At 73.3% G+C, this 111,264-nt stretch carries 106 protein-coding genes, 1 other RNA gene and 2 pseudogenes (2 of these 109 only partly in view); 48 read left to right on the top strand and 61 right to left on the bottom strand.

Annotation, left to right across the window (positions count from 1 at the left end):
- From pulA to ABD954_RS24660, 7 genes are all read right to left on the bottom strand, one after another.
- On the bottom strand, positions 1-2,887 hold the 5' portion of the coding sequence (gene pulA / locus ABD954_RS24690; RefSeq protein WP_345488967.1) for a pullulanase-type alpha-1,6-glucosidase. Its footprint begins 2,414 nt before the window's first position; only the first 2,887 of its 5,301 coding nucleotides appear in the window; it begins with the start codon at positions 2,885-2,887; its stop codon lies off the left edge, out of view.
- 72 nt (positions 2,888-2,959) lie between these two features.
- Positions 2,960-4,660 (bottom strand): carbohydrate-binding module family 20 domain-containing protein, encoded by a 1,701-nt coding sequence (locus ABD954_RS24685; RefSeq protein WP_345488966.1) that lies wholly within the window; start codon positions 4,658-4,660, stop codon positions 2,960-2,962.
- A 180-nt stretch (positions 4,661-4,840) separates the two neighbouring features.
- Positions 4,841-5,908 (bottom strand): LacI family DNA-binding transcriptional regulator, encoded by a 1,068-nt coding sequence (locus ABD954_RS24680; RefSeq protein ID WP_345488964.1) that lies wholly within the window; start codon positions 5,906-5,908, stop codon positions 4,841-4,843.
- Complete coding sequence (locus ABD954_RS24675; protein ID WP_345488962.1) at positions 5,896-7,569, bottom strand: glycoside hydrolase family 13 protein; 1,674 nt, start codon at positions 7,567-7,569, stop codon at positions 5,896-5,898. Before ABD954_RS24675 ends, ABD954_RS24680 begins: the two co-directional genes overlap by 13 nt.
- 61 nt (positions 7,570-7,630) lie before the next feature.
- Positions 7,631-8,494, bottom strand: a complete 864-nt coding sequence (locus ABD954_RS24670; protein WP_382745819.1) for a sugar ABC transporter permease — start codon at positions 8,492-8,494, stop codon at positions 7,631-7,633.
- On the bottom strand, positions 8,488-9,501 hold the full coding sequence (locus ABD954_RS24665; protein WP_345488958.1) for a carbohydrate ABC transporter permease: 1,014 nt from the start codon (positions 9,499-9,501) through the stop codon (positions 8,488-8,490). The genes ABD954_RS24670 and ABD954_RS24665 overlap by 7 nt, the downstream gene beginning before the upstream one ends.
- A gap of 31 nt (positions 9,502-9,532) precedes the next feature.
- On the bottom strand, positions 9,533-10,807 hold the full coding sequence (locus tag ABD954_RS24660; protein ID WP_345488956.1) for an extracellular solute-binding protein: 1,275 nt from the start codon (positions 10,805-10,807) through the stop codon (positions 9,533-9,535).
- 305 nt (positions 10,808-11,112) lie between these two features.
- Between ABD954_RS24660 and ABD954_RS24655 the strand changes: the two genes are divergently transcribed.
- Together ABD954_RS24655 and ABD954_RS24650 are read left to right on the top strand one after the other, a co-directional pair.
- Entirely contained in the window at positions 11,113-12,153 is a 1,041-nt protein-coding gene (locus ABD954_RS24655; protein ID WP_345488954.1) for a LacI family DNA-binding transcriptional regulator, read from the top strand.
- 75 nt (positions 12,154-12,228) lie between these two features.
- Complete coding sequence (locus ABD954_RS24650; protein ID WP_345488952.1) at positions 12,229-13,194, top strand: phosphatase PAP2 family protein; 966 nt, start codon at positions 12,229-12,231, stop codon at positions 13,192-13,194.
- On the opposite strand, the gene ABD954_RS24645 is transcribed toward ABD954_RS24650, so the two are convergent.
- Positions 13,178-14,749 carry an amidohydrolase gene (locus ABD954_RS24645; protein ID WP_345488950.1) on the bottom strand — a complete coding sequence of 524 codons (1,572 nt, stop codon included), beginning with the start codon at positions 14,747-14,749 and terminating at the stop codon, positions 13,178-13,180. The genes ABD954_RS24650 and ABD954_RS24645 overlap by 17 nt on opposite strands.
- Positions 14,656-16,206, bottom strand: coding sequence for an APC family permease (locus ABD954_RS24640; protein WP_345488948.1), 1,551 nt, complete (start codon positions 16,204-16,206; stop codon positions 14,656-14,658). Before ABD954_RS24640 ends, ABD954_RS24645 begins: the two co-directional genes overlap by 94 nt.
- 124 nt (positions 16,207-16,330) lie before the next feature.
- Between ABD954_RS24640 and ABD954_RS24635 the strand changes: the two genes are divergently transcribed.
- On the top strand, positions 16,331-16,942 hold the full coding sequence (locus tag ABD954_RS24635; protein ID WP_345488946.1) for a TetR/AcrR family transcriptional regulator: 612 nt from the start codon (positions 16,331-16,333) through the stop codon (positions 16,940-16,942).
- A 130-nt stretch (positions 16,943-17,072) separates the two neighbouring features.
- A complete protein-coding gene (locus ABD954_RS24630) occupies positions 17,073-17,276 on the top strand; it encodes a hypothetical protein (protein ID WP_345488944.1) in 204 nt (67 codons plus the stop codon).
- 328 nt (positions 17,277-17,604) lie between these two features.
- On the opposite strand, the gene ABD954_RS24625 is transcribed toward ABD954_RS24630, so the two are convergent.
- Positions 17,605-20,592: a bifunctional [glutamine synthetase] adenylyltransferase/[glutamine synthetase]-adenylyl-L-tyrosine phosphorylase gene (locus tag ABD954_RS24625; protein ID WP_345488942.1), complete on the bottom strand. Its 2,988-nt coding sequence runs from the start codon at positions 20,590-20,592 to the stop codon at positions 17,605-17,607.
- Positions 20,593-20,732: 140 nt separating this feature from the next.
- On the opposite strand from ABD954_RS24625, the gene ABD954_RS24620 reads away from it, so the two are divergent.
- Positions 20,733-21,293, top strand: coding sequence for a pyridoxamine 5'-phosphate oxidase family protein (locus tag ABD954_RS24620; RefSeq protein WP_345488940.1), 561 nt, complete (start codon positions 20,733-20,735; stop codon positions 21,291-21,293).
- Positions 21,294-21,296: 3 nt separating this feature from the next.
- Positions 21,297-21,728 (top strand): VOC family protein, encoded by a 432-nt coding sequence (locus tag ABD954_RS24615; protein WP_345488938.1) that lies wholly within the window; start codon positions 21,297-21,299, stop codon positions 21,726-21,728.
- Between the two features lie 64 nt (positions 21,729-21,792).
- Here the strand turns inward: ABD954_RS24615 and ABD954_RS24610 are convergent, their stop codons facing one another.
- Positions 21,793-22,296 carry a GNAT family N-acetyltransferase gene (locus tag ABD954_RS24610; protein WP_345488936.1) on the bottom strand — a complete coding sequence of 168 codons (504 nt, stop codon included), beginning with the start codon at positions 22,294-22,296 and terminating at the stop codon, positions 21,793-21,795.
- A gap of 176 nt (positions 22,297-22,472) precedes the next feature.
- Positions 22,473-23,834 carry a glutamine synthetase family protein gene (locus ABD954_RS24605; RefSeq protein ID WP_345488934.1) on the bottom strand — a complete coding sequence of 454 codons (1,362 nt, stop codon included), beginning with the start codon at positions 23,832-23,834 and terminating at the stop codon, positions 22,473-22,475.
- Between the two features lie 260 nt (positions 23,835-24,094).
- Here ABD954_RS24605 and ABD954_RS24600 point away from each other — a divergent pair, with 260 nt between their 5' ends.
- The 4 genes from ABD954_RS24600 (at position 24,095) to ABD954_RS24585 (ending at position 26,464) form a co-directional block, all read left to right on the top strand.
- Positions 24,095-24,433 (top strand): hypothetical protein, encoded by a 339-nt coding sequence (locus ABD954_RS24600; protein WP_345488933.1) that lies wholly within the window; start codon positions 24,095-24,097, stop codon positions 24,431-24,433.
- Between the two features lie 104 nt (positions 24,434-24,537).
- On the top strand, positions 24,538-25,215 hold the full coding sequence (locus ABD954_RS24595; RefSeq protein WP_345488931.1) for a thioredoxin-like domain-containing protein: 678 nt from the start codon (positions 24,538-24,540) through the stop codon (positions 25,213-25,215).
- The gene (locus ABD954_RS24590) at positions 25,212-25,844 is read left to right on the top strand and encodes a DUF305 domain-containing protein (RefSeq protein WP_345488929.1); all 633 of its coding nucleotides are present in this window, start codon (positions 25,212-25,214) and stop codon (positions 25,842-25,844) included. Before ABD954_RS24595 ends, ABD954_RS24590 begins: the two co-directional genes overlap by 4 nt.
- A 200-nt stretch (positions 25,845-26,044) precedes the next feature.
- Complete coding sequence (locus tag ABD954_RS24585; protein WP_345488927.1) at positions 26,045-26,464, top strand: CBS domain-containing protein; 420 nt, start codon at positions 26,045-26,047, stop codon at positions 26,462-26,464.
- On the opposite strand, the gene ABD954_RS24580 is transcribed toward ABD954_RS24585, so the two are convergent.
- Positions 26,449-27,303: an alpha/beta hydrolase gene (locus tag ABD954_RS24580; RefSeq protein WP_345488925.1), complete on the bottom strand. Its 855-nt coding sequence runs from the start codon at positions 27,301-27,303 to the stop codon at positions 26,449-26,451. The genes ABD954_RS24585 and ABD954_RS24580 overlap by 16 nt on opposite strands.
- 232 nt (positions 27,304-27,535) lie before the next feature.
- On the opposite strand from ABD954_RS24580, the gene ABD954_RS24575 reads away from it, so the two are divergent.
- Together ABD954_RS24575 and ABD954_RS24570 are read left to right on the top strand one after the other, a co-directional pair.
- Positions 27,536-28,387, top strand: coding sequence for a DUF4190 domain-containing protein (locus tag ABD954_RS24575; protein WP_345488923.1), 852 nt, complete (start codon positions 27,536-27,538; stop codon positions 28,385-28,387).
- Positions 28,388-28,454: 67 nt separating this feature from the next.
- Positions 28,455-30,218 carry an NAD+ synthase gene (locus ABD954_RS24570; protein WP_345488921.1) on the top strand — a complete coding sequence of 588 codons (1,764 nt, stop codon included), beginning with the start codon at positions 28,455-28,457 and terminating at the stop codon, positions 30,216-30,218.
- Between the two features lie 19 nt (positions 30,219-30,237).
- Here the strand turns inward: ABD954_RS24570 and ABD954_RS24565 are convergent, their stop codons facing one another.
- From ABD954_RS24565 to ABD954_RS24555, 3 genes are all read right to left on the bottom strand, one after another.
- Positions 30,238-31,395 (bottom strand): endonuclease/exonuclease/phosphatase family protein, encoded by a 1,158-nt coding sequence (locus ABD954_RS24565; protein ID WP_345488919.1) that lies wholly within the window; start codon positions 31,393-31,395, stop codon positions 30,238-30,240.
- 217 nt (positions 31,396-31,612) lie between these two features.
- Positions 31,613-32,377, bottom strand: a complete 765-nt coding sequence (locus ABD954_RS24560; RefSeq protein ID WP_345488917.1) for a TetR/AcrR family transcriptional regulator — start codon at positions 32,375-32,377, stop codon at positions 31,613-31,615.
- Between the two features lie 55 nt (positions 32,378-32,432).
- Positions 32,433-34,043 carry an MFS transporter gene (locus tag ABD954_RS24555; RefSeq protein WP_345488915.1) on the bottom strand — a complete coding sequence of 537 codons (1,611 nt, stop codon included), beginning with the start codon at positions 34,041-34,043 and terminating at the stop codon, positions 32,433-32,435.
- Between the two features lie 207 nt (positions 34,044-34,250).
- On the opposite strand from ABD954_RS24555, the gene panB reads away from it, so the two are divergent.
- The 3 genes from panB (at position 34,251) to ABD954_RS24540 (ending at position 37,118) form a co-directional block, all read left to right on the top strand.
- Positions 34,251-35,114: a 3-methyl-2-oxobutanoate hydroxymethyltransferase gene (gene panB / locus ABD954_RS24550; protein WP_345488913.1), complete on the top strand. Its 864-nt coding sequence runs from the start codon at positions 34,251-34,253 to the stop codon at positions 35,112-35,114.
- Positions 35,115-35,280: 166 nt separating this feature from the next.
- Positions 35,281-36,273 carry an ATP-binding cassette domain-containing protein gene (locus tag ABD954_RS24545; protein WP_382745761.1) on the top strand — a complete coding sequence of 331 codons (993 nt, stop codon included), beginning with the start codon at positions 35,281-35,283 and terminating at the stop codon, positions 36,271-36,273.
- Positions 36,270-37,118, top strand: coding sequence for an ABC transporter permease (locus ABD954_RS24540; protein WP_345488909.1), 849 nt, complete (start codon positions 36,270-36,272; stop codon positions 37,116-37,118). The genes ABD954_RS24545 and ABD954_RS24540 overlap by 4 nt, the downstream gene beginning before the upstream one ends.
- A 30-nt stretch (positions 37,119-37,148) precedes the next feature.
- Here ABD954_RS24540 and ABD954_RS24535 read toward each other — a convergent pair whose 3' ends face one another.
- A complete protein-coding gene (locus ABD954_RS24535; protein ID WP_345488907.1) occupies positions 37,149-40,421 on the bottom strand; it encodes an AfsR/SARP family transcriptional regulator in 3,273 nt (1,090 codons plus the stop codon).
- A 371-nt stretch (positions 40,422-40,792) separates the two neighbouring features.
- Here ABD954_RS24535 and ABD954_RS24530 point away from each other — a divergent pair, with 371 nt between their 5' ends.
- From ABD954_RS24530 to ABD954_RS24525, 3 genes and pseudogenes are all read left to right on the top strand, one after another.
- Complete coding sequence (locus ABD954_RS24530; protein ID WP_345488905.1) at positions 40,793-41,587, top strand: site-2 protease family protein; 795 nt, start codon at positions 40,793-40,795, stop codon at positions 41,585-41,587.
- A 54-nt stretch (positions 41,588-41,641) separates the two neighbouring features.
- Positions 41,642-41,769: pseudogene (locus ABD954_RS33665) on the top strand (IS630 family transposase); the annotation flags it as partial.
- 77 nt (positions 41,770-41,846) lie between these two features.
- Positions 41,847-43,013, top strand: a complete 1,167-nt coding sequence (locus tag ABD954_RS24525; protein WP_382745763.1) for a serine/threonine-protein kinase — start codon at positions 41,847-41,849, stop codon at positions 43,011-43,013.
- Positions 43,014-43,249: 236 nt separating this feature from the next.
- Here ABD954_RS24525 and ABD954_RS24520 read toward each other — a convergent pair whose 3' ends face one another.
- Both ABD954_RS24520 and npdG read right to left on the bottom strand, forming a co-directional pair.
- A complete protein-coding gene (locus ABD954_RS24520) occupies positions 43,250-43,417 on the bottom strand; it encodes a hypothetical protein (RefSeq protein ID WP_345488901.1) in 168 nt (55 codons plus the stop codon).
- Positions 43,418-43,537: 120 nt separating this feature from the next.
- Positions 43,538-44,242 (bottom strand): NADPH-dependent F420 reductase, encoded by a 705-nt coding sequence (gene npdG / locus ABD954_RS24515; protein WP_345488899.1) that lies wholly within the window; start codon positions 44,240-44,242, stop codon positions 43,538-43,540.
- Between the two features lie 101 nt (positions 44,243-44,343).
- Here npdG and ABD954_RS24510 point away from each other — a divergent pair, with 101 nt between their 5' ends.
- Both ABD954_RS24510 and ABD954_RS24505 read left to right on the top strand, forming a co-directional pair.
- Positions 44,344-44,949, top strand: coding sequence for a hypothetical protein (locus tag ABD954_RS24510; protein ID WP_345488897.1), 606 nt, complete (start codon positions 44,344-44,346; stop codon positions 44,947-44,949).
- 54 nt (positions 44,950-45,003) lie between these two features.
- On the top strand, positions 45,004-46,428 hold the full coding sequence (locus ABD954_RS24505) for an MFS transporter (protein WP_345488895.1): 1,425 nt from the start codon (positions 45,004-45,006) through the stop codon (positions 46,426-46,428).
- Positions 46,429-46,522: 94 nt separating this feature from the next.
- Here the strand turns inward: ABD954_RS24505 and ABD954_RS24500 are convergent, their stop codons facing one another.
- Positions 46,523-46,753: a hypothetical protein gene (locus ABD954_RS24500; protein ID WP_345488893.1), complete on the bottom strand. Its 231-nt coding sequence runs from the start codon at positions 46,751-46,753 to the stop codon at positions 46,523-46,525.
- A 58-nt stretch (positions 46,754-46,811) separates the two neighbouring features.
- Between ABD954_RS24500 and map the strand changes: the two genes are divergently transcribed.
- Both map and ABD954_RS24490 read left to right on the top strand, forming a co-directional pair.
- On the top strand, positions 46,812-47,669 hold the full coding sequence (gene map / locus ABD954_RS24495; protein WP_345488891.1) for a type I methionyl aminopeptidase: 858 nt from the start codon (positions 46,812-46,814) through the stop codon (positions 47,667-47,669).
- A 113-nt stretch (positions 47,670-47,782) separates the two neighbouring features.
- On the top strand, positions 47,783-48,454 hold the full coding sequence (locus ABD954_RS24490) for a biliverdin-producing heme oxygenase (RefSeq protein ID WP_345488889.1): 672 nt from the start codon (positions 47,783-47,785) through the stop codon (positions 48,452-48,454).
- Positions 48,455-48,457: 3 nt separating this feature from the next.
- Here the strand turns inward: ABD954_RS24490 and ABD954_RS24485 are convergent, their stop codons facing one another.
- Together ABD954_RS24485 and ABD954_RS24480 are read right to left on the bottom strand one after the other, a co-directional pair.
- Positions 48,458-49,126 (bottom strand): PhzF family phenazine biosynthesis protein, encoded by a 669-nt coding sequence (locus ABD954_RS24485; protein ID WP_345488887.1) that lies wholly within the window; start codon positions 49,124-49,126, stop codon positions 48,458-48,460.
- A gap of 8 nt (positions 49,127-49,134) precedes the next feature.
- Entirely contained in the window at positions 49,135-49,938 is an 804-nt protein-coding gene (locus ABD954_RS24480) for a hypothetical protein (protein ID WP_345488885.1), read from the bottom strand.
- 207 nt (positions 49,939-50,145) lie between these two features.
- Between ABD954_RS24480 and ABD954_RS24475 the strand changes: the two genes are divergently transcribed.
- Positions 50,146-51,198, top strand: coding sequence for an SCO2278 family lipoprotein (locus ABD954_RS24475; RefSeq protein WP_345488883.1), 1,053 nt, complete (start codon positions 50,146-50,148; stop codon positions 51,196-51,198).
- A gap of 143 nt (positions 51,199-51,341) precedes the next feature.
- Here the strand turns inward: ABD954_RS24475 and ABD954_RS24470 are convergent, their stop codons facing one another.
- Both ABD954_RS24470 and ABD954_RS24465 read right to left on the bottom strand, forming a co-directional pair.
- On the bottom strand, positions 51,342-52,121 hold the full coding sequence (locus tag ABD954_RS24470; RefSeq protein ID WP_345488881.1) for a bifunctional DNA primase/polymerase: 780 nt from the start codon (positions 52,119-52,121) through the stop codon (positions 51,342-51,344).
- A gap of 141 nt (positions 52,122-52,262) precedes the next feature.
- Positions 52,263-52,892, bottom strand: a complete 630-nt coding sequence (locus ABD954_RS24465) for a TetR/AcrR family transcriptional regulator (protein ID WP_345488879.1) — start codon at positions 52,890-52,892, stop codon at positions 52,263-52,265.
- Between the two features lie 170 nt (positions 52,893-53,062).
- On the opposite strand from ABD954_RS24465, the gene ddaH reads away from it, so the two are divergent.
- Entirely contained in the window at positions 53,063-53,893 is an 831-nt protein-coding gene (gene ddaH, locus ABD954_RS24460) for a dimethylargininase (protein ID WP_345488877.1), read from the top strand.
- Here ddaH and ABD954_RS24455 read toward each other — a convergent pair.
- From ABD954_RS24455 to ABD954_RS24445, 3 genes are all read right to left on the bottom strand, one after another.
- The gene (locus ABD954_RS24455; RefSeq protein ID WP_345488875.1) at positions 53,890-54,867 is read right to left on the bottom strand and encodes a small ribosomal subunit Rsm22 family protein; all 978 of its coding nucleotides are present in this window, start codon (positions 54,865-54,867) and stop codon (positions 53,890-53,892) included. The two genes, ddaH and ABD954_RS24455, sit on opposite strands and share 4 nt — an antisense overlap.
- Positions 54,868-54,940: 73 nt before the next feature.
- Positions 54,941-56,206, bottom strand: coding sequence for a Bcr/CflA family multidrug efflux MFS transporter (locus tag ABD954_RS24450; RefSeq protein WP_345492446.1), 1,266 nt, complete (start codon positions 56,204-56,206; stop codon positions 54,941-54,943).
- Between the two features lie 85 nt (positions 56,207-56,291).
- Entirely contained in the window at positions 56,292-57,962 is a 1,671-nt protein-coding gene (locus ABD954_RS24445; protein WP_345488873.1) for an alkaline phosphatase D family protein, read from the bottom strand.
- Positions 57,963-58,097: 135 nt separating this feature from the next.
- Between ABD954_RS24445 and ABD954_RS24440 the strand changes: the two genes are divergently transcribed.
- Positions 58,098-58,865, top strand: a complete 768-nt coding sequence (locus tag ABD954_RS24440) for an SDR family oxidoreductase (protein WP_345488871.1) — start codon at positions 58,098-58,100, stop codon at positions 58,863-58,865.
- 191 nt (positions 58,866-59,056) lie between these two features.
- On the opposite strand, the gene ABD954_RS24435 is transcribed toward ABD954_RS24440, so the two are convergent.
- Complete coding sequence (locus ABD954_RS24435) at positions 59,057-59,389, bottom strand: nuclear transport factor 2 family protein (RefSeq protein WP_345488869.1); 333 nt, start codon at positions 59,387-59,389, stop codon at positions 59,057-59,059.
- A gap of 51 nt (positions 59,390-59,440) precedes the next feature.
- Positions 59,441-60,460, bottom strand: a complete 1,020-nt coding sequence (locus ABD954_RS24430) for a hypothetical protein (RefSeq protein WP_345488867.1) — start codon at positions 60,458-60,460, stop codon at positions 59,441-59,443.
- 45 nt (positions 60,461-60,505) lie between these two features.
- On the opposite strand from ABD954_RS24430, the gene ABD954_RS24425 reads away from it, so the two are divergent.
- Positions 60,506-60,895: a MazG-like family protein gene (locus ABD954_RS24425; protein ID WP_345488865.1), complete on the top strand. Its 390-nt coding sequence runs from the start codon at positions 60,506-60,508 to the stop codon at positions 60,893-60,895.
- A 69-nt stretch (positions 60,896-60,964) separates the two neighbouring features.
- On the opposite strand, the gene rnpB is transcribed toward ABD954_RS24425, so the two are convergent.
- An RNA gene (gene rnpB / locus ABD954_RS24420) (RNase P RNA component class A) lies at positions 60,965-61,363 on the bottom strand.
- Positions 61,364-61,905: 542 nt separating this feature from the next.
- Between rnpB and ABD954_RS24415 the strand changes: the two genes are divergently transcribed.
- Both ABD954_RS24415 and ABD954_RS24410 read left to right on the top strand, forming a co-directional pair.
- Positions 61,906-62,916 (top strand): aldo/keto reductase, encoded by a 1,011-nt coding sequence (locus tag ABD954_RS24415; protein WP_345488863.1) that lies wholly within the window; start codon positions 61,906-61,908, stop codon positions 62,914-62,916.
- Between the two features lie 290 nt (positions 62,917-63,206).
- On the top strand, positions 63,207-63,695 hold the full coding sequence (locus ABD954_RS24410) for a VOC family protein (RefSeq protein ID WP_345488861.1): 489 nt from the start codon (positions 63,207-63,209) through the stop codon (positions 63,693-63,695).
- 51 nt (positions 63,696-63,746) lie between these two features.
- Here ABD954_RS24410 and ABD954_RS24405 read toward each other — a convergent pair whose 3' ends face one another.
- Positions 63,747-64,220 (bottom strand): MarR family winged helix-turn-helix transcriptional regulator, encoded by a 474-nt coding sequence (locus ABD954_RS24405; protein ID WP_345488859.1) that lies wholly within the window; start codon positions 64,218-64,220, stop codon positions 63,747-63,749.
- A gap of 138 nt (positions 64,221-64,358) precedes the next feature.
- On the opposite strand from ABD954_RS24405, the gene ABD954_RS24400 reads away from it, so the two are divergent.
- Genes ABD954_RS24400 through ABD954_RS24385 form a run of 4 tightly spaced genes read left to right on the top strand, consistent with a single transcriptional unit; the run spans position 64,359 to position 67,278 of the window.
- The gene (locus ABD954_RS24400) at positions 64,359-65,564 is read left to right on the top strand and encodes an MFS transporter (RefSeq protein ID WP_345488857.1); all 1,206 of its coding nucleotides are present in this window, start codon (positions 64,359-64,361) and stop codon (positions 65,562-65,564) included.
- A gap of 45 nt (positions 65,565-65,609) precedes the next feature.
- Positions 65,610-66,053, top strand: coding sequence for a GlcG/HbpS family heme-binding protein (locus ABD954_RS24395; RefSeq protein ID WP_345488855.1), 444 nt, complete (start codon positions 65,610-65,612; stop codon positions 66,051-66,053).
- Entirely contained in the window at positions 66,050-66,427 is a 378-nt protein-coding gene (locus tag ABD954_RS24390) for a nuclear transport factor 2 family protein (protein ID WP_345488853.1), read from the top strand. Before ABD954_RS24395 ends, ABD954_RS24390 begins: the two co-directional genes overlap by 4 nt.
- A gap of 17 nt (positions 66,428-66,444) precedes the next feature.
- Entirely contained in the window at positions 66,445-67,278 is an 834-nt protein-coding gene (locus ABD954_RS24385) for an aldo/keto reductase (RefSeq protein ID WP_345488851.1), read from the top strand.
- 119 nt (positions 67,279-67,397) lie between these two features.
- Here the strand turns inward: ABD954_RS24385 and ABD954_RS24380 are convergent, their stop codons facing one another.
- Positions 67,398-68,852 carry an RNB domain-containing ribonuclease gene (locus tag ABD954_RS24380; RefSeq protein ID WP_345488849.1) on the bottom strand — a complete coding sequence of 485 codons (1,455 nt, stop codon included), beginning with the start codon at positions 68,850-68,852 and terminating at the stop codon, positions 67,398-67,400.
- A gap of 119 nt (positions 68,853-68,971) precedes the next feature.
- Between ABD954_RS24380 and yaaA the strand changes: the two genes are divergently transcribed.
- Together yaaA and eda are read left to right on the top strand one after the other, a co-directional pair.
- Entirely contained in the window at positions 68,972-69,739 is a 768-nt protein-coding gene (gene yaaA / locus ABD954_RS24375) for a peroxide stress protein YaaA (protein ID WP_345488847.1), read from the top strand.
- A 97-nt stretch (positions 69,740-69,836) separates the two neighbouring features.
- Positions 69,837-70,469: a bifunctional 4-hydroxy-2-oxoglutarate aldolase/2-dehydro-3-deoxy-phosphogluconate aldolase gene (gene eda, locus ABD954_RS24370; protein WP_345488845.1), complete on the top strand. Its 633-nt coding sequence runs from the start codon at positions 69,837-69,839 to the stop codon at positions 70,467-70,469.
- A gap of 43 nt (positions 70,470-70,512) precedes the next feature.
- Here the strand turns inward: eda and ABD954_RS24365 are convergent, their stop codons facing one another.
- The 5 genes from ABD954_RS24365 to ABD954_RS24345 form a co-directional block, all read right to left on the bottom strand.
- Complete coding sequence (locus ABD954_RS24365; RefSeq protein ID WP_345488843.1) at positions 70,513-71,346, bottom strand: GNAT family N-acetyltransferase; 834 nt, start codon at positions 71,344-71,346, stop codon at positions 70,513-70,515.
- A gap of 2 nt (positions 71,347-71,348) precedes the next feature.
- A complete protein-coding gene (locus ABD954_RS24360; RefSeq protein WP_345488841.1) occupies positions 71,349-72,896 on the bottom strand; it encodes a bifunctional RNase H/acid phosphatase in 1,548 nt (515 codons plus the stop codon).
- A complete protein-coding gene (locus tag ABD954_RS24355) occupies positions 72,896-73,639 on the bottom strand; it encodes a zinc ribbon domain-containing protein (RefSeq protein ID WP_345492444.1) in 744 nt (247 codons plus the stop codon). Before ABD954_RS24355 ends, ABD954_RS24360 begins: the two co-directional genes overlap by 1 nt.
- Positions 73,636-74,466 (bottom strand): Nif3-like dinuclear metal center hexameric protein, encoded by an 831-nt coding sequence (locus ABD954_RS24350; protein ID WP_345488839.1) that lies wholly within the window; start codon positions 74,464-74,466, stop codon positions 73,636-73,638. Before ABD954_RS24350 ends, ABD954_RS24355 begins: the two co-directional genes overlap by 4 nt.
- 505 nt (positions 74,467-74,971) lie before the next feature.
- Positions 74,972-76,012 (bottom strand): ABC transporter substrate-binding protein, encoded by a 1,041-nt coding sequence (locus tag ABD954_RS24345; RefSeq protein ID WP_345488837.1) that lies wholly within the window; start codon positions 76,010-76,012, stop codon positions 74,972-74,974.
- A 310-nt stretch (positions 76,013-76,322) separates the two neighbouring features.
- Between ABD954_RS24345 and ABD954_RS24340 the strand changes: the two genes are divergently transcribed.
- A complete protein-coding gene (locus ABD954_RS24340; protein WP_345488835.1) occupies positions 76,323-77,474 on the top strand; it encodes a hypothetical protein in 1,152 nt (383 codons plus the stop codon).
- A gap of 47 nt (positions 77,475-77,521) precedes the next feature.
- Positions 77,522-77,644 (top strand): hypothetical protein, encoded by a 123-nt coding sequence (locus ABD954_RS24335; protein WP_345488833.1) that lies wholly within the window; start codon positions 77,522-77,524, stop codon positions 77,642-77,644.
- 56 nt (positions 77,645-77,700) lie between these two features.
- Here ABD954_RS24335 and ABD954_RS24330 read toward each other — a convergent pair whose 3' ends face one another.
- From ABD954_RS24330 to ABD954_RS24320, 3 genes are all read right to left on the bottom strand, one after another.
- Positions 77,701-78,645, bottom strand: coding sequence for a 3-oxoacyl-ACP reductase (locus ABD954_RS24330; protein WP_345488831.1), 945 nt, complete (start codon positions 78,643-78,645; stop codon positions 77,701-77,703).
- Positions 78,646-78,784: 139 nt separating this feature from the next.
- Positions 78,785-79,861 carry a Zn-dependent alcohol dehydrogenase gene (locus ABD954_RS24325; protein ID WP_345488829.1) on the bottom strand — a complete coding sequence of 359 codons (1,077 nt, stop codon included), beginning with the start codon at positions 79,859-79,861 and terminating at the stop codon, positions 78,785-78,787.
- 22 nt (positions 79,862-79,883) lie between these two features.
- Complete coding sequence (locus tag ABD954_RS24320) at positions 79,884-80,750, bottom strand: MaoC/PaaZ C-terminal domain-containing protein (protein ID WP_345488827.1); 867 nt, start codon at positions 80,748-80,750, stop codon at positions 79,884-79,886.
- 300 nt (positions 80,751-81,050) lie between these two features.
- Here ABD954_RS24320 and ABD954_RS24315 point away from each other — a divergent pair, with 300 nt between their 5' ends.
- On the top strand, positions 81,051-81,509 hold the full coding sequence (locus ABD954_RS24315) for a MarR family winged helix-turn-helix transcriptional regulator (protein ID WP_345488825.1): 459 nt from the start codon (positions 81,051-81,053) through the stop codon (positions 81,507-81,509).
- A 152-nt stretch (positions 81,510-81,661) separates the two neighbouring features.
- Here the strand turns inward: ABD954_RS24315 and ABD954_RS24310 are convergent, their stop codons facing one another.
- Complete coding sequence (locus ABD954_RS24310; protein ID WP_345488823.1) at positions 81,662-82,222, bottom strand: GNAT family N-acetyltransferase; 561 nt, start codon at positions 82,220-82,222, stop codon at positions 81,662-81,664.
- Positions 82,223-82,314: 92 nt separating this feature from the next.
- Between ABD954_RS24310 and ABD954_RS24305 the strand changes: the two are divergent.
- Positions 82,315-82,738 (top strand): annotated as a pseudogene (locus tag ABD954_RS24305) (response regulator); the annotation flags it as partial.
- Positions 82,739-82,914: 176 nt separating this feature from the next.
- Here ABD954_RS24305 and ABD954_RS24300 read toward each other — a convergent pair.
- The 3 genes from ABD954_RS24300 to ABD954_RS24290 all read right to left on the bottom strand — a co-directional run bounded on the left by ABD954_RS24300 (position 82,915) and on the right by ABD954_RS24290 (position 87,889).
- Entirely contained in the window at positions 82,915-84,360 is a 1,446-nt protein-coding gene (locus ABD954_RS24300) for an MFS transporter (protein WP_345488821.1), read from the bottom strand.
- Positions 84,361-84,507: 147 nt separating this feature from the next.
- Positions 84,508-85,704, bottom strand: coding sequence for a thiolase C-terminal domain-containing protein (locus ABD954_RS24295; RefSeq protein ID WP_345488819.1), 1,197 nt, complete (start codon positions 85,702-85,704; stop codon positions 84,508-84,510).
- Between the two features lie 13 nt (positions 85,705-85,717).
- Complete coding sequence (locus tag ABD954_RS24290; protein ID WP_345488817.1) at positions 85,718-87,889, bottom strand: acyl-CoA dehydrogenase family protein; 2,172 nt, start codon at positions 87,887-87,889, stop codon at positions 85,718-85,720.
- Positions 87,890-88,135: 246 nt separating this feature from the next.
- Between ABD954_RS24290 and ABD954_RS24285 the strand changes: the two genes are divergently transcribed.
- Complete coding sequence (locus ABD954_RS24285; RefSeq protein WP_345488815.1) at positions 88,136-89,203, top strand: hypothetical protein; 1,068 nt, start codon at positions 88,136-88,138, stop codon at positions 89,201-89,203.
- Positions 89,204-89,305: 102 nt separating this feature from the next.
- Entirely contained in the window at positions 89,306-89,743 is a 438-nt protein-coding gene (locus ABD954_RS24280; protein WP_345492442.1) for a DUF4259 domain-containing protein, read from the top strand.
- Between the two features lie 3 nt (positions 89,744-89,746).
- Here ABD954_RS24280 and ABD954_RS24275 read toward each other — a convergent pair whose 3' ends face one another.
- Positions 89,747-90,265 carry a hypothetical protein gene (locus tag ABD954_RS24275; RefSeq protein ID WP_345488813.1) on the bottom strand — a complete coding sequence of 173 codons (519 nt, stop codon included), beginning with the start codon at positions 90,263-90,265 and terminating at the stop codon, positions 89,747-89,749.
- A 91-nt stretch (positions 90,266-90,356) separates the two neighbouring features.
- On the bottom strand, positions 90,357-90,605 hold the full coding sequence (locus ABD954_RS24270; RefSeq protein WP_345488811.1) for a hypothetical protein: 249 nt from the start codon (positions 90,603-90,605) through the stop codon (positions 90,357-90,359).
- Between the two features lie 177 nt (positions 90,606-90,782).
- On the opposite strand from ABD954_RS24270, the gene ABD954_RS24265 reads away from it, so the two are divergent.
- Positions 90,783-92,033: an outer membrane protein assembly factor BamB family protein gene (locus ABD954_RS24265; protein ID WP_345488809.1), complete on the top strand. Its 1,251-nt coding sequence runs from the start codon at positions 90,783-90,785 to the stop codon at positions 92,031-92,033.
- A 39-nt stretch (positions 92,034-92,072) separates the two neighbouring features.
- On the opposite strand, the gene ABD954_RS24260 is transcribed toward ABD954_RS24265, so the two are convergent.
- From ABD954_RS24260 to ABD954_RS24245, 4 genes are all read right to left on the bottom strand, one after another.
- On the bottom strand, positions 92,073-93,053 hold the full coding sequence (locus tag ABD954_RS24260) for an alpha/beta hydrolase (RefSeq protein ID WP_345488807.1): 981 nt from the start codon (positions 93,051-93,053) through the stop codon (positions 92,073-92,075).
- Positions 93,054-93,180: 127 nt separating this feature from the next.
- The gene (locus tag ABD954_RS24255) at positions 93,181-93,561 is read right to left on the bottom strand and encodes a hypothetical protein (protein WP_345488805.1); all 381 of its coding nucleotides are present in this window, start codon (positions 93,559-93,561) and stop codon (positions 93,181-93,183) included.
- Between the two features lies 1 nt (position 93,562).
- Positions 93,563-93,841 carry a DUF397 domain-containing protein gene (locus ABD954_RS24250; protein ID WP_345488803.1) on the bottom strand — a complete coding sequence of 93 codons (279 nt, stop codon included), beginning with the start codon at positions 93,839-93,841 and terminating at the stop codon, positions 93,563-93,565.
- Positions 93,801-94,649 carry a helix-turn-helix domain-containing protein gene (locus ABD954_RS24245; protein WP_345492440.1) on the bottom strand — a complete coding sequence of 283 codons (849 nt, stop codon included), beginning with the start codon at positions 94,647-94,649 and terminating at the stop codon, positions 93,801-93,803. The genes ABD954_RS24250 and ABD954_RS24245 overlap by 41 nt, the downstream gene beginning before the upstream one ends.
- A 136-nt stretch (positions 94,650-94,785) precedes the next feature.
- On the opposite strand from ABD954_RS24245, the gene ABD954_RS24240 reads away from it, so the two are divergent.
- Positions 94,786-95,142, top strand: a complete 357-nt coding sequence (locus tag ABD954_RS24240) for an ATP-binding protein (RefSeq protein WP_345492438.1) — start codon at positions 94,786-94,788, stop codon at positions 95,140-95,142.
- Positions 95,143-95,188: 46 nt separating this feature from the next.
- Positions 95,189-95,836, top strand: coding sequence for a class I SAM-dependent methyltransferase (locus ABD954_RS24235; RefSeq protein WP_345488801.1), 648 nt, complete (start codon positions 95,189-95,191; stop codon positions 95,834-95,836).
- Here ABD954_RS24235 and ABD954_RS24230 read toward each other — a convergent pair.
- Complete coding sequence (locus tag ABD954_RS24230; RefSeq protein WP_345488799.1) at positions 95,802-97,295, bottom strand: membrane-associated oxidoreductase; 1,494 nt, start codon at positions 97,293-97,295, stop codon at positions 95,802-95,804. The two genes, ABD954_RS24235 and ABD954_RS24230, sit on opposite strands and share 35 nt — an antisense overlap.
- 59 nt (positions 97,296-97,354) lie before the next feature.
- A complete protein-coding gene (locus tag ABD954_RS24225) occupies positions 97,355-98,821 on the bottom strand; it encodes a hypothetical protein (protein WP_345488798.1) in 1,467 nt (488 codons plus the stop codon).
- Between the two features lie 492 nt (positions 98,822-99,313).
- Between ABD954_RS24225 and ABD954_RS24220 the strand changes: the two genes are divergently transcribed.
- The 3 genes from ABD954_RS24220 to ABD954_RS24210 all read left to right on the top strand — a co-directional run bounded on the left by ABD954_RS24220 (position 99,314) and on the right by ABD954_RS24210 (position 102,270).
- A complete protein-coding gene (locus ABD954_RS24220) occupies positions 99,314-100,153 on the top strand; it encodes an N-acetylmuramoyl-L-alanine amidase (RefSeq protein WP_382745766.1) in 840 nt (279 codons plus the stop codon).
- A 103-nt stretch (positions 100,154-100,256) separates the two neighbouring features.
- Positions 100,257-101,120 (top strand): DUF5336 domain-containing protein, encoded by an 864-nt coding sequence (locus tag ABD954_RS24215; RefSeq protein WP_345488796.1) that lies wholly within the window; start codon positions 100,257-100,259, stop codon positions 101,118-101,120.
- A 139-nt stretch (positions 101,121-101,259) separates the two neighbouring features.
- Positions 101,260-102,270 carry an LLM class F420-dependent oxidoreductase gene (locus ABD954_RS24210; protein WP_345488794.1) on the top strand — a complete coding sequence of 337 codons (1,011 nt, stop codon included), beginning with the start codon at positions 101,260-101,262 and terminating at the stop codon, positions 102,268-102,270.
- Positions 102,271-102,393: 123 nt separating this feature from the next.
- Here the strand turns inward: ABD954_RS24210 and ABD954_RS24205 are convergent, their stop codons facing one another.
- Complete coding sequence (locus ABD954_RS24205; protein WP_345488792.1) at positions 102,394-102,960, bottom strand: hypothetical protein; 567 nt, start codon at positions 102,958-102,960, stop codon at positions 102,394-102,396.
- 141 nt (positions 102,961-103,101) lie between these two features.
- Between ABD954_RS24205 and ABD954_RS24200 the strand changes: the two genes are divergently transcribed.
- Entirely contained in the window at positions 103,102-103,395 is a 294-nt protein-coding gene (locus ABD954_RS24200; RefSeq protein ID WP_345488791.1) for a hypothetical protein, read from the top strand.
- A gap of 91 nt (positions 103,396-103,486) precedes the next feature.
- Here the strand turns inward: ABD954_RS24200 and ABD954_RS24195 are convergent, their stop codons facing one another.
- The 3 genes from ABD954_RS24195 to ABD954_RS24185 are packed head-to-tail and all read right to left on the bottom strand — an operon-like array spanning position 103,487 to position 106,733.
- Positions 103,487-104,563 (bottom strand): prenyltransferase/squalene oxidase repeat-containing protein, encoded by a 1,077-nt coding sequence (locus tag ABD954_RS24195; protein WP_345488789.1) that lies wholly within the window; start codon positions 104,561-104,563, stop codon positions 103,487-103,489.
- Complete coding sequence (locus tag ABD954_RS24190) at positions 104,560-105,363, bottom strand: class I SAM-dependent methyltransferase (RefSeq protein WP_345488787.1); 804 nt, start codon at positions 105,361-105,363, stop codon at positions 104,560-104,562. Before ABD954_RS24190 ends, ABD954_RS24195 begins: the two co-directional genes overlap by 4 nt.
- 44 nt (positions 105,364-105,407) lie before the next feature.
- Positions 105,408-106,733, bottom strand: coding sequence for a glycosyltransferase family 4 protein (locus tag ABD954_RS24185; RefSeq protein WP_345488785.1), 1,326 nt, complete (start codon positions 106,731-106,733; stop codon positions 105,408-105,410).
- Positions 106,734-107,020: 287 nt separating this feature from the next.
- Here ABD954_RS24185 and ABD954_RS24180 point away from each other — a divergent pair, with 287 nt between their 5' ends.
- Positions 107,021-107,647, top strand: a complete 627-nt coding sequence (locus tag ABD954_RS24180) for a TetR family transcriptional regulator (RefSeq protein WP_345488784.1) — start codon at positions 107,021-107,023, stop codon at positions 107,645-107,647.
- Between the two features lie 118 nt (positions 107,648-107,765).
- Here the strand turns inward: ABD954_RS24180 and ABD954_RS24175 are convergent, their stop codons facing one another.
- From ABD954_RS24175 to ABD954_RS24155, 5 genes are all read right to left on the bottom strand, one after another.
- On the bottom strand, positions 107,766-108,320 hold the full coding sequence (locus ABD954_RS24175) for a hypothetical protein (RefSeq protein ID WP_345488782.1): 555 nt from the start codon (positions 108,318-108,320) through the stop codon (positions 107,766-107,768).
- Between the two features lie 193 nt (positions 108,321-108,513).
- Entirely contained in the window at positions 108,514-109,059 is a 546-nt protein-coding gene (locus ABD954_RS24170; RefSeq protein ID WP_345488780.1) for a hypothetical protein, read from the bottom strand.
- 44 nt (positions 109,060-109,103) lie between these two features.
- Positions 109,104-109,700 carry a hypothetical protein gene (locus tag ABD954_RS24165; RefSeq protein WP_345488778.1) on the bottom strand — a complete coding sequence of 199 codons (597 nt, stop codon included), beginning with the start codon at positions 109,698-109,700 and terminating at the stop codon, positions 109,104-109,106.
- Between the two features lie 188 nt (positions 109,701-109,888).
- A complete protein-coding gene (locus tag ABD954_RS24160) occupies positions 109,889-110,122 on the bottom strand; it encodes a ferredoxin (protein ID WP_345488777.1) in 234 nt (77 codons plus the stop codon).
- Positions 110,122-111,264: the 3' portion of an aldehyde dehydrogenase gene (locus ABD954_RS24155; protein ID WP_345488775.1), read on the bottom strand. The gene runs 327 nt beyond the window's last position; 1,143 of the gene's 1,470 nt are visible here — the last part of the coding sequence; the start codon falls outside the window, past its right edge — the gene reads right to left on this strand; it ends in the stop codon at positions 110,122-110,124. The genes ABD954_RS24160 and ABD954_RS24155 overlap by 1 nt, the downstream gene beginning before the upstream one ends.

The following is a 111,264-nucleotide window of genomic DNA, read 5'->3' as shown; positions in this document are numbered from 1 at the left end:
CGTTCAGCCGCAGCCAGCGGCCCTCGTCGCTGAGGGCGCCGTCGGTGACGGTGATGCCGCCGTCCTCGGCGTACACCAGCTGCTGGCTGGTGGCGTCGGTGGCCTTCACCTTCCAGACGACGGTGGTGCGGTCGATCCACTGGGCCTCGGCCTTGGTGAGGTCGAGGGCCGGGGTGCCGCCGGCCATCGGCAGCAGGTACTTCGGCTGTCCGGCGAGCAGCCACACCTCGTTGCCGTGGGTGGCGAGGTCGAGGGACTGGTCGGTGGGCAGGTCCTTCTGGTCGCCCTTGTGCAGGATGTACGACAGGGAGGTCGCGCCCTGGGCGAGCGGCACCTCGTAGACGGCTCCGTAGGAGTCGACCCGGGTGGGCATCAGGGGCTTGGACCAGTCGGTGGGCTGGGCGGCACCGGTCCACAGGTGCAGGCCCCAGCCGTCGTAGTCGCCGTCCGTCCGCTGGTAGTGGAGGACGGCCTTGCCCTTGTCCTGCGGAGCGGGTGCCGGATTGGTGTCGGACTGGCCGTCCTGGCCCTGCGTGATCCAGACCTCGCCGGTGCGGCCGAGGGTGATGCTTCGCTGCGGGCCGTCGGTGGTGCCGTCCTTCTCGACGGTGTACGGGACGGTGGACGCGCCCTCGGGGACGCGGACCCAGGCGAAGGCGCCGTGGGCGTCGCGCCCGGTGAAGGCGGCTTCCTGTCCGGCGGCCTTCAGCTTCCAGCCGTCGTAGTCGCCGTCCTGGCGCTTGTAGTGGACGACCGCGTGGGTGCGTTCGACGGCGACGGGCTTCTCGGGCGCGGGGGCCTGTCCGGCGGTGGTGGTGGCGAGGGCGCTCGCGGTGCGGCCGGCGGAGTCGACGACGACGGCCTTGTAGCGCAGCGGGGTGCCGGCGGGGGCCGTCACGTGCTGGGTGATCTTGTAGGGGGCGTGGTCGGCGGTGCCGAGGGTCTGCCAGCGGCCGTTGCCGGCCTGGGCGGCGAAGACGACCCGGTTCAGGCCGCCGCCGGTGACGTCGGCGGTGATCTCCACGGTGCCGGTGGCGCCGGCGGCCGGGGCCTTCAGGGTGACGCCGGGCGCGGTGGCCGGGGCGGGCAGCGGGGCGTCGGCCTTGAGGACGAGGGAGGACAGAGCGGGCACGGTGACGGTGACCTTGCCGTCCTTCGCGGCGACGGCGCCCTGTCCCCCGTACAGGGTGCGGAAGTGCGCGGAGTCGACGGGGACAGTGACGGTCTTCGCTTCGGTGGCGCTGTTGGTGGCGACCAGGTACTCGGTCTTCGCCTTCGGGTCCGTGCGGGAGAAGGCGTAGACGGAGCCCTCGGCGTGGCGTTCGCGCTGGACGCCGTCGCGCAGCGCCGGGTGCTCCTTCGTCAGCTTCGACAGCCGGGCGATCGCCGTGTAGAGCGGGTGCGTGGTGTCGTACGCGTCGGAGGCGTGGGTGCGGTCGGTGCCGAGCTGGTCGTCGTCGAGGTAGTCGGCGGCCCGGGAGCCGAAGAGGGGCTGGCGGGCGTCCTTGTCGCCGCCGGCGCCGGTGAAGCCCTGTTCGTCGCCGGAGTAGACGACCGGGTTGCCCCGGGACAGGAACATCAGCTCGTTGGCGAGGCGGGCCCGCTGGACGAGTTCGGCGTCGGGGGCGCCGGGGCGGTCCTGCTTGAGGAAGGTCCCGATGCGGCCCATGTCGTGGTTGCCGAGGAAGGTGACCTGCTCGTAGGCGTTGGCGTGGCGAGCGGTGTACTTGTAGTCGTCGGCGAAGACCCGGGCGAGCTTGTCGGCGCCGGCGCCCTGGGAGGCGTAGGCGCGGGCGGCGTCCTGGAAGGGGAAGTCGAGGGTGGCGTCCAGCCGGCCGCGGGTGACGTAGGGGGCGGTGACGGCGGTGTCGGCGGAGTAGACCTCGCCGAACATGAAGAAGTCCTCGCGGCCCTGCTTCTTCGCGTAGGCGTCCAGGGCGGTGGCCCACTGGGTCCAGAAGTCGAGGTCGACGTGCTTGACGGTGTCGATGCGGAAGCCGTCGATGTCGAAGTCGCGGACCCACCTCTCGTAGATCCGCTTCATGCCCTCGACGACCTCGGGGCGCTCGGTCCACAGGTCGTCGAGGCCGACGAAGTCGCCGTACTCGGCGGACTCGCCGGCCCAGGTGGAGTCGCCCCGGTTGTGGTACATCGTCGGGTCGTTGAGCCAGGCCGGGACCTTGGTCTCGCGGCCCGGTGCGACGGTCGGGGTGTACGGGAAGGAGTCGGCGTCCACCTCGGCGGGGATGCCCGCCCGGTCGTCGAAGGGGCGGCCGGTGGAGTCGAGGTAGGGGTGGGCGCCCTTGGGGCGGTAGCCGTACTTCTTCTCGGCGTAGTCGACGGTGTCGGCGGTGTGGTTGGTGATGACGTCGAAGAAGACCTTCATGCCCTTGGCGTGGGCGGCGGCGATCAGCCTCTTCAGGTCGTCGTTGGTGCCGAAGTGGGGGTCGACCTGGGTGAAGTCGGTGATCCAGTAGCCGTGGTAGCCGGCGCTGGCGTCCTTGCCCTCGCCCTGCACGGGCCGGTTCTTGAAGATCGGCGCCATCCAGATGGCGGTGGTGCCGAGGCCCTTGATGTAGTCGAGCCGCTGGGTCAGGCCCTTGAGGTCGCCGCCCTGGTAGAAGCCCTTGTCGCTCGGGTCGAAGCCGGTGGCGGTGCGCGAGCCGGTGAGGCCGCCGCGGTCGTTGCCGGTGTCGCCGTTGGCGAAGCGGTCGGGCAGCACGAAGTAGAACTGCTCGCGGGTCAGGTCGTGGCGGGCCGGGGTGGCGGCCAGCGCCTTGTCGGAGGGCGGGGCCGGGGGCCGCGGTGCGGCCGTCGCCGGGAGGGCGGGCACGAGGGCGGCGCACAGGGCGGCGGCCAGCGCGACCGCCGTTCTCTTGCGTATCACGGGGGTGCTCCCAGGAGGTACGGGAAGAGAGGGCCGCCCCGGGTGGGGCGGCCCTTGCGGTGGGAGGGGCGGCTAGTTGCGGAAGGTGTCGTTCAGGACGGTCTGGCCCGAGGCGGGGACGGTCGCGGTGCGGTTGGCACCGGACTCCCAGGTGACGTTTCCGGCGGCGTCCTTGCGCAGGTACTTGTACTCGAAGGCCGTTCCGGCGGGCAGGGAGACGGCAAGCTTCCAGACGGGGTAGGCGGCCGGGTCGAGCTTGAGGGCGGCGGCGGTGGACCAGTTGCCGAGCTCGGGGCGGTTGCCGGTGACGTAGATGTTCTGGCCCGGCGAGGTCGTGGCGTTCACGTTGAAGGAGGCGCCGGTGGCGGCGGGCGGCGGGGTGGTGCCGCCCGTGCCGCAGTTCGTGGCTCCGGTGTGCAGGGCGAGCGCGGTGTCGGCGCCGAGGGTGGCCGTGAACTGGCCGGAGGCGTTCACCGTCACGGCCTTGCCGCTCTGGACGTCGCAGTAGGTGCCGGCGGCCAGCTGGGTCTGGAAGGTACGGGTCAGGGCGGACGACTCGTGGTTGATGGCCACGTACGCCTTGCTGCCGCGGCCGAACGCGATGGCGTTGTTGCCGTTGTCCCACCAGTCGGTGACGCCCTGGCCGCGTGCGGTGTTGCGGAAGGCGACCATGGAGGCGATCTCGCGCCAGGCGTGCTGGCACTTCCAGCCGTTGCTGTAGCAGGCGTCGACCCGGTTGCCGTTCGGGGCGCCGGCGTCCTTGTCGGTCCACTCGTAGCCGGAGTGGACGTCCGGGGAGCCGTAGGGCCAGGCGAGCATGAAGACGGAGGCGAGGGTGTACTGGGCACCGCTCTTGTAGTTGAGGGTGTCGCCGCCGCGCTCGGTGTCGTGGTTGTCGACGAAGACGCCGGACTGGCCGGAGGGCATGTAGCCCCATGCCTCGCCGAAGTTCTTCAGGTAGGCGAGCTTCTCGTTCTGCAGGACCCGCTTGAGGTCGCGGGCGTAGCGGAACTCCTGGACGTCGCCGTTGCCGAGGTACTCGCTCGGGGAGACGGCCTCGCCGGCGCCGAAGATGGCCTCCTGCTTCCAGTAGACGGAAGGATTCGTCAGCCGGGACTTGATGGCGGCGAGGTCGGCGGCCGGCATGTGCTTGGCGGCGTCCACCCGGAAGCCGTCGACGCCGAGGGTCAGCAGGTCGTTCATGTACGCGGCTATCCGCCCGCGCACCCAGTCCTCGCCGGTGTCGAGGTCGGGCAGGCCGACCAGCTCGCAGTTCTGGACGTTGGCCCGGTCCTGGTAGGTGGAGATGACGGCGCGGCAGTCGTCCATGTCGGCGCCGGAGTAGAGGCCCGGGTAGGCGTACTTGGAGAACGAGGTCCCGCCCGTTCCCGTGCCGGAGGAGTTCGCCATGTGGTTGATGACGGTGTCGGCGACCACCTTCACGCCGGCGGCGTGGCAGGTGTCGACCATGCTCTTGAAGGCGGTGCGGTCGCCGAGCGGGCCGGCGATCTTGTAGCTGACGGGCTGGTAGGCGGTCCACCACTGGGGGCCCTGGATGCGTTCCTGGGGCGGGGAGACCTGCACGTAGCCGTAGCCGGCGGGGCCCAGCTGGTCGGTGCACGCCTTGGCCACGGAGGCGAAGTTCCACTCGAACATCACGGCGGTGACGTCCTTGTCGCCCGGCGCGGCCGCCTGCGCGGCGGGCGGGGCCGTGACGGCCACAGCGGCTCCTGCCACAAGGGCGAGTGCAGCGGCCACGGTCTTTCTTGCCATGATTCCTCCTGTACGACGTCCCTGTCGCAAGAGTGGCTCGCAAGAGCCGGTTCGCAAGAAGTTGCCGAAAAAGTCAGCAACTGTTTTCAGCCGTGACCGTAGGGGCGTACAGACGTGCGGTCAAGACTTCAAACAAGGCGATGCAAGGAGTTGTGCAAGGAGTTACGAACCGACGGACCGTCAGACGGCCGGCTGCGGCGGCTGCGCCGTGGAACCGCGGACGACGAGCTCCGGCTGGAACACGAACTCCGTGCGCTGGACCGAGTTTCCCTCGATCTCCTCCAGGAGCGTGCCGACCGCGGCCGTCGCCATCGCCTGCACCGGCTGGCGCACGGTCGTCAGCGGGGGGTCGGTGAACGCGATGAGCGGGGAGTCGTCGAAGCCGACGACCGACACGTCCCGGGGCACGTCCAGGCCCCGGCCGCGGGCGGCCCGGACGACCCCGAGGGCCATCAGGTCCGAGCCGCAGACGATACCGGTGCAGCCCTCGGCGAGCAGCAGGTCGGCGGCGGCGTGCCCGCCCTCGACGCCGAACAGGGTGGGCCGCACGAAGCGTTCGGCCCAGACCCGTTCCACGCCCAGCTGCTCGCGCAGCTCGGCGACGAAGCCCTCGGCCTTGCGGCGCGAGGGCACGTAGCGGGTCGGCCCGATGGCGAGCCCGATGCGCTCGTGGCCGAGTTCGAGCAGGTGCCGTACGGCCATCCGGGCCGCGGCCCGGTCGTCGGGCGAGACGAAGTTGGCGTCGACGTGCTCGTTGAAGCCGTTGATGAGGACGAAGGGCACCCCGCGGGCGGCCAGCCGGGTGTAGCGGACCGGGTCGGCGCTCGCGTCGGCGTGCAGCCCGGACAGGAAGAGGATGCCCGAGACCCCGCGCTCCACCAGCTGTTCGACCAGCTCGTCCTCGGTGGCACCGCCCGGCATCTGCGTGCACAGCACCGGGGTGTAGCCGTGCCCGGCCAGGACCTGTTCGATGATCTGCGCGAAGGCCGGGAAGATGGGGTTGGTCAGCTCGGGCACGACCAGGCCGATCAGGCCGGCGCTGCGCCGTTTGAGCCGTACGGGACGCTCGTAGCCCAGCACGTCGAGGGCGGCGAGCACCTTGTGCCGGGTCGCGCCGGCCACCCCCGCCTTGCCGTTGAGGACCCGGCTGACGGTGGCCTCGCTCACCCCGGACTGGGCCGCGATGTCCGCGAGCCGCGGGGCGCCCCCTCCGGCGCCCCGCGGCAGGGGGATCGTCACACCGCCCACCAGGCGGTGGTGTCGGCGGGCACGAGTGCCTCGTCGTCGACGATCCGGATCTCCTCGCCCGAGGAGAGGAGCAACCGGCCGGGCAGCGGGACGGTGATGGCCCGGCCGGTGGTGTTGGCGATGCAGACGAATCCGCCGCGACGGAAGGAGAGCACACCCTCGGGTGCCTCCAGCCACTCGACGGACTCGCCCGCACCGAGTTCGGGGCGCTCGCGGCGCACGGCGAGCGCGCTGCGGTACAGCTCCAGGGTGGACGTGGGGTCGCCGGTCTGCGCCTCGACGCTCAGGCGCCCCCAGGTGGCCGGCTGCGGCAGCCAGGAGCCGCCGGCGCCGAAGCCGTACGAGCTGCCCCCGACGGTCCACGGGATCGGCACCCGGCAGCCGTCGCGGAAGCCGTCCTGGCCGGTGGCCCGGAAGAACGACGGGTCCTGGCGGACCTCGTCGGGCAGGTCGGTGACGTCGGGCAGGCCGAGCTCCTCGCCCTGGTAGACGTAGGCGGAGCCGGGCAGCGCCAGCATCAGCAGGGTCGCGGCGCGGGCCCGGCGCAGGCCGAGCTCGCGGTCGCCGGGAGTGCGCAGCTGGGTGCCGAGGCCCGCCGGGTTGGCGAAGCGGGTGGCGTGCCGGGTGACGTCGTGGTTGGACAGCACCCAGGTGGTGGGTGCGCCGACCGGGCGCATCGCGGCGAGCGAGGCGTCGATGACGGCCCGCAGCTCGGCCGCGTCCCAGTGGGTGCCCAGGTACTGGAAGTTGAACGCCTGGTGCATCTCGTCGGGGCGCACGTAGTTCGCCGTGCGCTCGACGGTCGGGGTCCACGCCTCGGCGACGAGGACGCGCTCGCCGTCGTACTCGCTGAGCACCTTGCGCCAGGAGCGGTAGATCTCGTGGACGCCCTCCTGGTCGAAGAAGGGCATGACGTCGTTGCCGAGCAGCTTGAGCTGGTCGTGGGCGCCGATGTCGGGCAGGCCGTCGGCCTTGACCAGGCCGTGGGCGACGTCGACGCGGAAGCCGTCGACGCCCATGTCCAGCCAGAAGCGCAGGATCGAGCGGAACTCGTCGCGGACGGCCGGGTGCTCCCAGTTGAAGTCGGGCTGCTCGGGCGCGAAGAGGTGGAGGTACCACTCGCCGGGCGTGCCGTCCGGGTTCTCCGTACGGGTCCAGGCCGGGCCGCCGAAGATGGACTCCCAGTCGTTGGGCGGGAGTTCGCCGTTCTTCCCCTTGCCGGGGCGGAAGTGGTAGCGCTCGCGCAGGGGGGAGCCGGGGCCCTCGCGCAGGGCGCGCTGGAACCACTCGTGCTGGTCGGAGGAGTGGTTGGGGACCAGGTCGACGATGATCCGCAGGCCCAGTTCGTGGGCCTCGCGGATGACGGCGTCGGCGTCGTGGAGCGTGCCGAACATGGGGTCGATGGCCCGGTAGTCGGCGACGTCGTAGCCGGCGTCGGCCTGCGGGGAGGCGTAGAAGGGGGAGAGCCAGACGGCGTCGACGCCGAGTTCCTTCAGGTACGGAAGCCGGCTGCGGATGCCCTCCAGGTCGCCCATGCCGTCGCCGTTGCCGTCGGCGAAGCTGCGCGGGTAGACCTGGTAGATCACCGCGTCTCTCCACCAGTCCGACTGCGTGCCGGTGGCGGGGGCGGCGTCGGCGGGGGCGGCGAGGTGCTGGGTCATGTCTTCCTTGTGTCTCGTAAGGACATTCGTACGCGGACTCGGCTGCGGGGCCCGGTGGGGCTCAGCCCTTGACGGCGCCGGCGGACATGCCGGTCACCAGGTGGCGCTGGGCGAAGAGGAACACCAGGGCGGCCGGCACCGCGATGAGCACGGAGGCCGCGGTCATCGGGCCCCACTGGGCGCCGTACTGGTTGACGAACTTCTGCAGTCCGCCGGCGAGGGTCATGTTCTCGTCGCCGACCATGAAGGCGGAGGCGTAGGCGACCTCGCCCCAGGCGGTGATGAAGGAGTAGAAGGCGGTCACCGCGATGCCCGGCTTGGCCAGCGGCAGGATCAGCCGCCAGAAGGTGCCGAACGGGGTGAGGCCGTCGACGTATCCCGACTCGTCGATCTCCTTCGGGATGGTGTCGAAGAAGCCCTTCATCATCCAGGCGCAGAACGGGACGGCGATGGTCAGGTACGTGATGACCAGGCCGGTCGACGTGTTGAGCAGGCCCATCGACGACATGATGTTGTAGATCGGCACGATGAGGACGGCGACCGGGAACATCTGGGTGATGAGCAGCGTCCACATCAGCCCGCGCTTGCCGGCGAAGCGGAAGCGGCTGACGGCGTAGCCCGTCGTGGAGGCGACGAAGACGCCGAGCACGGTGGTGAGGGCGGCGACGAGCAGGGAGTTGCCGAACCAGGTGAGGAACGGGGTGTCGCTCAGCAGGTTCGTGTAGTTCTGGAGCGTCGGCTCCTTCACGAAGTCCGTGGTGGTCGCGTACCTGGCCGGCTTGAGCGAGGTCAGCAGGACCCACAGCACCGGGAAGACGGCGATCACGGAGGCGACGATCAGGGTGAGGTGCAGCCCGGCGGAGGCGAGCGGCGAACGGCGGCCGCGGCGCGGGGCGTGGACCGGGGCGGGGGCGGTGGTCACCAGACTTCTCCCTGCTTGCGGAGGACCCGCCGGTAGACCGCGGCGAAGACCATCAGGAGGATCAGGATCAGCACGCCCCACGTGGAGGACTGGGCGTAGTCGCGCGGGCTGATCTCGAAGGAGAACTTGTACGCCTGGGTCACCAGGATCTGGGTGGCCTCGCCGGGACCGCCCCGGGTGAGCAGGAAGATCACCGGGAACATGTTGAAGGTCCAGATGGTGCTCAGGAGGATCACCGTGGTGGAGACCGAGCGCAGACCGGGCAGGGTGATGTGCCGGAAGCGCTGCCAGGCGTTCGCGCCGTCCATCTCGGCGGCCTCGTACATCTCGCCGGGGATGGACTGCAGACCGCCGAGCAGGGCGACCATCATGAACGGCACGCCGAGCCAGACGTTGACGGCGATGACCGAGAACTTGGCCCAGGTGGGGTCGTTGAGCCACGGCACGGCGTCGATGCCGCCGCCCGCGAGCAGCTGGTTGAGGATGCCGCGGCGCTCGTCGTAGAGGAAGCGCCAGGCGAAGACCGAGACGAAGCCCGGCACGGCCCAGGGAAGGATCAGCAGCATCCGGTAGACGGAGCGGCCGGCCATCTTCCGGTTGAGCATGTTGGCGAGGACCAGGCCGAGGGCGAAGGTCACCGAGACGCAGGAGACCGTCCACACCAGCGTCCAGCCCAGCGTGCCGAGGAACTGGCTTCCGGTGAGCGCGTCGGCGTAGTTGTCGAGGCCGACGAACTCGTAGGTCGCGGGAATGTGGTTGACGCCGATGGAACGCTCGACGTTGCGTTCGTTGGCGTCGGTGAGCGACAGCCAGATGCCGCGGACCAGCGGATATCCGATGATCACGCCGATCACGACGACGACCGGGGCGACCATCGCCCAGGCGTACCAGTGGGTGGAGAGGGATCGCTTCACCGGTCCCCGCCGGTGGCCAGTTCCGCGGCTCCGGCCGCGGGCGACGTCATCGCCCGCGGCCTTCGCCACCGACTGGCTGCTGGTGTCCACAGCCATCAGCCGGTCTGCCTTCCTTCCCGCTTCCGTGTTACTTCCAGTCCTTCAGGAGCTTGCGGTAGGACTCGCCCGCCGTCTTGGCTCCCTGCTCCGGGGTGGTCTGGTGGGTGAGGACCTTGGTGTACTCGGTGACCAGCGGGGCGAAGAGGCTGCCGGTCTCCGGGATCCAGGGGCGCTCGACGGCCTTCTCGACGACCGGCTTGAAGAAGCTGATCATCGGGTTCATGGCGACCTCCGACTTGCCGTACACCGAGGTACGGGTCGGGAGGAGGCTGAGCTCCGCGGCGGCCTTGGCCTGGACCTCGGGCGAGCTCATGTACTCGACGAAGGCGTAGGAGGCGTCCAGGTTCTTGGAGCCGGCGTAGACGGCGAGGTTGTGGCCGCCCTGCGGGGCGCCCTGGCCGGCGGAGCCGGCCGGGACCGGGGCGATGCCGAGGTTCGCCTTGTCGGCGAACTCCTTGCCGGTGTAGGTGTCGGCGACGGCCCACGGGCCGTTGATCATCATGGCGACCTTGCCGTCCTTGAAGGCGGCCTGCATGTTGTCCCAGCCATTGGTCGCGTCGGTGATCGCGGCCTTGGAGTCCACCAGCTCCTGGACGGTCTTCATCGCCTTGACGCCGGCGGCGTTGTCGATGGTGACGGTCTTGGTGTCGGCGTTGACCAGGTCGCCGCCCTCGCCGTACAGGAAGGAGAGGAACCAGTAGGCGTCGTCGCCGCGCAGGTAGAGGCCGGTCTTGCCGGTCTTCTGCTTGATCTTGGCGGAGACGGACTTCAGCTCGTCGACGGTCTTGGGGACCTCGACACCGGCCTCCTTGAAGATCTTCTTGTTGTAGAAGATGCCCATGGAGTCGATGACCTGCGGCACGGCGTAGGTCTTGCCGTTGTACTTGGTGGAGGCGGCCGCCTGCTTGAGGAAGTCGTCCTGGTCCTTCAGGGCGGCGGTGCCGTCCAGCGGGGCGAGGTAGCCGAGGTTCGCGAAGTCCGGGGTCCAGGCGACCTCGGCGCGGATCACGTCGGGCGCGCCGGAGCCGGACTGGGCGGCGTTCTTGAACTTGTTCTGGGCGTCGCCGAAGGGGACGTTGACGTAATTGACCTTCACCTTGGGGTGCTTCTTGGTGAAGTCCTCGGCCAGCTTCTTGAAGACCTTGTCCTCGGAACCGACCGTGGAGGTGTCCCACCAGGTGACCGTGCCGGAGAGCTCGCCCGAGCCCTTCGTGCCGCCGGTGGATCCGTTGTCGCTCCCGCACGCCGCCAGGGTCACGCCCAGGGCCGCGACCAGCGCGGTGGCCGCTATGCCACGCCGCATGTGAACTCCTTCGAATGGTCCCGGTGAGAACGAGGGTCTGAACACCTTCCTCATGCGACCGCTCCCTCGCGGCGCGCCGGGTTGGCAGGAACGTAACAGGGATGAAAACGAGCCGAAAGACCTTGCGGGAAATTTCTGCAAGACCCGGGGATCGTTACATCCGCGTGTCCCGAAGGTTGCCGACGAGCCGCTTGACAGTCACGGAACCATGCCGTCTCTTGCAAGAACTTGCGCAAGCCCGCCGAAGGCGGCCGGAATGCGCGCGAGGTGGGCAAGGGGACGCCCGACCGGTACAGTCCACTCCCATGACCGCGCGGCTCGCCGACATCGCAGCCCAGGCGGGGGTCAGTGAAGCCACAGTCAGCCGCGTGCTCAACGGCAAGCCCGGTGTGGCCGCGGCCACCCGTGAATCCGTGCTGGCCGCACTCGACGTGCTCGGCTACGAGCGCCCGGTCCGGCTGCGCCAGCGCAGCGCCGGCCTCGTCGGGCTCATAACCCCCGAACTGGACAACCCGATCTTCCCCGCGCTCGCGCAGGTCATCGGGCAGGCCCTCACCCGGCAGGGCTACACGCCGGTGCTCGCCACCCAGACCCCGGGCGGGTCCACGGAGGACGAGCTCACCGACATGCTGGTGGAGCGGGGCGTCGCCGGGATCATTTTCGTCTCCGGACTGCACGCCGACACCACCGCCGACACCACCCGCTACGACCAGCTGCGCGGCAAGGGCGTCCCGTACGTCCTCATCAACGGCTTCTCGCCCAAGGTGCAGGCCCCCTTCGTCTCCCCCGACGACCGGGCCGCGATGGTGCTGGCCGTGACGCACCTGGCGGCGCTCGGGCACACCCGGATCGGCCTCGCCGTCGGCCCGAAGCGGTTCGTGCCGGTGCTGCGCAAGATCGAGGGCTTCCGCAAGGGCATGCAGGAGCGGCTCGGGTTCACCCCCGAGGAGGCCGAGGAGCTGATCCAGCACTCCCTCTACACCCTGGAGGGCGGCCAGGCCGCCGCCGCAGCGCTCATCGCCAAGGGCTGCACCGCGATCGTCTGCGCCAGCGACATGATGGCGCTCGGCGCGATCCGGGCCGCCCGGCAGCAGGGACTCCAGGTGCCCGGGGACGTCTCCGTCGTCGGCTTCGACGACTCCCCGCTCATAGCGTTCACCGATCCGCCGCTGACCACCATCCGGCAGCCGGTGTCCGCCATGGGACAGGCCGCCGTGCGGGCCCTCCTGGAGGAGGTCGGCGGCACGCCCGCCCCGCACAGCGAGTTCGTGTTCATGCCCGAACTGGTGGTGCGCGGCTCCACCGCCTCGGCACCTTCGACCCCTACGGCACCCCCTACGCCTTAAGGCGGACCGGGTGCGCCCCGTACCCGACCGAGGGATGATCGGTCGAGGGGACGGGATCTGGCAGACTCTCGACCTATGGGTGAAACGACCGTGAAGACCTCGGAAAGTCGGACGACCCCGTCGTCACCCATCGTGGCCGGCGGCGGCTGGGCGCGGCTGCGCGCCCGTGCGCCCCGGCGCCCGAGGATCTGGTTCGAGGTCCTGCTCATCGCGGTCAGTTACTGGATCTACTCGCTCATCCGCAACGCGGTCCCCGAGCAGAAGGCCCAGGCCCTCAGGAACGCGGACTGGATCTGGCAGGCCGAGCACTCGCTCGGCCTGGCCTTCGAGCAGACCGTCAACCACGCCGTGAACTCGGTGACCTGGCTGATCGTGTCGATGAACTACTACTACGCCACGCTGCACTTCATCGTGACGATCGGTGTGCTGGTATGGCTGTACCGCGGGCAGCCGGGCCGTTACGCGGCGTTCCGCACGGTCCTGTTCGCCACCACCGGCGTGGCGCTGGTCGGTTACTACCTGTACCCGCTCGCTCCCCCTCGGCTGATGAGCGGCCAGAGCTTCGTCGACACCGTGCTCGTGCACCACACCTGGGGCTCGATGGCCTCGGGCAACCTGAAGAACATGTCGAACCAGTACGCGGCGATGCCGTCGATGCACATCGGCTGGTCGCTGTGGTGCGGCGTGACCATCTTCCTGCTGGCCAAGGCGCCCTGGGCGCGGATCCTCGGCCTGCTCTACCCGGCGGCGACGCTGGTCGTCATCGTGGCCACCGCCAACCACTTCTGGCTGGACGCGGTGGGCGGCGTGATCTGCCTGGCCTTCGGCTTCGCCGTCAGCTACGTCTGGTACGGCTCGCGCCCGCACAAGCTGCCCAAGCTGGTGGAACCGGCCACGGCCCCGGCCGCCCCGGACGCCTCGGTCCCGCAGGGGGCCGTCCCCGGTGGTCCGCCGCCGGTTGCGGTGGCGGCGGACCGTGAGGGGGCCGGGGAGCCCGAGGAGACCGAGGACGCCCCGGAGCCGCTCAGCTCCGCCAGGTGATCCGGCCTCCGGCGACGGTGAGCCGGACCGGGGCCCCGGCGGTCTCGTCGGCCGGGGCGTCGACCGGGTCGACGGCGAAGGCCGTGAGGTCGGCCCGGTAGCCGGGGGCGATCCGGCCCGCGAGGTGCTCCTCCCCCGCCGCGAGCGCCGCGTGCGTGGTCATGCCTTCCAGCGCCATCGCCCCGGTCAGGCCGGGTCGGGCGGAGGCGGCGCCGCGCGGGGAGCGGGCGGTGGCGAGCACCTGACGGGCGTCGTAGTGGGCGATGGGCCAGTCCGAGCCGAGCGCCAGGGTCGCACCCGCCTCCCTGAGGTCCCGGCAGCGCCAGGCCCGCTCCGCCCGCTCCTCGCCGAGCCGCCTGGACCACTCGTCGGTGTGGTCGGCGCGGGTGTAGGCGGTGTGCGGCGGCTGCATGGAGGCGACGACGCCGAGCGCGGCGAAGCGGCCGAGCTGGTCGTCGGGGACGGTCTCGATGTGCTCGATCCGGTGCCGGGGGCCGGTGCCGCCCAGGGTCTCCACGGTGTCGAGGACGTGCCGGACGGCGGCGTCGCCGATGGCGTGGGTGGCGGTGCCGACGCCGGCGCGGTGCAGGTGCCGTACCGCGGCGGTGTACGCGGCCGGGTCGGGCCAGAAGGCGTCGGTGCCCTGGCCGTGGCAGTCGGCGTGCTCCAGCCAGGCGGTGCCGCCCTCGACGGTGCCGTCCATGAAGAACTTGACCCCGCCGATCCGCCACAGCCGCCCGGCCCGCTCCTGGAGCCGGACCAGCTCGTCCAGCTCCTCGGTGCTCGCGCCGGGCATGCACCAGGGCGCCAGGCGCAGCCGCAGCGGCAGGTCGCCGTCGGCCTCGACCGCGGCGAGCAGGCCGGGCACGTCGTGACCGCCGAGGTCCATGACGTGGGCGCCGGTGAGTCCGGTGGCGGCCATCGCCGACAGCAGCTCGACGAGCCGGTCGCGGCGCTCGGCGTAGGGCTGGGCGGGCAGCACGGGCGTCATCAGGTCCATGGCGGCGTGCTCGTTCAGGTGCCCGGTGGGGCGGCCCCCGGTGTCGCAGACGACCTCGGAGCGCTGGGCGAAGGCGCGCGGCCCGTCGATGCCGGCGGCCGCGAGGGCCGCGGCGCTGGCGAGCGCGGAGTGTCCGTCGTACAGCCGGAGGAAGGCGGGGGCGCCGTCGAGGACGTCCTCGATCAGCTCGTGGTGGACGGGCCGGCCGGCGAAGACGTTGTGGTCGAGGCCGAAGCCGAGGACCCAGCCGTCGCGGCGCTCGGCGCCCTTGAGGGCGGCGCGCAGTCCGTCGAGGTCGGTGACGGCGGACAGGTCGGTGCCGGTGAACATCTCCAGGCCCCACACGGGGTGGCTGTGGGCGTCGGTGAGTCCCGGGGTGAGGGTCGCGCCGGCGAGGTCGACGACCTCGGTGCGGGGGCCGCGCCAGGCGCGGACGTCGGTGTCGTCGCCGACGGCGGTGATCAGTCCGTCGCGGACGGCGACAGCGGTGTGGCGGGAGGGTTCGGGGTCGCGGACGCGGGCGTCGGCGAGGACGAGGTCGGGTGCTGCGGACACGAGGGATCTCCGGAAGGCGTGGGTTCGGCGGCGAAGCGGGCGTAGACCTCGGGGCGGGTGCGGCGCAGCCGGGCGGCGAGCAGGAGCCCGAGGACGAGGACGGCGGGGACGACGGCGACCAGGACCGTGTTGACGGTGGGCGAGGCGCCGGTGAAGAGGGCGACCTTGCTGGTGACCAGCCAGAGCGCGACGGCGAGCAGGACGGCGGCGGTGACCGGGGCGACGAGGGTGCGCAGGGCGCCCTCCTGGTGGGGGACGCGCCGGAAGTAGCGGACGACGGCGAGGGCGGCGAGCAGCATCAGCGCCATGAGCCCGAGCATGCCGGGGGTGTTCACCCAGAGCAGCAGCTGGGTGTACGGGTCGGCCCCGGCGGCCGCGAAGCCGAGGACCACGACCGCGCCGAGCACGGTCTGGGCGAGGCCGGCGACGTACGGGGAGCGGTGGCGGGGGTGGACGCGGCCGAGGGCGGTGGGCAGGACGCCTTCCTCGGCGAGGGCGAGGGCGTAGCGGTTGATCGCGTTGTGGAAGGCGAGCAGCGAGGCGATGATGCTGGTCACGATGAAGACGTGCATCAGGTCGGCGGCCCAGGACCCGACGTAGGTCGTGATCGCGGCGAAGAAGAGTCCGCCGGTGTCGTCCGCGGCGGCCTGGACGACCTTCTCGTCGCCGAACGCCTGGATGACGGTCCAGACGACGAAGGCGTAGAAGAGGCCGAGGAAGCCGACCGCGATGTAGGTGGCGCGGGGGATGGTGCGGGCGGGGTCGCGGGCCTCGCGGCGGTAGATGACGGTCGACTCGAAGCCGGTGAACGCCGAGAAGGCGAAGGCGAGGACGGCCGCGGTGCCGGGCACGAGCACGTTGCCGGGGGTGAAGGAGGCGAGCGAGAGCCCGTCGGCGCCGCCGGCGAGGAGGACGCCGCCGGCGAGGAGCACGAGGATGCCGGTCTCCGCGACGAGCAGGACGCCGAGGACCTTGGCGCCGAAGTCGATGGAGCGGTAGCCGCCGTACCAGATGAGCAGCAGACCGGCGAGGGCGACCGGCAGCCAGGGCACGTCGACGCCGAGCAGGGCGTGGGTGGTGTCGGCGGTGGCGGAGCCGAGGAGTCCGTAGACGCCGATCTCCATGCCGTTGTAGCCGACCATCGCGACCAGGGCGGCGGCGATGCCCAGCGGCTTGCCGAGGCCGCGGGTGATGTACGCGTAGAAGGCGCCGGCGCTGCGGACGTGCCGGCTCATGGCGGTGAAGCCGACGGCGAAGACCGCGAGGGTGACGCCGGCCAGGAGGTAGCCGGCGGGGGCGCCGATGCCGCCGAGGACGAGGGCGATGGGGGCGACCCCGGCCATGACGGTGAGCGGGGCGGCGGCGGAGACCACGAAGAAGGAGATGTCGGCGGTGGTGAGGGTGCCGGTGCGCAGGCCGGGTGGCTCGTCGGGGGCGGGGGAACGGGTGGAGGACATGCGGAAAGAGCCCTTCCGAAGGGACGAGGGACGCGGAAACCTAAAGCCTTTCGGTTGACTGGTGTGGCGCAATGTAGCCTCGGGTCCGACGATTCGGGAAGACCTGAACTGGGAGAAGACCTGCATGGGCCGGCCGCGCACGCCCCTCCTCGACCGGGAGCGCATCACCACCACGGCGCTCCAACTCGTCGACGAGCAGGGCGACTTCAGCGTCCCGCAGATCGCGCGGCGGCTGGGTGCGCAGACGGCGTCGGTGTACCACCATGTGGACGGCCGGGACGGCATCGTGGAGCTGCTCCGGGAGCGGGTCTGCGACGCGATCGACGACACCGCCCTCGACCTGGAGCCCTGGGACGCGGCCATGGCGGCCTGGGCCCGCTCCTACCGGGCCGCCTTCGCCGCCCACCCGCGGGCCATCCCCCTCCTCACCACGTCCCCGGTCCGCGCGCCGAAGGTGCTCCTGCAGTACGAGAAGGCCGTCACCCGGCTCCTGGCGGCGGGCTTCCCGCTCGCGGACGTCATGCCGGTGATCATCGGCCTGGAGAACCTGGTCCTCGGCTCGGCCCTCGACATGGCCGCCCCCGAGATGATGTGGGAACTCGCCGACGAGACCGCCACCCCCCGCCTGGCCGCCGCCCTCGCGGCGGTCGCCGGCGGCCGCTCGGACGCGTCCTTCGAACTGGCGCTGGACGGCTGTCTGGCCCGGTGCCGACGGCTCCTCGACACCTCCGCCTGAGACCAAGGGGCGCGACTACCACCGGGTCTACGCCCCCCGGTACCGGCGGCTCCTCCGAACCTCCACCTGGGATCATGGGGCCGACCACCGTCGGGCCGCACCCGGCGGGCATCAGCGAAGGGGGACCCCCATGACCCTGCTCATCCTGTCCGGCATCCTCGTCCTCGTCGTGGCCGGCTGCGCCTGCGTCGTCTGGGCCGCCCGCGGCGGCCCGCGCTGGACCCGTGGCGTCGCCCGGGCCACCCTCGCGGCCGGCGACGCGGCCCGCGCGGTCCAGCGGGCGGGCCACAAGGGCCGGAACGGCAACGACACGGCGGCGGCGGGCGGCGAGTAGGACGGCGCCTGAGCCCGGCGGTGGTGCGGGCATTCGTCCGGCCCGCGCTCGGGTGTGGGCCGCCGCCCCCGCCCGTGGGGGGGCAGGCGCATTCGTCCCGCCCACCTCCGCGTGGCACTCGTCCCCACCCACCCCCGTGTGGGCAATCGTCCCGCCTGGGGGTCCCCCCAGGGCTAAGCCCTAGGGGGGACGGGTGGGCACCCGGACGAAGTCTTGGGGAGGAACGATTGCCCACAACGGGGGGCGGACGAAGGGCGCCGTGCCGATCGTGGGCGGGCACCGCCCCGGCGGGGCGACGGGCGCGGGCCGGACGGGGCCGTCCCGCGGGTCACGCCCCGTAGAACAGCTCCTCCACCACCGCGCGCGCCCGGCGCGTGACGCGGCGGTAGTCGTCGACCATCTCGCCGACGTGGCCGGGGCCGTAGCCCAGGTAGCGGCCCACCGCGGCCAGTTCGCGCGGTTCGGAGGGGAAGGTGTCGCCGGGGCGGCCGCGGACCAGCATCACCGCGTTGCGGACCCGGGTCGCGAGCACCCATGCCTCGTCCAGGGTCTGCGCCTCGTCCGCGCCGATGAGACCGGCCGCGAGGGCGGCGGCCAGGGCCGCGCGGGTACGGGTGGTCCGCAGGCCGGGCTCGGCCCGGCCGTGGCGCATCTGGAGCAGCTGCACCGTCCACTCGACGTCGCTCAGCCCGCCCCGCCCCAGCTTGGCGTGCAGGGTCGGGTCGGCACCGCGCGGCAGCCGTTCGGTCTCCATCCGCGCCTTGAGGCGGCGGATCTCGCGCACCGCGTCCTCGCCGAGCCCGTCCGCCGGGTAGCGCAGCGGGTCGACCAGTGCGATGAACCGCTCGCCCAGCTCCCGGTCGCCGGCCATCGGCTCGGCGCGCAGCAGCGCCTGGCTCTCCCACACCAGCGACCAGCGTCGGTAGTACGCCTCGTAGGACTTCAGGGTGCGCGCCAGCGGGCCGTTCCTGCCCTCCGGGCGCAGATCGGCGTCGATCAGCAACGGCGGGTCCGCGGTGGGCAGTTGGAGGAGCCGGCGCATCTCGGTGACGACCTGGTTCGCGGCCCTGGCCGCCTCCTGCTCGTCGACGCCCTCGCGCGGCTCGTGCACGAACAGCACGTCCGCGTCGGAGCCGTAGCCGAGTTCGTGTCCGCCGAAGCGGCCCATGCCGATCACCGCGAACCGGGTCGGCAGCTCCTCGCCCCACTCCGCCCGTACGACGGCCCGCAGCGCGCCCGCGATGGTGGCCGCGTTGAGGTCGGTCACCGCCTGCCCGACCCGGTCGACCAGGTCGCCGGGGTCCGCCGTGCGGGGGCTGTCCTCGGTGCCGTACGAGCCGATGAGGTCGGCCGCCGCGGTGCGGAACAGTTCCCGCCGGCGCACCCCGCGGGCCGCCACCACCGCCTGCTCGGGGCCCTCCGCCCGGCCGACCGCCGCCAGCACCTCCTGTTCCAGGTGGTCCCGGCCGCGCGGCTTCAGGCCCTCCGGGTCGCCGAGGATGGCGACCGCCTCGGGGGCGCGCAGCAGCAGGTCGGGGGCGAGCCGGCCGGCGGACAGGACCCGGGCCAGGTTCTCGGCGGCGGCGCCCTCGTCGCGGAGCAGCCGCAGGTACCAGGGCGTCTTGCCGAGCGCGTCGGACACCTTGCGGAAGCCGAGGAGCCCCGCGTCCGGGTCGGCGGAGTCGGCGAACCAGCCGAGCAGCACCGGCAGCAGCGTCCGCTGGATCGCGGCCTTGCGGCTGACTCCGGAGGACAGCGCCTCCAGGTGGCGCAGGGCGGCGGCGGGGTCGGCGTAACCGAGCGCTTCGAGGCGCTGCCCGGCGGCCTTGGGGCTGAGCCGGATCTCGCCGGGGGCGAGCTGGGCGACCGCGTCGAGGAGCGGCCGGTAGAACAGCTTCTCGTGCAGCCGGCGCACCACGGCCGCGTGCCGCCGCCACTCGCGGCCCAGTTCGGCCACCGGATCGGTGCGCAGTCCCAGGGAGCGGCCGAGGCGGCGCAGGTCCTCCTCGGCCTCGGGCACGAGGTGGGTGCGGCGCAGCCGGTAGAGCTGGATGCGGTGCTCCATGGCGCGCAGGAAGCGGTACGCGTCGTCGAGCTGGGCGGCGTCGGCGCGGCCGACGTAGCCGCCGGCGGCGAGGGCGGCGAGCGCGTCGAGGGTGGAGCCGCTGTGCAGGGTGGCGTCGCTGCGGCCGTGCACCAACTGGAGGAGCTGCACGGCGAACTCGACGTCGCGCAGACCTCCGGGGCCCAGCTTCAGCTCGCGGTCGACCTGGCCGACGGGGATGTTGTCGACGACCCGGCGGCGCATCTTCTGCACGTCGGAGACGAAGTTCTCGCGTTCCGCCGCCTTCCAGACGAGCGGGGAGACGGCGTCGATGTACGCGGCGCCGAGCTGCGGGTCGCCGGCCACCGCCCGCGCCTTCAACAGGGCCTGGAACTCCCAGGTCTTGGCCCAGCGCTGGTAGTAGGCCAGGTGGCTGGAGAGGGTCCGCACCAGCGGCCCGTTGCGGCCCTCGGGGCGGAGGTTGGCGTCGACGGGCCAGATGGTGCCCTCGACGGTCGTCTCGGAGCAGATCCGCATGAGGTGGGAGGCGAGCCGGGTCGCGGCCTGGAGGGCCTTGGCCTCGTCCGTGCCGTCCGCCGGCTCCCCCACGAAGATCACGTCGACGTCGGAGACGTAGTTGAGCTCGTTGCCGCCGCACTTGCCCATGGCGATGACGGCGAGCCGGCAGCGGGCGGCGTCCTCGGGGGCGGCGGCGCGGGCGAGGGCGAGCGCGGCGCGCAGGGTGGCGGTGGCGAGGTCGGCCAGTTCGGCGGCGGTCTGGGCGACGTCGATGGTGCCGCAGACGTCGCGGGCGGCGATGGCGAGCAGGCAACGGCGGTAGGCGACCCGCAGCGAGACCGGGTCGGTCGCCTCGGCGAGCCCGCGCTCGAAGTCGGCGACGCCCGGGTGCAGGTCCGCCGCCTCGTACGTGACGAGGGCCTGCCAGTCGCGCGGGTGGCGGGCCAGGTGGTCGGCGAGCGCCTCGGAGGTGCCGAGCACCCCGAGCAGCCGGTCCCGGAACGGCTTGGCGGACAGCAGCGTGGTGGTGAGGCCCCGCCGCTCCTCCTCCGGCTGCGCCTCGACGAGGCGCACCAGGCCGCGCAGGGCGAGGTCGGGGTCGGCGGTGGCGCCGAGGGCGTCCAGGAGCACGGAGTCGCCGCGCAGGGCGGCCAGCTCGGGCAGGTCGAGCAGGCGCTCGGCCGCCGACGGATCGGTGAACCCGTGCCGCAGCAGCCGGCTGAACGTGCTGCTCCTGCGTCCCGGCACCGTCATTCCGCCGCTCCCTCACCGGTCGTCTCCGTCCGGCGTCGAGCCTATCCGGAGCGGGGTGCGGGGGCGCCCCGGGGCGGCGACCGATGAGTTCGTGCCCCGGTCCGGGTCTTCAGTGGGGGACGAGTCGAAGGGAGCGGACGATGCCGACGGACACCCCGAGAAGCACCCCGGCGGGCAGCCCGGTGAGCACCCCGGCCAACACCACGCTGGATTCCCGGTACAGCGGACCGGGGGCGGAGGCGACGCCGTGGGCGGAGGCGGTGCGGCGGCTGGCCGCGGCCGAGGTCTACTGGCTGACGACGGTCCGCCCCGACGGCCGCCCGCACGTCACCCCTCTGATCGCGGTGTGGCGGGAGGGCGCCCTGCACTTCTGCACCAGGCCGGACGAGCGCAAGGCCCGCAACCTGGCGGCGAACCGCCGGGTCGCCCTCACCACCGGCACGAACGCGCTGGGCGAGGGGTTCGACCTGGTGATCGAGGGCGAGGCGGTCCGGGTGACGGACGAGGAGGTGCTGCGGGCGCTCGCGGAGGCGTATGCCGACAAGTACGGAGAGGAATGGCGATTCGGCGTGCGGGACGGTGGCTTCGTGAGCGAGGGTGGTACGGCCCTGGTGTTCGCGGTCCCGCCGACGACGGCCTTCGGCTTCGCCAAGGGCACCCCGTACGGCCAGACCCGCTGGCGCTTCACCGAGGAGAGCTGACCTGTGAACTGGACGCTGGAAGTGGTCCCCGTCCCCGTGAGCGACATGGACCGGGCCAAGGAGTTCTACGCCGACACCTGCGGCTTCAAGGTCGACCTGGACCAGGAGGTCGCACCGGGCGTGCGGATCATCCAGATCACCCCGCCGGGCTCCCGCTGTTCGATCGCCTTCCTGGAGGGCATGCCTCCGTTCCCCGGAAGCCGCCAGATGGCCCCGGGCACGCTGCACGGCCTCCAGCTCTGCGTCACCGACATCGAGGCGGCGCGCGAGGAGCTGGTGGAGGCGGGCGTCGACGTGTCGCCGGTGATGCACGTGGGCGAGCGGGGCTGGGAGGAGGGCAGGGGCGACACCTGGAACTCCTTCATGACCTTCACCGACCCGGACGGGAACGGGTGGACGGTGCAGGAGGCGCCGTCGGAGCTGTCGGAGCGCTGAGCCGGGAGCGGCGCGCGGCCGGGCCGGGAGCGGCCGGGCCCGCGGGCCCGGCCGCGGTGAGCCGCTACGGGGCGAACACCACCCGGTAGTTCCGCACCCGCTCGTCCTCGCCCTCGTACGCCATCCCGGCCGCCTCCATCACGCGGTGGGACGGAACGTTGTCGAGGTCGGCGTCACCGCGGACGGCGGTGGCGCCGGCCTCGCGGGCGAGGGCGATCAGGGCGCGCAGCGCCTCCGAGGCGAAGCCCTGCCCGCGCACGCCGGGCACGAGCCCGTAGCCGATCGTGACGACGCCGTCCCCGCCCGGCGGCCCGTGGAACCCGATCCCGCCGACGGTGACGCCGTCCGCGAGCCGCCGTATCTCGTACGGCCGGTAGACCCCCGGATCGCCCCGCTCGGCCACCCCGTTCAGGAAGCTGCCCACCCCCCGGACGTCGCCGGGCCCCGGATACCCCTCGGCCCAGCGGTCCCCCGGCCCGGGCGCCGCGTCGACGACCCGCCGGGCCTCGTCGACGGAGAGCGGGTGCAGCAGGAGGCGGGCGGTCTCGATGATCTTCACGTCGTTCATTGCGTGAAGTCTCGAGCCCGCCCACTGCGGGCCGCAACGGGTTTTGCCGGCGGGCCGGGCCGGGCCACGCCTGCCGTGCCGCAGGACGACAGCGGTCGGCTCACCGGCGGGGGCCGACGGTTCGCGAACGTCGGCCCTGAGCACTGCCTCGGGAGTGCGCCGTCCCTGGACTGCGCTTACAGCACCGGAAGGTTCTTGCGCAGCTCGAAGGCCGTGACCTCGGAGCGGTACTCCTCCCACTCCTGCTTCTTGTTGCGCAGGAAGAAGTCGAAGACGTGCTCGCCGAGCGTCTCCGCGACCAGTTCGCTGCGCTCCATCAGGGCGATCGCCTCGCCCAGGTTCTGCGGGAGCGGCTCGATGCCCATCGCGCGGCGTTCGGCGTCGCTCAGGGCCCAGACGTCGTCGTCGGCGCCGGCCGGGAGTTCGTAGCCCTCCTCGATGCCCTTGAGGCCTGCGGCGAGCAGGACGGCGTAGGTGAGGTAGGGGTTGGCGCCCGAGTCGATGGAGCGGACCTCGACGCGGGAGGAGCCCATCTTGCCCGGCTTGTACATGGGGACGCGGATCAGCGCGGAGCGGTTGTTGTGGCCCCAGCAGATGTAGGCCGGGGCCTCGCCGCCCGAGCCGGCGGTGCGGCCCGAGCCGCCCCAGATGCGCTTGTAGGAGTTGACCCACTGGTTGGTGACGGCCGAGATCTCGCCCGCGTGGCGCAGCAGGCCCGCGATGAAGGAACGTCCCACCTTGGACAGCTGGTACTCGGCGCCGCTCTCGTAGAAGGCGTTGCGGTCGCCCTCGAAGAGGGAGAGGTGGGTGTGCATGCCCGAGCCGGGGTACTCCGAGAACGGCTTCGGCATGAACGTCGCCTGCACGCCCTGCTCCAGGGCCACCTGCTTCATGACCAGGCGGAAGGTCATGATGTTGTCGGCGGTGGACAGCGCGTCCGCGTACCGCAGGTCGATCTCCTGCTGGCCCGGCGCGCCCTCGTGGTGCGAGAACTCCACCGAGATGCCCATCGACTCCAGCATCGTGATGGCCTGGCGGCGGAAGTCCATGCCCACGTTCTGCGGGGTGTGGTCGAAGTAGCCCGAGTTGTCGGCCGGGGTGGGCCGGGTGCCGTCGAGCGGCTTGTCCTTCAGCAGGAAGAACTCGATCTCGGGGTGGGTGTAGAAGGTGAAGCCGAGGTCCGAGGTCTTCGCGAGGGCCCGCTTGAGGACGTAGCGCGGGTCGGCGAAGGACGGCGAGCCGTCCGGCATCAGGATGTCGCAGAACATCCGGGCCGTGCCCGGGGCCTCCGCGCGCCACGGCAGGATCTGGAAGGTGCCCGGGTCCGGCTTGGCGATCATGTCGGACTCGTAGACGCGGGCGAAGCCCTCGATCGCGGAGCCGTCGAAGCCGATGCCCTCGTCGAACGCCTGCTCCAGCTCCGCGGGGGCGACGGCGACCGACTTCAGGAAGCCGAGCACGTCGGTGAACCACAGACGCACGAAGCGGATGTCGCGCTCCTCGAGCGTACGGAGCACGAATTCCTGCTGCTTGTCCATTTCCACACCCATCCTCGCTGGTCAGGCCGCCTGCTCCCACCGCCTCGGGCACATCGGGGGGCACCTGAGCATCCCACCACATGGTTTCGTGCACGTTGCACACCCATAGTGCCTGCTCCGCTGTGACACAGGTAACGGGGGACGGGCCGATTCCCGCTCCTCAGCTCCGCCCCGTACGGGCCAAGGAGCCCCTTCTGCCACTACGATCTCCGGCCATGGGGGGCCCACGGCTCGCACGCCTGTCCCAGGACCCGCGTCCCATGGCACTGGTGAGTGCCGTGGCGACGCTGCTCGGCGCGCTCTTCCTCTGTCTGGGGGTCGCCGACCCGGCCGAGCGGGCCGAGCACCATCGGGCGGCCGCGCACGTGACCGGGGGCGACCGGCACGTGCAGTACGTCTGCCCGTACGGCGGCGGCGACTGCTCGCTCTTCCCGTCGCTGTCCCCCGCGGTGCTCAGCGCACCGCCGCTCGACCCGCCGCTGCACGCGGTGGGCCGGCTTCCGCGCCCCGACGCCTCACCGGCCGACGGCCGGGTGTTCCTCGCCGGCGCACGGCCCCGTGCGCCGGACCTGCACGTCCTTCAAGTCCTGCGGACGTGAGCGGCCGCGTGCCGGCATCACGTCGCTCTCCGTCCGCACGCCTCTTCACCGGTTCCAGACTTCACGATCTTTCGATCTCAGACTTCCAGAAGGACGACATCACCATGGCCGCGAACCGCTCCACCACCGCCGACCGCCGCGCCCGAATAGAGGAGATGCGCCGCGCCGAGCAGGCCCGCGAGCGCCGCAACCGCATCCTCACCGTCGGCGTCTCCGCCGTCGTCGTACTCGGCCTCGTCGGCTTCGGCGGCTGGGTCATCAACAAGGAGAACAAGAAGCAGGAGCAGCAGGAGGCCGCCGCCAAGGCCCCCATCGAGGGCGAGAAGTCCTGGGACGCCAAGAAGCTGACCCGCAACCACGTCAACACGCCGGTGAAGTACGAGATGACCCCGCCGGTCGGCGGCGACCACCACCCGGTCTGGCAGAACTGCAACGGCGACGTCTACGACAAGCCGGTCAGCGACACCAACGCGGTGCACTCGCTGGAGCACGGGGCCGTGTGGGTGACGTACAACAAGAAGGCCGCCGCCGGTGACCTGGAGAAGCTGAAGAGCAAGGTCAAGAAGACCCCCTACTCGCTGATGAGCCCCGTGGACGGCCAGTCCGGCGCGATCATGCTGAGCGCCTGGGGCAAGCAGGTGACCGTGGACAGCGCCACCGACCCGCGGGTCGACGCCTTCTTCACCAAGTACGTCAACGGTCCGCAGACCCCGGAGCCGGGCGCCGCCTGCACCGGCGGGGTCGGCGCCGAGGGCGTGGGCGGCAGCGGGATGGGCCAGTGAGGCTGAACCGGACGCAGTGGGCGTCCGTCACGGCCGTCGTCCTCGCGCTGCTCTTCGCCGGGGGCGCCCTCACCGTGGCCTCCGCCGACCGCGACGAGTCCCCGAGGACCCCGACCGCGGAGTCCGCCGACGCGGGCTTCGCCCGGGACATGGCCGTCCACCACCAGCAGGCCGTCGAGATGTCGTTCATCGTCCGCGACCGCACGCGGGACGAGGAGGTGCGCCGGCTGGCCTACGACATCGCCAACACGCAGGCCAACCAGCGCGGCATGATGCTGGGCTGGCTGGACATGTGGGGGCTGCCGAAGGTGCAGTCGGGCGTGCCGCCGATGACCTGGATGGGCATGGGCGGGCACGGTGACGAGACGGCCGGCGAGGACGGCGAGCTGATGCCGGGCATGGCGACCCGTGCCGAGATCGAGCAGCTGTCCAAGGCGTCCGGGCGCGCGGCCGAGGTGCTCTACCTGAAGCTGATGACCGAGCACCACAAGGGCGGCGTCCACATGGCCCAGGGCTGTGTGGAGCGCTGCGCGCCCGGCGTCGAGCGGGACCTCGCGCAGGGCATGGTCGAGGCGCAGGAGTCCGAGATCAGGCTGATGGCGGACATGCTGAGGCAGCGGGGCGCCTGACCGGCTCCCCGGCTGCCCGCGCGGTCGGGCCGACTCGTGTGACGGCTCGTCCGTGACGGCTCGTCCGTGACGGCTCCTGACGACGGCTCCTGACGGCCCCCGCGACCTTGCGGTCGCGGGGGCCGCGCCGCGACCGCAGAATGAGGGGTGCTCGGGGACGTACGTAGGTACGACGACGTTCTACGAAAGGCACTCAGCTCATGACGACGGCGAAGGACATCATGCACCCGGGGGCCGAGTGGATCCCGGCTCACGAGACGCTCGACCGCGCGGCCCAGCGCATGCGCGAACTCAACGTGGGCGCGCTGCCCATCGCCGACGAGAACGAACGGCTCTGCGGCATCCTCACCGACCGGGACATCGTGGTCGGCTGTGTGGCCATGGGCCACGACCCTGCCCGGGTCACCTGCGGCGACATGGCCAAGGGCACCCCGCGCTGGATCGACGCCGGGGCGGACGTGGACGAGGTCCTGGAGGAGATGCAGGGCCACCAGATCCGCCGGCTGCCGGTCATCGAGAACAAGCGTCTCGTCGGCATGATCAGCGAGGCGGACCTGGCCCGGCAGCTCTCCGACGACCAGCTGAAGGCGTTCTGCGAGAGCGTCTACGCCCCTTCCTGACCCGTGCGGCCCGGTGCCCGGGACGGCACCGCCGTGCCCAGGACCGCCTCGGCCACCCGGTCGGGGCGGTCCAGCATGACCAGGTGGCCCGACGGTTCGGCCGCCTCGTAGCGGGCGGCGAGCCGCCGGGCCAGGGCGCGTTGGCGTCGCTCCCAGCGGGCGGAGCCGTTGGGGGCGGCGAGCACCGTGACGGGCAGGCCGGGCGGGAGCGGGGCGTGCTCGCGCAGGGCGAGCAGTTCGGCGGCCACGGCGCCGTAGCGGGCGTTCTCGTCGAGGGTGCCGCGCAGCACGCGGGAGGTGCGGTAGACGCGGCGGACGAGCGCGCGCGGGGCCGGGTCCGGGCCCCGGGCCGAAAGGCGCACCGAGAGAGCGCGCCCGGCCGGGCCGAGCGCCGCCGGGATCCCGGCGGCGGACAGGGCGGCGCCCAGCGCGCGGGCGAGGGGCGGAGCGGTGCGGGATGCGCGGGGGCGGTCCTCCACGGAGGAGTCGACGAGGACGAGGGCGGCCGTGCGGGCGGGGTGGCGGCGGGCGAAGGCCTCGGCGTGGAAGCCGGCGATGGAGTGTCCGACGACCGTGGCGGGCCCGGGCAGCCGCAGCGCGTCGAGGAGCGCGGCGATCCGGTCCGCCTCCCCGGCGAGGGTGGCCGGCACGGCGGCGGGGGCGGACAGGCCGTGGCCGGGGCGGTCGAAGCGGACGACGGTGCGGTGGGGGGCGAGCAGGGGGACGACGGGGTCCCAGTCGAACCAGCTCATGCCGAGGCCGGCGGCGAGGACGCAGACGGGTCCGGTGCCGTCGACGACGACGTGGTGGGCGACTCCTCCGAGCCGTACGAAGGTCATACCGTTCCTGGACACAGTCGGTCGAACGCCGGGGCGCGGCCGGGGGTTCCCGGTGGGCCGGCCGGCGGGTGGGCGCGCTGTCCCCTCCCCCGCCGCCCCGCGAGGGATCACGATCACATGCCGATCAGGAAATCCCTGGTCTCTCCACAATCCGCTCACTTACGGTCGTGACTGATCTTCAGGGTCCGGCGACCGCGCCGGCACCCTTCCGCAGTTGGACGAAGGACACCGCATGACCATGCCCAGCCACTCCCCCACGCCGCCGCCCTGGGGGCCGCCGGGGGCACCGGGCGCGCCGCAGCCCCCGTACGCGCAGCCTCAGAACGGCATCGGCATCACGGCCCTCGTCCTCGGCATCGTGGGCCTGGTCTCCGGGATCATTCCGTTCCTCTTCTGGCTGGGCGCGATCCTGGGCGTGCTGGCCGTCGTCTTCGGCATCATCGGCGCCGCCCGGGCCGGCAAGGGCCTGGCGACCAACAAGGGGATGGCGGTCACCGGTGCCGTTCTGGGCGGCGTCGCGCTGGTCGCCTCGCTGGTCTGGCTGATCTTCATCGCCACGGCGGTGACGGACGTCGCCAAGGAGATCGAGAAGGAGACCGGGGCCAAGGGTTCCTCCAGCGCCTCCGCCGCGCCGGGCGGCGAGGGTGCCGGCGAGCCGACGGAGGAGCCGGTGGACGAGGTCCCCGAGCCCATGAAGTTCGGCGACACCTTCACGTACGAGGACGGGATCAAGGTCACCGTCTCCAAGCCGCGCTCCCACGAGCCCGACGAGTTCGCGGTGGGCCACGCCAAGGGCAACCGGGCCTTCCAGGTGACGATCACCATCGTCAACGGCAGCAAGGAGACCCTCGACGTCACCGCCGCGCTGCCCGACGCGAGCGACGCGCACGGGGCCACCGCCGAGACGGTCTTCGACGGCGACAACGCGACCAAGCCCTTCAACGGCAAGGTGCTTCCGGGCAAGCAGGCCAAGGCCGCCTACACCTTCTCGCTCCCCGCCGCCGCGGCCGACGAGCTGCAGATCGAGCTCTCCCCGACGGTCCTGGAGCACGAGTCCCAGATCTGGACCGGTCCGACCAGGTAACCGCGCCGGGCGGGACCGATGCGCGTTCCCCAGGACATAGCGTCGAATTGACGATTAGACTGGGGGCGTGCCTCAACTACGCCTCGCCCTGAATCAGATCGACTCGACCGTCGGCGATCTCGCCGGGAACGCCGAGGCCGTCGTCCACTGGACGCGGCACTCCGCCGAGCAGGGCGCGCACCTCGTCGCGTTCCCCGAGATGGCGCTGACCGGCTACCCCGTGGAGGACCTGGCGCTGCGCCCCTCCTTCGTGGAGGCGTCCCGGGCCGCCCTGCGCTCGCTCGCCCGGCGGCTCGCCGACGAGGGGTTCGGCGAGCTGCCCGTGGTCGTCGGTTACCTGGACCGCTCCGAGCGGGCCGAGCCCCGGCTCGGCAGGCCCGCCGGGTCGCCGGAGAACGCGGCGGCCGTGCTGTACCGGGGCGAGGTGGTGCTGCGGTTCGCCAAGCACCACCTGCCCAACTACGGCGTCTTCGACGAGTACCGCTACTTCGTCCAGGGCGACACCCTGCCCGTCGTGCGCGTGCACGGCGTCGACGTGGCCCTCGCGATCTGCGAGGACCTGTGGCAGGAGGGCGGCCGGGTTCCGGCGGCCCGCAGCGCCCGGGCGGGACTGCTGCTGTCGGTCAACGCCTCGCCGTACGAGCGGAACAAGGACGACACCCGCCTGGAACTGGTCCGCAAGCGGGCCCGGGAGGCCGGCTGCACGACCGCGTACCTGGCGATGACCGGCGGGCAGGACGAGCTGGTCTTCGACGGCGACTCGATCGTCGTCGACGCGGCCGGTGAGGTCGTCGCGCGCGCCCCGCAGTTCACCGAGGGCTGTGTGGTCCTGGACCTGGAGCTTCCGTCGGCCGCGGCCGACGCGCCGCGGAGCGGCACGGTCGTCGACGACGGGCTGCGGATCGACCGGGCCGTGCTGTCCGAGGAGCCGCTGCCCGCCTACGAGCCCGAGGTGACCGGCGGTCAGGCGGACCGGCTCGACGACGACGAGGAGGTGTACTCGGCGCTGGTCGTCGGCCTGCGGGCGTACGTGGGCAAGAACGGCTTCCGCTCGGTCCTGGTCGGCCTGTCCGGTGGCATCGACTCGGCCCTCGTCGCGGCGATCGCCTGTGACGCGCTCGGCGCGGACAACGTGTACGGCGTGTCGATGCCCTCGAAGTACTCCTCGGAGCACTCGCGCGCGGACGCCGCCGAACTGGCCCGCCGCACCGGACTCCACTTCCGTACGGTGCCGATCGAGCCGATGTTCGACGCCTACATGGGGGCGCTCGGCCTCACCGGCCTCGCGGAGGAGAACCTCCAGTCCCGGCTGCGCGGCACCCTGCTGATGGCGCTGTCCAACCAGGAGGGCCACCTCGTCCTGGCGCCCGGCAACAAGTCGGAGCTGGCGGTGGGCTATTCGACCCTGTACGGCGACTCCGTCGGCGCGTACGGCCCCATCAAGGACGTCTACAAGTCCGACGTCTTCCGCCTCGCCCGCTGGCGCAACCGGGCCGCCGAGGAGCGCGGCCAGACCCCGCCGATCCCGGAGAACACCCTCACCAAGCCGCCGAGCGCCGAACTGCGTCCCGGCCAGGTCGACACGGACTCCCTGCCCGACTACGACGTGCTGGACCGCATCCTGGCGCTCTACGTCGACCACGACCGCGGCCGGGACGAGATCGTGGCGGCGGGCTTCGACGAGGAACTGGTGATCAGCACCCTGCGTCTTGTCGACACGGCGGAGTACAAGCGCCGCCAGTACCCGCCGGGCACCAAGATCTCCGCGAAGGGCTTCGGCAAGGACCGCCGGCTGCCCGTCACCAACCACTGGCGCGAGAGCCGGCCCTGACGGAGCGGGAGGGCGTCCTCTAGAGCTTGAGGCGGGCGGCCACCGGGAGGTGGTCGCTGCGGGTCTCCGGGAGGGTCCAGGAGGACAGCGGCTCGACGTTGCGGACCAGGATCTGGTCGATGCGGGCCATCGGGAAGGACGCCGGCCAGCTGAAGCCGAAGCCGTCGCCCGCCGCGCCCTGCGTGGAGCGCAGCTGGGACGTGACGGCGTTGAGGGCGCGGTCGTTCATGGTGCCGTTGAGGTCGCCGAGGAGGACGATCCGCCGGTGCGGGTCGTGGGCGATGGCCTCGCCGAGGGCGTTGGCGCTGTTGTCGCGCTGGTTGGCGGTGAAGCCGGCGTTCAGCTTGACCCGCACCGAGGGCAGGTGGGCCACGTAGACGGCGACCTCGCCCGCCGGGGCGACGACGGTGGCGCGCATGGCACGGGTCCAGCCCATGCGGATGTCGACCGGCTGGGCGTCGCGCAGCGGGTACTTGCTCCAGAGGCCGACCGTGCCCTGGGTGGAGTGGTGGCGGTACGTGTCGGCCAGCGCCTTCTCGTACACCGGGACCATGTCGCCCTTGAGCTCCTCCAGGGCCACCACGTCGGCGCCGGACGCGGCGATCTGACGGGCCGTGCCCTCGGGGTCGGGGTTGTCCGCGTTCACGTTGTGGGTCACGACCGTGAGGTCGCCGCCGGCCTGCGACTTGTCGACGACGAGCCCGCCGAAGAGGTTGAGCCAGACCACGGCCGGCAGCACCAGCGCCACCAGCGCGGTCGCCGAGCGCCGCAGCAGGGCGAGGACGAGGAGCAGCGGCACGAAGAGGCCGAGCCAGGGCAGGAAGGTCTCGGTCAGGCTGCCGAGGTTGCCGATCCGGTTGGGGATGTCGGAGTGAAGCACCATCAGCAGGGCGACCAGCACGGCCCCGAGGGCGAGGAGGACGCCCCGTCGCCAGATGCCGCGGTCGGCGCGCAGCCGGGCGAGCCGGGCACCGAGACCCGAACGGGAGCCCGGCCCCCCGCCGGAGGCGGAGCCGGAGCCGGTACCGGGGTCGTGCGCGCCGGTGCCGTGGGCGCCGGTGCCGGTGCCGGTGCCGGTGCCGGTGCCGGTGCCGAAGGGCGAACCGGGCCGGGAGGCGGATCCTCCGTCGTCCGGCGTTCCGCCGTTCTCGGTCCCCGTCATGTCCACCCGCGCCATCGCTGTCGTCCTCACTGCCTTGCTCTGCGACCCGGAGTCGACCCTAGGCGATTCCGGTTCGGTCGTACTCCACGAGGGACGACGGCAAAGGCGTGGCGGGTTCCTGCGGGTGGCGCGAGGCGTACGGCTGTGACAGAACGCGCACATTCGTACGAGGCGTCCGGACTGCCGCCCGCACTGGCGCTCGGACCGCCGGCCGGGCTGCCGGCCGGCCCGGTCATCCTCGGGGCCGTACGCCCTCCAGGACGGCGTCCACGACCCGTTCGGCCAGGTCGTCGTCCAGGGTGGCGCCGGGGCGGATCGTGGTGCGCAGGATCATGGGGCCGGTGAAGAGGTCGTTCACGAGCTCGGCGTCGAGGTCGGAACGGATCTCGCCGCGCTCCATGCCGCGCAGGACGAGGTCGAGGCCGAGGCGGCGGCGGGGCTCGATGACGGTGTGGTGGTAGGTGTCCCACAGCTTCGGGTACTGCTGCATCTGCGAGAACACGTTGTGCAGCAGGGCCGAGTTCCGTTTGGCGAGTCCTCGCCGCCGGATCGACTCCATCAGGGCGACCAGGTCGTCCCGGACCGAGACGCCGGGCAGCACCGGGTCCGGGGCCTCGACGGAGCGCAGCAGGTCGACGAAGAGCTCCTCCTTGCCGGGCCAGCGGCGGTAGATCGTGGCCTTGCCGACGCCGGCGGTGCGGGCGATCTTCTCGATGGAGACCTCGGCCAGCGGCATCCCGCTCTCCAGGAGCCCGATCGCCGCCTCGAAGATCGCCTGCTCCGCCGTCTCGCTCCGCGGCCGCCCGCGCCGGGCGGCACACCCTCCGGCACCACCGGCACCACCGGCACCCCCGGCACCACCGGCACCACCGGCACCAGCACCGTCCGCGCCCCCGGCGGGAGCACCGTCCGCGCCGTCGGCGGCACCGCCCCCCGCACGCCCCGCGCCGCCCGGCACGGCCCCGCCCGTCTCCGCCCCGCCGTTGTCCTGCGACACGTCCGTCCCGCCTCTCCCGTCGCTGTCCGCGCTGCTGTTCCGCCGGCCCCGCCGTCTACTTCGGAACCGATTCTCCCGCCTCGGAGCGGCTGCCCGGGACGGTGCCCGCCGGGGCCGGAGCCGGTGGGGCGCCGGGGGCCGGGGTGGCCGCTGCCGGGGCGCGGCCCGGCAGGAAGAGGGCCACGACGACCGCGCCCAGGACGGCGACGGCGGCCGAGCCGATGGCGGTGACGTGCATGGCGTCGACGAAGGCGTCGTACGCGGGGGCGACCAGGCCCTGTCCGACGGGGCCGAGCTTCTCGGCGACGGCCAGGGTCGCCTCGATGGACTCGCCGGCCGTGTCGCGCAGGGCGGCCGGTACGGAGCCGAGGTGGCCCTCGATCTCGCCGCGGTACGTGGAGGACAGCAGGGAGCCGAGCACGGCCACGCCGAGCGCGCCGCCGACCTGCCGGAAGGTGTTGTTGACGGCCGAGCCGGAGCCCGCCTTCTCGCGGGGCAGCGCCTGCATGATGGCGACGGTGACCGGCGGCATGATGTGCGCCATGCCCGCGCCCTGGAGGAAGAAGACGACCTCCAGGAGCCAGACGGGGGTGTCCGCGTCGAAGAAGGCGAAGGCGCCCAGGCCCACGGCGACGGCCAGCATGCCGGAGGTGCAGACGATCCGCGCGCCGAAGCGCTCCACGACGAGCCGGGCGCGCGGGGCGAAGGCCATCTGGGCGACGGCGAGCGGCAGGATGAGCAGGCCGGACTCCAGCGCGCTGTAGCCGCGGACGCTCTGCAGGTAGAAGGCGGAGAAGAAGGTCACGCCCATCAGGGCGAAGAAGACCAGCGCGACGGCGGCGACGGCGGCCGAGAAGGCGGGCTTGCGGAAGTACGAGATGTCGAGCGCCGGGTGGTCGGTCCGCTTCTCGTACAGGACGAAGCCGACGAGGATCGCGAGGCCGGCGAGGGACGGCAGGAGGACGGTGACGTCGGTGACGGAGGCGAGCTCGCCGCCGCGGATGATGCCGTACACGAGCAGGACGAGGCCGAGCACGGAGAGCAGCACGCCGGGCAGGTCGATGCGGCCGGGCGCGGGGTCCCGGGACTCGGGGACGAGCCAGGCCATGAGGGCGAGGGCGAGCAGCACCACGGGCACGTTGATGAGGAAGATCGAGCCCCACCAGAAGTGCTCCAGGAGGACGCCGCCGGTGATGGGGCCGATGGCGATGGCGAGGCCGACGCTGCCGGCCCAGATGCCGATGGCCTTGGGCTGCTCGTCGCGCTCGAAGACGTTCATGAGCACGGCGAGGGTGGCCGGCATGACGAACGCGGCGCCCAGGCCCATCACCGCGCGGTAGGCGATGAGCTCGCCGGGGGTGGTGGACAGCGCGGCGAGCGCGGAGCCGATGCCGAAGACGGTGATACCGAAGAGCAGCGACCTCTTGCGGCCGAAGCGGTCGCCGAGGAGGCCGGAGGCGAAGAGGAGCCCGGCGAAGACGAGCGTGTAGGAGTTGATGGCCCACTCCAGCTCGCTCTGGGTGGCGCCGATGCCGGTGGGGGCGGGGCTGGCGATCGTCTTGACCGCCACGTTGAGGATCGAGTTGTCGAGGACGACGATCAGCAGGCTGAGCATGAGCACGGCGAGGATCGCCCAGCGGCGGCGGTGTGACTGCGACTGCGACATGCCCTCCACCGTAGTGGGATTTCGATACGAGACCGTCTCGTATTGAAAAACTTGACCGTGCTCTGACCTTTCTTTGCGGCGATGTGAACAGCGCCACGCCGACCCGCCGCCGCGCCCGACTTCCCCGTCCGCCCGGCGAAGTGCCACCATGGACGTGGTCCGGGGACGCCACAGGGCGCCTCGAGATGACAAGAGGAGCCGTTCACCATGACGCTTCAGGCTGCCCAGAAAACGCCCGCCGACAGCAGCAAGGCGCTGTACGGAGGGAAGGGCACCCGCCGCCTCACCGTCCACGACATCGCCGCCGCCAAGGTCCGCGGCGAGAAGTGGCCCATGCTCACCGCCTACGACGCCATGACCGCCTCCGTCTTCGACGAGGCCGGGATCCCGGTGATCCTCGTCGGCGACTCCATGGGCAACTGTCACCTCGGCTACGACACCACCGTGCCCGTGACGATGGACGAGATGACGATCCTGTCCGCCGCCGTCGTACGGGGCACCAGGCGCGCCCTCGTCGTCGGCGACCTCCCCTTCGGCTCGTACCAGGAAGGGCCCGTCCAGGCCCTGCGCAACGCCACCCGGCTCGTCAAGGACGCGGGCGTCGGCGCGGTCAAGCTGGAAGGCGGCGAGCGGTCGCTGCCGCAGACCGAGCTGCTCGTCCAGGCCGGCATCCCGGTCATGTCCCACCTCGGCCTGACCCCGCAGTCCGTGAACACCATGGGCTACCGGGTGCAGGGCCGCAGCGACGAGGCCGCCCACCGGCTGCTGAGGGACGCCAAGGCGGCCCAGGACGCGGGCGCCTTCGCCGTCGTCCTGGAGCTCGTCCCGGCGGAACTGGCGGCCGAGGTCACCCGCTCGCTGCACATCCCCACCATCGGCATCGGCGCGGGCGCCGGCACCGACGCCCAGGTCCTCGTCTGGACCGACATGGCGGGCCTGACCGGCGGCAAGGTGCCGCGCTTCACCAAGCAGTACGCCAACCTGCGCGCGACGCTGGGCGACGCCGCCCGCGCCTTCGCGGAGGACGTCGCCGGCGGGGCGTTCCCCGCCGAGGAGCACACCTTCCACTAGAGGCACCCCGAGCCCCTGTGGCACCACCGACAGCCCGCCGACCGTCCCCCGTCGGCGGGCTGTCGACGTTCCGCGGGGCGGTCGCCGACAGCCGTGGACGCGCTGTCGGCGGTGCTGTCGGCCGGCTGTCGGTGCGCTGTCGGTGGGGCCCTGTTGCATGGGGTCCATGACGCGATCACACACCAACGCCGTCGAGGTCCGGGGCCTCGTGAAGCACTTCGGCGACACCAGGGCCGTCGACGGGGTCGACCTGGACGTGCGGGAGGGCACGGTGCTCGGGGTCCTCGGCCCCAACGGCGCCGGCAAGACCACCCTGGTGCGCTGCCTGTCCACCCTCCTCGTCCCCGACGCCGGGACCGCCACCGTCGCCGGTTACGACGTGGTGCGCCAGCCCCGCCAGCTGCGCCGCACCATCGGCCTCACCGGCCAGTACGCCTCCGTCGACGAGAAGCTGTCCGGCTGGGAGAACCTCTACATGATCGGGCGGCTGCTCGATCTCTCGCGCGGGGACGCCCGCCGCCGCGCCGACGAGATGCTGGAGCGCTTCTCCCTCACCGAGGCCGCCAAGCGCCCCGCGATGACCTACTCCGGCGGCATGCGGCGCCGCCTCGACCTGGCCGCCTCGATGATCGGGCAGCCGGCCGTGCTCTACCTGGACGAGCCGACCACCGGTCTCGACCCGCGCACCCGCAACGAGGTCTGGGACGAGGTCAAGCGGATGGTCGCCGAGGGCGCGACCGTGCTGCTCACGACCCAGTACATGGAGGAGGCGGAGCAGCTAGCGAACGAGCTGACCGTGATCGACCGCGGCCGGGTCATCGCCCAGGGCGGTGTCGACGAGCTGAAGGCGCGCGTCGGCGGCCGCACCCTGAAGGTCCGCCCGGCCGACCCGGCCGAGCTGCCCGCCATGGCGTCCGCGCTGCGCGAGGCCGGCCTCGACGGGATCGGCGGCGCGACGGTCGTCCCCGACGAGGACGCGCTGTACGTGCCGATCCTCAGCGACGAGCAGCTGACCGCCGTGGTCGGCCTGTTCGGTGCCCGCGGCTTCGGCATCGCCCACATCGGCACCCACCTGCCCAGCCTGGACGAGGTGTTCCTCGCCATCACGGGCGAGAAGAGCCACCCGTCCGACGCGATCCACGAGGAGGTCGCCGCATGAGCACGACCACGGCCACCCGTACGTCCGCCCCCGCACCGGCCCCCGCCAAGCGGGCCGCCACCGGTGAGGGCCGGATCGGCCTGCGGGCCAACCTCCGACACATCGGCGCCCTCGCCCGCCGCAACGCGCTCCAGATCAAGCAGGATCCGGAGTCGATGTTCGACGCCGTGATGATGCCGATCATCTTCATCCTGCTGTTCGTGTACGTGTTCGGCGGCGCCATGGCCGGCAAGGGCAACCAGGCCGCGTACGTGAACTACCTGACCCCGGGCCTGATGGCGATGATGGGCATGAACATCGCGATGGCCGTCGGCGTCGGCATCAACGACGACTTCAAGAAGGGGGTCATGGACCGGTTCCGGACGATGCCGATCGCCCGGTCCTCCGTCCTGATCGCCAAGATCATCGTCGAGGTCGGCCGGATGATGGTCGCGACCGCGATCCTGCTCGGCATGGGCTTCCTGCTCGGCCTGGAGATCCACACCTCGGTCCTGCACCTCCTCGCCGCCATCGGTCTGTCGATGGTCTTCGGAGCGTCCCTCATGTGGATCTTCATCCTGCTGGGCCTCACCCTGAAGACCGCCCAGGCGGTCCAGGGCATGGCGATGCTCGTCCTGATGCCGCTGCAGTTCGGCTCCTCCATCTTCGCCATGCCGACGACCATGCCCGGCTGGCTGAAGACCTTCACCGACTACAACCCGCTGTCCAACCTCGCCGACGCCGCCCGCAACCTGGTCAACGGCGGCCCCGTCGCCCACTCGGTGTGGATGACGCTCGGCTGGGCGGCACTGATCACCGTCGTCACGGCGCCGCTCGCGGTCGCCAAGTTCCGCAAGAAGACCTGATCCGGCGACGGGGACCGGACTCGCCGCGCCTCAGATCGCGTCGGCGCCGGCGAGCAGGGCGGCGGCCTCCTCCAGGGAGAGGCCGCCGCCCTCGGCGTACGCGGCCTCGAAGGCGCCCTCGTCACCGAGCGCGGCGCGGCTGAGCTCGGTCGCCCGCGCCAGGTTCTCCCGCTCCAGGGGCGGCGGCCGGTGCCCCGGCGGAAGCAGTCCCTCGTACGCGCCGAGCAGGACGGCCGCCGTACGGGCCTTCGGGCCGCCGAGCCCTGCCAGCGCCCAGGCGGCGGTGATCAGCTGGACCGGCGGCATCTGCGGGGCGACCATCATCGACAGCGGGGTGAGGGAACGCTCGTACGCCCGCCTGGCCAGGCCGAAGGCCGAGTCGTACCGTCCGTCGAGGTTGTCCACCCAGGCCAGGCTGCCGAGCGTGAAGCCCTCGAAGAGGGAGAAGGTCTCGGCGCTGAACTCCTCGAGGAGCCGGCGCAGGTGCACCCGGGCCTCGGCGGTCCGGCCGGTCCTGCCGAGCAGCAGCGCCAGGAAGATCCGGGCGGCGAGCATCGGCTCGTGGCCGCGCCCGTGCCCGCCGTCCACCACCTCGCGCAGGATGCGTTCGGCCTCCTCGCGGCGGCCGGTCTCGATCAGCATGTCGGCGTAGCGGGCCCGCAGCAGGGCCATCTGCGACTGGGCGCCGATGCGTTCCGCGTAGCCGATGGCGTCCTCGAAGTCCTGGGCGGCGCCCTCGAACTCCAGGCGCCGCTCGCGTGCCTCGGCCCGCGCGGACAGCGCCTCGGCCGCGCCCCACGCGTCGTCCAGCCGCATGAAGATCTCCAGGCTCTCCTGGGCGTCGGCGGCGGCCTGCCCGGCGAGGTCGGCCCGGTTGGCGAGCATGTTGGCCCGCAGCTGGAGGGCGTGGCCGAGCTCCCATGCGTAGCCGTAGCGCCGGCAGGCGGCGACATGGGCGTCGAGGGCCTCGCCCATGAGGCCGGGCTCGGCGATGAGGAGGACCGCGAAGACGGTGAACGAGCCGGGGAGCCGGCAGGTCTGCGGGAGGCCGGGCGGATACGCGGCGTGGATGCGCCGCAGCCGTTCGACGCCCGTCGGGGTCGTCCACCGCCCGGTCTCGTGGTCCATGTTGATCAGCTCGATCAGCCGCACCCCGCGCCTGGCCTCCCACAGCCGCTCCTCGGACAGCGGCGGCGGCGCCGCGGTGACGGGGTCGTGCAGGGGCACGACGGGTGCGGCGTCCGGCCCGAACGGATCGGGTCCGAGCGCGGCGACGGCCTCCGCCCAGTGCAGGGCGTCGGCCCGCAGGTCGCGCATGGTCCAGTACCAGAGCAGGGCGTGGACGAGCAGCAGTGCCTCGTGTTCGTCCCGCGCCTCGACGGCCCTGCGCAGCGCGGTGCGCAGATTGCCGTACTCGACCGTGAACCGCTCCATGGCGGCGACCTGCCGCCCGGTCCGCAGCACGGGGTCGGTCAGCCGGGCGAGCTCGCGGTAGTACGTCAGGTGCCGCCGCTCGACCGCCGCCCGCTCCCCCGCCTCGTCCAGCCGCTCCCCCGCGTACTCGGCGACCGTCTCCAGCAGCCGATAACGCATCCCCGCCTCCGTCGGAGCGGCCACCACCAGCGACTTGTCCACCAGCGCACCGAGCAGGTCCAGCACCTCCGGCCCCTGCCCCGGCCCCCCGCACACCGCCTCCGCCGCCTCCAGACCGCACCCGCCCGCGAACACCGACAGACGCCGCAGCACCGCCCGCTCGCCCTCCGTCAACAACTCCCAGGACCAGTCCACCACCGCACGCAACGTCTGCTGACGCGGCAACACCGTACGAGCACCCGAGGTCAGCAGCCGAAACCGGTCGTCGAGCCGGTCGGCGATCTGCCGAGGCGTCAGCATCCGCAACCGCGCCGCCGCCAGCTCGATCGCCAGCGGCAGACCGTCCAGCCGCCGCGCGATCTCCTCCGCCGCACCCGGATCGTCCGCCACCCGGAACCCCGGCCGCACCGCCGCACCCCGCTCCCCGAACAACCGCACCGCCGTCCCCAGCGGCAACGGCCCCACCGGACGCACCACCTCCCCCGGCACCCCCAACGGCTCACGGCTCGTCGCCAGCACCGTCACCCCCGGACACCGCGCCAGCAACACCTCCACCAACCCGGCCGCCGCCCCCACCACATGCTCACAGTTGTCCAGCACCAGCAGGAGCGTGCGGCGCGCGCAGTGGTCGACGAGACGGCCCGTCGGGTCCTCGCCGAGGCGCAGTTCCTCGGCACCCGCGCCGCGCAGCACGGTCTCGCGGGCGCCGACCGCGGCGAGGACGGCCTCGGTGACGGCCTCCGGGTCCCTGACCGGGGCGAGTTCGGCGAGCCAGACGCCGTCGGGCCACGCGGCGCCGACCGCCTCGGCGGCCTCCTGCGACAGCCGGGTCTTCCCGGCGCCGCCGGGCCCGAGGAGGGTGACCAGGCGCGCGGTGCGCAGGTCCTCGCGGAGGGCGGCGATGTCGTCCTCGCGGCCGACGAAGCTGGTGAGCCGGGCGCTCAGATTGCCCACCGTCCGGTCCTTCTTCGACGGCTCGGCCGGTGGCGTGGCGGCTTCCAGCAACTCGGCGTGCAGTGCCCGCAGCCCGGGTGACGGGTCCGCGCCCAGCCGGTCGGCGAGCGCGCGGCGGACCGCGTCGTACGCGGCCAGCGCCTCGGCCGGGCGGCCCGCGTCCCGCAGGGCGCGCAGCCGCAGGGTCTGGAGGGGTTCGTCCAGCGGGTGCTCCACGCACAGGGCGTCCAGCTCGGGCAGCACCGCGGCCGCCTCGCCGAGGGCGAGGGCCGCGGTCAGCCGGGCCCGGCGGGCGTCGAGCCGGCGGGCTTCCCAGCGGGCGGCCTCGGCCGCGCGGTCGGGCAGGTCGGCGAGTGCCGGCCCCTTCCACAGGGCGAGGGCCTCGTCGAGCAGCCCGGCCGCGCGGTCGGGACGGTCCGCCTCCAGCTCCCGGGTCGCCTCGGCGGCGAGCCGTGCGAAACGGTGCGCGTCGACGTCCTCGGGCGCGGCGGCCAGCCGGTAGCCGCCCTCGGTGGACAGCACCCGCTCGTGGCCGACGGCCCGGCGCAGCCGGCCCACCAGCGCCTGGAGCGCGGCGACCGCGTCGGCCGGCGGCTCGGCGCCCCACACCTCGTCGACGAGGACCCCGACGGGCACGGACCGGCCGGCCCGCAGCGCGAGCACGGTCAGCAGCGCGCGGACCCGCGGACCGCCGACGCCCACGGCGGTGCCTTCTGACGTGTGGGCCCGGGTGGGGCCGAGGACCGAATAGCGCACGGGCCCCATTCTCCGTGAGGCCCGCCCCACCCGACGCCGGGCGCTCCCCGCGCGCCGGGTGCCCGCGCGGGCACCCGGCGGAGCGCTCGTGGCGCCGCCCTCGAAGGTCCACCCGGCACGACGTCCGTGGGCTCACCACCGGAGCCCGCCCCGGCACCGACGGGCGCGGACCCACCCCCGGAGGGCCCGCCCCACCCGACGCCGGGCGCTCGCACCCCGGCCGCTGCGGACCCCCGTGACCCGCGCCCGTCGCCCTGGGCACTCGCCCCGGGACCCGCCGCAGGAACCCGTCGCGCCGCCCGGTACGTTTCCCGCACACGCAGCACACGACCGTTCGACCGTCGCCACACCGCCGCCCCGGGGAGCCCCGCATGTCCACGACCACCTCGCGCCACGACGAACGGCGGATCAGTCCCGTCTTCCTGGCGATCCTCGCGGTCATGGCCGTCACCGGCTGGGCCGTGTGGACCGACTTCGCGGCCTCCCCCGGCCTCGCCGTCTTCCTCTTCGTGACCTCGGCCTGGATCGTCTCGCTCTGTCTGCACGAGTACGCGCACGCCCGCACCGCCCTGCACGGCGGGGACATCACGGTCGGCGCCCGCGGCTACCTGACCCTGAACCCGCTCGCGTACACCCACGCCGTACTGAGCATCATCCTGCCCGTGCTCTTCGTGATCATGGGCGGCATCGGTCTGCCGGGCGGCGCGGTCTTCATCGACCAGGCGCGGATCCGGGGCCGCTGGAAGCACAGCCTGATCTCCGCGGCGGGACCGCTCACCAACGTCCTGTTCGCCGTCGTCTGCACGGCGCCGTTCTGGCTCGGCGCCCTCGACGGCGTGCCGGTCGTCTTCCGCTACGCCCTCGCCTTCCTGGCGTTCCTCCAGGTGACGGCGGCCCTGCTGAACTTCCTGCCGGTGCCGGGCCTGGACGGCTACGGGGTGATCGAGCCCTGGCTGTCGTACCGGATCAAGCGGCAGATCGAGCCGTACGCGCCCTACGGCTTCTTCGTCGTGATCGCGCTGCTGTTCGTCCCCGCGGTCAACGGGGCCTTCTTCGACGCGATCGACGCGCTGATGCGGGCGCTGGGCGTGCCGGAGCTGTCGCGCTACTGCGGCTCGAACCTCTACCGGTTCTGGCAGGACCAGCCGGAGTTCTGCGCGGTCTAGTGGCCTGAGTCGGAGATTCGTCGTTGGTCGGGCACGAGTCGTCCAGGTCCGAAGAAGAACGCGACCTACTGGTCGACCAGGTCGGTGGCCGCGGCCACGGGCATGTCGCAGTCGGCGGTCTCGCGGATCCGGGGGCGTTCGCCGTGGAGCCTCACCGGTCGCTGACGTTCAAGCTGTCGACCGGAGTGCGGAACACGGGCCCGGCAGGCTCTGCCGTGGATACCCTCGGGGCAGGGCTTGGGGAGGCGGTGGGGGGCGCATGGTCAGGGATCTGGGTGACGGGGATCCGCGCGGTATCGGGCCGTACCGGTTGCTCGGGGTCCTGGGGGAAGGCGGTATGGGCAAGGTCTACCTGGGGAGTTCGCGGGGCGGGCGCCGCGTGGCGGTGAAGGTGGTCAGGGCGGACGTCGCCGGCGACGCGGAGTTCCGGACGCGTTTCCGGCGGGAGATCGAAGCCGCCCGCAGGGTCGGCGGGGCGTGGACGGCGCCCGTCATCGACGCCGACCCCGACGCCGCGGTCCCCTGGCTGGCCAGCGACTACATCGACGCACCGGACCTGGGCGTCCTCGTCCACCGGCAAGGTCCGCTGAACGAGGCCGGCGTGCTGCGGCTCGCCGGAGGACTCGCCGAGGCGCTGGAGTCCGTACACCGCGCCCGCCTGATCCACCGGGATCTGAAGCCGTCCAACGTCCTGATGACCGACAACGGCCCGCGGCTCATCGACTTCGGTATCGCCCGGGCCTTCGACGGGACCACGCGGGTCACCGGGACCGGCCTGATCATCGGCACGCCCGGGTTCATGTCGCCGGAACAGGCGGTAGGCGCCGAACTCACGCCGGCCAGCGACGTCTTCTCACTGGGCTCCGTGCTGTTCTTCGCGGTCACGGGGAGGGGTCCTTTCGGCTCCGGCGGCGCAGCCTCGGTGCTGTACCGGGTGGTGCACGACGAGCCGGGCCTCACCGCCGTGCCACCCGGGCTGCGGCCGGTCCTGAGCGCCTGCCTGCGCAAGGATCCGGCACACCGCGCGACGCTCGACGAACTGCTCGACCTGGTCGACGGCCGGGCGGCCGGTGCGGCGCCGCCGGAAGCCGGGGAGCACCGGCAGCCCGGTCACCACACGGCACGCGGTGAGTCCCCGACGGAGGCGGCCGTCCCGCCCACCGCCCGGGAAACGGCCGGTTCCGCCCCTGCCGAGCTCCGTTCCCCACTGCCGCTGCTGATCGCGTTCGTGATCTGGGCGGTGGGCGGCGTGGCGGGTCTGGTGGCGCTGGCCTCGGGGAAGGTGGGCGCGTACCTGATCCTGCCCGGCGGGCTGTGGCTGGCCATCGCCACGGCACAGGTACAGCAGTTACGTGCGCGGCTGGGCACCGCCCGGGCGGCGCGGCAGCTGCGCGACCCGAAGCGCGGCCGGGCGGGGCCCTGGTGATCTCAGTCGGAGATTCGTCGGCAGTAGGCGGCGACCTTGTCGAGGATCTCGTCGGCTGCCTTGGTCCGGACGAAGGGCCTGGGATGCTCGTTCCGGTCGGCGAGCCAGGCCCGGATGTCGCGTTCGAGGGCCTGGACCGAGCGGTGGACACCGCGCTCGTGCTTCTTCTGGGTCAGCTCGACCCACCACCGCTCGACCGGATCGAGATACAGACCGATCCTTCCGGATCGGTCCGGTCAGGAGGTGGTGCGGCCGCGCTTGACGTAGTACCAGGCCATGTTCGAGGACAGGCCGGCGAAGAGCACCCACACCACGCCCAGCCAGCTGCCCTGGGCGAAGGAGACGACGGCCGCCACGACGGCGAGGGCGCAGACGGCGAGGGCGTAGAGGGCAAGGCGGGGCATGGGGGTCGGCTCCTGTCCGGTACCGGTACGGCTGCTGGTGCCCGTCCAGTGTCCCCCATGCCCCTTTCGCGACCGCTACCGGCTCGGAGGTCCGGCCCTGCGTGCCGCTCCGCCCCGGGCTCAGACGTCCGTGACGCGCAGGCCCGCGTGGGCCTTGTAGCGGCGGTTCACCGAGATCAGGTTGGCGACCAGCGACTCCACCTGGTGGGCGTTGCGCAGCCGGCCCGCGAAGACGCCCCGCATGCCGGGGATGCGGCCGGCGAGGGCCTGCACGATCTCGACGTCGGCGCGGACCTCGCCGAGGACCATCACGTCGGTGTCGATCTCGTCGATCGAGGCGTCCTGGAGGAGGACCGCCGACAGGTGGTGGAAGGCGGCGGTGACCCGCGAGTCCGGGAGCAGCGCGGCGGCCTGCTCGGCGGCGGAGCCCTCCTCCGGCTTGAGCGCGTAGGCGCCCTTCTTGTCGAAGCCGAGCGGGTTGACGCAGTCCACGACGATCTTGCCGGCGAGTTCCCCGCGCAGCGACTCCAGGGTCTGGGCGTGCCCGTCCCACGGCACGGCCACGATGACGACGTCGCTGCGGCGGGCGCACTCGGCGTTGTCGGCGCCCTCGACGCCGAGGCCGAGCTCGGCCGCCGCGGCCTGCGCGCGGTCCGCGGCGCGGGAGCCGATGATCACCTTCTGGCCGGCCTTGGCGAGCCGGTAGGCGAGGCCGCGGCCCTGGTCGCCGGTGCCGCCGAGGACGCCGACGACGAGTCCGGAGACGTCGGGGAGGTCCCAGGGGTCCTTGGGGGCGGCCTGCGGTGCGGTGGTGGAGGAAGTCATGGCCCCGACATTACTGGCCGGTCGCTCCGGGGACGCCCGTACGGGTGAGTCCGCGTCGAACGCCGGTCTGCGCGGGTCCGTCCGGGGCACCATGCGGCTCCATGGACGCCGTTCGTGTCGCACTGCTGCGTGAGGTCCTCGCCGGTACGGAGTGGCCGGCCGCCGCCCGCCGCTTCGCGGGCTCGCTGCGCTCCTCCGTCGTCTCGCACGGCGGCGGGCTGCTGCTCGTCGGTACGCCGGAGTACGAGCCCTGGCACCTGGCCGCGCACCTCGTGGACGAGTCGGCCTGGTCGGGCCGGCCCGAGCTCGCCCCGACGCTGGTCCGGCACCGGGCGCGGCCGGGCGATCCGGCGCATCTGGCGGTCGGCCTCGGCCGGATCGAGTCGGCGGGGCGCGGGGAGACGCTGCTGATGGTCGCGCCCGCGCGGCCCGACGACGGGCTCCTCGAACGGGTCCACGACGCCCGTCGCGCCGGCGCGACGGTGCTGTCCCTGGACACCGGGGACACCGAGCTGCTCGGCCTCGCCCACGAGACGCTGACGGTGCCGGCGGACGCGGAGGTCGACCTCGACACCGTCCAGCACCTGGTGAGCGCGGCGACCGGCGAGAACTGCCTGCCGGCCGTGCCGCGCGGCCGGCTGAGGCTGCGCGACCGCCTCTCGCGCCTCGCGGACCATCTGACGGCACCGCCGCCGCCCCGGTGGTGAGCGCCCCGTAATTCGGTTGCCGCGCACGCACGGGCGAGCCGAGCATGGCCCCTCGTGAACCGCCTCGCCCCCCTGCTGCCCGATCTCGCGCCCTGGCGCTCCTCTCGTGACTTCCGGCTGCTGTGGGTGCAGGGGCTCGTCACCGTCTTCGCCTCGTTCATGGCGCTGGTGGCGCTGCCGCTCCAGATCAAGGAGCTGACCGGCTCGCCGTTCGCCGTCGGGGTGATGGGGGCCGTGGAGCTCGTGCCGCTGGTGGTGTTCGGGCTGTACGGCGGGGCGCTCGCGGACGCGGTGGACCGGCGGAAGGTGATCGTCGCGACCGAGGCGGGCCTCGGCCTGCTGGCCCTGGTCCTGCTCGTGAACGCGCTGCTGCCGAGCCCGCTGCTGTGGCCGCTGTACGGGGTGGCCGCCGGGGTCTCGGCCCTGGCGGGGCTGCAGCGGCCGGCACTCGACTCGCTGCTGGCCCGGATCGTGCCGCACGAGCAGCAGACGGCGGCCGCGGCGCTCAATTCGCTGCGCTGGCAGCTCGGGTCGATCGCGGGCCCGGCGCTCGCGGGCCTGGTCGTGGCGTACGCGGGGCACGCGGCGGCCTACGGGGTGACGCTGGGCGGCTACGTGCTGTCGGTGCTGCTGTGCCGGGGGCTGTCGCCCGCGCCGCCCGCGCACGACGCGGACAAGCCGTCGCTGCGCGGCATCGCCGAGGGCGCGCGGTACGCGTGGTCGCGGCCGGTGCTGCTCGGCACGTACGCGGTCGATCTGGCGGCGATGTTCTTCGCCTTCCCGAACACGATTTTCCCGTTCCTCGCGGACGACCTGGACGCCGAGTGGTCGCTGGGCCTGATGTACGCGGCCGGGTCGGTGGGCTCGCTCGTGCTCGGGCTGACGAGCGGCTGGACCTCGCGGGTGCGGCGGCACGGTCTGCTGGTGGTGGCCGGGGCGACCGGCTGGGGGCTCGCCATCGCGGCGGCGGGCTGGTTCACGAACGTGTGGGCGGTGCTGCTGTGCCTGGCCGTCGCGGGCGCCGGCGACATGCTGAGCGGGCTCGGCCGGTCGACGATCTGGAACCAGACGATCCCGGAGGAGCTGCGCGGGCGGCTCGCGGGCATCGAGGTGCTCTCGTACAGCGTCGGCCCGCAGCTCGGCCAGCTGCGGGCGGGCGGGGTGGCCGGCTGGACGGGGACCCGCGCGGCGATCTGGTCCGGTGGGGTCGCGTGCGTGGCGTCGGTGGGGCTGCTGTGCCTGGCGCTGCCGAAACTGCTCGCGTACGACGCCACGACGGACGCGGACGCCCTGCGGCGCAAGGCCCAGCAGGACGCGCGGCGCGAGGCCCGGCCGGATGCCGGACCGGATGGGGGGCGGGAGACCCGGCCGGAAGCCGGACCGGATGCGGGGCGGGAGACCCGGCCGGATGCCGGACCGGATGCGGGGCAGGAGACCGGGCCGGATGCCGGGCGGGAGACCCGGCATCCGTCGGCCTGACGCCCGCCCGTCGAAACGGGACCCGGGCCCGCGCTCCAAGGCTCACGGCCCGCGGCCCGTCGTCCCCAGCCCCGTCCGGGGTCTCGTCCCGGCCCTAGTCCGGGGTCTCGTCCTGGCCCGGCTTGTCGTGCCAGCGCGGGTCCGTCTCCCACTCCAGGTTCCGCTCCTTCGCGGTCTCCATGGCGTGGGCGGCCTCCTCACGGCTGGCGTAGGGGCCGAAGCGGTTCTTGGCCGGGCACTCGGGGCCCTCCTCGACCTTCTGGTGCTGCAGGCAGTAGTACCACTCGCCCGGCTTGCCCGCCGTACGCCTCTTGAACAGGGCCATCCTCGGCTCCTTCCTCCGTCACCATGCTGCCCCAGACGCGGTCGTTAGACTCGCTGACATGTCTGGCCAGTCGCTTCTCGTACCGGGGGAGCTCTCCCCCCACCGTTCCGTTCCGGGGTCCATCCGCCGCCCCGAGTACGTCGGAAAGCCCGCTCCCACGCCGTACTCCGGCCCCGAGGTGCAGGACTCCGACACCATCGAGCGGATGCGGATCGCCGGCCGCATCGCCGCGCGGGCGATGGAGGAGGCCGCCAAGCACATCGCGCCGGGTGTCACCACGGACGAGCTGGACCGGGTCGCCCACGAGTACATGTGCGACCACGGGGCCTACCCGTCCACGCTCGGCTACCGGGGCTTCCCGAAGTCGCTGTGCTCCTCGGTCAACGAGGTCATCTGCCACGGCATCCCCGACTCGACCGTCCTGAAGGACGGCGACATCGTGAACCTGGACGTCACGGCGTACATCCACGGCGTCCACGGCGACAACAACGCCACCTACCTCTGCGGCGACGTCGACGAGGAGTCCCGGCTGCTCGTCGAGCGGACGCGGGAGTCCCTGAACCGGGCGATCAAGGCGGTCAAGCCGGGCCGCCAGGTCAACATCATCGGCCGGGTCATCGAGTCGTACGCCAAGCGCTTCGGCTACGGCGTCGTGCGGGACTTCACGGGGCACGGCATCAACTCGTCCTTCCACTCCGGGCTGATCATTCCCCACTACGACTCCCCGCACCACACCACGGTGATGCAGCCGGGCATGACCTTCACGATCGAGCCGATGCTGACGCTCGGCACGCACGAGTACGACATGTGGGACGACGGCTGGACCGTGGTGACCAAGGACCGCAAGCGGACCGCCCAGTTCGAGCACACGCTCGTGGTGACGGAGACCGGGGCCGAGATCCTCACGTTGCCCTGACGACCGGGCGGGGTAGCGTCTTACCGACAGGCAGTCGGGAACCATTGACTTAGGTATGCCTAAGTCGCAGGATCGTCATGGTTCCCGACCCCCTACGGTCCCGGAGGCATGCCTTGGACACGGTGGACACGCCGGACACGCCCTTCTCGACGCTCATCCGCACCGCCTCGCACGAGCAGCACACGGAAGCGGAGTCGTCCACGTTCATGAGCGACCTCCTCGGCGGACGTCTGGCCGTCGACGCCTACGCGCGCTACACGGAGCAGCTCTGGTTCGTGTACCGGGCCCTGGAGGACGGTGCCGAGGCCCTGCGGAGCGACCCGGTCGCCGGACCGTTCATACGGCCGGAGCTGTTCCGCACGGCCGCCCTGGAGCGGGACCTCGCCCATCTGCGCGGCCCCGGCTGGCGCGCCGGTCTCTCCGCCCTGCCGGCGACGGAGGCGTACGCGGCGCGGGTCGCCGAGTGCGCCCGGGACTGGCCGGCCGGTTATGTGGCGCACCACTACACCCGCTATCTGGGAGACCTGTCGGGCGGTCAGATCATCCGTGACCGGGTGGAGCGGACCTGGGGCTTCGCGCGCAAGGGCGACGGCGTGCGGTTCTACGTCTTCGACGCGATCCCCAACCCGGCCGCCTTCAAGCGGACCTACCGGGAGCTGCTCGACCGGGTGAACGCCGACGACCTGGAGAAGCAGCGCATCGTCGACGAGTGCAAGCGGGCCTTCGACTTCAACGGGGCGGTGTTCCGCGAGCTGGCCGCCGAGTTCCCGCTCAGCGCCGCCTGAGGGTCACAGGGCGAGGGTCCGCTCCAGGCGGACCCTGCCGCCGAGTTCGACGATGCCGTCGGGGCCGGGGGCGGTGAGCAGCTGCGAGCCCCGGCCCTGGGTGATGTTGAGGGCCCGGCCCAGCTGCGCCGTGAGCAGCAGCGCCGCCGCGCCCGTCGCCTCGTCCTCGTCGATGCCGTCGCCGCGCCCCGGGAAGGCCCGGGCCCGCACACGGCCCGCGGCCTCCTCCTCCCAGGCCCAGGCGTAGACCCACTCGCCGGGTTCCGGCACCTCCAGGGCCTCCACCTCGGCGGCGGAGGCGTACTGGCGCAGGGTGCGCGGCGGGGCCCATTCGGCGCGGGCCTCGATCCAGGTGAACTCGCCGTCCCCGCGCACCCACACCTCCCCGACCGGCGGACAGACCACCTCCAGGTCGAGCAGCCAGGCCGCCCCGACCAGCGGGTGGCCGGCGAAGGGCAGCCGGAGTCCGGGCGTGTAGATGTCGACGGTCCCGCGTTCCGGGTCGTCCACGAACACGGTCTCGCTGAAGCCGAGTTCCTTGGCGAGCGCCTGCCGGGCGGCCTCGTCCGGGTGCGTCCGCCCGTCGCGTACGACACCGAGGGCGTTGCCGTGCCGGCCGTCGCCGGCGCAGAAGACCCGCAGGACGTCGATGTCAGTGACCGTCGTGTTCATGGCGGAATTCAAGCATCCAGGCGTCCCATTCGGCTGGTCCGCCGGGAATCGGCCACGCGCGCGTGCGGGCTTCGTCGTACGGCAGGGAGCCGACGGCCTCGGAGACGGCCCGGACGGCGGCGGCCCGGGAGGGTCCGCGCGCGCAGGTCCTCGTGGCGGCCGAGCAGGTCGGCGGCCCGCCGGGCGACCTCCGACTCGTCCTCGACCCTCACCAGGACGACCGTGTCGGGGTCGCGGCCCTCGGCGAGGGCGGCGACGGCCCGGTCGTGGCCGTCGAGGACCGCCCAGCCGTCGAACGGCGAGAGCCACCACAGCAGCACGGGCGGCAGGACGCCCTCGCGCGCCTGACGGCGGTACGCCTTCACGCGCGGGTCACCGGGTGCGGAGAGGGGGCGCAGCGGCAGGACGCCGTTCCAGCCGTCGTTCCAGTCGAGGTGGGCCGTCGGCCAGTCGCGCACGAGGTCGCCCCGCCAGACGTACGGGGGGAAGACCCGCCGCTCCGCGAGGAGCCACCGGCCCGCGTGGAGCGGGCCCCGCTCCACCCGCTCCAGGTCGCCGGCGAACCGGTGCCGCCAGTCGGGGCCGCGCCGGGCCTCGGCGGCGGTCAGCGGCGGCAGGGGCGAGCGGTAGCCCTCGCGGCGGTGGACGGTCACACCGCCGTGGTCCTGGTCGACCCGCGCGAGGAGGACCGGCCGGCCGGCCTGGCGGAGCAGCATCCTGCGGCCGTCGGTCATCTCCATGCGCAGGTCCGGGAGTCGGGCCGGGCCGGCGTCGGTGAGGAAGAGGGACCCGGACGGCGTGTCTCGGCGCATGACCGCACGCTGGCGCGGCGGCCGCGCGGTCCGTCGGGCGGCGTCCGGCGCGTGCCGCGGCAGGCGTGGGCCGCGGCCGGCCCGGTCCGACGGTCCTTCGGGTCACGGTGCGGGCGCGCTGTCCGGTCCCGGCGCTCGCGCTGACGCCGGCCCCGGTAGGGTCGGGTCCGTCCAGGCGGGTGGAGAAGCAGAAGGCGACCGAGACCGATGAGAAGGCTGGGGCTGGGGCTGAGGCGGATCGGGCCGACGCGGGCCGGGCGGACGCGGGGCGGGCGGAGCCGGGCGGCTCGCACGCTCCTCGTCGCGGCGACCGCGTCCGTGCTGGCGCTGACCGCGAGCGGGTGCGTGACGGTGCACGGCGAGCGGGAGCTGATCCCGGCGGCGACACCGGCCGAGGCGCAGCAGGCCCTGAAGGGCTTCACGGACGCCTTCAACAAGGCCGACAAGGCGTACGACCCGGCGCTCGACGCCGAACACGTCACCGGCGCCCTCGGGGAGATCAACCAGGCGGGCCTCCGGTCCCGGCAGGTCACGAACCCCGGCGGCAACCCGGAGCACCAGCCTCTGGAGCTCACCGACCCGAAGTTCGTGATACCCCGCAAGGCCGGCTGGCCGCGCTGGTTCGTCGCCGACACCGATTCCAACCGGGACACCGATCGGGGCGCGGGCGACAACCGCTGGGTGCTGGTCTTCCTGAAGGGCAGTGCCGCCGAGCCGTGGGAGGTCGCGTACCTGTCGATCCTGACCCCGGACGAGGTCCCGGCGTTCCGGACCGAGGCGGGGTACGCGGTGCCGGTCGCCCCGGACACCGGCGATCTGGCGGTGGCGCCCGAGGACCTCGGCGAGCGGTACGCGGCCTTCCTGAAGGACGGGCAGGCCGGCCCGTTCGCGGCGGGCCCGCACACCACCGAGTGGCGGGCCGAGCGGCAGAAGGCCGCCAACCGGCCCGGGCTCGTCACCCAGTACGTCGACCAGCCCGAGAGCAGCGGGGACTTCGCACCGCTCGGTCTGGCGACGGAGGACGGCGGGGCGCTGGTCTTCTTCGCCACCCGCTATTACGAGCGGCAGACGGCCGCGCCCGGCTACCGCCCGAAGGTCGGCCCGGACGTGAAGGCCCTGATGACCGGCGAGATCAAGAGCACGGTCACCAAGCGCTGGGTGTCCAGCCAGTCGGTCCTGGTGAAGCCGGCGGGGACGAGGGCCGACGGGGTCGTGGTCGTGGGCCGGCTCCAGGGAGTGACGGCGGCGGAGGGTTCGTAGCCCCTCGACGGCACCGACGCCACCGGTGGCCGGCCGGCCACCGGCTCGGGCACGGACCCAGCGGCCGGCGGCTCACAGGGGCGGCGCCTCACGGGGGCCGGCGGTCGGCCGCCCACCGAGCCGCGCGACTCGGCGGCAGCGGCTCAGCGGCTCAGCGGCCAGGCCACCCCGTGGTCCGCGGGCTCGCCGTGCTCCGCCTGCTCGGCCGCGTGCCGGGCGCAGGCGTCGGTGAGGGCCTCCAGGAGGCTCAGCGGCTCGGGCAGGGCGTGCTCGGGGCCGCGGAGCCAGGCGAGGACCGGCTGCGCGCCCTCGTCGCCCGGGAGGCGGGACGGCGGTACGAGGACGTAGCTGCCGCGGCAGTGCCAGCGCAGGCCCGGATGCTCGTCCATGGTCTCGGGATGGCAGTCCAGCTCGCAGGGCCACCACTCGTCCTCGTCCTCGGGCGTGCCCCGGGTGGCGGTGAAGAAGAGCATGCGGCCCTCGCCGGGCCGGTCCTCCGACACGCCGGACACGGCCACCGGTCCGACCTCGACGCCCTCGCCGAGCAGCCGTTCCAGGGCGGCGCGGCCGGCGGCGAGGGGGACGTCGAGGACGTCGTGGACCATGCCGGTGGCGGTGATGAAGTTGGCCTCGGGCTGGTTGCGGGCCCAGCGCTCGATCTGGGCGCGGTCGGTGGTCGACTGGGTCTGCCAGGCGAAGGAGACGGGGTGGCGGGCGGGCGTGGGGCAGCCGATCCGCTCGCAGGAGCAGCGGTAGCCGACCGGGTACGCGGCGGGGGCGAGGGGCATCCCCGCGGCGGCGACGGCCAGGAGCGCCTTCTCGCGGTCGTTCTCGATGTCGGCCGCGGTCCGCTTGGGGCGCCTGCGCAGCCATTGTGCGAGTTTGCTCTCCGTGCCGCGGTAGCGGCCGATGCCGTCGCCCATCTATCCCCTCACCTCATGCTCGCCCGTTCGGTCCTACGGGCTCTCCATGGTCCCACCATCCTGCGCCCTGGGTGACCGGAGTCGGGAACCGGGGTCGGAATCCGGGTGGGGAGCCGGGCCGGAGCAGGGGTGCGAGCCGGGTCAGGTGCGGGGGGCGAGGCCGCGCAGGACCAGGTCGACGAGGGAGTCGGCGTAGGCGTGGGTGAGCGGCAGGGTGCGGTGCAGCCAGCGGTGGTGGAGGGGGCCGACCAGCAGTTCGAGGGCGAGGCGGGGGTCGACGTCGGGGTCGGCGTCGCCGGCGGCCTGGGCGGCCTCGATGCGGCGGACGTACGCCTGGAGCTGGGGTTCCAGGAGTTTGGCGGTGAACTCGGCGCCGAGTGCGGGGTCGACGATGCCCTCGGCGGCGAGCGCGCGGGTGGGGCGGTCGAAGACCGGGTCGTTGAGCTCGTCGACGGTGGCGCGCAGCACGAGCCTCAGGTCGGCGGCGAGGTCTCCGGTGTCGGGGATCCCGGCTCCGGCGTCCTCGGCACCGACGGCGCGGGCGGCCTGGTCGGCGAGGTCGAGGAACGCTTCCAGGAGGACGGCGGCCTTGGAGTTGGCGGGCCACCAGCGGTAGATGGTCTGCTTGCCGACGCCGGCGCGGGCGGCGATTCCCTCGACGGTGGTCTTCGCGTAGCCCTGCTCGGAGACGAGGTCGAGGGCGGCGGCGTAGATGGCGCGGCGGGAGCGTTCGCTGCGGCGGGAGGCGTCGGGTGCCTTGGTGTCGGACATGGCGTCACCCTACCAAGGACGAGACGCATCGTCTCGTCACTCCGTCGGCCCCGTCCCGTCACCCGTTCGGGTGGCCGCTCGTCATCCGAACCACCCGAACGGTCCACTGCGCGCCGCCCCCGGAAGGCGGACCATGAGCTCAACGCTCATCGACCGTAGAGGAGCCCTCTTTGCGCACCACTCCGCGCGAGGCCTCGCCCCGCCGTTATCTGATGTGCCCACCCACGCACTTCGAGGTGACGTACTCCATCAACCCCTGGATGGACCCCACGAAGCCGGTCGACCTGCCGCTCGCCCTCGCCCAGTGGGAGGACCTGCGCGACCGCTACCGCGCGCTCGGCCACACCGTCGAACTGCTCGACCCGGTCCCCGGCCTGCCGGACATGGTCTTCGCCGCGAACGGCGCGACCGTGGTGGACGGCCGGGTGCTCGGCGCCCGGTTCGCCCACCCGGAGCGGACGGGCGAGGCGGCCGCCCATCTGGCCTGGTTCCGCCGGAACGGTTACGCGGAGACCGACGTGCGGGTGCCCGAGCACGTCAACGAGGGCGAGGGCGACTTCGCCGTGACGTCGTCCTGGATCCTGGCCGGCCGCGGCTTCCGCTCCAGCCCGCTCTCGCACGACGAGGCCCAGGAGTTCTTCGGGCGGCCGGTGATCGGCCTGGAGCTGGTGGACCCGCGCTACTACCACCTGGACACGGCCCTGTGCGTCCTGGACGACGCCCGCGACGAGGTCATGTACTTCCCGGACGCCTTCTCCCCCGGCAGCCGCGCCGTCCTGGAGCGGCTCTTCCCCGACGCCCTGCTCGTCCCGGCCGAGGACGCCGCCGTGCTGGGCCTGAACGCGGTGAGCGACGGCCGGCACGTGCTGCTCCCGCAGACGGCGGTGGGCCTGTACGAGCCGCTGCGCAAGCGCGGTTTCGAGCCCATCGGGATGGACCTGAGCGAGTTGCTGAAGGGCGGCGGCAGCGTGAAGTGCTGCACGCAGGAGCTGCGGCCCTAATCCGCCTCGGGGGGCCAGGGGTCGCCCCAGTCGGTGTCCCTGGCCTCCTTGTAGAGCGCGCCGTGCCGCTTGGTGACCGTCTCGCGCGCGAGTCCGTCGGGCCCGCACAGCTCCAGGAGGACCTGCCCCTTGCGGATCTGCGGCTTGCGGGTCACCCGGGAGACCGCCGGGGTCACCGGGAAGCGGGTGGCGGCCACGTAGGCGTACTTCTCGTCCTCGTACGGCAGCGAGCCGCCCTTGACCTTCCGGTGCAGGGACGAGCGGCTGACCCGGGCCGCGAAGTGGCACCAGTCCGTGCCGGGCACGATGGGGCAGGCGCCGCTGTGCGGGCAGGGCGCGGCGACGGTGAAGCCGTGCTCGATCAGCAGGCCGCGGGCGGCGATGATCCGCTCGTAGCCGTCGGGGGTGCCGGGCTCGACGATCACGACCGCCCGCGCGGCACGGGCGGCCTCGGTGACGAGAGCGGTGCGGTCCGCCTCGGTGAGCTCGTTGAGGACGTACGAGACGGTGACCAGGTCCGTGTCGGCCAGGCGCAGCGCCCCGCCGATGCGCTCGCGGCGCCAGTCGGCGTCGAAGACGCCCCGGGCGAGCTCGGCCCCGATCGCCAGGGCCGGCTCGGCCCAGTCCAGGACGGTGGTGCGGGCGGCGCCCTCCCACGCCTCGGCGACCGCCCAGCTCGCCGCGCCGGTCCCGCCGCCGATGTCGGTGTGCGTGGCGGGCGCCCAGTCGGGCGCGGCGTCCGCGAGGGCGTACAGGGCGGCCCGTACGGCTTCGAAGGTGGCGGGCATCCGGTACGCGGCGTAGGCGGCGACGTCGGACCGGTCGCGCAGCACGGGCGCGTGGGTCGGGGTGGCGCCCCGGTAGTTGGCGATCAGCCGCTCGACGGCCTGCGCGGCCTGCCGGGGCGGCAGTCCGTCGAGGACCGCGCCGAGCGCGCTGCGCAGGGTGTCGGCGGAGGGGGACGAGGCGTTCACCTCGACATTCTAGGGTTCGGGCGGATGCTGCCCCGCTGCCCCGCTGGCCCGCGCACCTCGCCCGGCCGGCCGGTCAGTCCGTGCGGGCGGCGCGCCAGGGGCGGCACATCAGCAGGAAGCAGGCGAGGGCGGCGGTGGCGCAGACGAGCTGGACGACGGCCATGGGGACGGCGGTGGTCTCGCCCGCGATGCCGACGAGGGGCGAGGCGACGGCGCCGATGAGGAAGGAGGAGGTGCCGAGCAGGGCGGAGGCGGAGCCGGCGGCGTGCGGGGTGCGCATCAGGGCCTGGGCGTTGGTGTTGGGCATGGCGAGGCCCATGGCCGACATCAGGACGAAGAGCCCGGCGGCCACGGCCGGGAGTCCGGGCTCGCCGAGGACGCCGCTGGTCATCAGGAGCAGGGCGACGGCGGCGAGCAGGATGATGCCGAGGCCCCAGCCGAGCGCCTTGTCGAGGCTGACCCGGCCGACGAGCAGCTTGCCGTTGATCTGGCCGACGGCGACGAGTCCGACGGAGTTGAGCCCGAAGAGCAGGCTGAAGGTCTGCGGGGAGGCGCCGTAGATCTCCTGGACGACGAAGGGCGAGGCGCTGATGTAGGCGAAGAGGGCGGCGAAGGCCAGGCCGCCGGCCAGCATGTAGCCGGTGAAGACGCGGTCGGCGAGGAGGCCGCGCATGGTGCGCAGGGCTTCGCGGACGCCGCCCGCGTGGCGCCGCTCGGGCGGCAGGGTCTCGTGGAGGAAGCGCCAGACGACCAGGGTGAGGACGACTCCGACGCCGGTGAGGACGTGGAAGACGCCCCGCCAGTCGGTGATCCGCAGGATCTGGCCGCCGATGAGCGGGGCGACGATGGGCGCGGCCCCGGAGATGAGCATGAGGGTGGAGAAGAAGCGGGCCATCTCGACGCCGTCGTAGAGGTCGCGGACGACGGCGCGGGCGATGACGATGCCGGCGGCGCCCGCGAGGCCCTGGAGGAGCCGGAAGCCGACGAGGAGTCCGGCGGAGGGCGCGAAGGCGCACACGGCGGTGGCGAGGACGTACACGATCATGCCGACGAGCAGGGGCCGCCGCCGGCCCCACGCGTCGCTCATGGGGCCGACGACGAGCTGGCCGAGCGCCATGCCGGCGAGGCAGGCGGTCAGGGTGAGCTGGATGGTGGCGGCGGGTGAGCGCAGCGCGTCGGTGACCTCCGGCAGGGCCGGCAGGTACATGTCCATGGAGAGCGGCGGGAGGGCGGTGAGGCCGCCGAGGACGAGGGTGACGAGCAGCCCGGCCCTCCGTGCGGAGAGGGCCGGTGCGGGCGCTATGTGATCGTCGGTGGTGGCCCGGCCGCTCTCCGGCATCGCCATGGACTGCTCCGTCTCGTCGAACCCTGTCCGGCCCTGTTCGTTGAAACCTGGCCGATTGCTCTCCCGAAGATTACGCGTGTCAGGCGGGCGTGAGGCCGGGCCTTCCGGCCTCCGTGACGAACGAGGCGGCCGTGGCGACCGGGGCGCCCGGGGTGGTCACCGCGGTGACCGTACGGAAGTCGGCACGGGCGCTGTCCTCGGTGAGGGCGACCGTGACGTAACCGCGCCGTCCGTCGTAGAAGCGCAGGTGCGGGTTGGCGCGGGTCAGGTTGTCGTAGTTGGCGGGCCGTTCGGAGCCGTTCCTTCCGCTGCTGACGGAGGTGGTGACGATCTCGGTGCCGACGGTCCGGGAGGCCGGGTCGCGGAAGTCGGCCTTGATGTCGAGGCCGTAGGCGACGTGGACGTCTCCGGTGAGCACCATCAGGTTCTCGATCCCGGCGGCCCGCGCCCCCGCGAGGACCCGCTGCCGGGAGGCGGGGTAGCCGTCCCAGGAGTCCATGGAGACCTTGTACGCGTCGGTGGGCAGGTTGCGGCGCTCGGAGAAGACGACCTGCTGGGGCACGACGTTCCAGGTGGCGAGAGAGTCCTGCCAGCCGTCGAGGAGCCAGCGCTCCTGGGTGGCGCCGGTCATGGTGCGCGAGGGGTCCTCGGACGCGGGGCCGGGCGTCTGCCAGCCGTCGCCGTACGCCTGGTCGGAGCGGTACTGACGGGTGTCGAGGATGTCGAACTGGGCGAGCCGGCCGAAGCGCAGCCGCCGGTAGAGCCGCATGTCGGGGCCGGTGGGCCGCTGGGGGCGGCGCAGCGGCTGGTTCTCCCAGTAGGCGCGGTAGGCGGCGGCGCGGCGGATCAGGAACTCCTCCGGCGGGACGCCGTTCTCCGGTGTCCCGCCCGCGTAGTTGTTCTCCGTCTCGTGGTCGTCCCAGGTGACGGCGAAGGGGTGGGCGGCGTGCGCGGCCCTGAGGTCCGGGTCGCTCTTGTAGAGGGCGTAGCGCAGCCGGTAGTCCTCCAGGGTCACGGTCTCGCGGGCGAAGACGTCCGGCAGGGTGCGGTCGGTGTAGGCGCGGGCGCCGCCGGTGGCGTCGACGGCGTACTCGTAGAGGTAGTCGCCGAGGTGGAAGACGACGTCGAGGTCCTCGTCCGCCAGGTGGCGGTGGGCCGTGAAATAGCCGTCGTGGTACGCCTGGCAGGAGACCGCGGCGAACTTCACGGCGGCGGGCCGGGCCCCGGGGGCGGGTGCGGTGCGGGTGCGGCCGACGGGGCTGGTCCAGGCGCCGGCGCGGAAGCGGTAGAAGTGGTCGCGGCCGGGGGCGAGGCCGACGGCCTCGACGTGGACGGTGTGGTCGAACTCGGCGTGCGCGGTCGCGGTGCCGCGCCGGACGCCCCGGCGGAAGTGCTCGTCGTGGGCGAGCTCCCACTCGACCGTCACCCGGGTACCGGCGGGCAGGCCGCCGCCGGGCTCGTACGGGCGCGGGGCGAGCCGGGTCCACAGGAGGACGGAGTGCGGCAGCGGGTCGCCGGAGGCCACCCCCAGGGTGAACGGGTCCTCGGTGATGCGCCGGCCGTCGAGCTCGGCGGCGGCCGCCGTACCGGCGGCAGGGAGGTTCACGGCGAAGGCGAGCGCGGCGGCGGCGCCGGTGGCCGTGAGGAAGCGGCGGCGCCCGACGTGCCGGGCCGCGGCCCGCAGTTCGGCCGCGTAGGCGTCGGCGCGGGTGCCGGTGCGGGTGCCGGTGCGGGTGTGCGTGGTGGTCATGTGCCCCTCCCCTGACGGATGTTGTCCGTCGGGTATTGCAGGCGCGCGGGACGACCGCACGTTGTCGGGTACAGAACATCCACGTGTCGGACGGATGAGTTCACGGGGCACGTGTCTGCCGTACGCTGCGCGGCCATGAGGACGGACACGAGGACCGGGGCGCGCGTCGCGGTGGTGACGGGAGCCGGGTCGGGCATCGGCCGGAGCGTGGCGCGGGCGCTCGCGGAGGCGGGCTGGAGGGTGGCGCTCGCGGGCCGCCGCCCGGAGCCCCTGGAGGAGACGGCGGCGCCCCTTCCGCCGGAGGACGTCCTGTGCGTCCCGACGGACGTGACCTCCGCCGCCCAGGTCGCGGCCCTCTTCGCGGCGGTACGGGACCGGTTCGGCCGGGTCGACCTGCTCTTCAACAACGCGGGCAGCTTCGCGGGCGGCGGCGTGCCGGTGGAGGACCTCGATCCGGAGACCTGGCGCGCGGTCGTGGACGTCAACCTGACGGGGGCCTTCCTGTGCGCGCAGGCCGCCTTCCGGGCGATGAAGGAGCAGTCCCCCCAGGGCGGCCGGATCATCAACAACGGCTCGATCTCGGCCCATGTGCCGCGCCCGCACTCGATCGCGTACACGGCGACGAAGCACGCCGTGACGGGCCTGACGAAGTCCCTGTCCCTCGACGGCCGCCCGTACCGGATCGCCTGCGGCCAGATCGACATCGGCAACGCGGCGACCGACATGACGGCCCGCATGCAGACGGGGATCCTCCAGGCCAACGGCGAGCTGGCGGTCGAACCGGTGATGGACGCGGCGGACGTGGCGGCGACGGTGGTGCACATGGCGGGCCTGCCGCTGGAGGCGAACGTGCAGTTCGCGACGGTGATGGCGACGACGATGCCGTATATCGGGCGAGGGTGAGGGACGGGTAGGGGGCGGGGCGGCGCCTGCGGGGCGGGAAGGCCCGCGGGGGCGGGGAACCCGGGCCCACGGGCTCGGCCCCGAGCCCATGGGCCCGGGGCCGGTCCGCGGGGGCCGGGCCGGGCCCGGCCGCCCGGAGAGGACCCGGCCCCCGATCCGGCGCGGCGGCACGCGCACAGGCGGAGGCCGGGCTAGTCGGCGGACGCCTGCCCCGTCTCGAAGCGGGTGACCTTGCCGCCCTCCACCGTGAAGCGCCACGCGGTCCGCATGGCGCCCCACCGGTCGTTGCGGTAGGTGGCGACGAGACCCAGGCCGCCGTCCGTCTCGTCCTCGACCTCCATGTGGCCGTTGGAGGAGAAGACCTCCCGGTCGAGCCATTCCCGCACGTTCCGGTCCGACCCGTCGTCGGACATGGTGGCGTCGGGGGTGAGGAGTTCGTCCAGGGCTGACTGGTCGTTGGCGTTGAGGGCTTCGACGAAGGCCCGCACGGTGGGGTCGCTGAGCCGGTCCACGGGAAAGGTCATGCCCTACCCGTACACCGGCGCGCCCCGCGGGCCCGGGAACCGGGCCGCGCGTCAGCGCACGGGCTCGGCCACCTGGGCGAGCAGCGCGGCCGACTCCTCGGACGTGAGGACCCGTTCGAGGACGAGGTCGCCGGTCATGCCGGGGAAGAACCGCCCGGCGTCCCACCTGCGGAGGTACGGGGGCGGGTCGAGGACGACCAGGCGGTCGCCGTCGACGACGGGGATGTCGGACGGGTTGCCCTCGTGCCAGATCCACTCCCCGTCGGCGCCCACGAGGTTGAAAGAGCCGGTCGTCGGGACCGTGCCCGCGCGGTCGCGGCAGCGGGCGACGGCGTCGGCGGAGGGTGCCTCGCCGGGTAGGTGACCGCCGCCGATGAGGGCGTCGGCGAGGAGGGTGTCGAGCTGGAAGTTGTCGCCGATGCCGGAGACGCGCAGCGCGAACCCGGTGCCGGTGGCGCGGTCGATCGCGACGACCGGCTCGTCGTCGAGCACGGCCAGCGCGTACTCCAAGCACTTGAACCGGAACCGGTCCTCCACCGCCTCGGCGACCCGGCGGACGGCGGCGATCAGCTCCGGGCGGCCGGGGACACCGCGGCGCACGGCGGGCGAGTTGAGCATGGCGACGCCGGCCGCCTCGAACCGGGGCAGCGACTGCCAGGCGAGGACCGCGCCGTACCCGAAGTGCTCGGCGTCGGCCTCCGTCAGTGCGTCGCCGTCGTGCTCGGGCGGTTCGCCCCTGCCTTCCGCCGTCCAGCGCCGGGCGAACTCCTCGGCCGCCTCGAAGGCGTCCCGCGCGGCGGCGAGGACGGCGGGGGCGCAGGCCATCGGGTCGGCGCCCCGCTCCACACACGCCCCGACCATCACGGCGACCACGGCCCGCGGCCCGGGCGGCACGTCGGGCAGCAGGGCGGCGAGCCGGGGCGCCGCTGCGCGCCGCGCGGCGTCGCCCGCCTTGCCGAACGCCCGCCGCAGGGCCTCGAAGGTCCTCTCGGCGGCATCCGCGTCCCGCCGGCCGACGGCGGTCTCGAACTCCGTCACGGCGGCCTCGAACCGCCCACGTCCGAATATCATCCGCGCACCCTACCGACCGCCCGCGAGCTGGCAGGCTTGCCCTCCATGACGGACACCTGGCCCACCATCGCCCGCCTCCAGGAATGGCTCACGGCCCATCAGGACCTCCCGCCGGAGCAGGAGATCCTGCTGCGGGTCCTCAAGCTCTCCGAGGAGGTCGGCGAGACGGCCCAGGCGGTGATCGGCGCGACGGGCCAGAACCCCCGCAAGGGCCGCAGCCACACCTGGCGGGACGTCGAGGCGGAGCTGTGCGACGTCGTCATCACGGCGATGGTGGCGCTGCGGACCCTGAATCCGGACGCGGCGGAGGTCTTCGCGGGCCACCTGCGCCGGGTGGCGGAACGGTCGCTCCCGGCGGAGGTGCGCCCCGACCGGCCGCCTCAGGAGGAGGCAGGAGGAGCCACGGGCGTCACCCGCGACCGGCCGGATCGGTAGCGCGCATTCCGGCGTGAGGCCAGAAGGGGGCCGGCGCGAGGCCGGCATGCGGCCGGTAGCAGGGAGGGGCAGACGAGTCGGGCTGTACGCCGGGTTCTGTACCCCGGGACCTCGCGGTCGTCGGGGTGACGGCCATCCATCTAGGACCGGCGTTGCCGCCGGCCTCGTGCGGTCTACCCGCGGACTCGGGCGGGCAGCCCTCGATCGTCCGCGCAGGGACACCGAGGTGTCCCCTTTTGACCTTGCTCCTGGTGGGGTTTACCGAGCCGCCTGAGTCACCTCAGGCGCTGGTGGTCTCTTACACCACCGTTTCACCCTTACCGAGGACCGAGGTCCCCGGCGGTCTGTTTTCTGTGGCACTGTCCCGCGGGTCACCCCGGGTGGCCGTTAGCCACCACCTTGCCCTGTGGAGCCCGGACGTTCCTCGGGAGGATCCGAGGATCCCCACGCGGCCGTCCGCCCGGCTCGTCTGCCGTGCCGACCATGCTACCTGGCGTTCCGGCGGGGCCGGGCCGCTCCTCGTCCGGGCCGGCCGGCGTGACCGCGCCGGGCGAACCTGCTGACGACGGGCGCGGCCAGGGAGGCCGGTGGCACTCGCTGTGCCGGGTCGATCGTCGCCCCTCCGGCGTCGAGAGCACTCGGGTCGGCGGGCCCGCCGACGGGGGACGCGCAGTGGTGGCGCCGCGCACCCGTCACGTGCACGGCGCGCACCCCCGCCGGGCGTTCTGCGGACCCGGATCACCCTCGCGGGCGGCCCGCGCGCGGCGCCTCACCTTGCGTTAGCCCGCGTATGCAATTATTGTTCCGACGCGTAAGGCGCAGATGCAATCACTTTCCCCATGCGCATGCCCGGCCGAGCGGGGCGCGTACAGGCCCGACCGAGCCGGCTCGTGTGCCCATGGCCACGACACCCCGGCCGGAGCCCATCCACTCCCCCTCAGGGCCCTGCGCCTCACCTCTGCGCCGGGAGTCTCACCAGCCCCCGCACCCCTCACCGAAAGGGCACGTTCATGTCGCTCAAGAACATCCTTCCCGGCCGTCTCGGCTTCGGCACCGCCCCGCTCGGCAACATGTTCCGCGCGATCCCCGACGAAGAGGCAGCCGCCACCGTCGAGGCGGCCTGGGACCACGGCATCCGCTTCTACGACACCGCTCCCTTCTACGGCGCCGGCCTCGCCGAAGAGCGCCTGGGCCGGGTCCTCGCCGGCAAGCCCCGCGACGCGTACGTCCTGTCCACCAAGGTCGGCCGCGTCATCCTCGACGAACACGAGACCGACGTCCCCGACTTCGGCGAGAAGGGCGGCCTGTTCGAGCACGGCAACCCGAACAAGATCCTCCACGAGTGGACCGCCGACGCCACCGAGCGCTCCATCGAGGGCAGCCTCAAGCGCCTCGGCACCGACCGCCTCGACATCGTCTGGGTCCACGACATCGCGCAGGACTTCCACGGCGACGCCTGGCTCGCCAGGTTCGAGGAGGCCCGCACCGGCGCCTTCCGCGTCCTGTCCCGCCTGCGCGACGAGGGCGTCATCAAGGCGTGGGGCCTCGGCGTCAACAAGACCGAGCCGATCGAGCTGACCCTCGCCCTCGACGAGCCCCGGCCCGACGGCTTCCTGCTCGCCGGCCGCTACACCCTCCTCGACCACGAGCACGCCCTCACCCGCCTGCTCCCCATGGCCCAGGACCAGGGCGTCGACATGGTCGTCGGCGGCCCCTACAGCTCCGGCATCCTGGCCGGCGGCACCCACTTCGAGTACCAGCAGGCCCCGGCAGAGATCATCGAGCGCGTCGAAAGGCTCAGGGCCCTGGCCCAGGAGCACGGCGTCAGCATCAAGGCCGCCGCGCTGCAGTTCTCCCTCGCCCACCCGGCCGCCGCCGCGGTCACCCCCGGCGCCACCCGGCCCAGCCGCATCGCCGAGGACACCGCCGCCCTGAACGAGACCGTCCCGGCCGCGTTCTGGACCGGCCTGCGCGCCGCCGGCCTGGTCAGCCCGGCCGCCCCGCTCCCGAACGACGCCTGACCCCGACGGCCACGTCTCCACCCTCCGCGTCCCCATGGTCCCCGGCCGATGCAGCCCCGACGGCGTCAGCAAGCAGGAGGCGGAGGACCTGCTCACGACGGTGACGGCCGGCAGCTGACCGGCCAGGAGCAACGAGCGGTCGGCGCACCCTGCGCTCGTGCGCGCCGTCGCCAGCAGCTCGGGACACCGACCCGGTCCGCTGCCCCCCCGCCCGACAGGATGCGGAATGTGTCGCTTTCGGAAGAATGGCCAGGGATACCCGCGCAGGCCCGGACCCAAGGAGGTCTCCCATGGCCGTCTCCGACACGCCGATGCACCTGACCCAGGGTGCCCACGTGGGGATCTCGGTCTCCGATCTGGACGCCTCGATCGCGTTCTACTCGGCGCTGACGGGCCGTGAGCCCGTTGCTCGGGGAACCATGGACAGCGAGCGGTTCGGCCGCACGCAGGGGCTGCCGCACGCGAAGCTGCGGTACGCGACGATCAACATGGACGGGCTCGGCATCGACCTGATCCAGTTCCAGGACCCCGTGGGCGAGCGCACCAACGGCAAGGCGAACCGGCCCGGCTCCATGCACCTGTGCTTCAAGGTCGACGACTTCGACGCGGTGTACCGGCGCATGAAGGACGCCGGCTACGACTTCCTGGGCGACGACTACACGTTCATCGCCGGCGAGGTCACCCCGGAAGCCGCACTGGGCACGAGGGTCGCGTACTTCAACGACCCCGACGGCACCAATCTGGAGATCATCGAGCCCAAGGGCGGGTTCGCCAACTGACCCCGCCGGGGCCGGCGCCGGCGCCGTCGCGCCGAGGGGCCGGCGTGCGCCTCAGGCCGCGGGGACCGTCAGCGGCACGCCCGCGGCCTCGACGGCCCGGACCAGCGGCGCGAGCCGCTCGTCGCCCGCCGCCTCGGCGAGGGCCTCGCGCAGGGTCGCCTCGTTCGTCGGGCGGGCCTCTTCGAGCAGCGTGAGGCCGGCGTCGGAGACGTCGGTGTAGATGCCGCGCCGGTCGGTGGGGCACAGGTAGCGCATGAGCAGACCGCGGTCCTCCAGGCGGGTCACCAGGCGGGTGGTGGCGCTCTGGCTGAGGACGACGGCGTCGGCGACCTGCTTCATCTGGAGGTGGCCGCCCTCACCGTCGTGCTGACGGCTGAGCACGTCCAGCAGGGAGTACTCCCGCACGCTGAGGCCGTGCCGGGCCCGCAGGGCGCGCTCGACAGGGGCCTCGAGCCGCCCGTGCAGCAGGGAGAGGGCGTTCCAGCCCTGGGCCAGGGCGGTCAGTGCGGGGTCGGTCGCGGTCATGGTGACCTCCTTCTGAACCGATAGTTGCATACGCGGACTACAAACACCCAGAGCTTCACGCGTTTGCATTTATCCCGCGCTTGCAATTATTGTGTTTCGACGTAAGCGCTCCACGCAATCACTTGGAAGGTCGTCTCCATGCCTCTCGCGCTCTTGGCCCTGGCCATCGGGGCCTTCGGGATCGGCACCACCGAATTCGTGATCATGGGCGTGCTGCCCCAGGTCGCGGGAGACTTCGGCGTCACCATCCCCACCGCAGGCTGGCTCGTCTCCGGCTACGCCCTCGGCGTCGTCATCGGCGCCCCGCTGCTGACCGTCCTCGGCACCAAGATCTCCCGCAAGAAGATGCTCATGGCCCTCATGGCCCTCTTCGTCGTCGGGAACGCCCTCTCCGCGCTCGCCCCGACCTTCGGCCTCATGCTGGCCGGCCGGGTCGTCGCCTCCCTCGCGCACGGCGCGTTCTTCGGCATCGGCTCCGTCGTCGCCGCCGACCTCGTCGCCCCGCAGAAGAAGGCGTCCGCCATCTCCCTCATGTTCATGGGCCTGACCGTGGCCAACATCGTCGGCGTCCCCGGCGGCACCTCCATCGGACAGGCCGCGGGCTGGCGCGTCACCTTCCTCATCGTCGCCGCGCTCGGCGTCATCGGCTTCCTCGGCGTCGCCAAGCTCGTCCCCGAAGCCGGCCGCCCGGAGTCGGTGAGCGTGCGGCGCGAGTTCGCCGCCTTCAAGAACGTGCAGGTCTGGCTCGCCATGGCGATGACCGTCCTCGGCTACGGCGGTGTCTTCGCCGCGATCACCTACATCGCCCCGATGATGACCGAGGTCGCCGGCTACACCGAGGGCGCCGTCACCTGGCTGCTCGTCCTGTTCGGCATCGGGATGTTCCTCGGCAACCTGCTCGGCGGAAGGTTCGCCGACCGCGCCCTGATGCCGATGCTCTTCACCGCCCTGGCCGCCCTCACCGCCGCCCTGCTCCTGTTCACCGTGACCGCCCACGACAAGATCCTGGCCGCGATCACCCTCTCCCTGATCGGCGCCCTCGGCTTCGCGACCGTCCCGCCCCTGCAGAAGTGGGTCCTCGACCAGGCATCGGCCGCCCCCACCCTGGCCTCCGCCGCCAACATCGGCGCCTTCAACCTCGGCAACGCGCTCGCCGCCTGGCTCGGCGGTGTCGTCATCGCCGCCGGCCTCGGCTTCACCGCCCCCAACTGGGTCGGCGCGATCCTCTCCGGCACGGCACTGCTCCTCGCCCTCCTCGCGGCCCGCCTCGACCGCCGCACCCGCAAGGCCGGCCACGTCGTCACCGGATCCGCGACGACCGAGCCCGCCCCGGCGACCGTCTGACCCACCCCACCCGCACATGGCAACACCCCCACGAAGGAGCCCCTCATGAGCACCACCCACGCACCCGCCGCCACCGCCCCGCTGACCACGCAGGACGCCGAGACGCTGATCGCCGCCGCCCGCCGCGCCGCCGAGGACGCCGGGGTCACGGTCAGCGTCACCGTCCTCGACGCGGGCGGCCACCCGCTCGCCTTCCGCCGCGACGACCGGGCCGTCCTGATCTCCGGCGAGACGAGCACCCGCAAGGCGTACACCGCGCTCCAGCTGAACGCGCCCACCGCCGACCTGGTCGACCTGGTCAAGCCCGACGGGCCGTTCCACTCGCTGCCCACCGCGCTCGACAAGCCGCTGCTGTTCATCGCGGGCGGCATCCCCGTCCACCGCGACGGCCGGCTGATCGGCGCGATCGGCGTCGGCGGCGGCGCCCCCGAGCAGGACCACGGCTTCGCCACCGCCGCGCTCGAAGAGCTGGCCGGATCCGCCCGATGAGCCGTACGCCGCAGGAGGTCTTCGCCGACCACGGTGACCGGCTCGGCACCGGCGACCTCGACATGATCAGCCAGAACTACACCGAGGACGCCGTCTTCCTCACCCCCGAGGAAACCCTCACGGGACGTGAGGGAGTACGGCGGGGCATCGGCAGGCTGCTCGCCGATCTGCCGGACGCCGAATGGCAGCTGGATCCTCGGTTCGCCGGTGACGTGCTGTTCCTGCGGTGGAGCGCCGCCACCGGCACCCACGAGGTCACCGACGGCGTGGACACGTTCGTCTTCCGCGACGGGCTCATCAGCGCCCAGACCGTCCGCTACACCCTCACCCCCCGTACGACCGGAACCACCGGTACCACCCGCGCCACCGCCTGAGAGAGGTCATCCGCACCATGGCAGCGAACAGCAGCATCCCCACCGTCACCCTCAACAACGGCGTCGAGATCCCGCAGCTCGGCTTCGGCGTCTTCCAGGTCCCGGACGAGGAGACCACCGCCGCCGTCGCCTCCGCCCTGGAGGCCGGCTACCGCTCCATCGACACGGCCGCGATCTACGGCAACGAGGCGGGCGTGGGCAAGGCCCTCGCCGAGTCCGGAGTCGCCCGCGACGACCTGTTCGTCACCACCAAGCTGTGGAACGCCGACCAGGGCTACGACTCCACGCTCCGCGCCTTCGACGAGAGCCTGGCCAAGCTGGGCCTCGACTACGTCGACATGTACCTGATCCACTGGCCCACCCCGGCCCGTGACCTGTACCAGGAGACCTGGACGGCCATCGAGAAGCTGGTCGCCGACGGCCGGGTCCGCACCGCGGGCGTCTCCAACTTCCAGGCCGACCACCTGAAGCGGCTGATCGACGGCGCCGAGCTCGTCCCGGCCGTCAACCAGGTCGAGCTGCACCCGGGCTTGCAGCAGGCGGAACTGCGTGCCGTGCACGCCGAGCTGGGCATCGCCACCGAGGCGTGGAGCCCGCTCGCCCAGGGCGCCGTCCTCAAGGACGAGCCGATCACCACGATCGCCGACCGGCACGGCGCGTCCCCGGCCCAGGTCGTCCTGCGCTGGCACCTCCAGCTCGGCAACATCGTCATCCCCAAGTCGGTGACGCCCGAGCGCATCCGCCAGAACCTCGACGTCTTCGACTTCACCCTCACCGACGACGAGATGGCCGCCGTCGCCGGTCTCGACCGCGACCTGCGCACGGGCCCGCACCCGGACCAGTTCAACTGACCCCTCCGGGGCGGCGGCCGGTCCCTACCCGCCCCTGACGGGCTCCCTGGCCCACGCGGACGGTGCGGCTGCACGCGGACGCGACGCGGGCGCCCTCGTACGGGAGCGGGGGCGGGCCCTCACGCGGGTGTGAACCGCACCTTCTCCCGTCGTGCGGGATCTGCCTGCGTCAGCCTGACCCGGAGCCGTTCGCCGAGCGGCAGGGGCGCCCCGTCGGCCAGGACCCGGCCGATCACCGCCGGGTCCTCCAGGTGGACGGTGCCGACGTCCGGTTCGTGTTCCTTCACGTCGATGACGACGGAGTCGAAGGTCTCGCCGATCCGCCCGCTGAGCAGGGCCTCCTCCACGACGTCGACGCACTCCCGCTCGGCCGTGTTGGCGAGGCGGGTGCCCCGCGCCATGTCGTCCGGCAGTCCGTCGAGCGCGCCGAGCACCCACGCGGGCGGCTCGGTGCCCGCGACGGCGGCGAGGCACAGTTCGCCCGCGTAGCGGTCGACGAGCCGGCGCAGCGGCGCCGTGCAGTGGGTGTACTCGTCGGCGACGGCGGCGTGGACGGCGGGCGAGGGGAGGTGCCCGTCGGTGAAGGGCGTGTAGTCGGAGCCCCGCAGGAGGGTGGTCGCGTCCTGGAGGAAGGCGGCGTGGCGGGTGTGGCGGGGGTCCAGGGAGCGGATGAGCGCCGCGTACGAGACGTGGTGCGGCCAGTCGATCCCGAGGGCCTTGGCGGAGCGCCGCAGCCGGGCGACGGCGCCGTCCGGGGCGGGCGGCAGGGTGCGCAGGATGCCGGTGCCGGCGGCCATCATGAGGTCGGCCGCGGCCATGCCGGTGAGCAGGGAGATCTGGGCGTTCCAGCCGTCGACGGGCAGCGGGGCGCGGTAGTGCAGGCTGTAGGAGCCGTCGCCGGTCTCGGCGATCTCCTGCTCGGGGACGTTGAGGGAGATGCCGCCGCGTTCGATCTCCAGGGCCTCGCGGAGCCTGCCCACGTCCCGCAGCAGGGCGAGCGGCTCCTCGGCGGTGCCGGCGTCGATCTGCGCCTGGGCGCCCGCGTAGTCGAGCCGGGAGCGGCTGCGGACGAGGGCGCGGCGCACGTCGGTGGCGACGGTGCGGCCGTCGGCGTCGAGGTCGATGCGCCACAGCAGGGCGGGCACGGTGCTGCCCGGCAGGAGGCTGGCGGCGCCCTCGGACAGGACGGAGGGGTGCAGCGGCACCTTGCCGTCGGGGAGGTAGAGGGTGGTCGCCCGGCGGTGCGCCTCGGTGTCGACGGCTCCGCCGGGGATGACGAAGGCGGCGACGTCGGCGATGGCGTAGTGGACCCGGTAGCCGCCGCCGGCCCGGCGGGTCAGGTGCATGGCCTGGTCGAGGTCCCGGGACGCCGGCGGGTCGATGGTGAGGAAGGGCAGGTCGGTGGCGTCGACCCGGTCCCGCGGTGAGGGCGGGGTCCTGGCGGCCTCCTCGGCCTCGGCGAGGACGGCGGGCGGGAAGCCGTCGGGGATCCCCAGCTCGGCGCGGAGCGCGCGCAGGGCGGCCCGCAGCGGGTCGTCGGCCGGAGCGGTCACATGGACGTGGCGGCGGGGCATGGACCGAGCCTAGGGCGGTGGCGGGGGCTCGGCACCTCGTACGCTGGCTCATCGGAGCCGGACCCTCGCGGCTCCCTGGGGCCGCACCCCCACCCCCGTACGTACGAAGGAGAACCGCCGTGCTCGTCCTGTTGCCGCCCTCCGAAGGAAAGGCCCCCTCGGGGCGCGGGGCGCCGCTGAAGCCGGAGTCCCTGTCGTTGCCGGGGCTGGCTCAGGCGCGCGCGGCGGTCCTCGACGAGCTGGTGGAGCTGTGCGTCTCCGACGAGGAGAAGGCGCGCGAGGTGCTGGGTCTGAGCGAGGGGCTGCGCGGCGAGGTCGCCAAGAACGCGGAGCTGCGGACGGCCGGGGCGCGGCCGGCCGGCGAGATCTACACGGGGGTGCTGTACGACGCGTTGGGCCTGGCCACGCTCGACGCGGCGGCCCGCAGGCGGGCGGAACGTTCGCTGCTGGTGTTCTCGGGGCTGTGGGGCGCGGTGCGGGTGGGCGACCGGATTCCCTCGTACCGCTGCTCGATGGGGGTGAAGCTGCCGGGGCTCGGGGCGCTCGGCGCGTACTGGCGCGGGGCGATGGCGTCGGTCATGCCGGAGGCGGCGGGCGACTCCCTGGTGCTCGATCTGCGGTCGTCGGCGTACGCGGCGGCGTGGAAGCCGAAGGGCGAGGTGGCGGAGCGGACGGCGACCGTGCGGGTCCTGCACGCGCCGACGCGGAAGGTGGTGAGCCACTTCAACAAGGCGACGAAGGGCCGGATCGTGCGCAGCCTCCTGGAGGCGGGCGCGGAGCCGACGGGCCGGGCGGAGCTGGTGGAGGTGCTGCGGGAGCTGGGGTACGTGGTGGAGGAGGGCGGCAAGGCGGGGGCGCTGGACGTGCTGGTGGACGAGATCCACTGAGGCGGCCCCGGAGGGGCGGTACGGGACCCCACACCCCCCCATTGCGCCATGTGCAACGTTCGTTGCACGTCTCGCGTGCCGTGGGCAGGATGGCGCCATGCCGAGCGTGTTCGAGCTTGCCTCCGCCGCCCCCGTCGTCCCGGTCGTCGTGATCGAGGACGCCGCCGACGCCGTGCCGCTCGCCCGTGCCCTGGTGAACGGCGGACTGCCGGTGATCGAGGTGACCCTGCGCACGCCCGCCGCGCTCGACGCGATCCGGGCGGTCGCGGCGGAGGTCCCGGAGGCGGTGGTGGGCGCGGGCACCGTCGTCTCGGCGGCGGGTGTCACGCAGGCGGTGGCGGCGGGCGCGCGCTTTCTGGTGAGCCCGGGGTGGACGGAGGGGCTGCTGGACGCGATGGGCGGCGCGGGCGTGCCGTTCCTGCCCGGCGTGTCGACGGCCTCGGAGGTCGTGGCGCTGCTGGAACGCGGGGTGACGGAGCTGAAGTTCTTCCCGGCGGAGGCGGCGGGCGGCGTTCCGTACCTGAAGTCCCTCGCCGGCCCGCTGCCCCGGGCCCGTTTCTGCCCCACCGGCGGCATCTCCCTCGGCTCGGCACCGTCCTACCTCGCGCTGCCGAACGTCGCCTGTGTCGGCGGTACGTGGATGCTGCCGGCGGACGCGCTGGCGTCCCGCGACTGGGGCCGGGTGGAAGAGCTGGCCCGCGGGGCGTCGGGCCTGGCCGCCTCCCGCTGACCGGGCCGGAAGGCGGTGCGACCGGCTGGAGAGCGGTGACCCGTCAGGGGGGACCGAGCTCGACGGCGGTGTGGTCGGCGAGGGGCCGGTAGCCGAGCCGCCGATAGAGGGCGTTGCTGGTCGGGTTGGCCAGGTCGGTGAAGAGCAGCACCTCGGCGGCACCGGCGGTGAGGGCGGACCGGCTGACCGCGGCGGTCACGGCGCCGCCGTAGCCGCGGGCGCGGTGGGCGGGCGGGGTGTAGACGGGCGAGACGCGCACCTGCCCGGCGACGAGCCGGGACACGCTCGCCATCGCGACGGGCTCCCCGTCGACCTCCCAGAAGCGCAGGCGGCCCTCGGCGATCCGGGCCTCGACGTTCGGGGTGTAGTCGGCGTCCGGTTCCTCGCCGATGTCCCGGGCGAACTCCCGCATCCACGCGAGGGCCCCGCGCAGGTCCTCCGGCCGCGCGAGCCGGTCACGCCCCGGCGGCGCCGGCGCGGGCGGTGTCAGCTCGCCGAGCCGGAACAGCCGCATCCGGCGCGTGCCCACGACTTCCCGCCCGCAGGCGTCGGCATACGCCTCGACGGCTCCGGTCTCGCCCCGCACCGTGCTCACCCGGCCCTCACCGGGCAGCCGCCCCGCGAGTTCCCGGGCCGCGTCGACGGGCATCGCGCCGAGCAGCAGCACCCCGGGCTCCCCGACGACCTGGCACAGGCCCGCCCCCTCGCCGTCGGGACCGTCCGGCCCGCCCCACCAGCCCCGCACCCCCGGCACGTCGAGCTGGGTGAGCAACAGGGTGTTCCGCGCCGCCTCCCGCTCCGCACACCGCCCGGCGACGCGCCGGAAGGCGTCCGGATCCTGGGTGAAGTGCCAGCGAGCCGGCCGGGAGACGGGCACGGCTACCGCAGGTGCGACGTGTCGTTCAGCAGGCGGACGGACGCGTTGCCGTCCGCGTAGTAGGCCACCGCCGAGAGGGACGCCGCCGAGAGCTCCATGCGGAAGAGGGACTCCGGCGGGGCGCCGAGAGCGAGGCGGACCAGGGTCTTGATGGGGGTGACATGGGTGACGAGGAGGACCGTGCGGCCGGGGTGGGCGGCGGTCAGCCGGTCCCGGGTGGCGGCGACGCGCCGGGAGACGGTCGCGAAGCTCTCGCCGCCGCCGGTCGGCGCCGCCTTCGGGGAGGCGAGCCAGGCGTCGAGGTCGTCCCCGTAGCGCTCGCGGACCTCGGCGAAGGTCAGTCCCTCCCAGGCGCCGAAGTCGGTCTCCCGCAGCCCCTGTTCGATCCGCACGTCCAGGCCCAGGCGGGCGGCGACGGTCTGCGCGGTCTGGCGGCAGCGGGTGAGGGGCGAGCTGATGATCTCCTGGATGGTGCCGCGGGCCGCGAGCGCCGCGGCCACGGCCTCGGCCTGCCGCCGGCCCGCCGCGGACAGTTCGGGGTCGCTGCCGCCGCTCCCCGAGAACCGCTTCTCGGGGGTCAGCGCCGTCTCCCCGTGCCGCAGCAGCACGAACGTGGCCGGCGCCCCCATGTCGGGACCCGACCAGCCCTGCGAGACGGGTGTGCTCGCCGCGACCCGCGCCGGGGCCTCGGCCGGAGCCTCCGGCTGCGGCCGGGAGGCCGGCACGGCTCCGCCCTCGGGATGGGCCGCCTCCGCCTCGAAGTCCCCGGTCGCCGCCGCACCCGCCGCCGGGGCGGGGCCGGCCGGGGCCTCACGGCCGACCGACGCGGCACGGTCGGCCGTGGCCGCGGTCGCGAGGGACGCGCGCGCCCGTGACGAGAGGGCGGCGTCGGGAGCGAAGAGCCCCTCGGGCTCGCCTGCGGCGCCGGAGAGGGCGCCCGCCTCCGGGGCCGTGGCGGCGGCATCCGTGCCCCCCGCCATACCCGCGCCCGCCGCCGTACCCGTACCGGCGCTGGCCATGGCGGCCCGGGCCCGGGCCGCGCCCGCCGTCGCGTCGCCCGCGGCGCCGCGGGCCGCCGCGAGGTCGGCGGCAGGGGCGGCGGTGACGGCCGCGGTGGAGGCGGCCGGGCTCCACTGCTCGCCCCGGCGCCCCGCGTCCATCGCCTCGTTGGCGAGCCGGTCGGCGTGCTTGTTGCGCTCGCGCGGGATCCACTCGTACCGCACCCGGCCGGCCGGGAAGACGCGGGCGGCCTCGGCGGCCAGCGGCTTCATGTCGGGGTGCTTGATCTTCCAGCGGCCGGACATCTGCTCGACGACCAGCTTGGAGTCCATGCGCACGTGAACCGTGGCGTCCGGGAACAGCTCGAAGGCCGCCCGCAGGCCCGCGATCAGGCCCTTGTACTCGGCGACGTTGTTCGTGGCCACGCCGATGTACTCGGCCCGCTCCGCGAGCGTCTCCCCCGTCGCCGGGTCGAGGACGACCGCGCCGTAACCGGCGGGTCCCGGATTGCCCCGGGAGCCGCCGTCCGCCTCGACCACGACCGCGCGCATTACAGGCCGGACTCCGAGGTGCGGACCAGGATGCGGCGGCAGTTCTCGCAGCGCAGCACCGCGTCGGCGGCGGCCGCGCGGACCTCGTTGAGCTCGGTGATGTTCAGCTCGATGTGGCAGCCCTCGCACTTGCGCTGGTACAGCCGCGCCGCGCCGACCCCGCCCTGCTGCTCGCGCAGCTTCTCGTACAGCTTCATCAGGTCGGCGGGCACGGAGCCCGCCACCAGCTCGCGCTCCTTGGCGACGGAGGCGGCGTCGGCGTCGAGCGCCGTCTCGGCGGCGTCGCGGCGGGCGGTCGCGTCGTCGACCTTGGCCTGGACGGAGGAGACCCGCTCGGTGAGTTCCTCGACCCGCTCCTGGGCGGACTCGCGGCGCTCCATGACCTCCAGGACGATCTCCTCCAGGTCGCCCTGGCGCTTGGCGAGCGAGGTGATCTCGCGCTGGAGGCTCTCCAGGTCCTTCGGGGAGGAGACGGCCCCGGAGTCGAGGCGCTGCTGGTCGCGGGCGGCGCGCTGGCGCACCTGGTCCACGTCCTGCTCGGCCTTGGTCTGCTCGCGGGCGCAGTCGCTCTCCTCGGTCTGCGCGGCGACGAGCAGGTCGCGCAGCTGGGTGAGGTCCTTGGTCAGCGATTCGATCTCGTCGTGCTCGGGCAGCGACCGGCGCTTGTGCGCGATCTGCTGGAGGCGGACGTCCAGGGCCTGGACGTCGAGGAGTCGGATCTGGTCGGCGGGCGCGGCGTTCAGTTGGGGGCTCCAGAAGAGGTGTGGTGGGAGGACCAGGGGTCGGTGACCGTCTTCGAGACGTGGACGCGGAGGTCCCAGCCATGGCGGTCGGAGATCGTGTCGAGCTGGGCGGCGGCCTGCTCGCACCAGGGCCACTCGGTGGCCCAGTGGGCGGCGTCGACCAGACCCAGCGGGCGGGACCGCGTGGCGTGCTGGGTGGCTTCGGAGACGGGGTGGTGGCGCAGGTCCGCGGTGAGGAAGGCGTCGACGCCCGCGGCGCGCACGGCGTCGAAGAGGCTGTCGCCGGAGCCGCCGCTGACGGCGACCCGGTGCAGCACCATGCCGGGGTCGCCGGCGACGCGGATGCCCTGCGCGGTGGCGGGCAGCCGCTTCGCGGCGCGGTCCGCGAACTCGGCGAGGGTCTCGGGGCGGTCGAGCTCGCAGATCCGGCCGAGGTTGTTCTCCGGGACGAGCGGTCCGGTCACGCGCAGGTCCAGGGCACCGGCGAGGGCGTCGGAGACGCCGGGGTCGGCGGTGTCGGCGTTGGTGTGCGCCACGTGGAGGGCGATGTCGTGCTTGATCAGCGTGTGCACGACGCGGCCCTTGAAGTGGGAGGCGGCGACGGTCGTCGTCCCGCGCAGATAGAGCGGGTGGTGGGTGACGAGCAGGTCGGCGCCCAGGTCGATCGCCTCGTCGGCGATCTCCTGGACGGGGTCGACGGCGAAGAGCACCCGGCGGACCTCGGCGTCGGGGTCGCCGCAGACGGTGCCGACGGCGTCCCACTGCTCGGCCCGCTCGGGCGGCCAGAGGGCGTCGAGCTCGGCGATGACTTCAGACAGACGGGGCACGGGGGAAAGGCTACCTGTCCTCCGCGCCCGGCCGTCCTGACCTGTGGATAACCGGGGCCGACGGATGCGGGGACCGACGGCCTGCCGGGGGTCTGTGGACGGCTCGGGCCGGGTGGGCGGATCGGGCCGGGTGGAGGCTCGGCCCGGTGGGCGGCGCGGCCCGGTGGCGGCTCCCGCCCGGTGGCGGCACGGCCCGGTGGGCAACACGGCCTCGGTGAGCGGCGCGGCCCGGTGGCGGCTCCCGCCCGGTGGGCGGCTCCGGCCGGCGGAGGCCCGGGCCGACGGGGAGGCCCGGAGGCCCGGTCCGGCGGGGAGGCCCAGCTGGGCGGGGAGGCCGGGTCCGGCGGGGAGACCCAGCTGGGCGGGGAGGCCGGGTCCGGCGGGGAGGCCCAGCTCGGCGGGGAGGCCCGGTCCGGGGTACGCCCACGGCCGGTCGGCACGGGCCCGGACCAGCGGGGGCGCCCCGGCCTGGTGCGCCCCCGGTCCGGGCGCCCCCCGCGTCGTCCTACTTCTTCACCAGGTCGGCGCGCAGGTCGTCGAGGACGCTGTTCGCCGCCGTGACGCCCAGGCCCAGGTACCAGGTCTCGTCCGGGACGTCCTTGGCCTGGCCGGCCTTGACGGCCTTGAGGTTCTTCCAGAGCGGGTTGGCCTGGGCGGTGTCCCGCTTGGTGGCCTTGGGGTCGCCGTACACGCCCGTGAAGATCCAGTCGGCGTCGGCCTGGTCGATCTTCTCCGGGCTGATCTCCGCGGCCAGCTCGTTGATCTGCTGGTTCTTCGGGCGCGGCAGTCCGGCGTCCTCGAGGATGGTGCCGATGAAGGACGCCTTCGCGTAGAGGCGGATCTTGCCCGGCAGGTAGCGGACCATCGAGACGGTCGGCTTGTTCGGGCCGATGTCCGTGCCGAGCTGCCTGGCCTTGGTCTCGTACGCGGCCAGCTTCGACTTCGCGTCGGCGGTCCTGTCGAGGGCGGCGGCATTGAGGAGGTAGTTCTCCTTCCAGGTGAAGCCCGGGCGGATGGAGAACACGGTGGGCGCGATCTTCGACAGCTCGTCGTACTTGTCGGCGGCGCGCAGCTGGCTGCCCAGGATGAGGTCGGGCTGGAGGTTGGCGATCGCCTCCAGGTTGAGGTTGTTGATGGTGCCGACGGACTTCGGGCTGCCGGCGTCCTTCTTCAGGTAGCCGGGGATGCCGTCGTCGCCCTCGGAGGGGGCGTAACCGACGGGCTTGATGCCGAGGGAGACGACGTTGTCGAGCTCGCCGACGTCGAGGACGACGACCCGCTTGGGCGCGGCCGGGATCTCGGTCGTGCCGAGGGCGTGCTTCAGGGTGCGCGGGAACTGGCCGGGCTTGGCGTCCGTGCCCATGGCGGCGGTCTTGGCGGCGGCGTCCCCGAAGTCCTTTCCGCCGGTGGCGACGTCCTTCTTCTTCCCGCCGTCGTCCTGCTTGCTGGCGTCCGAGGAGCCGTCACCGCCTCCGCAGGCCGCGAGGGCGAGCGCGGCGGCGAGGCTGAGGGCGGCGGCAGCGGTGCCGCGGCGGCGGAGGGACATCGTGGGTCTCCTGTACGCGTACGAGGGAGCGGGCGGTTACGGCCGGACGGCACGGACCGGGACACGGCGGGCGGCGCCGGTGGGACGCCACCGCACGGTCCGGTGGATCGGCCGTTCGACGACCCGTCAGCGGACGCACAGCTTCCACTTAGGGTGGCCTTACCTTATCCACCCCTGGTCACGCGAGCACAACCTGCCCCCTCCGCTCAGCCGAACCGCCGGACCGCCACCCTTTGGGGTGAAGTGGGAGGGCTCGTGTTGTTCGGCTGGAAGTGCGAAAACTAGCTTCGTGGCCGGAGGTGACGAGTCGATGACAGCCTGTGCCATCGAGACCGCCGCGGAAGGTGGGGACGCGGTCTGGCCCACGGGGTTCACGATCGCGGCGAACGGCGCCTACGCGGCGCGGCTCGCCGGATCGGGCGACGCGCTGTACGTGGAGCGGTGGACGTTGGACGGCCCCGAGCCGTACGCCGTACCGCTCCCCCTCTCGCAGCCCGAGGAGCCCGGCGCGCTGCTGCTGCCGCTCGCGGACGGACGGGTGCTGATCGGCCGCCGGGTGGACGGACGCCGGTACACGTTCTCGCTGCTCTACCCGACCGGCCCGGAGACCGGTGAACTGCTCCTCGGCGCCGTCGAGGCGCCCCCCTCCGGCGAGCTGGTGCTCCTGCCCCCGTCGCCGGACGGCATCTGCGCCTACGCGATGGGGGTCGGCGAGGACACCACCACGCTGTGGCTGGTGGCCGGCGGGGCCTTCGGCCCCGAGCAGGTGGCCGAGGTGAGGGGCCGCTGCTCGGGCGGTGTCTGGCTGGACCGTACGGGACGGATGCTGGCCCTCGACCGGCGGCTCGGCGACGGCCCGGTGAAGGCCGTGGCGGTGGACCTGGAGCGCGGCGGGGAGACCACCCCCCTGCTCCAGATCACGGAGGAGAGCCACGACCGGCTGCTGCTCGCGGACCCGGACAGCGGTCTGCTGATCATCCGCTCCGACGCGCCGTCCCCCGGGCACGACCGGCTCGGCTGGGGCGTGCTCGGGAGCCTGCTGCCGGTGCGGTTCCCGGAGTGCCTGCGGCTCGACGACGCCGCGGTGACACCCTTCGCGGTGCAGCCGGGACAGGTCCTCATGCCGGAGCACTGCGGCGTGGCGCTGCGGATCGACGCGGCGGCGGGCAGCTGGGTGGGGACGTGGCGGCCCTCCGCGCGCCGGATGCGCCAACGGGCCGCTCCGGCCGGCTGGCTGGCCGGAGCCGGCCTGTGGACGGCCGACGGCGCCCTGCGGCTGCCGTACGCGACGGCGGGCACGCCCTGCGGGCTCGCCACCCTGGAGGAACCGGCCGACCTCCCCGTACCGGAGCCGGAAGCACCTCCGGAACGGGGTCCGGCGCCGGCCGCCGGGACACCTCGGATCTGCCGCCCGGTGCCTTTGCAGCAGGCTCCTCTGACCGACCGCAAACCCGCTGGCTAGACTCCGGGCCGCACAGCAAGAGCGATTTCTACGGGGTGAGTTCCACCATGAGCAACACGGAGGCACAGGAGTCGACCGGCTCCGGCAAGCACCGGGGCCCGGCCGCACCGGCGGAGGACTCCACGTCCTCGCCGCACGGCCGCCACCGTCGCGAGGCCGACTCCCAGTGAGCGGCGGACGGCCCCCGGGGACACCCGGGGGCCGTCCGTTTTCCCGTCGGCCCGCTTCAGCCCTTCTTCAGGGCGAGGACCTCCGCCGCCGCGAACGTCTCCCCGGCCGGTCGGGCCGCGTAGTACGGGGTGAGCAGGCCGTCCAGTTCCTCGTGCGTGAAGACGTCCTCGGCCGTGTCGAACGTGGCGACCACCTTGGGGCGGTCCACGATCGCCACCATGCCGCCGTGGACCACGAGCAGTTGCCCGTTGACCCCGGCCGCCGCCGGAGAGGCCAGGTAGCCGACGAGCGGCGCCACGTGGTCGGGCGACAGCGGGTCGAGCTCGTCCGGCGCCGCCGGCTCGGCGAAGCCCGCGAACACGTCCTCGGTCATCCGGGTGCGGGCGCGCGGACAGATGGCGTTCGCGGTGACCCCGTACTTGGCGAGGGCGAGCGCCGTGGAGGTGGTGAGACCGACGATCCCGCCCTTCGCCGCCGCGTAGTTGGGCTGTCCGGCCGAACCCGCCAGGAACGCCTCGGAGGAGGTGTTGACGATCCGGCCGTAGACACCGCTCTCCCCCGCCTTGGCCCGGCCCCGCCAGTGCGCCGCGGCGAAACGGGTGGTGTTGAAGTGGCCCTTGAGGTGGACCCGGATCACCGAGTCCCACTCCTCCTCGCTCATGGAGAAGACCATCCGGTCGCGCAGGATGCCCGCGTTGTTGACCAGGACGTCCAGCTTGCCGAACTCGGTCACCGCCAGGTCGACGAGGCCGCGCGCGGTCTCGAAGTCGGCGACGTCGCCGAGGTGGGCCACCGCCCGGCCGCCGGCCGCGCGGATCTCCGCCGCGACCTCCTCGGCGGGGGCGGCGGAGGCCGCGCCGGAGCCGTCCCGGCCCGGCTGCCCGTAGTCGTTGACGACGACGGCGGCGCCCAGCCGGGCCAGCTCGACGGCCTCGGCCCGGCCGAGCCCGCGCCCGGCACCGGTGACGATCGCGCTCAGTCCCTCAAGAGGGAGTGACATGGGTCGGTCCTCTCAGAGTTCGACGGGATAGGGGAGCCTGCCTTGCCGGATCCGGCCTCGTCGGGCCCGGCCTCTTCGGGCCCGGTCTCGCGCGGTCTCGTCGTATCCGGTCTCGAAGGCGCCCCGGTGGCGGCGGGTCTCAGATCTCGATGCAGGTGCGCAGTGCCGCGCCCGTCCGCATCTGCTCCAGCGCCTCGTTGATCCCCGTGAGCGGGACCCGGTGGGTGATCAGGGATTCCAGGTCGATGCGGCCGGCCCGCCAGAGCGCGATGGCCCGTTCGTACGAGCGGAGCACGTCCCCGCCCCCGTACATCGAGGGCAGGATCCGCTTCTCGTCGAAGAACAGCTCGAACATGCTGAGCTGGAGGAAGTCGTCGAGGGCGCCGGCGCCGACGACGCAGAGGGTGCCGCCGCGCCGGGTGGTCTCGTAGGCGGTCCGCGCGGTGGCGGACTTGCCGACGACCTCGAAGACGTAGTCGAAGCCCTCGCCGCCGGTGACGCGCTGCCTGGCGTCGGCGAGGGCGTCGGGGGCGACGGCCTCCGTCGCGCCGAAGCGGAGGGCGGCCTCGCGCCGGGACTCGACGGGGTCGACGGCGACGATCTGGGCGGCGCCCTGGAGCCTGGCACCCTGGATCGCGGAGACGCCGACGCCGCCGCAGCCGATGACGGCGACCGACGAACCGGCCTCGACCTTCGCGGTGTTGATGGCCGCGCCGAGTCCGGTCGTCACGCCGCAGCCGATGAGCGCGGCGATGTCGAAGGGCACGTCGTCGGGGAGGGGGACCGCGCACCCGGCGTCGACGACGACCTCCTCGGTGAAGGTGCCGGTGCCGGCGAAGCCGAAGACGTCACCGCCGGGGCGCTTGAAGTTGGGGGTGCCGGCGTTCATGAACCCGGCCAGGCAGAGCTGGGTCTGGCCGCGCCTGCAGGCGGGGCAGCTGCCGCAGGCGGGCAGCCAGCACAGCAGCACCCGCTGTCCGGCGCTCAGCCCGGTGACGCCGTCGCCGACGTCGACGATCTCGCCGGCGCCCTCGTGCCCGGGGACGAAGGGCGCGGGCTGCGGGAGGACGCCGCTCATGGCGGAGACGTCGGAGTGGCACAGTCCGGTGGCCCGGACGCGGATCCTGACCTTGCCCGGGCCAAAGCCCACCGCCTCGACGTCGTCGAGGACTTCGAGCTTGTCCTGGCCGATCTCGTGCAGTACGGCTGCGCGCATGGTGCGGCTCCCCTCGGGGGTGTCAGGAGTGGTCGACGACGGTTTCGACGACGGTGTCGGCGAGTACGGGGGCGTCGTCCCGTTCGACGGCGGTGACCGTCACCTGCGTGCGGCCTCCGTCGGCCCACATCCGGATCCGCAGCGTCTCGCCCGGGAAGACGACCCCGGCGAAGCGCGTGCGGTACGAGCGGACACGGGTGACGTCGCCGCCGAGAAGGGTGTCGACGACCGCCTTCAGCGTCATGCCGTACGAGCAGAGGCCGTGCAGGATCGGCCGGTCGAAGCCCGCGAGCCCGGCGAACTCGGGGTCGGCGTGGAGCGGGTTCCAGTCACCGGAGAGGCGGTAGAGGAGGGCCTGGTCCTCGCGGACGGGCCGCTCGACGGTGGCGTCGGGCTCCCGGGCGGGTGGCGCCAGGCGCTCGGAGGGGCCGCGGTCGCCGCCCCAGCCGCCCTCGCCGCGGACGAAGATCTGGGCGTCGCTGGTCCACAGCGGCCCGTCGGCGTCGGCGGCCTCGGAGCGGAGCACGAGGACGGCGGCCTTGCCCTTGTCGTAGACGGCGGCGACGCGGGAGGTCGAGACGGCCTTGCCGGCGACGGGCAGCGGGCGGTGCAGGGTGATGGACTGGCCGCCGTGCAGGACGGCGGCGAGGTCGATGTCGATGCCGGGAGCGGAGAGTCCGCCGACGACGCCCATGCCGGCGCCGGCGACGGTGGCGAAGCTGGGCAGGACGTGGAGCCGGGACTCGAGGGTGTAGCGCAGCTCGTCGGGGTCGGTCGCGGGGACGCCGGCGCCGAGGCCGAGGTGGTAGAGCTGGACGTCCTTGTGGTCCCAGGTGATCTCGGCGCTGCGGGGTTCGGCGGCGACGGCCTTGGCGGCGTCAATGGGCATCGCGTTGCGGCTCCTCGTGGCAGGTGAAGACCTCGGCGCGGCCGTCCGCACCGTCGACCGCGCCGAGGCCGTGCGGGACCGAACGAACCTAGAACGCGTTCCAGTTCGGTGATCCCATGTATAGCCGAGGGCCGGGGGGTTGGGAACCCTCCTGACGATTGCTCCTGACGGTATGTCAGATGGTCGCGGACCGGGCGCCGGGCGCCGGGGCCCGGGTTCTCCTTGACCTCAAGTCCGGTTGAGTTCCTACGGTCGTACGCATCACACGCACCGTTCCGCGCGACGACGGAGGATCCGGCCATGCAGTACTCGCACGACGACGCCGAACTGATCAGGCAGCCGATCGGCTACTGGAGCTGGGCCGCCTACGACGCCGTCGTCGGCCGCACCCGCGCCGCCCTCGCGGGGATCGGCACCACACAGCCCCAGTGGTGGGTCCTCGCACAGGTCGCCCGCGCCGAGTCGCCCCGGACCCGGGACGAGGTCTCCCGCCTGCTGCGCGGCTACCTCGCCACGGGCGCGGGGACCATGGAGGAGGAGATCGACACCACGGTCGCCCGCGGCTGGATCACCGAGGACCACGGGGGCCGCCTGAGCCTCACCCCCGAGGGCCGGTCCTTCTTCGAGAAGGCCGCGGCCCTCCAGGACGAGCTGTGGGCCGAGCGGCACGCGGGCATCTCCGACGAGGAGTACCTGACCACGCTCAAGGTCCTGCAGCGCTTCATCCACAACACGGGCGGCCGGGCCTGGCACCACTAGGACCCGCGCCGCACACGCCGACCGCTGGACCGGGGCGGTCGCGGTCCCCGAACGGTCGGCACCGCAGGCGCTTCGGATCCGCACGAGGCACCTCCGTACCGACGAGGGCGTTCGCTGTCCGGGGCGTGACGCGGACAGCCCGCCCGCACCGCTCAGACGGTCGGCAGGGCCGGGGACCACACCCCGAACCACTGCTCGGCGCCGTACTCCTCGAACCGCTCCACCTCGGTGAACCCCAGCTTCGCGGCGAGACGCATCGCGCGGCCGTTCGCGGTCTGGGTGGAGAGCACCACCGGCTCGCCGGGCCGGGCGCCGGCGACCCAGTCGAGTGCCGCCGCGCACGCCTCGGCGGCGTACCCGCGGCCCCACGCGTCGGGAAGCAGCAGGTAGCCGAGCTCGGTCTCCCCGCCTTCCGGCCGGACGTGGCCGCGGCGCTCGGGGGCGCGCCGGTCGAGCGTGACCGTGCCGATCATCGAACCGTCGGCCTCGATCACGAACAGGCCGGGCCGCCGGCCGGGCACCTCGGGCATCGCCCGGTCGAGCTCGTCGCGCGGCCGGGCGCCACCGATGTAGGTGCCCACCTCCGGCGAGGCGAACAAGTCGAGGAACGCCGCCCGGTCGCGGGCCTCCGACTCACGGAGCACGAGCCGGTCGGTCACGATCGGGGCGGGCGGCCAGGCGGCGGGTCCGGGTCCGGGTCCGGGTCCAGTCATGGCAGGCAACCTATCGCACGCCCGCACGAACGGTCGGCCGTCCCGACGCGCCCCAACGGCCCTGCGGATCTACGCTGTTCCTCGTGAACGAGATGCCGCGGGACCACCGTCCGCTCAGGCGCACCAGAGTCCTGCTCGCCGAGGATCCGGGCATGCGGCGCGGCGGGCTCGCGCTGCTGCTCGGCATGGAGCCGGACATGGAGGTCGTCGCGCAGGTGGGGCGCGGGGACGAGGTCGTGGACGCGGCACTGGTGGCGCGGCCGGAAGTGGCGCTCCTGGACGTCGAACTGCCGGGGCGTTCGGGTCTGGACGCGGCGGCGGACCTGCGGGAGGAGGTGCCCGACTGCCGGGTGCTGGTCCTGACGACGTTCGGCGGGCCGGGACGGCTGCGCCGGGCGATGGAGGCCGGCGCGGCGGGCCTCCTCGTGAAGGACGGGCCGGTCGAGGAGCTGGCCGAGGCGATCCGCCGGGCCCTGCGCGGCGAGACGGTCATCGACCCGGCCCTCGCGGCCTCCACCGCCCTGGAGACCGGGACCGGTGACGGTGCCAGGACCGGTGACGGTGACGGTGCCAGGACCGGTGACGGTGCCGGCAGCGGTCCCGCCGGCACCGCCGCACGGGCCCACCCGCAGGCTCCCTAGGCGGTGACGCCACGGCTCACGGCCGGCGCCGGGCGGCGCCGGCCCGTGTTGTCACGGCTGCGGCTGCGGCTTCGGCTTGGGCAGCCACAGCGCCATCACCACCGCCGTCCCCACGAGCACGCACGCCGCCAGCCGGAACGCCGCCGCGTAGCCCGAGGTCAGGGCCTCCGGGGTGGTGGCGCCGGCGGTCACGGAGGCGGCGACGGTGGAGAGGGTGGCGAGGCCGAGGGCGCCGCCCATGGTGCGGGAGGTGTTGATGAGGCCGGAGGCCAGGCCGGCCTCGGAGGCGGGGGCGCCGGTGGTGGCGAGGATGGCGAGGGGGGTGGAGGCGACGCCGATGCCGAACATCATGAGGATGCCGGGGCCCAGGATCGTCGTCAGGAAGCCGCCGTCGGCGGTCATGGTGGACTGCCAGGCGAAGCCGGTCGCCGCGACGAGGGCGCCGAGGACGGCGGAGGTGCGGGGGCCGATCAGCGGCATCAGGCGCGGGGCCAGTTTGGAGCCGGCGATGACGGCGGCGGAGCTCGGCACGAGCGCGAGACCGGCCTGGAGCGGCGGGTAACCGAGGACGTTCTGGGCGTAGAGCGTCATGAAGAACCACATGCCGAACGAGGACGAGCCGCAGAGGAACATCGTCACGTTGGCGGCCGACACCGCGCGCGTACGGAAGATCCGCAGCGGCATCAGCGGTTCCGCCGCCCGCCGTTCGACGAGCACGAAGACCACGAGCAGGAGGACGCCCGCCGCCAGGGGCAGCACGGTGGCCGCCGACGTCCAGCCGGACTGTTCCGTCTGCACGATGCCGTACGCGAGGGTCGCCAGGCCCGCCGTGACGAGGACGGCGCCCGGCAGGTCAAGGCGGCGCCCGCCGCCGGCACGGCTCTCGTCGAGCCAGCAGAAGGCGCCGAGCAGGACGAGGGCGCCGATGGGCACGTTGATGAGCAGGACCCAGCGCCAGGAGAGCAGTTCGACGAGGACGCCGCCGACGAAGCCGCCCGCCGCTCCGCCCGCCGCACCGACCGCGGTCCAGGTGCCGACGGCCCGGGTGCGGGCGGGTCCGGCGGGCACGGTGGCGGTCACGAGGGTCAGCGTGGACGGCGACAGGACGGCCGCGCCGAGGCCCTGCACGGCGCGGGCGGCGAGCAGCTGCCAGCCCTCGGTGGCGAGCCCGCCCGCCACCGACGCCAGCGTGAAGAGCGCGAGTCCCGCCATGAACATGCGCTTGCGGCCGAACAGGTCCGCCGCCCGCCCGCCGAGCAGCATGAAGCCGGCGAACGCGATCGAGTACACGCTCACCACCCACTGGAGGCCCGGCGCGGTGAGCCCGAGGGCCGTCCGCATCGACGGCAGCGCCACGTTGACGACGGACACGTCGAGCACGACGAGGAACTGGCCCGCGCAGGCGACGAGGACCACCAGCCAGAGGCGGGCGGGCGGGGATATGGAGGGGTCGGTGGCGGAGTCCTTCGCGGTACGTGTCTGCGGCATGCGGGTCATGGTCGCAGAACGGTCCCGCCCCGTACATCGGCCGCGCGCCCTACGACCGGCGCCCGGCCCCCGGCGTGGACCACGCAACCGCCCGCACCGGCCCCCAGGCCCCCGACCGGCGTCCGGCCCCCCTCACCCCGCCTCGGTCCGGCGCCCCTACGCCCCGCGCCGCAGCATCGTCACCACCGCCGCTCCGCCCAGCCCGATGTTGTGCGCGAGGCCCACCCGTGCCCCCGTCACCTGCCGTCCGCCCGCCTCGCCCCGCAGCTGCCACACCAGTTCCGCGGCCTGTCCGAGACCGGTGGCGCCCAGGGGGTGGCCCTTGGAGATGAGGCCGCCCGAGGGGTTGACGACCCACCGTCCGCCGTAGGTCGTCGCGCCCGACTCCACGAGCTTGCCGGAGGCGCCCTCCTCGCACATGCCGAGGGCCTCGTAGGTCAGCAGCTCGTTGACCGAGAAGCAGTCGTGCAGTTCGACGACGTCCACGTCCTCGATGCCGAGCCCGGACGCCTCGTACACCTGCCGGGCCGCCGCCCTCGACAGGGGACGGCCGACGACGTCGATGCAGGAGCCGGAGGCGAAGGACTCCTCGGTGTCCGTGGTCATCGCCTGCGCGACGATCTCCACGGCTCTCCCGGCGAGGCCGTGTTCCGTCACGAAGCGCTCGGAGGCGACGACCGCCGCCGCCGCGCCGTCCGAGGTCGGTGAGCACTGGAGCCTGGTGAGCGGCCGGTGGACGGTCTTGGCGGCGAGGATCTCCTCGACCGTGTACACGTCCTGGAACTGGGCGCGGGGGTTGCGGGACGAGTGCCGGTGGTTCTTGGCGGCGACCGCCGCGAGCTGCGTCTCGGTCGTCCCGTACCGGTCCATGTGCTCGCGGGCCGCGTTGCCGAAGATCTGGGCGGTGGGCGGGGATGCCACGAAGCCGTGCCCGGCGGCCATGACCCCGTAGTGCCGGGCGACCGGGGACGTCGCGAAGTCGCCGGCTCCGGCTCCGGCGCCCAGGGCGCCCCTCGTCATCTTCTCGAAGCCGAGCGCGAGGACGCAGTCCGCGATCCCGCCCTCCACGAACTGCCGGGCCATCATCAGCGCGGTCGACGCCGTCGCGCAGTTGTTGTTGACGTTGTAGACGGGCACGCCGGTCAGGCCGAGTTCGTACGCGGCGCGCTGCCCGGCCGTGGAGGGCTGGAAGCAGTAGCCGACGGGCACCTGCTCGACGCGCTCGTACGGGACGCCCGCGTCGGCCAGGGCGGCCGCGCCGGCCTCCTTCGCCATGTCCCAGTACTGCCAGTCCCGGGTCTCCGGCTTCTCGAACCGGGTCATGCCCACACCGACGACGTACGCCTTGCCCATCTCCTGGGCCCCCTCAGTCTCTCGGCAGGCCGAGCAGCCGCTCGGCGACGACATTGAGCTGGACCTGCGTGGTCCCGCCCGCGATGGTCAGGCAGCGCGACATGAGCAGTCCGTGCACGGCCCGCTCCCCCGGGCCCTCCGCCACCGCGCCCGCCGGGCCGAGGAGTTCGAGGGCGAGTTCGGCGACCTTCTGCTGGTGGAGGGTCTGGACGAGTTTGCGGACGCTCGCGCCGGGGCCGGGTTCCAGGCCGGAGACCTGGCGCAGGGCGGTGCGCAGGCCGATGCAGGCGAGGGCGTGGGCCTCGGCGACGAGGGCGCCGGTCCGGGCGCGCAGGTGGCTTCCGGCGCCGTCCGCCGCTTTGACGAGCGCTTCGAGTCCGGTGCCGGAGGCGACCTGGTCGGCCATGTGGACGCGCTCGTTGCCGAGGGTGTGGCGGGCGACCCGCCAGCCGTCGTTCACCTCGCCGACGACGGCGTCGGCGGGCAGGACGGCGTCGTCGAACCACACCTCGTTGAACAGCGACTCGCCGGTGATCTCCTTCAGCGGCCGGATGTCGATGCCGGGGGTGTTCCGCATGTCGACGAGGAAGTAGGTGAGGCCGCGGTGCCGGGGCGCGTCGGGGTCGGTGCGGGCGAGGAGGATGCCGTGGTCGGCGTCCTGGGCGGCGCTCGTCCAGACCTTCTGTCCGTTGATCCGCCAGCCGGTGCCGTCGGCGGTTCGCTCGGCGCGGGTGCGCAGGGAGGCGAGGTCGGATCCGGCCTCCGGTTCGGAGAAGAGCTGGCACCACTGCTGTTCGCCGCGCAGGGTCGGCCCGAGGTGGCGCTCCCGCTGTGCCGGCGTGCCGTGGGCGATGAGGGAGGGGATCACCCAGGTGGCGACGGACAGCGGGCTGAGGGTGATGCCGGCGGCGTCCATCTCCCGCTGGACGGCGAGCTGGTGGACGGGTCCGGCGCCGAGTCCGTACGGCTCGGGAAGGTGCGGGGCGGCGTAGCCGGTGGGGGCGAGGGCGCGGCGGGCGGCGCGCGGGTCGAGTCCGGCGGCGGGTGCGAGGGCCTCGCGGGCGGCGGCGCGGAACTCCTCCGCCTCGGCGGGGAGTTCGAGGCGCAGGGTGCGCCGGGTGCCGGCGGCGGTGAGGCGTGCGGCGGTGAGGCGGTGGGTGTCGCCGGGGCCGAGGAGCTGGCGGGCGACGAGGGCGCGGCGCAGGTGGAGGTGGGCGTCGTGTTCCCAGGTGAAGCCGATGCCGCCGAGGATCTGGATGCAGTCCTTGGTGACGGTGTACGCGGTGTCGAGCGCGGTGGCGGCGGCGAGGGCGGCGGTCAGGGACCGGACGGCCGGTTCCGTCTCGCGGGCGGCGCGGGCGGCGTCCCAGGTCAGGGCGCGGGCCTGTTCGAGGCGGACGAGCATGTCGGCGCAGAGGTGTTTGACGCCCTGGAACCGTCCGATGGGCCGGTCGAACTGAACGCGGTTGCGGGCGTGTTCGGCGGCGAGGTCGAGGGCGCGGGCGGCGGTGCCGCAGGCGTCGGCGGCGAAGAGGACGGCGGCGAGGTCGCGGACGAGGACGGAGTCGAGGGCGAGGACGCGGCTCGCGGGGACGCGGACGCCGTCGGCGGTCACCTCGGCGGTCGGCCGGGTGGGGTCGGCGCTCCGGTGCGGGCGTACGGCGAGGGCGGTGGCGTCCACGGCGAGCCAGACGGTCCCGTCGGCGCCGGCTGCGGCGAGGACGAGGAGGTCGGCGGCCGCGGCGCCGAGGACGGGCGGGGCGGTGCCGTCGAGCACGTATCCGCCGCCGGTGCGCCGGGCGGTCAGCGCGCCCGCGCCGAGGGCGACGGCCCCGATCCGCTCCCCGGCGGCGAGCGCGGCGGCCTCCGGGCCGCGCCCCGCGCGGTGCATCAGCTCGGCGGCGAGGACGTCGGGCAGGTACGGTCCGGGCAGCAGGGCCCGTGCGGTCTCCTCCAGGACGACGGCGAGGTCGACGAGGTCGCCGCCCCCGCCCCCGTGCTCCTCGGGGAGGTGGATGCCGGTGAGGCCCTGCGCGACGGCGCCGTCCCAGTAGGCGGGCCGGCCGGTGGCGAGGCCGGGGACGTCGAGGTGCTTGCGGACGTCCTCGCGCGGTACGGCGCGGCCGAGCCAGCCGCGGACGGATCGGGCGAGCTCCCGCTGTTCGTGCGTGATGGCGATGCCCATGGCACGGCAGACTAGAACACGTTTCAATCTGACGGAAGGTCAGATGCGATGCGGGTCCGGCTCGCGCGCGGCCGGGCGCGCGGCAGTCGGCACGATCGGGCACGCGGTTGCCCGCGCGACGGGGTTGCCGGCTGTACGCGGCTGTTCGCGGACGCCCACCCGCCGGCCCACCCGTTGGTTCACGCGCCGGGTCACGCGCCCGCATCACGCGATCATGCTCGCGTCAGGACCGCCATAATCGGCCGCATGTTCCGTATCGCACGCACCCTCGCCATGGCCTTCCTGGTGGCCGTCGCGGCCACCGCCGCGACCGTCCTGCCGGCCCAGGCCGACGCCCAGGAGCTGCCGGGCGGCAAGGCGAACTACGTCGTCTCCCTCGGTCACCTCCGGGATGCCGCCCGCAACAACTGGGTCCGCCTCGGCACGTACGAGTTCGACGCCGCCGCCGGCACGGTCGCAGCCCGCATGTACGTCTGGGAGCACGCCGTGCCCAAGGCCCGCGTGGGCACCGGCACCGTGCCCGACAGCAGTTGTTCGTCGAACGACCTGAAGAGCACCACCCACGTCCTCGCCTGCGAGATCAAGACCGCCGGCGGCTTCACCGGCGCCCCCACCGAACTGCGCACCGGCGTCTACGAGCTGCGCACGGTGACGATCGACGGCGTGGCCACGCCCATCGTGTGGATCTCCTGGAACCACGCCACCGCGTGGACCGAGCAGTGGAAGATCGAGACCGGCACCAACCTGGCCCGCTTGTCCTTCCTCTACAACACCAAGGCCACCACCGGTTACGCCTACGGCTCCAACGCGCCCCTGACCACCCGCCGTGCGATGTCCTCCGTGCAGTCCCACCCGGCCGACATCAAGCTCCAGGGCACGTCCTGGGCCAAGGACGTGACCCAGCCCATCGCCGGCACGTTCGGGCACCGCAACTTCCGCACCTGTGACACCACCACGTGGTGCCTGACGTACCTCCAGCCGAGCTCGTCGGCCGCCTGCCAGAAGGAGGGCGGCTGCCCCCACTACGGGGGTGGCACCGCCGCGAACGTCTCCTCCATCCAGTACTACCTCCAGAAGCTGTCCAACATCGACCGCCGCGACACCATGTGGCACTGGTGCAGCTGCCTGGCCCTGGAGCGGGGCGAGACCTGCTACACCGGCAACTCGCACGTGAAGCCGATGTACCAGGTCATCGACGACACCGGCACCTTCCGCGGCTGGGTCGGCGTCGAGGCGTCCTACTGGCCCAACGGGGGCGAGGACCCGCGCAAGAGCGACATGTTCGCCGTCTACCGCCTGACCGACGCGCTCTAGGGCAGCACGTGCCCCCCTCCACGGAGGGGGGCACTGTCAGTGGTGCCTGTCACGATGCGGGAGCAGGGCACCTCACGGAGCAGCAGAGAGAGCGAGCACGCCATGGGCACCTGGGACATCGGCCCCTTCGACAACGACACCGCCGCCGACTTCTCGTACACGGTCGACGAGGCCCCGGCGGAGAAGCGGGCGGACGTGCTCCTGGCGGCGTTCCGCGAGGTGACCGACACCGGCGAGGACTACCTGGACGCGGACCTGGCGGTGGAGGCCGTCGCGGCGGCGGCCCTGGTGGCCGCGCAGTGCCCGGGCGGCGACCCGGTCACCACCGCGTACGGCCCGGAGGAGCCCATACCGCCGCTCCCGCCCGAGCTCCGCCCGGCGGCCGTCGCCGCCCTCGACCGCGTCCTCGGCAAGGACTCGGAGCTCCTTGAACTGTGGTCCGAGAGCGGCGAGGCGGGCCCGTGGCGAGCGGGCGTGGAGCGGCTGCGGGCGGTGCTGACGGGGGCGGCGGCCGGGGCCGGGGCCGCCCAGGGGGGCTAGGCGTCAGCCGCCGTCCGCCGGACCGTCGCATTGCCCGTCGGGCTCCGCGCCGATCCTGTTCCACATGAAGCCGCCGCGCCAGTCCGCCTTGCCCGCGGCCCAGCCGAGCAGGGCGTCGCGCACCTTGTCCTGCGAGACGGTGAGCGTCCAGTAGTGCTCCGCCGCCCTGCCGTCGCGGTGTTCCAGCTGGTAGACGTTGTCGTCGCGCAGGCGGACCTGGACGTACCAGTCGCCTTCGCGTTCGTCGTCCAGCCGCTGCAGGACCATGTGCTCGTTCCCCCGCCCCAGCGCGGCGAGCATGATGCCGATCCGGGGTCTGGAGGGTCGTCTGGTCATGTTCCCGCGTGAGTCGAACGCGACGAGCACGGACGGTTCCTCTCCTTGCCGCAGCCGCTGCTGCCTGATCCAGGTCCGCTCCTGAGCGGTCAGGAGCGGAGGGGGCGCGGGCGGTGCGTCGGGCCCGTAGACGGCGCCGGGGTCGTCCGGGTCCGACCACGAGCCCACGGCGGAGAGCCGGTACACGTGCTCGCCCCCCGGGCACCGCGACCCGCAGGAGTTCGTCGGGAGCATCGTAGGCCCGGGCAAGGGCCACCGCCCCGGCCGCGGTGCGGCGTTACGGCACCACGGGAAGCGCCGCCGCCCGCTTCCACGCGGACAGCTGCGCGTCGTCCACGGGCTCCATCGGCCCCTGGAACAGCTGCGCGTGACCGTCCTTCACCGTGTCCGCCCAGGCGTGGGTGGCGAAGACGTACGTCGTGCCGTCCACCAGCCGGCCGGTGGCGCCCTCGTCACGGCCGTAGGTGACCCTCACCGTCCCGCGCAGGTTCCCGCGCAGGACGGAGCCGACCTCGACCCGGTACACGTCCTGCGTCCAGCCCTCGATGTCGCGTTGCCCCTCGAACGCGGCCCTCCCTCGCGCGCCTCTCGCTCCTCACCGTGGCCGCGCCGCCCCTGTACGACGGGTCAGCCGCGGGACGCCATCGGCCGTGAACGCCTAGCCTGTTGACGCTTCGCCGGTTGGACCAGGGGTGGGAATCGCATGACGGCAGAAACGAACGGCACGGACAGAACCGGCCAGGGAACCGGGTTCGTCAAGGGGTGCCTCGCGCCACTCGCGACCCTCGTCGGGATACTCCTTCTCCTCGGCGGCCTCATCGCCGCCGTCATCCTGCCCGCCTCGGGCTATGCCCCTGGTTTCTCCATGGCCAAGGTCTGGGACGGCCCCCGTGACACCGTGCCGAGCGAGGACGGAGGCGAGGTCTCGCTCGCGGGCGACGCGGTGGTCCGTAGCCGCGCCGACGCCGTGACGGCCTTCGACGTCCGGTCGGGGAAGAAGCGCTGGGAATACCTCGTGCCCGACCGGGCGGAGATCTGCGCCACGAACCACCACGCCGCCGCCGGGGTCTCCATGGTCGCCTACCGCCAGGCGAGGCCGACGGAGGAGGACTGTGCCACCGTCGTCGCTGTCGACCTCGCCGACGGCCGGGAACTGTGGCGCACCGACGGTGTCGCGGCGGGCTTCCTGGACAAGGTGGCCACCGCCGGCGGCGGACTCGGCGTGCTCCACTACGGGGACCGGCTGCGCGCCGTCGACCTGAAGACGGGTGCCCCGCGCTGGACGGCGCCCCTGCCGAAGGGCTGCGACCCGCACGACCTCGCCCTCGCCCCGAAGCAGGTGGTCGCCGCCCTGATGTGCGGCGCCGAGGCCACGCTCCTCGCGTACGACCCCGCGAACGGCAAGACGCGGTGGACCGTGCCCGTCGACGCCCGGCGCGGTGTGGACGAGGACGCCCAGCTGCGCGTGCTGTCCGCGGATCCGCCGACGGTACGCGTCTACGAAGCCGACGGGAAGACCAGCGGGGTCCTCTCCTACGGGCCGGACGGCCGCACGCGGGCCAGGATCGCCGGCGGGGGCGACTACGGCAAGCTCATGAGCACGCGCGTGGAGGGCGGACGGCTCTTCGCGAGCGTCTGGGCCGGGGACGGGGAGAGCACGTCCTTCAGCGGGATCGTCGCCTTCGACCTGGCGAGCGGTGACCAGCTGTGGCGAACGAAGGTCGCGGGGGACGACTTCGACGTGACGGACGGCCGGGTGACGGCGGCGCGCGGCCACCGGCACGGCGACCTGATGACCGTCCTCGACGCGGCCACGGGCGACGAGGAGGACGACCGGTCCTTCCGCGATTCCGAGGTGCGGTCCATCGCGGGCGTGCTCGCCTACCAGGACCTGGTGATCCTGGTCCACGCAGACGACAGCATGCCGCCGTTCTCCGTGTACGAACGCTGGTGACCGTCGTCCCGGCGGACGCCCCCACCGGCGGCCGAGCCGTCAGGCTTCCGCCGGTGGGGTCTCCTGGCCGGTCCCGGCCTGCGCGAGGAGGCGGCGGAGCCAGCGGGTGCGGGCGTCGCGGGCGTCCTGGGTGACGGCGGCGCGGGGGGCCAGTCCGTCGAAGTGGTGGCAGGCGCCGGACCAGACGTGCAGTTCGGCCTGGCCGCCCGCCTGCCAGATGCCGCCGGCGTAGGCCACGCCCTCGTCGCGGAACATCTCCGCCGACCCGACCTCCACGTACGCCGGGGGCAGTCCGGACAGGTCCGTCGCGCGGGCGGGGGCCGCGTACGGCGGCAGGTCGGCGGAGTGGCGGAGGTCGCCGTGGTACGCCTGCCACGCGGTCTCGTGCGAGACGAGGTCCCCCATGTCGATGCCGGACATCTGGTGGGAGGAGAAGGTCGCCAGGCTGTCGTCCAGCATCGGCGAGAGCAGGATCTGCCCCAGCGCCGCCGGGCCCCCTCGGTCCCGGGCCAGCAGGGCGAGCGCCGCGGCGAGACCGCCGCCCGCGCTCTTGCCGCCGATGACGATACGGCCGGGGTCCACGCCGAGATCGGCCGCGTGCCCGGCCGCCCACACCAGCCCCGCGTAACAGTCCTCCAACGGCTCCGGGTAGCGCACACCGGGCGCAAGCCGGTACTCCACGGACAGCACGGCGAGCCCCAACGGCAGCGCCCACTCGCGCAGCACCGTGGGCAGCACGGACCGGGCGTTGCCCATGACCATCGCGCCGCCGTGCATGTAGTAGAGCAGCGGCAGGGGACCTCCGAGCCCGGCCGGCCGCGCGCTCACCAGCGTCACGTCCGCCGCCCCCGGGGGCCCCGGCACCCGCAGCTCCTCCACCGCGAACAGACCGCCCGCCCGCAGCTCCTCGACCGTCGGCCGCGGCCGGCTCGCCGCGTCGCGTGCCTGCCGGTCCGCCAGGTTCTCCGGCGTGACCGGCTCCCGCCACGCCGGATCCACGGCATCGACAGCGGCGGCCACCTCGGGATCGAACGGCGTCGGCGGCAACGGCCGCGTCGGCCGCGACGACCTCTCCGACTCGTTCACCGGACCACCACCCTCCACACGCGCCGAGCGAGGACCACGGCCGCGACCGTCGCCGGCATCCCTACGAGCGTCGCCATGACCGGAGGACACCCTTCTTGGCGGGCGGCTCGCCGGGCGGGGTCTCGTCCTCGTGCTCCAGCTCCGCGACGGAGATGCGGAGGTGCTTGGTGTCCGTGTGAACGCGTTTGTAGACGTCGTTCCAGGCCGAGTGGCTGACCACGACGAGCCAGCTCACCTCCGACGTCCGGAACACCCGCCGGCCGTACGCCCTGGGCTGACGAGCCTCGTCACCCCGCAGGTCGCACCGGCGGGCGAGCTCGGCCGCCTGCTCGACGGCCGCTTCCCTCCCGCCGTCGACCGGAACCGTACGCGCCAGCTTCCACCGGTCCCCGGCCCACTCGGTCGACTCGACCAGGACCCACCACCCCCCGCCCCCGCTCATGTCAGCGGAGCCGCCCCTCGGCAGCGGCCGTCACGAACGCCGTGAAGGCCGCCGGGGAGGCGAGGAAGTGGGGGCCGGTGGGGTTCTTGGAGTCCCGGACGGCGACGTGGGCGGCGAGATCGGCGACCTCGATGCACTGCCCGCCGGTGTCGCTGCTGTACGAGGACTTACGCCAGGCGGCGGCGCCGAGGGGCGCGCACTCGACGCAGTCGCCGCCGGTGTCGCCACTGAACGAGGACTTACGCCAGCTCACTCCGGTCAGGTTCAGCTCGGTCCCCATACTGTTCCTCCATCACCCGGGCGATCAGTGCGGCCGAGTCCTCCACGGAAAGGGCGGCGGCCCGCAAGTGATCGTAACGGAGGAACCCTTCCCTGACGGCGGCTGCATCGGCGGTCATGTGCCCTTGGACGAAGTCCTCGGTGTAGACGATGTCGGGGTCCTCCTCGAAGCGCAGGAGGTTGAACGAGCCCGGCATCCCGGCGTGCGCTCCCGCCGAGAACGGCAGGATCTGGATCTTCACCCACTCCCGCTCCTGCATACGCAACAGGTGGGCGAGTTGGGCTCGCATCACCTCACGGCCGCCGACCTCCTGTCGGAGCACCGCCTCACTCATGACCACCCAACACAACGGCGGGGTCTCACGGTCCAGGATGCGCTGCCTTTCGAGACGAGCCGCCACCTTGGCGTCGAGGTCACCGTCCGTCCGTACGCCGAGGATTCCCCGGGCGTACTCCGGGGTCTGGAGGAGGCCGTCCACCACTCCCGCCTGAAAGGAGTAGATGTAGGTCGCCTTCGCCTCCATCTCCGCGTACGGCTGGAACCAGTTCGGCAACTGGCTCTTCAGCACCAGGCCGATCAACCTGGAGAACAGCCCGCCCGTCATCAGCGCCGCGTCCAGCTGCTCCGAGAAGCGCCGCGTCGGCACCTTCTTCGCCGTCTCGACCTGGCCCACCAGCGAGCCCGTGCAGAAGAGGATCCCGCCGAGCTCGTCCTGCTTGAGCCCCGCCTCCTCCCTCAACCTGCGTAATTCGTAGCCGTAGTAGTCCAGCGGCGAGGCACTGGGATCGAGGTTCCTGATGTTGGCCACGGCGAGGTTCACCCCCAAGGTCACGCTTTCACGCGTTGGTTCCACCTGGTAGCCGAGCGTAACGGGAGCGCTCCAATCTGGAGGCATGAATCAGGCAACAGACCTCTACCCTGCGGAACTTGGCACGACCTACCGCATGGGCTTCACCGTGAGTGAGCACTCTGCCGGTCACATGCGCCGCATCCTGCGCATGTTCCTCACGCGGTGGGGGCTCGATCCTCTGTACGACGCCTCCGCGCTCGCGCTCACCGAGCTCGTCGCGAACGTCGTCCGGCACGTGCCCGGCCGGCGGTGCACGGTGCTGATCCTGCGGGAGCCGCACGGGCTGCGGGTGGAGGTGGCGGACGGGGAGCGGGTGACGCTCGCCGCGAAGGCCGCCGAGCCGTTCGCCGAGGGCGGGCGCGGGCTGACGCTGGTGGAGGCCGTGACGGACCGGTGGGGGGTGGTGGAAGGGGCGGACGGGAAGACGGTGTGGTTCGAGTGCGACGCATAGGGCACGATGGGCGCCCAGAACCGCGTACCCGCCAGTAGGAGCCCCCATGGCCGCCGCCGACGTCCTCACCGAGCCCAGCCCCGAGATCCTCGCCGCCTTCGAGGCCGCGAAGGGCTTCATGCCGGTCAAGGAGGGGCTCGCGCTGTACGAGGCGGCGGCCGAGGCCGCGAAGCTCGGGCTGCCGCTCCTGGAGGTCGGCACGTACTGCGGGCGCTCGACGATCCTGCTGGCGGACGTGGCCCGGCGGGCGGGGACGGTCGCGGTGACCGTCGACCACCACCGGGGCAGCGAGGAGCAGCAGCCTGGGTGGGAGTACCACGACCCGACCGTGGTCGACCCGGAGGTCGGGCTCATGGACACGCTGCCGACCTTCCGCCGCACGCTGCGGAAGGCGGGCCTCGAGGACCACGTGATCGCGGTGGTCGGCCGCTCGCCGCAGGTGGCCCGCGTCTGGACCGGCCCGCTGGGCTTCGTGTTCATCGACGGCGGGCACACCGACGAGCACGCGACGGCCGACTACGAGGGCTGGGCCCCCAAGGTGGCGCCGGGGGGCCTGCTGGTCATCCACGACGTGTTCCCGAACCCGGAGGACGGCGGCCAGGCCCCGTACCGCATCTATCTGCGGGCGCTGGAGTCCGGCGACTTCCAGGAGGTCTCGGTCACGGATTCCCTCCGGGTCCTGCGCCGCGGCTGATGCTGCGGGTGACGCCCGCGAAGACCGTGGTGGCGAGGATCCAGCCGGCGACGACGAAGGCGTAGGAGAGCGTCTGGTACCAGCCCTCCGGGGCGAAGGCGCCCTCCTGGCCGAAGGAGATCACCGGCAGCAGCAGGTCGAGGGTGAAGAACACCGGGTGGAAGTCGGGTGCCTCGTCGGCCTTCAGCGGGCGCGGGTGGTGCAGGCCGTAGACGACCGAGCCGACGGCGAGCAGGGACAGCAGCCAGACGCAGGCGAGCAGGGGGCGGAAGCCGTAGCCGACGGTGACCTCCTGGAGGTGGCCCCAGAGGCGGCCGGGCCAGGGCAGGGTGCGGCGGTGGCGGCGGAGCTTGGCGAGCTGGACGACGCGGGCGGCCTCGTCGTCGCCGGTGCGGAGGTAGGCGGCGGTCAGCTGCTCGTAGCCGTGAGTGAGGTAGCCGTCGCCGTCCCGGTCCAGCATGGGCAGGCGGCGCTGGGCGGGCTCGTGCGGGGTGAGGGTGGTGTAGACGAGGCCGTTGAGCAGCACCTCGTCCGGCAGGACGTCCGGTTCGAGGAACAGGACGTCGATCTGGGCCCGGCGCAGGTTGAGGGCGCCCTCCATGGGCGGGCTCTTGCGGAGCCAGAGTTCGCCGATGACGGCGCTGGAGGCGCGCAGCGCCATGTCGCCGGTGTGGGACAGCTCGGCGTACGAGAGGTCGAGCCGCCCGGGGACGCGGGCGCCCCGCAGTCCGATCCATCCCTCGACGTGCGCGTACCGCATGTGGACGTCGGTGCCCACGGTGAGGGTCTGGGCGTCGAGGGCGACGTCGCCGGGGTGGCTGAGCCGTGCGTGGTCGAGGGTGACCGCTCCGGCGACGGAGGCGCCGCTGAGCCGCACTTCGCCGTCGACGCGCAGTCCGGGCGCCCACAGGTTGTCGCCGATGGTGGCGTGGCCGAGGCGGAGGGCGGGCCACTTCTCCGTGTCCTCCGGGTCCGGGGTGATCCGGCAGCCGTCCAGGAACAGCGCGCCGTCGATCCGTGCGCCGCCGAGCCGCACCAGGCCGTGGAAGCGGCAGCCGCTCAGGTACACCATGCCTTCGACCTGCACGGTGGCGGCGGCCAGGCCCGGCAGGACGGAACCGTCGAGTTTGAGCGTGCGGAGCCGGGCGGCGTACAGCACGGGGGCCTGCTCGAAGTGGCAGTCGCTGAGCCGCAGGGCGTGGTCGACGACTCCGTACGACAGGTCGAGCGCGCCGCTGATGCGGGCGCCGGACAGCCGGAGGGCGGCTATCTCGCCGTCCTCCAGCGGGCCGTTGAGGAGGAGCGCCCGCAGCACCTCGGCGCGGACGGTCCGCTCGGGGCCCCAGTCGGCGCCGTCCGCGGCGTCCTCGTCCTCGGTGGTGCGGAAGTCGACGGCGGCGCCCTTGGGGAAGGCGTGCCAGACCCTCAGCTCGGCGGGTGAAAGATCGTTCGTGTCCACCTGCCGGGACTCTGGCGGGACCGCCGCGGACCTGTCAACTCCCCTTTCCGCTTGCCGTGTCACTGGAACAGCGTGGTGACGTACAGGCAGTTGGTGTAGCTGTAGCCCGACTCGATCGTGTCCTTGCTGGCCTTGCGGACGGCGGACGACGTGCCCGTGCCGTCCCGCTTCTGGAGGAAGTGGTAGGTGCCGGGGGGCAGCGTCAGGGTCCGCTTCGGGTACGTGGACGACGGGCCGGAGCAGGGTTTGTTCTTGCCGCCGACCGGCAGGACGGCCGGATAGGTCTTGCAGCCGGCGCAGGCGGGCAGGGTGATCCGGCCGGTCACCGGTCCGGTGTAGAGGAGTTCGACCTCGCCGGGGCCGTCGTTGCTGACGACCATGACCTGGCCGGAGCCGTCGGAGGTGGCGGCGGAGGGCACCCGGGCGCCGGCGGCGGGGGACTCCGCGGCGATCTCGGCGGCGATGGCGACGTTCCGGGCCTGGGGGGTCTGCGGGCTGGACGGGTACGCCTTGACGTAGTCGTTCATCGCCGAGACCGCTTCGGTGAACTCCTTTTTCTTGAAGTGGTCGAGTCCGCAGGCGAAGTCGCCGCGCTGGATGGCCCGCTCGGTGTCCTTCGCGAGCTTTCCGAAGGTGGCGCTCGGCAGCAGGTCGACGGTGGTGTCGAAGCGGCGGAGCTCGGTCGCGGTGTCGCAGGGCGCGGCGCCGGTCGACCGGTCGTGGGTGCGCAGGGTCTCGCGGAGGGTCGGTTCGATCTTCTGCGCGTACGGCGACTGCGGGAAGGTGTCGAGCAGGGCGTTGAGGTGCTCGCCCGCCGTGGCCTCCTGGCCCGCCGAGCCGGCCGTCCGGGTGCCGCACTCGAACCACGACTCGGCCAGCGGCTCGTCGGCCTTGCCGACGAGGTCGCCGAGCAGGGCGCGGTCGACGGTGTCCGGCAGGGCGCGCAGATGCGTGAGGGCGGGGACGGCCTGGCAGTGATCCTTCTTCTCGTACGGGGCGGAGACCGCCTTGTAGTAGGCCCGCAGGCGGTCGGGGACGAGCTTTCCGGCGCGGGAGCCGGCGTGCTCGGTGCCGAGCTGCTGGTAGGCGGTGAGGGCGGTGCGGTAGGTCGACTCGACGCTGGTGAAGCTCTGGCCCTGGGACTCCTTCACGAGCCGGTCGGCGGAGGCGAGGAGGTCGAGGAGCCGCTGCTCCTTCGCCTCGTCGCGGGCCGCGCCGTACGCGAAGGCGCCGCCCACCGGCACCGCGAGCAGGACCAGGGCGACGGGGACGACGAGGGCGCGGCGCGCGGAGGCCCAGGAGGGCAGCGGCACGCGCCGCGCGCGCCGGGCGGCGTCCGCGCACGCGAGGAGCAGGAAGGCACCGTAGGCGACGAGGACGCCGGTCGGGACGCCCTCGGGTTCGGCGGGCAGGGCGGTCAGGAGCAGGGCGACGGTGGCCGCCCAGCAGACGACGGCTCCGATCCACTGCCGGAGCAGCACATGGCCGAGGCCCAGGCCGGAGAGGTCGAGGAGGCCGGCGGCCACGGCGTTCGGCCAGGGCTGGGGCGGGGCCGGGGGCGCGGGCGCCGGGGCCGTGCCGTACACCGGCCCGGGGGGCGGCCCGGCCTGGTACCCCGGCCCGGGCGGCGGGCCCGTGTCGTACAGCGGCGGATGCGGCGGCGGGGCCGGTGGCGGAGGCGGTGCCACGGCCGGTGGCCGAGGGAGCGCCGCCGGTGGAGGCGGAGCCGGTGGCAGGCCCACGGGGACGCCGGACCCCCCGGACCCGCCGGATTCACCGGATCCGTCGGAAGCTCCGGATCCGTCGGAAGCCCCGGTCCCCCCGGTCCCCTCCTGGCCCGCCGCGCGTCCGGTCCATTCCCACGGCGCCGGTTCCGGGCGCGCGTCGTTCGGTTCTTCCCCCGCCACAGGTCCCCCTCTGTGGTCATCGTGATGGTGCTCCCTCCTTACCCTTCACCGAGTTCTCACACACGCCGCCCGCTGCGGGCATTCCGTGGCCGGACCGCCTAAAGTCGCGGGGTGCCGTACGACCACCGGAAGCTCCTCGCCCTCGCCCTGCCGCTCGCACTGCCGCTGGCCCTGACCGCCTGCGCGGCGGAGGCCCCCCAGGGGTCCCGTAGCGGCGACGCGAAGCACACCGCCGCGACCGCCACCGCCTCGACCTCGGGTGCCGCACGGCCCGCGCTCCCGCTCGCCGGGCGGACGATCGTCGTCGACCCCGGCCACAACCCGGGCAATTTCCGCCACACGGAGGAAATCAACAAGAAGGTCGACATCGGGACGAACCGCAAGGAGTGCGACACCACCGGCACCTCCACGGACGCCGGGTACACCGAGGCCGCCTTCACCCTCGACGTCTCGCACCGCCTCCGCGACCTCCTGACGAAGCAGGGCGCCAAGGTGGTCCTCGTCCACGACGCCGAACGCCCCTACGGGCCCTGCATCGACGAGCGCGCCCGGATCGGCAACAGCGCCCGGGCCGACGCCGTCGTGTCCGTCCACGCGGACGGCTCGGCGGTCGGGAACCGGGGATTCCACGTGATCCTGCCCGCGCGGGTGAGCGGCGGCGGCGCCGACACCGCGAAGATCGTCGGCCCGTCCCGTACCCTCGGCGAGAAACTGGCCGCCGCGTTCGCCCGCGCGACCGGTGCCCGGCCCGCCAACTACCTCGGCTCCGGTACGGGATTGGACGTCCGCGACGATCTCGGGGGACTCAACCTCTCAACCGTGCCCAAGGTCTTCCTCGAATGCGGCAATATGCGTGACCCGAAGGACGCCGCGCTCCTGACCGACCCCGCGTGGCGCCAGAGGGCGGCACAGGGAATCGCGGACGGCATCGGCACCTACCTGGAGGGGTAGGACCGAGGAGCGTTCGGGCGAACGATAGATTCCCTCCGTACGATGGGGCCGCCCCCGTGCTTCGCGCCACCCCGACGAGACGACCCGACGAAGGACTCCTTACGTGAATATCCGCTCCCTCACCCGAGGCGATGGCGTGCTGATCGGTGCAGCGGTGGTGCTGTTCATCGCCTCGTTCCTCGGCATCTCCGGCTGTGACGCCCCGGGCAACCTCTGCGACTCGTACGAATCCCCCAACTCGTGGGAGGCGTCTCCGCTCGGCTGGGGCTCCTTCTTCCTGGGCATCGCCGGAGCCGCCCTCGTGGTCCTCTCGCGCGCCCTGCCGCAGCAGCGCAAGGTGGCCGGCCTGGAGCTGGGCCAGGTGGGCACGGCGTTCACCGTCGCCTCCGCCTGGACCCTGCTGATGTGGGTCTTCGAGTCCGGCAACGCCGGCGCGGGCCTGATCCTCGGCCTCATCGCCGCCCTGATCCTGGCCGCCGCCGCGATCGCCGGCCCGCTGGTCCCGGCCCTGCAGGGCCCGCTCCTCGGCGCCCCGCGGCCGCAGACCCCGCAGCCCTACGGCATGCAGCCCGGCCACCCGGGCCAGCAGGGCGTCCCCGGTGGTTACGGCTACCCCGGCGCCCAGCAGCAGCCGTACGGCGCCCAGCCCGACCCGTCGCTCGGCGGCCAGCCCTACGGCGCGCAGCCGCAGGCCGCGCAGCCGCAGCCGCACGCCCCGCAGGACTCCCAGCCGCAGCCGCAGCCGCAGGCCGCCCAGGCGCCGGCCTCGGACTTCCAGCCGTTCTGGTTCGCGGTGCCGGTGGCCCGCCCGCTGTACGGCGAGGACGGCTCGGCGGCGCCGATCGCCGAACTGGCCCCCGGCACCTGGTACCTGGCGGTCGAGCAGCGCGGCCAGGCCCTGGTCGCGCAGACGCAGGACGGCCGCCGCGGCGTCCTCCAGGACACCACCGGCATCCAGCGGGGCTGACCGGCCCCGGCACTCCGCAGCACCGACGGCCCCCCGCCCGGATCCCTTCCGGGCGGGGGGCCGTTGCCGTACAGTGCCCGCCGGACGCACCTGACGGATCGTCAGGCATTGTCGGCGGACCGGGAAGGCGGGAGACGGCATGCGACTCGGACTCGCCCTCGGCTACTGGGGCCGCGGCCCCTCCCCCGCCCACCTCGCACTCGCCCGCGAGGCCGAACGCCTCGGCTACCACTCCGTGTGGACCGCCGAGTCCTGGGGATCCGACGCCTTCACCGCGCTCACCTGGATCGCCGCCCACACCTCCCGCGTCCGGCTGGGCACGGCCGTCGCGCAGATGGCCGCCCGCACCCCGGCCGCCACCGCCATGCACGCGCTCACCCTCGACCACCTCTCCGGCGGCCGCGTCCTGCTCGGACTCGGGCTGTCCGGGCCGCAGGTCGTCGAGGGCTGGTACGGGCGGCCGTTTCCGCGCTCGCCGCTGACCGCGACCCGCGAGTACGTGGACGTGGTGCGGCAGGTGCTGCGCCGCGAGGGCCCTCTCACCCTCGACGGGCGCTACCACCCCCACCCGTACGACGGTCCCGACGGCACCGGCCTCGGCAAGCCGCTCAAGGCCATCACCCACCCCCTGCGGCCCGACCTGCCCGTGCTGCTGGGCGCCGAGGGCCCCAAGAACGTCGCCCAGACGCTGCGCATCGCCGACGGCTGGCTGCCGCTCTACTGGTCGCCCACCCGGTGGGCCGAGGCGTACGACCTGCCGGACCGGCTCCCGGACGGCTTCACGGTGGCACCGATGGTGCGGGCACAGGTCTGCGCCGACATCACCGCCGGGCTGCTGCCGGTGAAGCACATGCTCGCCTTCTACATCGGCGGCATGGGCCACGCGACCCGCAACTTCCACGCCGACCTGATGGCCCGGATGGGCTACGAGACGCAGGCCCGGAACATCCAGGAGCTGTTCGCGGCGGGCCGTCGCGAGGAGGCGGTGCTCGCCGTGCCGGACGCCTTCGCCGACGAGATCTCCCTGGTCGGCCCGAGGCAGCGCATCGCCGAACGGCTCGCGCGGTGGCGCGAGGGCCCGGTGACGGACCTCCTGGTCACGTCCCCGGACCCGGCGACCCTGCGGGTGCTCGCGGAGCTGGGCGGCTGAGGTCGGCCGGGCGGACCCGGGACGGGCGGGGACGGGCGGGGACACGGCGTGCCCCGGGGCGCGGGACGGCCGGGTCGGCCCCAGGACGGGTCGACGCGGTCCGGACCGCCGCTCAGCCGCCGCTCAGCCGCCGCTGAGCTGGGACGTGCTCGGGACCTTGTCGACGACCTCCGCGCCCGCGCTCTTCCCCGCGTCCTTCACGCCGTTGATGACGTTCTCGAAGGCGCCGATGTCGCCCTCGGTGGCCTCGCCCTTGCGGAGCTTGGTGCCGAGGTCCTTCAGGGAGTCGATGCCCGCGCTCAGCGGGGCCACCGCCTTCGACAGCAGGGCGTCGCCCTTGGCGTTGTTCACGGCCGCCTTGAGCCGGTTGTAGGTGAAGGCGCCCGCGAGGCCCGCCTTCACCAGGGCGACGGTGCGGCCGTCGGCGCCCTTCTTGAACTTCCCCGCGCGGTACGGCTTGACGATCCACTGGTACGTGGCGCCCGCCGCCAGGCCCGCGTTGGCCACGAACCGGGTCTTGGCCAGCCTCTGCTGCTCGAAGGTCGCCGATGCCGTCGCCGCCGGAGTGGCCCGGGTGTCCGTGGTCATGCTCTGGGAGGTGTCGCCGCCGCAGGCCGCGGTCGTGGCGAGGAGCGCGCCGGACAGGAAGAGGGCGACGGCGGCGCGGCGCGCTCGGAGCGAGGTGGGCACGGTGAGACCTCCCTGGGGCCTCGGGGACTGTGGCGTCAGCCTCGCCCCCGCCCCGGGGCCGCGCCACCCGGTCGCCTCCGAACGGGTCTCGGACCCGTTCCGGGCGGGTTTCGGACGGCGAAGCGCGGCAATCCGAGGGATATGAATTCCGGACGGAGTAACACCACGCAAGCGGCGAGGGTGATCGTCGTCCTCGCCGATGTCATGGCGGCCATCATCGGCCTGTGGATCCTGATGTACCTGCTGGACGCGAACCGGGCCAACGGTCTGGTCGAGTTCGTCCGCAGCGTGGCCAGTTGGCTGGCGGGCTGGTCGCACGACCTCTTCACCTTCGACGAGGCATGGGCACGGGTCGTCGCGGGCTACGGCCTCGCCGCCGTGGTCTACCTCGTCGTCGGCCACTTCGTGGCGGGGCGCCTGCTGCGTCGCCATTGACGCGACGGCGGCCCGGACCCGAGCCGGGCCGTCCGTCCGCTTCCCGTAACGGTCCGGGCCGTCCTCCTGTGGGGGAGGACGGCCCGGACGGTCAGGCGCAGCAGTCGGGTTCGAGGCCGCGCGGCAGGCGTTCGCCGCCGAAGACGGCGACCGTCGCCTCGTCGCCGCCGAGCGCGGCGACCGCGAGCAGCAGCGAACCGGCGGTCCAGGTGGTCTGCTCCTCGGGCCAGAAGGCCCGGTTGCCCTCGAAGACGTAACCGGTCCAGTAGGCGCCGTTGGCGGCCCGCAGGTGTCCGATGGACGCGAGGACGTCCAGGGCCCGGTCCGACTCGCCCATGGCCCACAGCGTCAGGGCGAGTTCGCAGCTCTCGCCGCCGGTGACCCAGGGGTTGGGCAGCACGCAGCGCACGCCGAGCCCCGGCACGACGAAGTCGTCCCACCGCGCGTCGATGCGGGCCTTGGCCTCGGGGCCGGTGACCGCGCCGCCGAGGACCGGGTAGTACCAGTCCATCGAGTAGCGGGACTTGTCGAGGAAGCGCTCGGGGTGGCGGCGGATCGCGTGACCGAGGGCGCCGGCCGCCAGCTCCCAGTCCGGCTGCGGCTCCTCGCGCTCCTCGGCGATGGCCAGGGCGCAGCGCAGCGCCTGGTGGATGGAGGAGCTGCCGGTGAGCAGCGCGTCGGCCACGGGCGTGCCGTCGGCCTCGCGCTTCCAGCCGATCTGGCCGCCGGGCTGCTGGAGGCCGAGGACGAACTCGACGGCGGCGTAGACGACGGGCCACATCCGGTCGAGGAAGGCGTCGTCGCCGGTGGACAGGTAGTGGTGCCACACGCCGACGGCGATGTACGCGACGAAGTTGGACTCGCGGCCGCGGTCGGTGACGTCGTCGGGGTCGCCGTCGTGGTAGGCCGCGTACCAGGACCCGTCGGTGTTCTGGTGCCGGGCCAGCCACGCGTAGGCGCGGGCGGCGGCCTCGTGCTCCCCGGCGGTGTCGAGGGCCATGGCGGCCTCGGTGTGGTCCCAGGGGTCCAGGTGGTGTCCGCGGAACCAGGGTATGGCGCCGTCCTCGCGCTGGGCGGCGAGGATGCCGGCCACGGTCTCGGCGGCCTGCTCGGCGGTCAGGACCCCGGGCAGGACCAGGTGTTCCGCGATCCGCTCGGGAGAGGTCACTTGGCCGTGTCTCCCGTGGCGGTGGCGGCGGACCCGGTGGCGGCGTCGGCGGTGGCCGCGTTGGCGGTGGCCGCGTCGGCCTTCGGGAGGTGGGGCTTGGTCGCGTACGCCACGAAGCTCTTGCCGACGACCGGGTTGAGCAGCTGCTCGGTGATCCGGGTCAGGGCGGGCTTCTTCATGATGTCCCAGACCAGCAGCTTGTGGTACGCGCGGACCGGCAGCGCCTTGTCGTTGTCGACGCCGAAGGCGCACTTGAGCCACCAGTAGGGCGCGTGCAGGGCGTGGGCGTGGTGGGTGCCGTACGGCCTGAGGCCGGCCTGCCGCATCTTCGCGAGGAGTTCGTCGGCCTTGTAGATGCGGATGTGGCCGCCCTCGACCTCGTGGTACTCGTCGGAGAGCGCCCAGCAGACCTTCTCGGGACCGTAGCGGGGCACGGTGACGGCGATGCGTCCGCCGGGCCTGAGGACCCGGACCATCTCGGCGAGCACGCCCTTGTCGTCGGGGATGTGCTCCATGACCTCGGAGATGATGACGACGTCGAAGGACTCGTCGGGGAAGGGCAGGTTGAGCGCGTCGCCCTCCATGGCGGTGGCGGTGGCGCCGGCCGGGGCCTCACCGGCCTCCTTCATGGCGGCGAACCACTTGGCGACCTCGCGGATCTCCTCGCCGTTCTGGTCGAGGGCGACGACCTGGGCGCCGCGCCGGTAGCACTCGAAGGCGTGCCGGCCCCCTCCGCAGCCCAGGTCGAGCACGCGGTCGCCGGGGGCGAGCGGGAAGCGGGTGAAGTCGACGGTCAGCACGGGGTCTGCCTTTCAGTGGCTGCGCGGAGGGGGTGGCCGCGGTGTCAGGGGCGGGGGGCCGCGACGCGGCCGTGGCGGGCGAGGGCCTCGCGGTAGAGCTCGGCGGTGCCCTGGGCCGCCCTGGCCCAGGTGAAGCGGGAGAGCACCCGCTCCCGGCCCGCGGCGCCGAGCCGGGCGCGCAGCTCCGCGTCGCCGAGGACCCGGCCGAGCGCGGCGGCGAGGGCGCCGGCGTCGCCCGGGGGGACGGCCAGGCAGGTCTCGCCGTCGGGTCCGGCGACCTCGGGGATGGCGCCGCCGGTGGTGGCGACGAGCGGGGTGCCGGTGGCCATGCCCTCGGCGGCGGGCAGCGAGAAGCCCTCGTAGAGGGAGGGGACGCAGGCGACCTGGGCGGAGCGGTAGAGGTCGACGAGCTCGGCGTCGGTGACGCCCTTGACGAAGCGGACGGCGCCGTCGAGCCCGTAGCGCTCGATGGCCTGGGCGACGGGCCCGTCCTCGGCGCGCTTGCCGACGACGACGAGGTGGGCGTCGGGGTGTTCGGTGCGGAGCTTCGCGAGCGCCTCGACCAGGTGGACCAGGCCCTTGAGGGGGACGTCGGCGCTGGAGGTGGTGACGATCCGGCCGGGGACCTCGGCGACGGAGGGGTCCGGGGACCACAGGTCGGTGTCGGCGCCGATGTGGACGACCTTGATGCGGTCCTCGCGGACGCCGAGGTGCTCGACGATCTCCTGCCGGGAGGTGCCGGAGACGGTGAGGACGGACGGCAGGCGGCGGGCGACCCGCTTCTGCATGCGGGTGAAGGCGTACCAGCGGCGTACGGAGGCGCGGCGCTTCCAGTCGGCGGCGGCGTCGAGTTCGAGCTGCCGGTCGACGGTGATGGGGTGGTGGATCGTGGTGACGAGCGGGGCGCCCAGCGCGCGGGGGCCGCCGAGGAGCCCGTAGCCGAGGGTCTGGTTGTCGTGGACGACGTCGAAGTCGCCGCGGCGGGCGGCGAGCATGCGGCGGGCCCGCAGGGAGAAGGTGAGCGGCTCGGGGAAGCCGCCGGTCCACATGGTGGCGACCTCGAGGGCGTCGATCCAGTCGCGGTACTCGTCGCGGCCCGGGGTGCGGAAGGGGTCGGGCTGGCGGTAGAGGTCGAGGCTGGCGATCTCGGTGAGCGGCACGCCCTCGTCGAGCGTGGGGTACGGCTGGGAGCCGATGACCTCGACACTGTGGCCCAGGCGGGCGAGCTCGCGGGAGAGGTGGCGGACGTAGACGCCCTGGCCGCCGCAGAACGGGTTCCCCTTGTACGTGAGGAGAGCGATCCGCAACGGACGGTCACCGCCCGGGCCGGCGCCCGGTCGGGGGCTTGCCTCTACGGCCTCCGCGGTCATCTGGGACCCCCTTCGAGCGTGCTTTTCGCGCGAGCGTAACCGCCCGCGCTAATCTAGAACAAGTTACAGACTTGATCGTCCGGGATCTTCTTGATCTGCTTGACCGGTCCGCACGACCGCCCCGCTCGACCTACCCGCTCGACCGATCTCTTGATCCTTCGAGGAGCACAGAATCTACCGGCAGGTAGCTCCGTCGCGAGATCCGGATCAGGTGATTCGCGCCACGGCGGACGCCCCGCCATACTGTCGCTCCGCCACCGCACGGCACCGCACGGAACGGGACCCCCATGACCGCGGAAGACAGACCTGCGACACCGCCCCTGACAGAGCGCCAGGAGGCCCGCCGCCGGCGCATCCTGCACGCCAGCGCGCAGCTCGCGGGACGGGGCGGTTTCGACGCCGTACAGATGCGGGAGGTCGCCGAGGCGGCCGGGGTGGCGCTGGGGACGCTCTACCGCTACTTCCCGTCCAAGATCCATCTGCTGGTCGCCACGATGCAGGACCAGCTCCAGCACCTGCACACCACGCTCCGCAAGCGCCCGCCGGCGGGCGAGGACCCGGCGCAGCGGGTGGCCGAGACGCTGATGCGGGCCTTCCGGGCGCTCCAGCGGGAGCCGCATCTCGCGGACGCGATGGTGCGGGCACTGACCTTCGCGGACCGCAGCGTGAGCCCCGAGGTGGACACGGTGTCGCGGCTGACCACCGCGATCATCCTGGACGCGATGGGGGCGGAGCACCCGACGCCGGAGCAGCTGTCGGCGGTGCGGGTGATCGAGCACACCTGGCACTCGGCGCTGATCACCTGGCTGTCGGGGCGGGCCTCGATCGCACAGGTGAAGATCGACATCGAGACGGTCTGCCGGCTGATCGACCTGACGGCGCCGGGAGCGACGGGGGCGCCGGGGGGCCGCTGAGCGGGCCTCGCTGGGGCGCTGAGCGGGCCTCGGCGGGGCGCCGAGGTTGCCGGTCGCCGGTCCCGCCACCGGGGGTGGCGCGGTCGCCGCCTCGCTCCTCCTGTGCCCGGTCAGCCAGTCAGCCCGCCGTCGGATCCTGATCGAGGATGCCGGACTTCTTGACACAGGCGATGTCGTGGGCGCGCAGCGTGACCACTCCTTGGCCGTCCGCCGCTTCGCGGTACTCGGTGACCATGAACCAGCCCCGCTGCTCGAACAGCTGCTCGGCGACGCCGACGGTCCCGTCCCGGGCCTTGCGCTCCTTGCGCTCCCCGGCCGGCTGCCAGGCCCGGTCGCGCAGGGCGCCGACCACCGTGTCGTAGCGGGAGAGGTCCACCGGTGTGGACTCCTCGTCGAAGCTCTTGAAAGCGAGCGAACACGCCGCCGGAAGGCGGCCGGAGCCCTTGTCGGCCAACTGGCCGTAGTCCTCCGCGTTCCGCGGCAGGCCGGCGGCGGCCACCGCCCCGTCGACGTCCGCCCGTACCACGTCCTTCGTGAGCGGGCCGGTCCCCGCTGGGCGCGGCGGAGGCGGTGGCGTCTTCGCCGCCTCGTCCTCGGCCCCGCAGCCCGCCGCCCCGAGTGTCAGGGCCAGCCCGGCCAGGGCCGCCGAGACGGTCCGTCTCTTCTTTCCCACTGTGTCCCCTCCCCGGATCACGGGGCCGTTCGCCCCGGATCAGGGGACGAGTGTGTCACGGGGTGCCGACACGGCCGCTTCACCGGTGGGGTCCCGGCTCCCCGCCCGTCCGCCGGCGCGGGGGCCGGGGCGGGGCCGCCTTGGGCGGACGGGCGCGGCGGGCCCGAGGCGGCCGCGCCGTCGGCGGCCGGGGTCAGGACTTCTTGCTCTTCTCCAGGTCGGCCTTGAACAGTGCCTCGCACACGGGCGAGGAGTCGCTGGCGATGAACATCACCATCTTGACCGGGCCCGTGCTGTGGTCGCTGGCCTTCAGCAGCCAGTTGGCCTTGGTGAGGGTCTGGACCGTGGAGCCACCCTGCGTGAGGCTCTGGCCGGTCTTCCAGCCGCCCTTGCCGAGGGCCGCGACCGTGTCCGCGTAGGACTTCTTCGGGTCGGCGGCCTTCTCCGCGTCGGGGGTCCAGGAGACCATGCACTTCTCCAGGCCGGGCGGGATCTGCTCGCCGGAGGCGTCCTGGGTGAAGCCGGCGGCCGTCGCCGCGGTCTCGATCTCCTTGCTGACGGCGTCGGCCGTCAACTCCTCGCCGCCACCGGCCTCCGAGCCGCCCCCGGTCGACCCGGCCGAGGCCGAGCTCCCGCCGGTCGAGGAGGAACCGCCCTTGTCGGAACCGCCCGTGCTCCCGCAGCCCGCGACCAGCAGCACCACACCGGCGGCCGCGGCCGCCCACTTCGCCTTGCGCACAACACTCCCGAATCAGCGCGCACAAGGGCCCCTTGCCCCCGTGATCAAGGGAGTAGTTTTGCATGAGGGAACCCCTGCCCGGGTTCGCCTCCGGCCCGCGCGACGCAGGCGTCCTCGGTGGCGACCAGGCCGATGCGCCCGGTCTCCGGAACGCCCCAGTACATCGCCACCAGGCTCCATCCGCGCTTCGTGAACGCCTGCCGGGCCTCGCTGACCGTCCCGTCCCCGGCCCGGCGTTCCTCCCGCTCGCCGGACCGCTGCCAGCCGCGCTCGCGGAGTTCGCCCACCACCGCCTCGAACCGCGGGAGGTCGAGCCGCTTCCCCCGGGTTCCGAAGCCCTGGTACTGCACCACGCAGGCCAGCGGGGAACGGGACGCCTGGGCGCTCTTCTCCATCGCGACCCACCGCGGGTCGTTGCGCGGGGCTCCGGCGTCCGCGGCCGACGCGTCGAGCTCCGCCCGCGCCCGCGCCTTCGTGTACGCCCCGGCGTCCCCGGACCTCCCCGAGGCGCCGACGCCGCCGCCGCCCTTGCCCTTCCCGTGGTCGCCGCCGGTGCCCTTCGCGCCACAGCCGCCGGCGCCCAGCGCGAGGGCCACGGCCACGCCGATCACGCCGGTCCGCACCCACCCTGTCCTGCGCATGCCCGTCTCCCGCCCCTGTCCGGCGACGGCCGGGGCGCCGTCCGCCCGGCGTCGCCGCAGGAGTCTCGCACGGGGGCGCAGGCCCCGGTCCCCACGCCCCCCGTCCCCACTCCGGCGGTCCCCACTCCGGCGGTTCCCACTCCCCCGGTGCTCACGCCCCGCATTGCTCCGGTCCGCAGTCCCGGCCCCTACTCCTCCGGCGGGAAGACCGGCTCTCCTCCGTCCACGAGCGTGATCGAGATGGCCTCCACCGGGCAGCCCTCCGCCGCCGCCAGCACCCGCTCGTTCGCGTCCGCCTCCGGCTCGCGCGGACGGGACTGGCGGGCCGTGTCGAGGCGGAAGCCGTCCGGGGCGTGGACGACGCACATGCCGGAGCCGATGCAGACGCTCCGGTCGACCTCCACGTGCCAGCGGTCGCCCATCACGCCCCGCCCGGCGCGTCGTAGCCGGCGGGCAGGTGGATCATCTTGTGCTCCAGGTAGGCGGACAGGCCCTCGGGTCCGAACTCGCGGCCCAGGCCGGAGTTCTTGTAGCCGCCGAAGGGGCCGAGCATGTCGAGGCTGAAGGTGTTGACGTTGAAGGTGCCGGTGCGGACCTTGCGGGCGAAGTCGATGCCGTGCTCGACGTCGCCGGTCCAGACGCTGCCGCTGAGGCCGTAGTCGGAGTCGTCGGCGATCCGCAGCGCCTCGTCCTCGTCCCCGTACGGCAGGAGGCAGATGACCGGGCCGAAGATCTCCTCGCGGGCGATGCGCATCGCGTTGTCGACGCCGCCGAAGAGGGTCGGCTCGACGTACCACCCGCGCTCCAGGCCGGCCGGACGGCCGCCGCCGGTCAGGATCTTGGCGCCCTCGGCCTGGCCGATGCCGATGTAGTCGAGGGAGCGCCGCTGCTGGCGGCGGGCGACGAGCGGGCCGACCTGGGTGGCGGGGTCGAGCGGGTCGCCGACCACGAGCGCGCCGGCCGCCGCCGCGAACGCCTCGGCGAACTCCTCGTAGCGGGAGCGCGGGGCGAGGATGCGGGTCTGGGCGACGCACGCCTGCCCGTTGTTCATCCAGGCGGCCGGAACGATCCCGGCGACGGCGGCCTCCAGGTCGGCGTCGGGCAGGATCACGGCCGCGGACTTGCCGCCGAGCTCCAGGGTGACGCGGGTGAGGTTGCGGGCGGCGACCTCCATCACGCGCTTGCCGGCCGCGACCGATCCGGTGAAGGAGACCTTGTCGACGCCCGGGTGCCCGACCAGGTACTCGCTGACCTCCCGGTCCGCCGGCAGGATCGACAGGACGCCCTCCGGCAGCCCGGCCTCGGCCGCGATCTCGCCGAGGAGGTACGCGTCGAGGGGCGTCTCCGGGGAGGGCTTGAGGACGACGGTGCAGCCGGCCAGGAGCGCGGGTCCGAGCTTGGCGGCGGCGGTGAACTGCGGGACGTTCCACGGCACCACGGCCGCGACCACCCCGACCGGTTCGCGCCGCACGAGCAGCGGCCCGAGGACTCCGGAGCGGCGCTCCTCGTAGGCGTACTCCCGCGCCACCGTGATCGCGGAGTCCCACACCATCATCGCGCCCAG

Source organism: Streptomyces roseoviridis, assembly GCF_039535235.1.
Taxonomy (GTDB): Bacteria; Actinomycetota; Actinomycetes; order Streptomycetales; family Streptomycetaceae; genus Streptomyces; species Streptomyces roseoviridis.
The sequence above is the reverse complement of the archived record's forward strand: the minus strand, read 5'-3'. Positions and strand labels throughout refer to the sequence as shown.

Excerpts from the sequence above, each read along its gene's own strand:
- ABD954_RS24685 (WP_345488966.1), bottom strand. The coding sequence starts at position 4,660 with ATGGCAAGAAAGACCGTGGCCGCTGCACTCGCCCTTGTGGCAGGAGCC.
- ABD954_RS24675 (WP_345488962.1), bottom strand. The coding sequence starts at position 7,569 with ATGACCCAGCACCTCGCCGCCCCCGCCGACGCCGCCCCCGCCACCGGC.
- ABD954_RS24665 (WP_345488958.1), bottom strand. The coding sequence starts at position 9,501 with ATGGCTGTGGACACCAGCAGCCAGTCGGTGGCGAAGGCCGCGGGCGAT.
- ABD954_RS24660 (WP_345488956.1), bottom strand. The coding sequence starts at position 10,807 with ATGCGGCGTGGCATAGCGGCCACCGCGCTGGTCGCGGCCCTGGGCGTG.
- ABD954_RS24655 (WP_345488954.1), top strand. The coding sequence starts at position 11,113 with ATGACCGCGCGGCTCGCCGACATCGCAGCCCAGGCGGGGGTCAGTGAA.
- ABD954_RS24650 (WP_345488952.1), top strand. The coding sequence starts at position 12,229 with ATGGGTGAAACGACCGTGAAGACCTCGGAAAGTCGGACGACCCCGTCG.
- ABD954_RS24640 (WP_345488948.1), bottom strand. The coding sequence starts at position 16,206 with ATGTCCTCCACCCGTTCCCCCGCCCCCGACGAGCCACCCGGCCTGCGC.
- ABD954_RS24635 (WP_345488946.1), top strand. The coding sequence starts at position 16,331 with ATGGGCCGGCCGCGCACGCCCCTCCTCGACCGGGAGCGCATCACCACC.
- ABD954_RS24630 (WP_345488944.1), top strand. The coding sequence starts at position 17,073 with ATGACCCTGCTCATCCTGTCCGGCATCCTCGTCCTCGTCGTGGCCGGC.
- ABD954_RS24625 (WP_345488942.1), bottom strand. The coding sequence starts at position 20,592 with ATGACGGTGCCGGGACGCAGGAGCAGCACGTTCAGCCGGCTGCTGCGG.
- ABD954_RS24620 (WP_345488940.1), top strand. The coding sequence starts at position 20,733 with ATGCCGACGGACACCCCGAGAAGCACCCCGGCGGGCAGCCCGGTGAGC.
- ABD954_RS24610 (WP_345488936.1), bottom strand. The coding sequence starts at position 22,296 with ATGAACGACGTGAAGATCATCGAGACCGCCCGCCTCCTGCTGCACCCG.
- ABD954_RS24605 (WP_345488934.1), bottom strand. The coding sequence starts at position 23,834 with ATGGACAAGCAGCAGGAATTCGTGCTCCGTACGCTCGAGGAGCGCGAC.
- ABD954_RS24600 (WP_345488933.1), top strand. The coding sequence starts at position 24,095 with ATGGCACTGGTGAGTGCCGTGGCGACGCTGCTCGGCGCGCTCTTCCTC.
- ABD954_RS24595 (WP_345488931.1), top strand. The coding sequence starts at position 24,538 with ATGGCCGCGAACCGCTCCACCACCGCCGACCGCCGCGCCCGAATAGAG.
- ABD954_RS24585 (WP_345488927.1), top strand. The coding sequence starts at position 26,045 with ATGACGACGGCGAAGGACATCATGCACCCGGGGGCCGAGTGGATCCCG.
- ABD954_RS24580 (WP_345488925.1), bottom strand. The coding sequence starts at position 27,303 with ATGACCTTCGTACGGCTCGGAGGAGTCGCCCACCACGTCGTCGTCGAC.
- ABD954_RS24575 (WP_345488923.1), top strand. The coding sequence starts at position 27,536 with ATGACCATGCCCAGCCACTCCCCCACGCCGCCGCCCTGGGGGCCGCCG.
- ABD954_RS24565 (WP_345488919.1), bottom strand. The coding sequence starts at position 31,395 with ATGGCGCGGGTGGACATGACGGGGACCGAGAACGGCGGAACGCCGGAC.
- ABD954_RS24555 (WP_345488915.1), bottom strand. The coding sequence starts at position 34,043 with ATGTCGCAGTCGCAGTCACACCGCCGCCGCTGGGCGATCCTCGCCGTG.
- panB (WP_345488913.1), top strand. The coding sequence starts at position 34,251 with ATGACGCTTCAGGCTGCCCAGAAAACGCCCGCCGACAGCAGCAAGGCG.
- ABD954_RS24545 (WP_382745761.1), top strand. The coding sequence starts at position 35,281 with ATGACGCGATCACACACCAACGCCGTCGAGGTCCGGGGCCTCGTGAAG.
- ABD954_RS24540 (WP_345488909.1), top strand. The coding sequence starts at position 36,270 with ATGAGCACGACCACGGCCACCCGTACGTCCGCCCCCGCACCGGCCCCC.
- ABD954_RS24530 (WP_345488905.1), top strand. The coding sequence starts at position 40,793 with ATGTCCACGACCACCTCGCGCCACGACGAACGGCGGATCAGTCCCGTC.
- ABD954_RS24525 (WP_382745763.1), top strand. The coding sequence starts at position 41,847 with ATGGTCAGGGATCTGGGTGACGGGGATCCGCGCGGTATCGGGCCGTAC.
- ABD954_RS24520 (WP_345488901.1), bottom strand. The coding sequence starts at position 43,417 with ATGCCCCGCCTTGCCCTCTACGCCCTCGCCGTCTGCGCCCTCGCCGTC.
- npdG (WP_345488899.1), bottom strand. The coding sequence starts at position 44,242 with ATGACTTCCTCCACCACCGCACCGCAGGCCGCCCCCAAGGACCCCTGG.
- ABD954_RS24510 (WP_345488897.1), top strand. The coding sequence starts at position 44,344 with ATGGACGCCGTTCGTGTCGCACTGCTGCGTGAGGTCCTCGCCGGTACG.
- ABD954_RS24500 (WP_345488893.1), bottom strand. The coding sequence starts at position 46,753 with ATGGCCCTGTTCAAGAGGCGTACGGCGGGCAAGCCGGGCGAGTGGTAC.
- map (WP_345488891.1), top strand. The coding sequence starts at position 46,812 with ATGTCTGGCCAGTCGCTTCTCGTACCGGGGGAGCTCTCCCCCCACCGT.
- ABD954_RS24485 (WP_345488887.1), bottom strand. The coding sequence starts at position 49,126 with ATGAACACGACGGTCACTGACATCGACGTCCTGCGGGTCTTCTGCGCC.
- ABD954_RS24480 (WP_345488885.1), bottom strand. The coding sequence starts at position 49,938 with ATGCGCCGAGACACGCCGTCCGGGTCCCTCTTCCTCACCGACGCCGGC.
- ABD954_RS24475 (WP_345488883.1), top strand. The coding sequence starts at position 50,146 with ATGAGAAGGCTGGGGCTGGGGCTGAGGCGGATCGGGCCGACGCGGGCC.
- ABD954_RS24470 (WP_345488881.1), bottom strand. The coding sequence starts at position 52,121 with ATGGGCGACGGCATCGGCCGCTACCGCGGCACGGAGAGCAAACTCGCA.
- ABD954_RS24465 (WP_345488879.1), bottom strand. The coding sequence starts at position 52,892 with ATGTCCGACACCAAGGCACCCGACGCCTCCCGCCGCAGCGAACGCTCC.
- ABD954_RS24450 (WP_345492446.1), bottom strand. The coding sequence starts at position 56,206 with ATGCCGGAGAGCGGCCGGGCCACCACCGACGATCACATAGCGCCCGCA.
- ABD954_RS24445 (WP_345488873.1), bottom strand. The coding sequence starts at position 57,962 with ATGACCACCACGCACACCCGCACCGGCACCCGCACCGGCACCCGCGCC.
- ABD954_RS24440 (WP_345488871.1), top strand. The coding sequence starts at position 58,098 with ATGAGGACGGACACGAGGACCGGGGCGCGCGTCGCGGTGGTGACGGGA.
- ABD954_RS24435 (WP_345488869.1), bottom strand. The coding sequence starts at position 59,389 with ATGACCTTTCCCGTGGACCGGCTCAGCGACCCCACCGTGCGGGCCTTC.
- ABD954_RS24430 (WP_345488867.1), bottom strand. The coding sequence starts at position 60,460 with ATGATATTCGGACGTGGGCGGTTCGAGGCCGCCGTGACGGAGTTCGAG.
- ABD954_RS24425 (WP_345488865.1), top strand. The coding sequence starts at position 60,506 with ATGACGGACACCTGGCCCACCATCGCCCGCCTCCAGGAATGGCTCACG.
- ABD954_RS24415 (WP_345488863.1), top strand. The coding sequence starts at position 61,906 with ATGTCGCTCAAGAACATCCTTCCCGGCCGTCTCGGCTTCGGCACCGCC.
- ABD954_RS24410 (WP_345488861.1), top strand. The coding sequence starts at position 63,207 with ATGGCCGTCTCCGACACGCCGATGCACCTGACCCAGGGTGCCCACGTG.
- ABD954_RS24405 (WP_345488859.1), bottom strand. The coding sequence starts at position 64,220 with ATGACCGCGACCGACCCCGCACTGACCGCCCTGGCCCAGGGCTGGAAC.
- ABD954_RS24400 (WP_345488857.1), top strand. The coding sequence starts at position 64,359 with ATGCCTCTCGCGCTCTTGGCCCTGGCCATCGGGGCCTTCGGGATCGGC.
- ABD954_RS24395 (WP_345488855.1), top strand. The coding sequence starts at position 65,610 with ATGAGCACCACCCACGCACCCGCCGCCACCGCCCCGCTGACCACGCAG.
- ABD954_RS24390 (WP_345488853.1), top strand. The coding sequence starts at position 66,050 with ATGAGCCGTACGCCGCAGGAGGTCTTCGCCGACCACGGTGACCGGCTC.
- ABD954_RS24385 (WP_345488851.1), top strand. The coding sequence starts at position 66,445 with ATGGCAGCGAACAGCAGCATCCCCACCGTCACCCTCAACAACGGCGTC.
- ABD954_RS24380 (WP_345488849.1), bottom strand. The coding sequence starts at position 68,852 with ATGCCCCGCCGCCACGTCCATGTGACCGCTCCGGCCGACGACCCGCTG.
- eda (WP_345488845.1), top strand. The coding sequence starts at position 69,837 with ATGCCGAGCGTGTTCGAGCTTGCCTCCGCCGCCCCCGTCGTCCCGGTC.
- ABD954_RS24360 (WP_345488841.1), bottom strand. The coding sequence starts at position 72,896 with ATGCGCGCGGTCGTGGTCGAGGCGGACGGCGGCTCCCGGGGCAATCCG.
- ABD954_RS24345 (WP_345488837.1), bottom strand. The coding sequence starts at position 76,012 with ATGTCCCTCCGCCGCCGCGGCACCGCTGCCGCCGCCCTCAGCCTCGCC.
- ABD954_RS24340 (WP_345488835.1), top strand. The coding sequence starts at position 76,323 with ATGACAGCCTGTGCCATCGAGACCGCCGCGGAAGGTGGGGACGCGGTC.
- ABD954_RS24335 (WP_345488833.1), top strand. The coding sequence starts at position 77,522 with ATGAGCAACACGGAGGCACAGGAGTCGACCGGCTCCGGCAAGCACCGG.
- ABD954_RS24330 (WP_345488831.1), bottom strand. The coding sequence starts at position 78,645 with ATGTCACTCCCTCTTGAGGGACTGAGCGCGATCGTCACCGGTGCCGGG.
- ABD954_RS24325 (WP_345488829.1), bottom strand. The coding sequence starts at position 79,861 with ATGCGCGCAGCCGTACTGCACGAGATCGGCCAGGACAAGCTCGAAGTC.
- ABD954_RS24320 (WP_345488827.1), bottom strand. The coding sequence starts at position 80,750 with ATGCCCATTGACGCCGCCAAGGCCGTCGCCGCCGAACCCCGCAGCGCC.
- ABD954_RS24315 (WP_345488825.1), top strand. The coding sequence starts at position 81,051 with ATGCAGTACTCGCACGACGACGCCGAACTGATCAGGCAGCCGATCGGC.
- ABD954_RS24310 (WP_345488823.1), bottom strand. The coding sequence starts at position 82,222 with ATGACTGGACCCGGACCCGGACCCGGACCCGCCGCCTGGCCGCCCGCC.
- ABD954_RS24300 (WP_345488821.1), bottom strand. The coding sequence starts at position 84,360 with ATGACCCGCATGCCGCAGACACGTACCGCGAAGGACTCCGCCACCGAC.
- ABD954_RS24295 (WP_345488819.1), bottom strand. The coding sequence starts at position 85,704 with ATGGGCAAGGCGTACGTCGTCGGTGTGGGCATGACCCGGTTCGAGAAG.
- ABD954_RS24290 (WP_345488817.1), bottom strand. The coding sequence starts at position 87,889 with ATGGGCATCGCCATCACGCACGAACAGCGGGAGCTCGCCCGATCCGTC.
- ABD954_RS24285 (WP_345488815.1), top strand. The coding sequence starts at position 88,136 with ATGTTCCGTATCGCACGCACCCTCGCCATGGCCTTCCTGGTGGCCGTC.
- ABD954_RS24280 (WP_345492442.1), top strand. The coding sequence starts at position 89,306 with ATGGGCACCTGGGACATCGGCCCCTTCGACAACGACACCGCCGCCGAC.
- ABD954_RS24265 (WP_345488809.1), top strand. The coding sequence starts at position 90,783 with ATGACGGCAGAAACGAACGGCACGGACAGAACCGGCCAGGGAACCGGG.
- ABD954_RS24255 (WP_345488805.1), bottom strand. The coding sequence starts at position 93,561 with ATGAGCGGGGGCGGGGGGTGGTGGGTCCTGGTCGAGTCGACCGAGTGG.
- ABD954_RS24250 (WP_345488803.1), bottom strand. The coding sequence starts at position 93,841 with ATGGGGACCGAGCTGAACCTGACCGGAGTGAGCTGGCGTAAGTCCTCG.
- ABD954_RS24240 (WP_345492438.1), top strand. The coding sequence starts at position 94,786 with ATGGGCTTCACCGTGAGTGAGCACTCTGCCGGTCACATGCGCCGCATC.
- ABD954_RS24235 (WP_345488801.1), top strand. The coding sequence starts at position 95,189 with ATGGCCGCCGCCGACGTCCTCACCGAGCCCAGCCCCGAGATCCTCGCC.
- ABD954_RS24210 (WP_345488794.1), top strand. The coding sequence starts at position 101,260 with ATGCGACTCGGACTCGCCCTCGGCTACTGGGGCCGCGGCCCCTCCCCC.
- ABD954_RS24200 (WP_345488791.1), top strand. The coding sequence starts at position 103,102 with ATGAATTCCGGACGGAGTAACACCACGCAAGCGGCGAGGGTGATCGTC.
- ABD954_RS24185 (WP_345488785.1), bottom strand. The coding sequence starts at position 106,733 with ATGACCGCGGAGGCCGTAGAGGCAAGCCCCCGACCGGGCGCCGGCCCG.
- ABD954_RS24180 (WP_345488784.1), top strand. The coding sequence starts at position 107,021 with ATGACCGCGGAAGACAGACCTGCGACACCGCCCCTGACAGAGCGCCAG.
- ABD954_RS24165 (WP_345488778.1), bottom strand. The coding sequence starts at position 109,700 with ATGCGCAGGACAGGGTGGGTGCGGACCGGCGTGATCGGCGTGGCCGTG.
- ABD954_RS24160 (WP_345488777.1), bottom strand. The coding sequence starts at position 110,122 with ATGGGCGACCGCTGGCACGTGGAGGTCGACCGGAGCGTCTGCATCGGC.